This is a genomic window from Microcella indica (genome assembly GCF_013414345.1).
GTDB lineage: Bacteria > Actinomycetota > Actinomycetes > Actinomycetales > Microbacteriaceae > Microcella > Microcella indica.
Window position 1 is genome coordinate 2,429,912 of sequence record NZ_CP058670.1, and the last position, 112,015, is coordinate 2,541,926.

Below are 112,015 nucleotides of genomic sequence, written 5' to 3' on the forward strand. Positions count from 1 at the left end.
TGATCACGAGGATCTCGAAGATGGTGCCGTACATGAGGCGGGCGAGCCAGCCGATGCGGTACGGGGCGAGCTCGACGGGCTGCCCGCGCAGGAACCGTGCAGGGTTGAGTCGGGACGCGTTCATGCGGTGGCCTCGGGTGCTCGCAGTGGGGTCGGGTACCGCCACGCTACCCGGTGGAGGCGGTCGCACCCCTGCAGTCGAGCTGCCGAACGCCCTGCGCGCCTCGTCGAGAAGCCTCGACGCTAGGCGGTGCGGCCCTCGAGCTCGGCCGCGCGCGCCTCGCGGCGCTCCTTGGCTCCTTCGACGAGGTAGTACAGCGCCGGCAGCACGACGAGGGTGAGGATCGTCGAGGAGACGAGACCGCCGATGACGACGATCGCGAGCGGCTGCGAGATGAACCCGCCGCTGCCGGTGAGGCCGAGGCCGAGCGGCACGAGCGCGAAGATCGTCGCCGCCGCCGTCATGAGAATCGGGCGCAGGCGTCGCGACGAGCCCTCGATGACGGCCTCGCCGACCTTCATGCCGCGCTCGCGGAACTGGTTCACGAGGTCGATGAGCACGATCGCGTTCGTCACGACGATGCCGATGAGCATGAGCACGCCGATGAGCGAAGGCACACCGAGCGGGATGTCGGCGATGAGCTGGAGGGCGATCGCGCCGGTCGCGGCGAAGGGGATCGACACGAGCAGCAGCAGCGGCTGGCGCAGGCTCTTGAACGTGGCGACCATGACGACGTAGACGATGAGGATCGCGGCGAGGAGGGCGAGGCCGAGCTGGCTGAAGGCGTCGGCCTGCTGCGCGGTCACGCCGCCGAGCGTGGCGCGGGCACTGTCGGGCAGTGTCGTGCCGTCGACGGCCTCCTGGATCGCGATCGAAGCGGAGCCGATGTCGTCGATCGCGGGCGTGATGCTCACGGTCGCGCTGCGGATGCCGCGGATGGTCGTGATCGTCGCAGGGCCGAACGACTCCTCGACGGAGGCGAGCTCGCTGAGCGGCTGCGGCCCGAGCGCGGTGGGCAGCTCGAAGTCGCGCAGCTCCTCGACCGTGGTCGGGGCGTTCTCGTTGGGGAGGTAGATCGAGAGCGTCTTCTCGTCGATGATGACGGAGCCGACGGAGGCGGGGAACATCGCCTGCGCGACGATGCCGCCCACGGCGACCTCGCTGAGCCCGAGCTCGGCTGCGCGCTCCCGGTCGACCTCGATCGCGAGGTACGGCTGCGTGGCGGCGAGGTTGCTGCTCGCCTCTGCCGTGACGTCGAGCTCGGTGACGGCGTCGAGGATCGCGGTCGCGGCCTCCTGCAGGTCGCTCTCGCTCGCGGCGCTGATGTCGACGTCGATCGTCGAGGAGGCGAAGCCTGCGCCCGCCGCTTGGAGGGCGATCTCGCCGACGCCGTCGAGGTCGGCGATCGCGTCGCGCACCCGCTCCTGGATCGCCGTCTGATCGGCGTCCTCGTCCGTCGTGATCGAGTAGGTGATGTCGCCGCCGCCGCCGAAGAGGGAGAGCACCGAACCGTCGCCCGAGCCGATCGCGACCTGCACGGTCTCGATGCCCTCGACGTCGATGAGTTCGTCCTCGACGACCATCGCGGCCTGGTCGAGCTGCTCAAGGCTCGTGCCGTTCTCGAGCGTCTGGGTGACCGTGAGGGTGTTCTGGCCGGACTCGCCGATGAAGTTGGTCTTGAGGTTCGTCGCGAGCCCCGCCGTGCCGCCGAGGATGAGGAGCGACAGCAGGATCGTCGCGACGGGGCGACGCAGGGTCCAGCGCAGGATCGGTAGGTAGCTCTTCTGCAGGCGCGTCGGGCTCGCCGACTCCTCCTCAAACGACATCGCCGCGGCGTGCGAGCCGACCTGCGGCGGGCGCAGGAACCAGTAGCAGAGCACGGGCACGATCGTGAGCGAGACGAAGAGCGAGGCGCCGAGGGCGATCGCGGTCGTGAGCGCGAACGGCCTAAACAGCTCGCCCGTGATGTCGCCGACGAGCGCGAGCGGCAGGAACACGGCGATCGTCGTCACGGTCGCGGCCGTGACTGCCGTCGCGACCTCCTTGACGCCGAGCAGGATCGCCTGCATCTTCTCCTCGCCGAGGGCGAGGTGCCGCTTGATGTTCTCGACGACGACGATCGAGTCGTCGACGACGCGCCCGATGGAGATTGTGATGGCGCCGAGGGTGAGGATGTTGAGGCTGTAACCGGAGGCCTGCATGCCGATGAAGGTGAGCAGGATCGACGTGGGGATCGAGATCGCGATGACGAGAGTCGAGCGCACCGACAGCAGGAAGAGCAGGATGATGACGACGGCGAAGACGAGGCCGAGCGAGCCCTCGATCGCGAGCGCTTCGATCGAGCTCTCGATGAACGGCGCCTGGTCGAAGACGACCGTGAAGGCGGTGCCTGAGCCGATCGCGGTCGCGAGGGCAGGCAGAGCGTCTTGCACGAGCTGCGAGACCTCGACGGTGTTGCCGTCGGGCGTCTTCGTGACGGCGAGCGTGAGGGAGGGCTCGCCGTTGACGCGCGAGTAGCCCTGGATGGGGTCGCCGACGACGGCGAGGTCGGCGACGTCGTCGATCGTCGTGACGTCGTCGGTCGTCGCGTCGAGGAGCGGCAGCGAGGCGAGCTCGTCGAGCGATTCGACGCGGTCGCCGGTAAGCACGGCGAGGGTCTGGCCGTCCTCGGTAATCGTGCCGGCGGGCAGCAGCACGCCGTACTCGTCGAGAGCGTCGACGATGTCGCTGCGGAGGAGCCCGGCGGCGGCGAGTGCCGCGTCGTCGGCGGTGATGGTGACGCGGTCGCCGATGGCGCCGGTCACGGAGACTTCGCGCACCCCCTCGAGCTGGGTGAGGTCGGGCACGGCCTGCGTCTCGAGCGCTTCCGCGAGCTCGCCGGGCTCGAGATCGCTCGTGACGGCGATCTGGATGACGGGCAGGTCGTCGATGGATCCGGTGAGCACGCGCGGGTCGACGTCGGCGGGCAGCTGCATCCGGTTGACGGCGAGCTGAACCCGCTGCTCGGCGCGCGTGATGTCGGTGCCGAACTCGAAACTCGCGCTGACGAGCGAGAACCCGGTGCTCGAGGAGGCGTTGGAGCTCTCGAGCCCGGGCACGCCTTGGATGGCGGTCTCGATGGGCGTCGAGACGTCTTCCTCGACGACTTCGGGCGCCGCCCCGGGGTACTGCGTGATGACGATGACCTGCGGGAAGCTCACCGAGGGGATGAGCTCTTGCTTGAGGCTCGTGAGCGCGATGCCGCCGAACACACCGACGACGATCGTGACGAGGGCGATGAGCGCGCGGTTGCGCAGGCTGAACACCGAGAGCAGGTGCACGTGGGTCTCCGATGCAGTGTGTGCCGTCATGCGGCGTGGGGGCAGGGGTGGCGCACGTGCGGGGACGCGCGGGCAAGGGTGAGCATCCCAGACATTACTGGGCATTCCCCATGCGGCAGGTATGCACCAGCCGTATCAGAGCGCGGGATGCTCGGCCCGCGCTACACGACGGTATCGAGCAGATCGTCGACGGGTCGGGAAGGCTCGTGCGCGGCGATGTCGTGCCACGCCCGCTCGAGCCCGTCGATGGCGGCGCGCGTATCGGGTTCGGGGTAGCAGAACGGCAGGCGCAGGTATCGCTCGAAGGCGCCGTCGAGGCCGAAGCGCGGGCCCGCCCCGATGAGCACGCCGTGCGTGCGTGCGGCGAGGGCGAGCTGCGAGGCGAGCGGGGTGCCAATGTTGACCCACAGGGTGAGGCCGCCGGCCACCTCGGGCACGCGCCAGGTCGGGAACCGCTCGCGCAGCAGGCCGGTGAGCAGTGCGTGGCCGGCGCGCAGCTGCTCGCGGCGGGAGTCGAGCACCCGGTCGTACTGCTGCAGGAGCCGCAGGAGCATGAGCTGCTCAAGGGTGGGGTTGCCGAGGTCGTTCGACGTGCGGGCGAGGGCGAGACGCGTGATGGTGGAGCGCTCGGCGCGGATCCAGCCGAGGCGGATGCCGCCCCACACGCTCTTGCCGACGGAGCCGATCGTGATGACGGTGCCGTGCACGCCGAGCGGCGGGGGCGCATCGGTGTCGAAGCCGAGGTCGCTCATGGTCTCGTCGGCGACGATCGTCGTGCCATGGCGCTCGGCGAGGGCGACGACCCGCGCGCGCTGGGCCGCGGGCATCGTGCGCGTCGTGGGGTTGTGGAAGTCGGGCATGAGGTACGCGAGCGCGGGGGCTGTGCGGGGGAAGACCTGCTCGAGGGCCTCGTCGTACCAGCCGCTCTCTGTCGTGACGGGCACGGTCACGAGTCGGGCGCCGACCTGCTGGAAGGCTTCGAGTGCGTGCGGGTAGCTGGGCGATTCGACGAGCACGCGGTCGCCGCGCGCGACGAGCGTGCGGGCGACGAGTGAGATCGCGTGCTGGGCGCCGAGGGTGACCATGACCTCGTCGACGGTCGTGGGCAGGCCGCGCCGCGTGTAGCGGTCGGCGATCTCCTGCCGCAGCTCGGTGAGGCCGTAGAGGTCGAAGCCGGCGAGACCGAGGTGCTGCGGCAGCATCGCGGCGGCGTCGCGGGCGGCGTCGGCGACGAGGGGGATCGCCGTGAGGGTCGCCTTGGAGAATTCGAGGAGGCCCGCGGTCGTCGCGGTCGGTTCGGGGATGCCCGGCCCGTCGGGCAGGCGGGCGACGCTGCCTGACCCGCGCACGCTCTGGAGGAACCCGAGCTCGCGCAGGCGGGCGTACGCGCCGGCGACGGTCGTGCGGCTGAGGTCTTCGTGCTGGGCGAGCTGCCGCTCGGCGGGCAGTCGTGCGCCGAGGGTGATGCGCCCGTCGAGGATGAGCAGGCGGATGCGGTCGGCGAGCGCCGCGTACAGCGGGTCTCCGTTGCTGGGCCGCCAGTCGCCCAGTTGGGCTGCCAATCGGCGGGGGGTGAGGGAGGGCACGGGTCCACAGTACCCGGATTGGCATCTTGCGCAACGGTCCACTCACGCGGTGGACTGTGGTCATGTCGTCGCTCCAGCACCCTGCTCCTCGTCTCCTCGTGCGCCGCTGGACGCAGCTCTTCATCGGGCTCTTCCTCTATGGAATCGCCCTGGCTCTCATGATCGAGGCGGCCGTCGGGCTCGACCCGTGGACGGTCTTCGCCCAGGGCGCCGACCTGCAGACGGGGTGGGGAATTGGACTGGTCACGGTGCTGATTGGCGCCCTCGTGCTGCTGCTGTGGATTCCGCTGCGGCAGAAGCCCGGTATCGGCACGGTGCTCAACGTGCTGCTCGTGGGGCCGGCCCTCGAGGTGGGGCTGTGGGCGTTCGAGGTTCCCGAGGAGCTGTGGGCGCGCATCCTCATCTTCGGCGGCGGCCTCGCCCTGCTGGCCGTGGCGACCGGTCTCTACGTGGGCGCGGGGTTCGGCCCGGGGCCGCGCGACGGCCTCATGACGGGCGCGCACGCGCGCTTCGGGTTTCCGATCTGGGCGGTGCGCGGCACGATCGAGCTCACGGTGCTAACGATCGGCTGGCTGCTCGGCGGCAACGTCGGGCTCGGCACGGTCGCGTTCGCGCTGCTCATCGGGCCCATGGTGCACGTGACGCTGCCGCGGTTGCGCGTGCCGTTGCCGTCAGATGCTGCGCACTCCGGTGCCGCTGCTGCCGGTGCCGCTAGTGCCGCACCTGCTGCGCCAGCACCCGCGACGGCTTCTGCAGACCGCGGGTCGGCGGCTACGCCCGTCGCCGGCCCGCTCCAGCCTGGTGCGCCTCGCCCGAACCCTGACGACCCCACGAACCCGACGGCGCCGATCGTGGTGGTGGGCTCGTGATCGCGCTCACCACGGCCCTCGCCGGCCTCGCGGTGTGGGCGATCGTCGCGACGGTCGAGGTGATCGCGAGGGACGGGCATGGGCCCCTACCCGTCCGCTCGCACCACGGCTACTACGCGAGTTCGTTCCGCGCGTAGACGCGCATCGCCTCGCGCACGTACGCGGCACCGTCGGCGCCGCCGTAGTGCTGCGCGAAGCGCGGGTCGGCCACGTACATGTCGCCGAGCCCGAGGTACGCCTCGGCGCTCGGCGCCGTGCCGCCCCAGCCCGCGCGCACCCACGCGTAGTGCCGCGCGGTGAGCGCTTGCACGCTCGGGGCGTCGGCGGGCTCTCCCGCTTCGGCCGCGCCCGCGTAGCCGCGCTGAATCTCGGTTGCTTCAGCCTGGAATCGCGCCTGGCCGTCGGCCCCCAGCTCGCGCCACCAGCGGTCGCTGCGCGCGGAGGCGTCGGCGCCCCAGCGCTCGACCACCTCGTCCTTGTAGACGGTGTGGTCGAATCCGTCCAACATCTCTTCTGCCATCAGTTGTTCACCTCCTTCCGTCTTCCGAATGGTCGTGGTCACGCTCGCGATCTGCCGCTCGACCCGCGCCCGCTCGTTCTCGAGCCAGCGCAGGTGGGTGACGAGCGCGCGGGCGTCGTCGGCCTGACCGGCGATCACCTCGGCGATCGCGGGCAGGCCGAGCCCGAGCTCGCGCAGCATGAGGATGCGCTGCAGGCGCGTGAGCGCCGCCTCGTCGTAGTACCGGTACCCGTTGGTGCCGATGCTCGTCGGGGGCAGCAGTCCGACGTCGTCGTAGTGCCGCAGGGTGCGGCTCGTGACGCCCGCGAGTCGGGCGATCTCCTGGATCGACCACTGCATCGCGCTCTCCTTCGACTCTCACAACACCCGGCGGTCGGGTGCGAGCCCCACGCTAGAGGTTGACGCTGCGTCAAGGTCAAGACATTCGCGACGCGAGCTCCCGGTGACGTGCGCGACTCGGCTGCTCGCGTGGCCGAAAGTGACAAACCACGTGGAATGTTTCGCGTGGTTTGTCACTTTCGGCGTGATTAGGCGCGGCGTGGCGCCCTGGGTCGGACCAGTCCGGGGCTCCCTCTTGCGCAGGTCGCGCTCGCGATATATCGTGAGTTCCGAACACGCGATATATCGCGTTATGGATGCCCCGCCGGGGCTCGAACGAGGAGCACGTCTATGGCCCAGGAGACCTGGATCGTCACCGACCCGACCGTCATCGATCTGGAGATCGTGCGGCGGCTGAAGGTGGGCTTGATCGGCGGGCAGATCGACATCGTCGGCGACGACGAGCCGGGCGCCCGCGTGGAGGTGCACTCGGTGTCGGGTCGCGACCTCAAGGTGGCGCTCGAGGGCGACACACTCGTGATCGACCACCCGCAGCTGAAGTGGGAGACCTTCTTCGAGAACTTCCGCCTGTTCGGGGTGAAGGCGCGGGCAGAGGTGAGCATCCTGGTGCCGCGTACGGCGACGCTCTCGTTCAACGCCGTGTCGGCGGAGGGCCTCATCAGCGGGCTGCACTCCGAGGTGACCGTCAACACGGTGAACGGCGACGTGGTGCTCGACGGGGTCGTCGGCGACGTGTCGGTGCACGCGGTGAACGGCGAGGTGTCGGTGCGCGGGCTGCACGGCGATCTGACGGTGCAGACGGTGAGCGGCGACGTGACGGCGTCTGGTGAGATTCGCCGGTTCATGTGCGACGGCGTCTCGGCGCACGTGGTGGCCGACCTGCACGGCGGGCCCGATCGGGTGCGCAACAGCACGGTGTCGGGCGACCTGACGGTGCGGCTCGACGCGGGCCGCCCGGCCCAGTACTCGATCAGCACCCTGAGCGGTCGGCTGCAGCTGGACGACGCGCAGATCAGCGGGGTGAAGGGCCAGTACACGGGTCGCTACGGCGAGTTGGCGGGGTCGTTCACGGAGGTGCGCGCCCACTCGGTGTCGGGTGACGTGTCGGTCGTGCACACGGTGCGCGCAGCATCCGGTGATGCCGCTGCGGATGGCGAGCCTGCCGCTTCGGAGGCCGCCTCATGAGCCCCGCGGTCTTCGGCCACGGTCACTTGCGCCTGTACCTGCTGTTCGTGCTCGACGAGCGGCCGATGCACGGCTACGAGATCATCCAGGCGCTGAGCGACCGCTTCGGGGGCACGTACGTGCCGTCGGCGGGCACGATCTATCCGCGCCTGGCGAAGCTCGAGACGGAGGGGCTCGTCACGAAGGAGTCGGACGGCCGCAAGACGGTCTACGCGCTCACCGATGCGGGGCGGGCCGAGCTCAACGACCGGCGCGACGAGCTGGAGGGCATCGAGAACGGCATCGGCGATTCGGTGCGGCGCCTGGCCGACGAGGTGCGCGCGTCGGTGTCGGAGGCGATGACGACGCTGCGGGCCGAGCTTGCTGCGGGTCGCGAGGCGGGTGCCGCATCGTCGGCGACGGCGTCGAGCGCCGCGCGTGACGCCGCACGGGAGGCTCACGAGGCGGTGCGGGATGCGACGACGTCGCTGCATTCGACGCTGCACGAGTCGCGGTCGGATGCTCGGGCTCAGGTGCAGCGCGCCGAGGTGCTGCTCGCCGAGTTTCGTCAGGACGTGCGCACGGAGCTGCGCTCGGCGGCGGCGCGCGGAGACGAGCTCGAGGGCGCAGTCGACGAGCTCGAGTCGCGGTTGTCGCGCCTGCGCGCCGACGTGCTGAGGCTCGTGCGTTAGGCGCGGTTACTCAGCCCAGCGCAGCGGCACGTAGAGGTCTTGCACGCGGTCGGCCGACGCCGTGTGGTCGTTGCGCGTGTACAGCCCGCACTCGACCTCGCGGCAGTCGACGTTCTCGTCAGCGGCGGGCGGCAGCTCGATGTAGGCGGTGAAGGTGCCGGCCTCGCCGTCGTCGAAGGAGCGCGCGCCGAAGAGCCGCCAGGCGAAGGCTTCGTTGATCCAGTTGGAGGCGGCGTACTGCACGACGCCTTCCTCGAACTCTTCGACCTCCTGCGAGCCGACGCCTCCGAGGCACGGGCCGGGCTTGCCGTCGAGCTGCTCGGGTATCGCGCACACGGCCACGTAGAGGCCACGCGACCCGTCGAACCCGTCGCCCGTGACCACGAGGCGGTCGCCCGCGCTGACGGAGTCGAGCTGGGGCGCATCCCCGTCGGGTGTGGCGACGGTGAGGGTGCGCGTGCGCTCGTCGTCCCCGGTGGCGGTGACGCTCGTCGGATACCCGTCGACGCGCGCCTGCCCGGAGGAGCCCTGCGGCGTCGCGAGCAGGATGGGCACGACGACGAGGGCGACGAGCACGAGCACGATCGCGAGCAAGCCGCCGACGATCCACGGCCAGAGCCGCCGACGCCGCGGCCGATCGGCTGAGGGCGCGGCGTCAGTCACCCGGCCAGTGTAATGAGCGCACCTCGGCGTCGGCAGGGCCGTTGGTCCCGCGCATCGGGCCCGGCGGGGCTAGGCTCGCGCAGGTGACGGCACCGGTACGCAGCAGGGCGGGCGCGTCCCCACGCGACCTGCTCGCCGTGTTCGTCGGCGGCCTCATCGGCACGACCCTGCGCGTGCTCCTCGACGTGGCGATCGTGCACGACCTGGAGGAGTTCGCCCTCAGCACCCTGCTCGTCAACGTCGTCGGAGCCTTCGTGCTCGGCCTGCTCGTCGCGGCCCTCTGGCCTCGCGTGCCGGGCTGGGTGCGCGTGGGGCTGGGGCCGGGCATCCTGGGGTCGTTCACGACGTTCTCGGCGCTCGCCGTCTCGATCGTCGCCCTCGCACAAAACGGCGATGTCGTGGGCGCGATCCTGTCGATCGTGCTCAGCATCGGGTTCGGGATGCTCGCCGCCTGGCTCGGCCTCGTCCTCGGTTCCCGGTTCCCGGCTCGCGTCCGGTGGTTCGCCCTCCATGGTGGAGGTTGAGGAGTGACCCCCCTCGTGCTGCTTGCCGTCGCCGTGGGCGGAGCCCTCGGCGCCGTCCTCCGTCAGCTCACCTCGGTGAGCCTCGCGGGCCGCGGTCGCATCCCGTGGGGAGTGCTCGTGGTCAACGTCGTCGGGTCATTCGTGGCCGGGCTCGCGCTCGCCGCCCCGCTCGACCCCACCGTGCAGCTGATCATCGTGAGCGGCGTGTGCGGGGGCCTCACGACCTTCAGCACGTTCGCCGTCGAGACGATCCAGCTCGTGTCGGAGGGCAAGCACCGCGCTGCAACCGCGAGCGTCGCCCTCAACCTCGCCCTCGCCGTTCCTGCCACGCTCCTCGGGCTCACCGCCGCGTTGCTACTCGTCTGAGCTCTCACTCGCCTCGCGCTCGGCAGCGTCAGCAGCGCGCCGCTCCGCCAGCTTCTGCCGCGTCGGCGGTATCACCACGGTGAAGAAGATCACCCCGATGACGAGCAGGATCACCCCGAGCACGATGGGCGTCACGATGAGCACGATCGTGATCAGGTCCATGCCTACCGTCCCATCTTGCTGAGCGTCGCGACGACCTGCCGCGCGATGTTGCGCCCGGCCCGGTTCGCGCCGATGGTCGAGGCAGCGGGCCCGTAGCCGGCGAAGAAGACGCGCGGATCGCGCTCCGAGTGGTGGCTCGCGACGGTCACGCCGCCCTCCTTCTCGCGCAGCTTGAGGGGGGCGAGGTGCCGCAGCTCGGGGCGGAAGCCCGTCGCCCACACGATCGCCTGCGCCGGCTGGAAGACGTCGAACTCGTCCCAGCGAACACCGTCCGGCTCGATGCGGTCGAACATCGGCCGATACTCGAGCACGCCCCGATCGACCGCCGCCTGGATGCGCCGCGTGCGGGGCACGCCCGTGCCGCTCACGATGCTCGGCAGCGCCCGACCGGCGCGCGCCGCGTCGTCCTGCGCAGCGACGGCCTTCTCGGCGGCCTCGAGGTTGAGCACGGCCTCGTCGAGGAACTGGGGCGGCCGCCGCGTCGCCCACGTGATGCTGCGCGCGTGTGGCTCGAGCTCGAGAATGAAGCCGATAGCGCTCGTACCGGCCCCGACGACGACGACATCCTGATCCGTGAAATCGGTCGCATCCGTGTACTCGGCCGTGTGCACGTGACGGCCCTCGAATTCGCGGATGCCCGGATAATGCGGCACGAACGGCGAGCCCCACGTTCCGGTCGCATTGACGATCGTCGACCCGGCGAGCTCCAACGGCCCGTTCTCCGTGTCGAAGCGCACGAGCAGCGGCCCGCCGAGATCCTCCACGCGCGTGACCGACGCGGGCCGCACGACCTGCAGGCCGTAGTGCTCCTCGTACTGCGCGTAGTAGTCGGCGACGACGTCGCGCGCGGGCGCGTGGTGGTCGGCCGTCTCGAAGCTCAGGCCGAGCTCGTCCATGCCCGGCAGGTCGTTGACGCGGTGCGCCGAACCGAGCCGCAGCGCCTCCCAACGGTGCTGCCACGCGCCGCCCGTGCGCGGCCCGCGATCGAGCACCACGAACTCCTCGCCCGGCTCGAGGCCGAGGCGGCGCAGATAGAAGGCGACCGAGAGACCTGCTTGGCCCGCACCGATGACCACGCAGGAGGTGGTCAGATCGGGCGCGCTCACCCGGAATAGGCTACCGGGCGCACTCGACCGCGAGCACCGCAGGGAGGCTGGTCGAGCAGGGCTCGCGTGATAAACTTCGCCACAGTTTTTCTACCATCCCGACTCGGCGCTCTCGGTCCTTCACCGGGCCATCCGTCGACACACTTGTGAGGGGGTCACGCATGGGGCGCGGCCGACAGAAGGCAAAGCACACCAAGGTGGCACGCGAGCTGAAGTACTCCAGCCCGAACACCAACCTCAGCGCGCTCGAGCGTGAGCTCGGCGTGCCCTCGAGCGAACCCGACTACGAAGACAAGTGGGCGCACCTCGTTGAGGACGACGACGAGACGGAAGACGACGCGCAGACTGCGTGACGCTGGCGGGTGCACCCATCCCTCCATCCCAACGATCCATCAGCGGCAACACTCCCCAGCGGAGCCACTGACTGATCCCTGCACCGTGATCTCGGCCATTGTTCTACAATGAAGAACATGGCAGAAGTCGGAATTCGAGCGCTCAAGCAGAACGCGTCCGCGGTGGTGGCCGACGCGGCTGCCGGCGAGACGGTCACGATCACTGATCGTGGTCGCCCGGTGGCGCAGCTGACCTCGATCGCGGCATCGCCACTGCAGCGCATGCTGGCCAACGGCACGGCGCGCCGTGCGCGTCGTGACCTCGCCTCGCTTCCCGCGCCAACCGAGGCCCCGCCTCTGACTCCCGTCCTGGCCGAGATCCGCGACGACGAGCGCTACTGATCCGTGGCGCTGTACTTCGACACATCCGCACTCGTGAAGCTCGTCGTCGCAGAACCTGAGACGACCGCCTTGCGAGACGCCGCGCGCGTATCGACGGTCGAACCCGTCAGCAGCGACCTCACGCGAACCGAGCTCCTTCGCACGGTTCGTCGCGGTGCTCCAGACCGCCTGGTGTCGGCACGTGAAGTGCTCGAGGCGCTCACACTCGTACCGGTGACGACCGAAGTGTGTGAAGCGGCCGGGAGGCTCGAACCTCGAACACTGCGTGCTCTCGATGCTCTGCACCTGGCTTCAGCGCTGGGCCTCGGGGACGATCTGGAGGCCGTCGTCACGTACGACCACCGCCTCGCCGACGCGTGCCGCGCGAACGGTGTCGCGGTGCTCGCGCCGCACTGATCGAGCGGATGCTCCGCTCAGGCCCGGTAGGAACCGACGAGCCGCGCGGCTCCCCCCGTGACGCCCTTGGCGCCCTGCTCGAACCCGTCGAATTCGCGCGCCGCAGTCGACACGCTGCCCGCCACCCATGCGGGCACTGAGCGCGACTCGAGAGCCGCGACGACGTCGGCCGCACGGTCCTGCGCGACGACGGCGAGCATCCCGATACCGAGGTTCCACGTTCCCTCGGTCGACTCGAGGCTGTCGCCGGCGAGGTCGGCGAGCACGCGGAAGACGCTCGGCGGGCTCCAGCTCGTGCGGTCGAGCTCGACCCAGCTGCCGAAGGGCAGCACGCGCGCCAGGTTCGCGGCGAGGCCGCCGCCGGTCACGTGGCTGAGCGCGTGAACGGCTCCCGGATGCTCGGCGAGCAGCTCGAGCAACGGCGCCGTGTAGAGCGCGGTGGGAGTCAGGAGCGTCTCGCCCACGACGCCCCCGAACTCGGCCAGCTCATCGTGGTACCCGATGCCGCGCTCGGCCAAGATGTGCCGCACGAGCGAGAAGCCGTTGCTGTGCAGCCCGCTCGACGCCATCCCGACGACCACGTCGCCGTCGCGCACGCGGTCGGGGCCGAGCAGCTCATCGGCCTCGACGACGCCGACCGCGGCGCCCGCGACGTCGTAGTCGTCCGGCCCCAAGAGCCCGGGGTGCTCAGCGGTCTCACCGCCGACGAGGGCGGTGCCCGTCGCGGAGCAGGCCTCGGCGATGCCGCGCACGATGTCGGCGATGCGCTCGGGGTGCAGCTTGCCGCACGCGATGTAGTCGGTCATGACGAGGGGCTTCGCGCCGACCACGACGATGTCGTCGACGACCATCGCCACGAGGTCCTGCCCGATCGTGTCGTGAATGTCGAGGGCCTGCGCGATCGCGACCTTCGTGCCGACGCCGTCGGTGCTCGAGGCGAGGAGCGGGCGGCGGTAGCCGAGCAGGGCGCTCGCGTCGAAGAGCCCGGCGAAACCGCCCACGCCGCCGACGATCTCGGGGCCGTGCGTGGCCGTGACGGAGGCCTTCATGAGCTCGACGGCGCGATCCCCCGCGGCCGTGTCGACGCCTGCCGCGGCGTAGGAGTTCGTCATTCGTTCATCCCATCCGCGGTCTGCCAGACTGGTCGCAAGCAGTCACCACTCTACGGTCTGGAGCAGGCACCGCATGTGCGGCATCGTGGGGATCGTCTCGTCGAGCCCCGTCAATCAGCAGGTCTACGACGCACTCGCCCTCCTGCAGCATCGGGGCCAGGATTCGACCGGCATCGCGACCGCCGAAGGGCGCGTGCTGCACTTCGTCAAGGCGAAGGGTCAGGTGCGCGAGGCCTACCGCACGCGCGACATGCGCTCGCTCCTCGGCACGATGGGGCTCGGCCACGTGCGGTACGCGACGCGCGGCTCCGCCTCCAAGGAGGAGGAGGCGCAGCCGTTCTACGTGAACGCGCCGTACGGCATCATCCTCGTCCACAACGGCAACCTCACGAACACGCGCGAGCTCACGCGCGAGCTGTTCGAGGTCGACCGCCGGCACCTCAACACCAATAGCGACACCGAGCTGCTCGTCAACGTGCTCGCCCACGAGCTGCAGCAGCAGGTGAGCGGGGAGGATCTCGACCCCGACCAGGTGTTCGCCGCGATCAGCCGCCTGCACGAGCGCGTCGAAGGCTCATACGCCGCCATCGCCCTCATCGCCGGCCACGGTCTACTCGCCTTCCGCGACCCGTTCGGCATTCGCCCCCTCGTGCTCGGGCGCCGCACGACGGGCCTCACCGGCGACGAATGGATCGTCGCGAGCGAGTCGCTCGTGCTCGAAGCCGGCGACTACGAGATCGTGCGCGACCTCGCCCCCGGCGAGGCCGTGTTCATCGCCTCCAACGGCGAGATGGTCTCCCGCCAGTGCGCCGCGAACCCGCGCCTCGCGCCGTGCTCGTTCGAGTACGTGTACCTCGCGCGGCCCGACTCGGTCATGAACGGCATCTCCGTCTACGAGGCGCGCCTGCGGCTCGGCAACCGGCTCGCGACCTCGATCGAGCGCTACGCCCCCACGGGCAATATCGACGTCGTCATGCCGATCCCCGACTCCTCGAGGCCCGCCGCGATGCAGGTCGCCCAGAAGCTCGGCATCGAGTACCGCGAAGGCTTCTACAAGAACCGCTACGTGGGCCGCACGTTCATCATGCCGGGGCAGTCGGAGCGCAAGAAGAGCGTCAAGCAGAAGCTCAACGCCATGTCGAGCGAGTTCGCCGGCAAGAACATCCTCATCGTCGACGACTCGATCGTGCGCGGCACCACCTCGCGCGAGATCGTCGAGATGGCGCGCGCCGCCGGCGCCAATGAAGTCACCTTCACCTCGGCGGCCCCGCCCGTGCGCTACCCGCACGTCTACGGCATCAACATGCCCACCTCGCGCGAGCTCGTGGCCCACGGCCGCAAGATTCCCGAGATCGCCCAGGAGATGGGGGCAGACCACCTCATCTACCAGGAGGTGGAGGACATGCAGGCGGCGATTCTCGAGGGCAGCGGCATCACCGAGCTCGAGATGAGCTGCTTCACCGGCGACTACATCACCGGCACCGTGAGCCCCGAGTACCTCGCGTGGGTCGAGGCCAACCAGAACAGCTAGTTCTCGTCGCCGGGCGACTCAGGCTCAGCAGTCTCCGGCTCGGCAGTGTCAGGCTCAGCAGTCTCCGGCTCAGCGGGCACCTCTTCGCGCTCCATCTCGATCGTGCGAGCGCGACGGCGGGAGCGCCGATCGGCGAGCACCGCGAGCACGGCACCGACCAGCACGCCGGCCGAGACGCCGTAGAGCGAGAAGTAGGCGAGCGAGGCCGCGAAGCCCACCCCGGGGTCGGCCTCGAACAGGCTCGTGACGATGAGCGTCGCCAGGAACCCGAGGAAGCCGCCGACGACGAGGAAGGCGCTGATGCGCGGCGCGCGGCGCACCGTGACGCGGTCGCGATCAGATGCGGGCTCGGATGCGGGGGTCGGCTGGTCGCTCACGCCCCCATTCTCGCGCACGGCGACTGGGCTCCGGCTCAGGGCAGCTCGAGCGGGAACAGCGCCGACAGGTCGGAGCGACTGCCTGACGCGCGCACGCGACCGGCCTGCGAGGCCTGCGACCACGAGAGGCCGCCGGTCGCGATGTCGAGGAAGGTCTGCGCGTCGAGCTCCACGACGTTGGGCGGCGTGCCGCGCGTGTGCCGCACGCCCTCGACGACCTGCACGGCGCCGAACGGGGGAACCCGCACCTCCACCGAGCGGCCCGGCGCCGTCTCGGCGAGCAGCTGCAGCGTGTAGCGCACGGCGAGTGCGAGCGTCTCGCGCGGGGGCGGAGCATCCGTATCGCCCCCCGCGGCCGGAGAGCTCGCCTCGGTGACCGCCCGCACGGCAGCGCGTCCCTCGGCGTCGTCGATGCGGGGCCTGGCCATGCCCCGAGAGTACGCCGAGCAGCGGCGCGCAGCGTCAGTAGGCTGGGCGGGTGAGAATCCTCGTCCTCGGCTCGGGCGCGCGCGAGCACGCCATCATCACCGCACTGCTCAGCGAAGACAGCGCGACACCGCACGACATCACGGCCGCGCCCGGCAACGCCGGCATCGCCGCCGTCGTGCCGACCGTCGCGCTCGACGCCACCAAGGGCGCCGTCGTCGCCGACTACTGCGTCGACAACGACATCGAGCTGCTCATCATCGGGCCCGAGGCCCCGCTCGTCGCGGGAGTCGCCGACGCCGTGCGCCAGCGCGGCATCGCCGTATTCGGGCCCGGCGCCGCCGCCGCGCAGCTCGAAGGCTCGAAGGCGTTCGCCAAGCGCATCATGGACACCGCGGGCGTACCCACCGGTCGTGCCGTGCGCGCCGGCACCCTCGCCGAGGTGGAGGCCGCGCTCGACGAGCTCGGCGCCCCGCACGTCGTCAAGGCCGACGGGCTCGCCGCCGGCAAAGGCGTCATCGTCACCGACGACCGCGCCGCCGCTCTCGCCCACGCCGAGAACTACCTGCAGCAGGGCGGGGTGCTCGTCGAAGAGTTCCTCGCCGGCCAGGAGGTCTCCCTCTTCTTCGTGAGCGACGGCCACACGGTGCTGCCGCTGAGCCCCGCGCAGGACTACAAGCGCGCGCTCGACGGCGACGCCGGCCCCAACACGGGCGGCATGGGCGCCTACTCTCCCCTGCCGTGGGCTCCCGAGGGCTTCGTCGACGAGGTGATCCGCACGGTCGCCGAGCCCACCGTCCGCCAGCTCGACGCCGAGGGCACCCCCTTCATCGGCCTGCTCTACTGCGGCCTCATCGTCACCGAGCAGGGCATCCGCGTCATCGAATTCAATGCGCGCTTCGGGGACCCCGAGACGCAGGTCGTGCTGCCGCGCCTCGCCACCCCCCTGAGCGAGCTTCTGTACGCCGCCGCCACCGGACAATTGAGCGGGATGCCCCGGCCCGAGTTCCGCGACGACGCCTGCGTGACCGTCGTGCTCGCGAGCGAGGGCTACCCCGAGTCCCCCCAGACCGGCCGCCCCCTCACCGGGATCGACGCGGCCGAGGCCGTCGAGGGCGTGCACCTGTGCCACGCCGCCACCGCCCGCACCGACGACGGCTACGTCGCCACCGGCGGTCGCGTGCTGAGCGTCGTCGCCACCGGCGCCGACTTCGCGCAGGCCCGCGCGCGCGCCTACGAGGCGATCGGGCTGCTGGAGCTCGAAGGCGGCCAGTACCGCACCGACATCGCGGCGCGCGTGGCCTGATGCCCGTGGATGCCCTCCCTCAGCTCGGCTGGCAGCACGCCTACTCGGGCAAGGTGCGCGACCTCTACGAGCACGCCGAACACCCGGCGCTCATGCTCGTCATCGCGAGTGATCGGGTCAGTGCGTTCGACCACGTGCTCGAGCCGGGCATCCCGGGCAAGGGCGCGCTGCTGACCGAGCTGAGCCGCTGGTGGTTCGACCAGCTCGACATGCCCAACCACCTCGCGGTGGGCGACCACCTGCCCGAGGTTCCCGCCGAGGTCGCCGACCGCGCGATGCTCGTGCGGCGGCTCGACATGCACCCCGTCGAGTGCGTCGTGCGCGGCTACCTCAGTGGATCCGGCTGGGTCGAGTACCAGGCCACGCAGAGCGTGTGCGGCATCCCCCTGCCGGCAGGTCTGCGCGACGGCGACCAGCTGCCCGAGCCGATCTACACGCCCGCGTGGAAAGCGCCGATGGGTGAGCACGACGAGAACATCACCTTCGAGCGCTCGGTCGAGCTCGTGGGTGCGCCGGTCGCCGCAGCGCTGCGGGATGCGTCGCTCGCGATCTTCGCGCGCGCGAGCGCTCTCGCCGCCGAGCGCGGGGTGATCCTCGCCGACACCAAGTTCGAGTTCGGCACCGACCCTGGCACGGGCGAGCTGACCCTCGCCGACGAGGTGCTGACCTCGGACAGCTCGCGGTACTGGGATGCCGAGCTGTATGCGGCGGGCGGGCCCTCGCGGCTCGACAGTTTCGACAAGCAGATCGTGCGCAACTGGCTCGCGTCCCACTGGGATCGCACCGGCACCCCGCCCGCGCTGCCCCCCGAGATCGTGTCGCGCACGGCGGCCCGCTACCGCGAGCTCCTCGCCCGCCTCACCCCGTAGTCCCGCGCCCCCTGTGCCAGATCTGGCGCGAAAGGGCGCGCGCGGGGAGAGCTGCTGCCCGTTCGTGCCAGATCTGGCACAGGGGGCGCGGCACCGCGGCGCGGCGCCCGAGGAATGGGGCGGGATGCTCGCGCGTTGACGCACGCATGACCGACTCCGCACGGCTCGCCGCCGACACCGCCATGGGCGCCGTCACCCTCGACGTCGCCGACCTCGATTCCATGACGGCGTACTACCGGGATGCGGTGGGGTTGAGCGTGCTGACCTCCGACGGGCCGGTCGTCGTGCTCGGGCGCGTGGGCGACGCGAGCGCAGCATCCGTGCCCGTCGTCGTTCTTCGGCACAGCCCGACCCTGAAGCATGCGGGGCCGCGCGAGGCCGGGCTCTTCCACACGGCGATCCTGTTCGAGACGCAAGCCGCGCTCGCCGCGGCGGTGTACACGGTCGCGACGGCGCATCCGCAGCGGTTCACCGGATCGAGCGACCACCTCGTGAGCCAGGCCTTCTACTTCGACGACCCCGAAGGCAACGGCGTCGAGCTCTACTGGGATCGCGACCGCACTCAGTGGTCGTGGGTGCACGGGCAGGTCGAGATGAGCACGCTGTTCCTCGACCCGAACGCGTTTCTGCGCGAGCACCTCACCGAGGAGGCGCTCGCCGCGCACGGCACCGCGCCGAGCGTCGTCGGCCACGTGCACTTGAGCGTCGGCGACACGGCGACCGCACGCGACTTCTACGTCGACCGGCTCGGCTTCGACCTGACGACCTCGTTCGGCGGGCAGGCGATCTTCGTGAGCGCGGGCGGCTACCACCACCACATGGCGATGAACGTGTGGCGCAGCGCCGGTGCCGGCCGCCGGATGCCCGCGCTCGGGCTCGGCCAGGTCGACATCTCCCTGCCGAACGCGGATGAGCTCGGCGCCACCGCCGAGCGTCTGCAGCACCACGGAGTGGCCGTGCGCGACGACGGCCGCACCCTCGAGCTCGACGACCCATGGGGCACGCGCATCCGCCTCGCCTCTGCGTAACCCGCACCCCCTGTGCCAGATCTGGCGCGAAAGGGCGTTCACCCTCGGGCTCGAGCGCCCATATGCGCCAGATCTGGCACAGAGGCGGGTGGGTGGGTGCGCCTAGACTCGCCACTCGTGAATGACTTCCGGCATCCGCGGCGGCTGCGGCTGAGCCGCGCGATCGCCGCCGCGCAAGCGCCCGTGCTGCTCGGGCAGGGCCGCAGGTTGCGCCGCGAGACGCCGCGGCTGCCCGACGCTCCCCTGCCCTGGGAGGGCAGGGTCGACGGCCCCGGCGGGGAGGGTGGCGGTAGCGAGCGAGTGCTGCGCCTGCTGGTCATCGGCGACTCGACCGCGGCCGGCGTGGGCGTCGACCACGCCGAGCTGGGGCTCGGCGGTCGCCTGGCGGAAGCGCTCTCCGCCCGCACCGGGCGACCCGTGCAGTGGTGGGCCGCGGGCCGCAACGGGGCGACCGCGCGCGACCTCGTGCGGCAGTACCTCGCCGCGGCCCTCGAGCGGCCCTACGACCTCGTCTTCCTCACGGTCGGGGCCAACGACGCCCTCGCCCTGCGCTCGGCCCGCGCCTTCCGCCGCGACATTCGACGCATTCTCGAGAGAACGTTCGCCGAGCATCCCCAGTCGGCACTGCTCATGTCGTCCCTGCCGGCCTTCTTCCGGTTCCGACTGCTCCCCGAGCCGCTGCGGCGCAGCCTGTACCGGCACTCGCAAGCCCTCGAGCGCGAGGCACGCGCGCTCGTCGACGCCCACCCCCGCGCCCACATGTCGCCGCCACCCCCGCCGTACACGGACGGCTTCTTCGCGAGCGACGACTTTCACCCGAGCGCGATCGGCTACCAGGACTGGGCCACCTTCGCGGTCGACGACGCCGACAGCATCGGGTTTCTGCGACTGCTCGACGACCACTGACCCGGCTCGTCGCCGTGACGCGCCCGTAGACTCGCGACCGTGCCCCCGACCTCCCGCCCGCAGACGTCCGGCCCGCAGTCTTCCCGACCGCTGCGCGGCCGCCGTCTGAGCCGGGCCATCGCTCTCGCGCTCGCCCCCGTGCTCGTGCCGCAGACGGTGAAGGTGCGCCGCACGGTGCCGAAGCTGCCAGAGGCGCCGCGCCCGTGGGAGGGCGGTGGCGGCACCGATCCGCTGCAGCTGCTCGTGCTGGGCGACTCGATGGCGGTCGGCGTGGGCGTCGACGATGCTTCCGAGGGTCTCGCCGGGCACCTCGCGGCGGGGCTCACGGAGCGGACCGAGCATCCAGTGCGATGGCGCGCCCGGGGGCGCAATGGGGCGACCGCGCGCGACGTCATCGACGACCACCTGGCCGAGGCTCTGAGCGAGCCTGCCGACCTCATCGTGCTGAGCATCGGCGCGAACGACGCCATGCAGGTGCGAAGCGACCGGGCGTTTCGGCGCGACGTGAAGCGCATCCTGCACGACATCTTCGCCGCGCACCCTGGTGCGATCGTGCTCATCGGGGCGCTGCCCGCCTTCCATCGCTTCGAGATTCTGCCGGAGCCGCTGCGCAGCACGCTCTCGCTGCACGCCCGCGCGCTCGACGTGGCCGCTCGTCGCGCTCTCGAGAGATTCCCGCGAGCGCATATGTCACCCGAGCTGCCGCCGTACAGCGAGGGGTTCTTCGCCACCGACGACTTCCACCCGAGCGCGCAGGGGTACCGGGAGTGGGCCGAGTTCGCCCTCGACGACGCGTGGTCGCACGGCATCGCCCGCGTCCTGCCCTCATGACCCGCGCGCGCGGCGGCACCGCCGACGACCGCGCGCGGCCCGAACGTCTCGCCGGTATCCCGGCTCTCGCGGCCGTCGTTGCGCGGCTACGCGACCATCACCCGCCCGCCTCAGGTCGCCTGCTCGTCGGCCTGGCCGGCACTCCCGGCGCGGGCAAGTCGACGGTTGCCGCCACGATCGCCGCCGCGCTGCCGGGCACCGCGGTGCTGCCGATGGACGGCTTCCACCTTCCGCAGTCCCGCTTGCGAGACCTCGGCCGCCGCGACCGCATGGGCGCACCCGACACGTTCGACGTGGCCGGCTTCACGACCCTGCTGGCGACCCTGCGCGAGGTCGACAACTCAGGACGAACCGTGCTCGCCCCCGGATTCGACCGCGAGATCGAGGAGCCGGTGGCTGACGCCGTGGCCCTGCGTCCTGAGTTGTCGACCGTCATCGTGGAGGGCAACTACCTGCTGCTCGATGACGGCGGCTGGGAGGCGATCGCACCGCTGCTACATGCCACCGTCGGCATCGTCGTCGACGACGCCATTCGCCGCGAGCGGCTCATCGCGCGCCACATCGCCTTCGGCAAGGCTCCGGATGCTGCACGCGCCTGGGCTCTCGGCCCCGATGAGCGCAACGCGGCCGCGATCGCGGCGACGCTCGAGCGAGCGGACTACCTGCTCAGCCCCTGACGGACCACAGCGCCGCCCGCCCTACGAGTCGGCTGTGCCGATGCCGTCGCCGGCGGCGAGCGCCGACGCCGCGTCGTCCTCGTCGGCGTGCTCCGTGCCGTCGGCGAGCGCTCGTCGCGACTCGGCGCGCTCGATGCTCTGGTTGCGGGAGGTGACGCGGCTGCGGGGCAGGATCTCGGGTCGCTGGTCGTGCACCCACTGCACGAGCTTCTCGCGCACGAGGCAGCGCAGATCCCACAGGGTGCCGGCGTCGGCTGCGCTCACGAGGGCACGAATCTGCACGAAGCCGCCGGTCGCGTCGGTGACGATGACGCCTGAGGAACGGCCGTCCCACATGTCGGTCTCCGCGAGGATGCGGTCGAGCTCCTGGCGCACCGCGGCGGGGCTCACCGTCCAGTCGACGTCGAGGTAGACGGTGCCGAGCAGCTCTGAGCTCTCGCGCGTCCAGTTCTGGAAGGGCGTCGTCGTGAAGTACGTGGAGGGCAGCACGAGTCGGCGCTGGTCCCACGTGTTGACGACGACGTAGGTGAGGGTGATCTCCTCGACACGGCCGTACTCCCCGTCGGCGATGACGACGTCGTCGATGCGCAGCGCGTCGCTGAAGGCGAGCTGCATGCCGGCGAAGAGGTTGGCGAGGCTCGACTGCGCGGCGAGGCCGGCGACGACGCTCACGAGCCCGGCGGAGGCGAGCAGGCTCGCACCGGCGGCCTGCGCACCCGGGAAGGTGAGGAGGATGGCGGCGACGGCGAGGATGACGATGAGGGCGGCGGCGAGGCGCCGCAGGATGGTGATCTGCGTCTGCATGCGACGGGCTACCCGGTTGTCGGGGCCGGTGACTCCGGTGGCTTCGTAGCGCAGGAGGATGCGGTCGAAGAAGAGTCGCACGACGGCGGAGATGAACCAGGCGCCGGCGGCGATCGTCAGGATGACGAAGACCCGCGTGTAGACATCGAGCCAGTAGTCGGCGGGCAGCGCGATGGCGAGCGCGATCCACACGGCGAGGGTGAGGAGCAGGATGCGGAACCGCCGCCGCGACGGCCCGAACGTCGCGTAGACCCCGGCCCACCGTCGGGCGATGAGCCGCACGATGAGGGAGATGAGGCCGACGACGAGGATGACGGCGACGAGCGCGACGAGCAGCGCGATTCCCACGTCGGCGAGCACCGGCCAGTCGATGTCGAGGTTCCAGTCGGGCATGGCGACTCCTTCTTCTCTAGCGCGAGCGGCTCGGGGCGGGCGGGGTGGTCGTGCCTTCCAGGGTAACCACGCCGGTAGACTCGCTCTCAACCCCACCCGCCTCATGCAGGGAGCCTTCTGTGCCCACGATCGTCGTCGAGGTCATGCCCAAGCCCGAGCTTCTCGACCCGGCTGGCAAGGCCGTCGCGGGTGCCCTGCACCGTCTCGGCCACGACCACGTGACGGATGTGCGCATCGGCAAGCGCTTCGAGCTCACGGTCGACACGGTCGACGACGAGCTGCTGAAGGGCATCGAGAAGGTCGCCGCCGACATGCTGTCGAACTCGGTCATCGAGACCGTGCTGTCGGTGGAGATCCTCGACGAGAGCCCTGCAGGAGAGACGCACTGATGCGCGTCGGGGTCATCACCTTCCCCGGCTCCCTCGACGACCGCGATGCGATGCGCGCGATCCGCCTGGCGGGCGCCGAGCCTGTCGCGCTGTGGCACGGCACGCACGACCTCATGGGTGTGGACGCGATCGTGCTGCCGGGCGGCTTCAGCTACGGCGACTACTTGCGGTGCGGCGCGATCGCGGCGAACTCTCCGATCATGGCGGAGGTGATCGATGCGGCGAACAGCGGGATGCCCGTGCTCGGCATCTGCAACGGCTTCCAGATCCTCGTGGAGACCCACCTGCTGCCGGGCGGGCTCGTGCGCAACGATCATGGCGACTTCATCCGCCGCGACCAGCGGCTGCGCGTCGAGAGCACCGACTCGGCGTGGACGAGCGGTTTCGAGCAGGGCGAGGAGATCACGATCCCGCTCAAGAACGGCGAGGGCGGCTTCATCGCCGACGAGGAGACGCTCGACCGCCTCGAGGGCGAGGGCCTCGTCGCCTTCCGCTACCTCGACGTGAACCCGAACGGCTCGCTGCGCGACATCGCGGGCCTGCGCAACGAGCGCGGCAACGTCGTCGGCCTCATGCCGCACCCCGAGCACGCGGTCGAGCCGGGCTTCGGCCCCGACACTCCCGCCGCGATGCGCTCGGGCATCGACGGGCTGACCTTCTTCACGAGCGTCCTGCACCAGAGCGTGCTGAGCTAGCTGCAGCGCGCCGCGCTCACCAGCCGAGTCGACGGGCGATCGCGTCAGCCGCCGCCGTCGGAAAATCCTCCCATCCCGGCTCGAGCACGCGGCGAGTCAGATCGAAGAGGCTCTTCGCCGCTCGTTCGGCCGGCTGCGCGATCGCTGCTTCGATGTCTGCGGCAACCTCGGGAAAGTCTGCCTCGAAGCGCCGCGTGGAATCGATGCCCGCCGCTTTGGCGAGTCCTCTGTCGACGGCGCGCGCCCGCAGTGCCTGCACCAGGTGCTTTACCGCCCACTGCCGGATGAACTGCCCGCCGTTGATCGTCTCGCCGCGTCGAAGCCGACCGGTGCCGATGAGCAGCTTCACGAGCACGAGCTGTGCGTCGTCGAGCACGTCGGTGACGGGCACGCGTGCCGCCCGCGACTGCGATTCCGCGATCACTCGCGCCACGGAACCGTCTGCATCGTCGACCGTGACGGTCGCCTCTTCGGCGAGCGCACCGGCCAGTTCGGTCGGCTCGGCGACGGCGAACTCGAGCACGTGTCCGTCTGCGTACACCGCGACGAATCCCAGGTCGCCTTCTCGTGCCGTCAGCACGAGGCGCTCCTGATCCGGTAGCCACGCGAGGTCCTGGCGCGCGATGGCCGCCGCTCCGGAGCCGGCGATCGCGAAGAAGTCGTGATCCGACCACTCGTCCCGCCGCGACGCGGCATCGTTCGAGCTGGAACCGAGCAGGGCGAGGCCGACGAGGGCCGGATGCCCGCGCACCGCCGTCGTGAGCGCAGCGGTCATGCGCTCGAAGTCATCGGCGTGGGACGGCAGAGAAGAAGTCATTGGTCACCTCGGGAAAAGGGTGCAATCGCACCAGCGGAAGAGTTGCTCGCTGCGACGCGGTTGCACGAGAGCCATGACAGAGCCGTTGAGTTGTGGTTCGAGATGCTTGCACACCCCGCGCACCAGCACAAGGTGGTGGAATGGAACCGTGACCTCCCCCTCTTCAACGATCCCCGGCCTCACCCCGAAGAAGCTGTACCGCATCGTCGCGATCGCCGAGGCGATCACGTGGACCCTCCTCATCACGGGCCTCATCCTCCGCGCCACGAGCGACCTCGCGATCGCGGTGACGATCGGCGGCAGCATCCACGGTTTCGTGTTCCTCGCCTACGGGGCGACCGCGATCCTCACCGCCATCAACCAGCGCTGGAGCGTGCGCCTCGGCCTGCTCGCCGTCGTCACGGCCGTCATCCCCTACGCGACGATCCCCTTCGACGTCTGGGCGCACCGCACGGGCAAGCTCGAGGGCGACTGGCGTCGCGAGGCGACCGACGACCCGCGCGACGCGCGCTGGTTCGACCGGCTGGTGCGCTGGATGCTCAACCACCCGTATCTCTTGGCGGCACTCATCCTGCTCGCGGTCGTCGTGCTCTTCACGGTCCTGCTGATCATCGGCCCGCCCGTGCCCAAGTCCTGAAGTCGAGAGCTCGGATCATCCATCAGGAAGGTGGCTGGTCTGGTCACGTCGATCATTGCCAGCTGACGTGGGGCGCCCCTTCTCGGCCTCGAGTCGACGCACGCCTTGGACCCCGGATCTCACGAACCGGGGTCCAAGGTCCTCAAGTCACGCCGTGCGGGTTCACCCTCTAGTGACGGAGTACTCCCTGAAGTCGGTCGTAGCCAACATCCCCCTTATGCCGGTCGAACCAGATGCGGGGCACCCACCGTCGACGATGCCCACCGTCGCCTGGTCCCACGAGGACGTACGTTGGGCAGTCGCGCTGATCGAGCATCCAGTCGCGCGCAAGGTCACGTGGTACCAGGTGTCGAGCGCAACGCCGCCGGGCACGCTGGAGTTCGCGAGTGGAGTCCACGTGCCGGTGTTCGCGCGACCAAGCGAGAGTTGTCCGGTACTACCGTCGATTCCCGCAAAGTAGCCAAGGTAGGCATCCGGTCCCGTCCCTGGGGAGTTCACGCGCGCCATGACCCCACCGTTCCCACTCGGAGCGCTCAGACTCGTGATCCTTACGTCCGAAGACACGGTGTATGCATTGCCCGACACCGGCGACACGTACTTCGGTCCATTGGACCCACTAGCCGTCTGCTGCTGGGTACCGCTCAGTGCGACAGTCGACCAGGTGCCGCCGTGTGACGTCCAACCGCTCGAGGCTCCCGATGCCCAGCTGTCGCTGTAGGTCGTCGCCGTGGAGGCCGCGGCGGGAGTCACCTGGAAGTTGCGGAACGAGGCCGAGGTTAGGTGGCTGCGCACCCCGGCCTGCCCAGCAGCTAGGCATCCGGGGTCGGTCGCTGTCGCGGTCGTCGTCGCGGTTGCGTTCTCGCGCTTCAACACGGCCGTGATCGTGCATCCAACCACGCTCGCCTGCAGGGTGTACCACGCACCGGTACTGACGCCGCCCGAGACGGCTGTCGAGGCCAACCCGGTCCACCCGTAGGTCTGCTTGCCGATGAACAGTGTGTTGTTCGACTCGACGCCGATGTAGTAGCCGTCATGGCTGTCCGCTCCGACATCGGGCTCTGTCGTACGCAGCAGCACACCCGCTTGCCCGGCGCTGTCGAGTCGTAGATCGGTCGTGACCGTGACATCGCTCCAGCCGGTCGAGCCCACTAAGGACTTGGGCCCCGCGGAGCCTCCCGCTTGGGAGTACACGCCGCCGCCGACCGACCAGTTTCCGCCGTATGTCGACCACCCGGAGTCGTTCCCGGAGTCGAAAGGAGCGTACAGCGGAAGCGTGCCGATCGGACCGATGCCGAACCGCACGTCGCAGCGCGTGTTCGATCCTGAGACGAAACGTGGCGTGACCATCATGACGGCCGAACCGGACGCCGTCGGCAGCAGGCTCGGACTGTAATTCGCGCAGTGCTTCCCCGGTCCGTTGTTGTAGTCGCCGGTCGGATCTATTGTCACGGGTGCCGAAACCGCATCCCACGACCCGGCACCGTTCGCCGTGTTGACAAAGACAACGCGGCCGGACTCGGGTTGCACGACTGTCGTGGGACCATCGGAGCCCGTCACCACCCGCTGGCCAGCCATGATGAGCGTGCCATCCGGACCGCCCGCCGGGGTCCAGGCGAGTCCCGGCGTATGCAGGAGCTGGCGACCGTCGCCCGTCTGCACGAGAGTCCCGAGGCTCGAGGGGGTGCCCCATGAGGCGCCGTCCGCCGAGATCTTGAGGTAGACGCGGCAAGTCTGGTCAGCGTTGCCCACTGAGTCGCGGCACAGTTCATAGGCAAGCGCGTAGTCGCCGTTGCCCAGCTTGCGCACGACAGGCATACCGGGACGCGAGCTACTGTCGCCAATTGCGACAGTGTCGACCTGGCCGCCCCAGGTCGCACCGCCGTCTGACGACGTGGCCATGACGAGCTTCTGGTAGTAGCCCGAGGACCGCAACCGCTCGTCGGAGAAGTGGCACGCGAGCTTCCCGTCTGCGTTGAGGATGATCTCGGGCTCCCAGAGACCCGTCGCGACGGCGCTCGGTGAGCCGGATTTGGTCGCGCAATTCCCGCGCTGGGTCCAGGTCACGCCGTAGTCGGTGCTCACGAAGGTTTGCACTTCCTGAAAGCCCCAGTTGGCGTTGTCCCACGCGTTGCCGGCGGCGATGATCGTGCCTGCCGCGAGACCGCCGGTCGCGACGGGGAGCTCGTACATCGAGCCGAAATAGATGCCCCAACCGGGTGTGGGTGAGTAGAGCGTGCTGACTTGGTTCCAGGTCTGACCGCCGTCTGTGCTGCGCTTGATGACGGAATGCGTACGCACGCCCGTGTCGTTGATGCTGTACATCGCGAGCAGGTCTCCGTGCCTACTCGGGTCGGCGCTCTCCTCGAGCCGAATGATGCGCGGATAGTCGTTGTTCATGGTCGAGGTCGTCGGGGCCGAAACAATACCGCCCGGTGACGCGGATGCCGGGGAGACGCCGATTGCGCCTTGAAGAACAAGAAGGATCGCTACGAGCAAGCCCGCTATGGTGAGCGGTCTGAGACGCGAGTGCGTGATGGAACTGATCATTGGTCCTCACTCCTTAACTACTTGATGGTGGTTGCCCTTCTGCCGAGAGCTCGAGTAGCTCGACATGCAGTCGGGCGTTCGACGTGCGAAATCCGACGTGGCCTGCCGGGTACGGCAGTACGTCGTGCACGTCGAAGAGTGTCCGGCCGTCGAGTTCGACCGAGATGGCTCCTCCGCGGGCGCGGAGGCGTACGGAGTGGGACCCCGCGGGATCGATCGAGATCGGGTGAGTGGCGAGCACGTGCTCGTCATACGCGTGCCGGGCGAACACGACGCGGTCACGATGGAGTTGAACAGAGTAGCCGAGCAGGAAGTCGATGCCGAGGTGCGTGTCGTTGCCCTCGCCGCCCTCGGCGAGCTGGGATGCGCGCAGAAGCAAGTCTGCGTGGGAGTTGCCGTCGTGGAAGGAGACCGAGAGCGTCGCCGCGAGGTCGAAGTCCTCCCAGAACCCTTCGTCAAGGAGACGCTTGCCCACGCCCTCGAGCACTTCGCCGGAGACGATGAGCGAGCCGTCTGCGGGCACAGGCGCGACGGTGATGAGCGTGAGCAGAGGCGCCCCCCGCACGCCGCGCAGGCGCAATCGAGCGCCCTCTTCGAGCTCGACTGTCGCCGCGGCAAGGCCGCCACACGGACGCACGGCCTGCTCCGGTCCGCCAGCCGCGAGCGCGAGCTCGTCGCCGTCCGAAAACTCGCCCGCGAGGTAGACACGGTGCGTGCCCCGACTTTGGACGTGTAGCTCGTAGTCGAGCGTGGCGCCAGGCGCGAAGCGGACGGTCTCGTAGTCGCTCTCGCCCGCGGGAACTATCTGGGCCCCCTCGCCAAAGGTGGCCCAGAAGCGGCCAGGAACGGGCTTGGGCGCCGCGCGATCGGCGCGGGTTGCGACGGTACGTGTCAGCGCCGCGTGACCGATGCGCAATGATCCGGACTCCGCGAAGACTCCGACGTGCCTCGCCTCGCCGCGCGGGAGCGAAGCGACGAACCGCCCGTCCACGAGCACGCGCAGACCGTCGTCCGCCTCGACCGACCAGCGGTGCAGCGCGCCGGACGCGCGATCGCTGGGCAGCGAGATGCGGCGTTCACCGATCACAATGCCGTGATCGTGCCCAGAGTCGCCCTTGAGGTTCAGCTCGGCAGTGAATACTTCACCGGTGCTCGCATCCCACCTCGCGCACGCGTTCTCGCCGGAGAGCACCCCCGCACCGTCGCGCGCGACGAGCTCGCCTACCGCGACCGTCCAGGCGGCCGCACCGCCGGCACTCCAATCGCAACTCACGTCGGGCGCGGCCGGGGCAGGCGCCGAGGTGGTCGGGCCCAGGACTTGAAGTGCTCTCCCGTTCCACACTTGTCGATCGATGTCGAGATCGCGCGACGCATCGGGCTTGATGTCGTGGTAGATGAGATAGGTCGACACCAGGTCGGGACCCGTCACACTGCTGCTGTGACCGAGGCCGACCGTCGGTCCGTCCGTGCTGATCAGAATCGGGTTGAGCGGATCAGGCACGTACCCCCGGAGCGGGTCGGCACTCCACGCGGCATCGATTCGGTAGCCGAGACTGAGATAGTGATTGCCCGTCAGCGTCATGTGGTACACGCCGTTTCGTTTCGCAACGAACGGACCCTCCGTCCACCCGTTCATGTGGATGCCCGTGAACACGGCCTCGCCGAACTCGGTCGGCGACGGCATCACGCACCCCCAGATGCCCTCGTCACCCGCCCAGTAGAAGTACCACGTGCCGTCGTCGTCGATGAGCACATTTCCATCGATCGCGTGCGCTACATTCCCGGAGATCGGAACGAATGGCCCCGTCGGCGAGTCGGATCTCAAGACGACATGACCATGACCGGACGGCGACGTGTACATGTAGAACCAGCCGTCGGCGTAGACGACTTCGGGTGCGAAGGGGACAAGGCCAGGAAACACGTCATTCGCGATCGTCGGCCCCTCGAGCTGCCAGTCGAGCAGATCGCTCGAGCTCCAGCACCGGACGTCGGGGTTGGTGCAGTACAGGTAGTAGCGACCATCGTGCCGCAGCACGAAGGGGTCGGCGAAGTCACCCGCGCGCTTGATGGGGTTGTGGTAGAGGTGCATCACTACCCCTTGATCCCGCTGAACGCGAAGGAGTCGACGAAGTACTTCTGCGCCGCGATGAAGAGGATCACGACCGGCAGCACAGCGATGATCGACGCCGCCATGATGAGCGGATAGTCGGTTTGCTCTGCGTGGTAGGCGTTGAGCGAGGCGATGACAAGCTGAACCGTCGACTTGTCGGGCGAGCTCGTGAAGATGAGGGGGCCAAGGTAGTCGTTCCAGGTGGTCATGAACACGATGATCACGTTCGCGGCGATGGCCGGCTTGCACAGCGGCAAGAAGATGCTCCAGTAGATGCGGAGGTATCCCGCGCCATCGAGCTTGGCCGCCTCGAGCAGCTCGGTCGCGATACCGAACATGTACTGGCGCAAGAAGAAGATCATCGTCGCGTTGGTGAGCAGGAGGCCGGAGACGATGAGCGGGAGCAGCGTGTCCGTCCACCCGATCTGAGCGAAGACGAGGAACTGCGGGAGGATCATGACCACGAGCGGGATCATGATCGTCGACAGCAGTACGACGAAGATCGTGCGCTTGTGCGGGAAGTCGAGCTTCGCGAAGGCGAACGCCGCCATGGTCGACGAGAAGACGCCCAGGACCACGACGACGACGGTCACGATGACGCTGTTCAGCAGGCCAGTCGCGAGGGGCGCGGCGTCCCAGACCTCCGCGTAGTTCGCCCAGTCCACCGGGTCGGGGATCCACTCGGGTGCGCCGAAGACGAGGTTCGACTGCTTGAGGGAGGTCGAGAGCATCCACAGGAATGGCAGCACCATGGTCACGGCGCCGGCGAACATGAGCACGAAGGCGACCGAGGTCCCGGTGCGGCGCACCCCTGCGTTGGTTCTTGCCATCGTTACTCTCCCTCGTAGACCCAGCGGCGGGACAGCCGGAACTGGATGAGCGTCGCGCCGAGGATGACGAGCGCGAAGAAGAAGGCGGTCGCGAAGGCGAGCCCCAGATCGTTGGAGACGAAGGCCTTCTGCCAGATGTAGTACGTGATCGTCGCAGCACTGTAGTTGCGTCCGCCGTCGGAGGTGAAGAGCTGCACCTCGACGAAGGTCTGCAGGGAGCCGATGATCCCGATGATGGTCAGGAAGAAGATCGCGGGCGACAACATGGGAAGAGTGATCCGGAAGAACATTCGGACCGAGGACGCCCCGTCTAGGCGCGCAGCCTCGTAGTAGACCTCGGGGATGTTCTTGAGAGCGGCGAGAATGTAGATCGAAGCGATCCCGATCATCTTCCACACGATCATGATGACGATCGTCGCCTTGATCCAGGCCGGATCTCCGAGCCAGTCGGGGCCCTGGATGCCGAACCAGGCCATGAGCGTCTGATTGACGAGCCCGTACTGGTAGTTGAACAGCCATCTCCACATGACGACGAGCGCGACGATCGACGATATGTATGGCAGGAAGAACAGGACCCGGAAGACCGTGCTTCCGGGGGTGCCGCGATGACTGCCGAGGGCGAACAGAATCCCGAAGAAGAGGTAGAACGGAATCGGAATCAGCATGTAGACCGTGTTGCCGGCCGCTACCCAGAACTTCTTGTCGGTCAGGAATTCGACGAAGTTGTCGATGCCGATGAAGTCGTAGGTGCCCTTGATGACGTTCCAATTGGTGAAAGCGACAACGATCGCGATGCCGATCGGCACGACGCAGAACAGGACGATCTGCAGGCTGATCGGCGCGACGAAGAGGAGGCCCCAGAGGCGCTCTTGTCGCCGCATGTCCTGCGAGCGCCGCTTCGTCTTCATCTGCGAGATCCCTTCTCGGGGCGGGGTGCGTGACTCTAGTGAGCCACGCACCCCGGGTGTCGACCTGGAACTACTCTGCTTGCTCGGCGATGCCCTGATCGAGCAGTTCCTGCATTTCGCCCGCGACAGATTCGGCATACTCAGCAGCGGTCATCTCGCCGGTCCACACGCTCGCCAGGTTGGAGTTGAACAACCCGAACCACTCGCTGTTGTAGGTGTACGTCTGGGTGGCGCGACGACCATAATCCTGGATGATTCGGATGAACTCCTGCTTGTTCTCCGGGAGCTTGTCGGAGGGGAGGTACTCCTCGTTCGTCATGTCGATGAGGTTCGGAATCGCCTGCCCCTGCTCCATGTTGGTCCGCTGCGCGTCCTCGTTGAAGGCCAGGAACGCCGCCAGGTTCGACGCGGCTTCCTTGTCATCGCTCTTCTCCGAGACCGCATAGCCGATGCCCCCGTACCAGACCGCGCGCTCCCCGGTCGCCGGGCTCACGGGCCACGGCATGAGGTCCCATGCGAAGTCGGCGTCGGCCCAGAACCCTCCCTGGTTCCAGGGCCCGACACCCATCATGGCGACATTCCCTTCCATGAACCGCTGGAAGCTTGGGAGGGAGCTCTCCTCCTCGCTCGTCGGCACCACGCCTTCGACCAGGCTGAGATCGGCCACCCACTGCAGTGCCTCGACGAACGCGGGGTCGGTGACGGTCACTTCGGTGTAGTCCGAATTGAGCCAGTCGGCACCGTTCGACCACACTGCCGACTCGAGAGAGTACGGAGCGGAGCCGTAGACCTTGTCGTCGCCGGAGCCGCTGGTCAGCGCTGTCGCCGCTGCCACGAACTCCTCCCACGTCCACGGATTCTCGGGATCCGGAGCCGTGATGCCGGCCGCGTCGAAGAGATCCTTGTTGTAGGCAAGCGCGAAGGGGCCGATGTCCTTGGGCAGCCCGTAGCTGGCGCCCACACCGGGCGTCGTGCCGTCATAGCGATACATGTCGAGCGCGTTGTCCCAGACGTTGTCGGGATCGAACAGCTCGCTCTCGTCGATGTACTCGCTGAGGTCGGCGATGATGCCTCCGTCGACGAAGGGCATGACATTCTCGGGGGCGAGGTAGAACACGTCGGGCGCGTTGTTGCTTGCGATCATGGTCTGAAGTCTCGTCTGGAAGTCGCCCGCGGGCACGGTGATGTAGTCGACCGTCACGTCGGGATACTGGTCCTCGAATTGCGCGATCATGTCGTTGAAGACGGCGATCTCGGTGTCGGACCCCCACCCCATGAAGGTGATGGTGTTGTCACCCCCCTCGGACGGAGCGGAGCTGCATCCGCTCAGCAGAATCGCGACCGCCGTGAAGACGGCCACTGAAGCGTTGCGTTTCTTCATGTCTCTCTCCTGATGCCAGGAGCAGCCCCGGCCTCGTCGCAGTGAACGTGGGTTAGCCGATCATCGTCGATCAGTGGGGGTAGCTCAGTTGAATGTGGACGCTAATCTATAGCGCTGTAAATGTCAACGCGCTCGTGGGTCGTGGCTTCGGCCGGGTTACGATGCATCCATGAGTTCGGGCAGATCGGCCGGTCGCGTCCGATTGAAGGACGTCGCGGATCTCGCGGGCGTCTCGATGAAGACCGTCTCCAACGTCATCCACGACTATGAGCACGTCTCCGCGGTGATGCGTGATCGGGTGCAGGCCGCGATCGACGAACTCGGCTACCGCCCCAACCTGACGGCGCGGCGACTGGCCACGGGCAAGACCGGGATGATCGCTCTCGCGATCCCGGAGATGGATCAGTTCTACTTCGCCGAGATGGCGCGGCACATCGGCGAAGAAGCCGGTAGGCACGGCTACCGGATCCTGGTCGAGCAGACACTGAGTGACATCGAGGCCGAGCGTGCGGTCATCCGCGACCGAGAGGAGGGGCTCGTGGACGGAGTCATCTTCCACCCCGCTCGCATCGACACTCTCGAAATCGCCCGTCTTCGCCCCGGGACCCCGCTCGTGCTGCTCGGCGAAGCAGCGAGACCCATCAATACCGACCACGTGATGATCGACAACACCCGGGCCGCCCGCGATGGCGTGGAGACGCTCATGCGCGGGGGCCGCCGCAGAGTCGCCTTCCTCGCCGATGTGCGAGGAGACATCACGGAATCGACCCATTTGCGTCTTCTCGGGTATCAAGAGGCCCTCATCGCCGCGGGTGTCGAGCTCGACCCGCGTCTCGTGCTGACCAGCGAGGGATTCTCCCTCGACGACGGGGTGCGGGCGATCTCTGCCGCGATCGACGCCGGCATCACGTTCGATGCTGTGCTCTGTCGCGACGACCTGTTCGCGATGGCCGCGCTGAGAGGGCTGTCGCTGGGGGGCCTCCGCGTGCCCGAGGACGTGTCGGTGCTCGGCTGGGACGACACCGCGATCGCACGGTACAGTACGCCGGCGCTGTCCTCGGTAGCACCGGATAAGCGCGGACTCGCCGCGATGGCCTTCGAACTTCTCGAGGAGCGCATGGCTGGCTATGCCGGGGTGGGCCGCCACCGCATCGTGCCTCATTCGATCGTCGAACGCTCCACCAGCTGAGGCACCGCTTTACAGCGCTGCAAGATTCACATATCGTGCTTCCATGCATGAAACTCCCTCTAGTCGAGCAAGCGGCCAGGATGGTTCGTACCCGAGGCCGCAACTGGTCCGAGGCGGCTGGTCGCCGCTCGACGGCCCCTGGGGCTTCGCGATCGACGACAACGACGAGGGGCGCGAGCACGGGTGGATGACTCTGACCGAGCCATTCACTCGCTCGATAGTGGTTCCGTTTCCGCCCGAGTCCCCCGCCTCGGGCATCGGCGACCTCGGCTTCCATCGTGTTCTCTGGTATCGCCGCACCGTGAAGGCGGTCGACATCGACTCCACCGACCATCGACCTGGTCGACGACTGCTCCTGCACTTCGGCGCGGTCGACTATCGCGCCGACATCTGGATCTCGGGTATGCACGTGGCCTCGCACGAGGGCGGGCACACCCCGTTCACCGTCGAGGTGCCCGATGGCCAAGCCGGATTCGACATCGTCGTACGTGTCGAGGACGACCCTCAGGATCTCGCGCAGCCCCGCGGCAAGCAGGACTGGGAGGAGAAGCGGCACGTCGTCTGGTACGACCGCACGAGCGGGATCTGGCAACCGGTGTGGCTCGAGTCAGTGCCCCGCCAGCACATCGCGCACCTCTCCTGGCGCGCGAACGTGGCGGGTGCGTCCGCGACACTCAGCATCGAGCTCGCGGAGCGGCCGAAGTCCGAGACTCGGCTACAGCTCAACCTCTCGGTCGGCGATACGGCCCTGGCCGACCACTCCGTGCGTCTCACCGAACCACGAACCGACGTCGTCGTGCCGATCAGCGTTCTCCGCAATGGCCAATCGCTCAGTGACTATCTGTGGTCGCCCGAGAGTCCGACACTCGTCGATGCGGTGCTGGAACTCTCGGTCGTCGGCGATGATCCGGACGCTGTCGGCTCGTATTTCGGTATTCGCGATGTCGGCACCGAGGGTGGATCGTTCCTCTTGAACGACCGCCCCTACGACGTGCGCGCCGTGCTGGCGCAGGGCTACTGGGCGGAGTCTCATCTCGCCGCGCCCGGGCCCGAGGCACTGCGTGCTGAGGTCGAGCTGATCAAGAGCCTCGGCTTCACCACCGTGCGGATGCACCAGAAGATCGAGGATCCCCGGTTCCTCTACTGGGCCGACCGGCTCGGTCTTCTCGTGTGGGAAGAGATGCCGAGCACGTACGAGTTCTCGACCACATCGTCCGCGCGCATTGTCGCCGAATGGACCGAGGTTGTTCGCCGCGACAGCTCCCACCCCAGCGTCGTGGTCTGGGTGCCGTTCAATGAGAGTTGGGGAGTGCAGCACGTCGCAACAGAAGTGCCGCAGCAGGACCTCGTGAGGGCGCTCTACCATCTGACGAAAGCGCTCGATCCGACACGACTCGTCGTCTCCAATGATGGGTGGGAGCACACGCGCTCAGATCTGCTCACTATCCACGACTACGAGAATGAGGCCGCACGACTGCTCGCCTCCTACCAGGACCGCGACGCTGTGCAGCGCAGCATCGACGGAATCGCCTCCAATGGCCGCCGCCTGCTGATCGGAACGCACGACGAACGTGCCCACACTGCTGCGGCGCCCGTGGTCCTCAGCGAGTTCGGCGGCGTGAGCATCGACCCGCCCGGCCGCGACGGGTGGGGATACCGCCTTGTCGAATCTCACTATCACCTCGAGGAGCACTTGGTGGGACTCTTCGCTGCTGCGCACGAGAGCCACGGGCTCGCAGGCTGGTGCTATACCCAGTTGACCGATACGGCGCAGGAGACGAATGGTCTTGCAGACGCGCAGCGGATTCCGAAGCTGCCTGCCGAGCGCATTAGGGCGATCGTGGAAGGAGTCGGATTCAGCCCGCCATCCGACGAGCCGACGTACAGCGAGAGCAATCGCACTCACGACGCTGCGGCAAGCATGCCCGCCCGCGACGGTTGACGGCGCAGTACCCGACCGCGTCCGCTGCAGCCCGCCGCACCTACTGGTTGAGAGCGGCCCCGAGGAGCATCGCGCCGACGAAGACGAGCACGGCGATCATCACGTACATCCAGATGGCTCTGGCACTCATGGTACTCCTGAGTTCGGGGGGCTGGGGCTGGGTGTGCGGGGCTCCGACAGGAGCAGAACCAGCCTAGGCCCGCCGATAGGCTGGAGTGCGTGACGACCCCCACGCAGAGCCCTGCACCCGACAGCGTTTCAGCAGACACCGTCGACAACGCCGCCGCGACCCCGGAGAAGGTGCAGCCGTTCGAGGCTCTCGGCCTCAAGCCGGACGAGTACCAGGCGATCCGCGACCTGCTCGGTCGCCGCCCCACGAGCGGCGAGCTCGCCATGTACTCGGTCATGTGGAGCGAGCACTGCTCGTACAAGTCGAGCAAGGTGCACTTGCGCCAGTTCGGCGAGAAGGTCTCCGACGAGATGAAGACCCACCTCATGGTCGGCATGGGCGAGAACGCGGGAGTCGTCGACATCGGCGAGGGCTGGGCGGTCACGTTCAAGATCGAGAGTCACAACCACCCGAGCTACATCGAGCCGTACCAGGGTGCGGCGACGGGCGTCGGCGGCATCGTGCGCGACATCATCTCGATGGGCGCCCGCCCGGTCGCGGTCATGGATGCTCTGCGCTTCGGCGCCATCGACCACGCTGACACGGCTCGCGTCGTGCCCGGTGTCGTGAGCGGCATCAGCCACTACGGCAACAGCCTCGGGCTGCCCAACATCGGAGGCGAGACGTACTTCGATGCCGTGTACCAGGCGAACCCGCTCGTCAATGCGCTCGCCGTCGGGGCGCTCCGGCACGAGGACCTGCACCTCGCGAATGCGCGCGGCGTCGGCAACAAGGTCGTGCTCTTCGGCGCGCGCACGGGCGGCGACGGCATCGGCGGCGCGAGCATCCTCGCGAGCGACAGCTTCAGCGAGGGCGGGCCCACGAAGCGGCCCGCCGTTCAGGTGGGCGACCCGTTCGCCGAGAAGGTGCTCATCGAGTGCTGCCTCGAGCTGTATCGCGGCGAGCTCGTGGAGGGCATCCAGGATCTGGGCGCCGCCGGCATCTCGTGCGCGACGAGCGAGCTCGCGGCGAACGGCGACGGCGGCATGGTGGTCGACCTCGACGCCGTGCTGCTGCGCGACCCCACGCTCACGGCCGAGGAGATCCTCATGTCGGAGAGCCAGGAGCGCATGATGGCGATCGTGCACCCCGACAAGCTCGAGGCGTTCCTCGCCGTGACGGCGAAGTGGGATGTCGAGACGAGCGTCCTCGGCGAGGTCACCGACACGGGTCGGCTCGTCATCCACTGGAAGGGCCAGAAGATCGTCGACGTCGACCCGAAGACGGTCGCGATCGACAGCCCCGTGTACGAGCGCCCCCTCGCCCGCCCCGAGTGGCAGGACGCCCTGCAGGCCGACAGCGCCTCGGCCCTGCCCCGGCCGGCCGACGACACCGAGCTGCGCGCCCAGGCGCTGCGCGTCCTCGGCGCCCCGAACCTGGCCGACACGAGCTGGATCACCGACCAGTACGACTACTACGTCATGGGCAACACGGCCCTCGCGACTCCCGACGACGCGGGCATGATCCGCATCGACGAGGAGACCGGGCTGGGTGTCGCGCTCGCGACCGACGCGAACGGCCGCTACTGCCAGCTCGACCCCTACGCTGGCGCGCAGCTCGCCCTCGCCGAGGCGTACCGCAACGTGGCGGCGACCGGCGCCGTGCCGCGCGCGGTGAGCGACTGCCTCAACTTCGGCAGTCCCGAGAACCCGGCCGTCATGTGGCAGTTCCAGCAGGCCGTGACGGGTCTCGCCGACGCGTGCCTCGAGCTGGGCATCCCGGTCACGGGGGGCAACGTCTCCTTCTACAACCAGACCGGCGACGTGCCCATCCACCCGACCCCCGTCGTCGCCGTCATGGGCGTCATCGACCACGTCGACCGCCGCCTGCCCTCGGGCTGGCAGGACGAGGGCGAGAACCTCTACCTGCTCGGCGTCACGCGCGACGAGCTCGACGGCTCGGCGTGGGCGGGCACGATCCACGATCACCTGGGCGGGCTGCCGCCGCGCGTCGACCTCGCCGCCGAGCGCAACCTCGGCGGACTGCTCGCCGCGGCCGCGGAGGAGGCTCTCGTGACGAGCGCCCACGACCTCTCCGACGGCGGACTGCTCGCAACCCTCGCCGAGAGCGTGCTGCGCTTCGGTGTCGGCGCGCGCGTCTGGATCACCGAGCTCATGGAGCGCGATGACGTGGATGCTCTCGCCGCACTCCTCGCGGAGTCCACCGCCCGCGTGCTCGTGTCGGTGGCCCGCGAGGACGACGTGAAGTTCCGCGGCCTGTGCGCGGGCCGCGACGTGCCGGTGCTGCGCGTCGGCGTGACCGACGGCGAGGTCGACGGCCTCGAGATCCAGGACCGCTTCACGCTGAGCCACGCCGACCTCGCGGCAGCGCGCCGCGGCACGCTGCCCGAGCACTTCGGCCCCCTCGTCGGCGGCTGACCGTGCAGGGGCTCGGCGCGGCGGAGGTGCGCGAGCGCCTCGAACGCGGCCAGAGCAACGCCATGCCGAGCAGCACGGGGCGCTCGTTCTGGCGCATCATGCAGGCGAACCTGTTCACGCTGTTCAACCTCATCGTCGGCGGCGCGTTCGCGCTGCTGCTCGTGCTCGGCTACTGGCAGGACGCCGTCTTCGGGCTCTTCGTCATCGCCAACGTCGTCATCGGGGTGGCGCAGGAGTTCCGCGCCAAGATCACCCTCAGCAGGCTCGCGGTGCTCAACGCGCCGCGCGCTCGAGTGCTGCGCAGCGGAAGCGACCCCGAGAGCGCCGTGCACGAGGTGCCGGTCGCGGAGGTCGTGCTCAACGACATCCTCGTGCTCGCTGCGGGCGACCAGGTCACGGCTGACGCCGAGGTGCTCGAGGCGCACGGGCTCGACGTCGACGAGTCGCTGCTCACGGGCGAGGCCGACCCCGTCGTCTCCGGCCCCGGGCGCGAGCTCATGTCGGGCTCGACGGTCGTCGCCGGCAGCGGGCTCGCGCGCGTGATCCGCGTCGGCGGCGACTCCTACGCCGCCCGCATCACGGCCGAGGCGAAGCAGTTCTCGCTCGTGCGCAGCGAGCTGCGCGGCGGCATCGCGCGCATCATCCGCTGGATCACCGTGCTGCTGCTGCCGGTCGGCGCGATCGTCGTCAACGGCCAGATGCAGGCGGCGGGCGGCTGGGCGGTCGCGATCGAATCGGGCGCGTGGCGCGAGGCCGCGGTCGCGGCGACGGCGAGCCTCATCGCAATGATCCCGCAGGGGCTAGTTTTCATGACGAGCGTCGCGCTCGCCGTCGGGGCGGTCAAGCTCGCCCAGCACGAGGTGCTCGTGCAGGAGCTCGCCGCCGTTGAGGGCCTCGCGCGCGTCGACATGCTGTGCCTCGACAAGACGGGCACCCTCACCGAGGGCCGTATGGTGCTCGACGGGGTGGAGCCGCTCAGAGCGGCCGACCTCGCGCAGGAAGCGCGGGCCGTGCTCGCCTGGATGGGCGCCGACCGCGACGCCAACGCGACCACCCGTGCGCTCGTCGAGCGCTTCACCGCGCCGCCGACCGAGCAGCCGGTGCGCGCGATCGAGTTCTCGAGCCGCCGCAAGTGGAGCGCGGTCTCCTTCGCCGACGGCCCGGCCCGCGGCACGTGGGTGCTCGGGGCCCCCGACATCGTCCTCGCCGACGTTCCTGATGCGGCGGATGCTCTCGCACGGTTCGACGAGCGCGCGACGGCCGGCGAGCGCACCGTCGTGCTCGCCCGCACCGACGCGATTCTCGACCCTCCCGTCGAGGCGCCCGAGGGCGAGCGGCCGCCCGAGCCCGACCTGCCCGCCGACCTCGCGGCAGTCGCCCTCGTGTCGTTCCGCGAGAAGGTGCGCGACGACGCCCACGAGACGCTCGGCTACTTTCGCGAGCAGGAGGTCGAGCTGTGCGTCATCTCGGGTGACGACCCGCGCACCGTGGCGGCGGTCGCGCGGGAGGCGGGCATCCATCATGAGGGCCCCGGGTACGACGCGAGACAGTTGCCGGAGGAGGACGCAGCGCTCGACGCCATCATGGCCGAGCACCGCGTCTTCGGCCGCGTGACGCCCGAGCAGAAGAAGGCCATGGTGCTCTCGCTGCAGCGACTCGGGCACACGGTCGCGATGACGGGCGACGGCGTCAATGACGCGCTCGCGCTCAAGCACGCCGACCTGGGCATCGCGATGGGGTCGGGAGCCGCCGCGACGCGCGCGGTCGCCCGCCTCGTGCTACTCGACGGCCAGTTCAGCCGCTTGCCGCGCGTCGTGGCGGAGGGTCGGCAGGTCATCGCGAACGTCGAGCGGCTCGCGAAGCTCTTCCTCTCCAAGACGACCTACGCGATCCTCTTCGCCGTCGTGTTCGGGGCGCTCCTGTGGCCCTTCCCGTTCCTGCCGCGGCAGCTGTCGATCGTCGACGGGCTCACGATCGGCCTGCCCGCGCTCGTGCTCGCGCTGCTGCCGAACATCCAGCGCTACCGCCCGGGGTTCCTGCGCCGGGCCGCGCGGTTCTGCATCCCCTCCGGCCTCGTCGTGGGCGGCACGCTCATCTCCGTCGTCGCCTACGCCTACCTCGACGGCTACGCCCCGCCCGTCGTGCAGACGGCGGCCGTCATCACCCTCACCCTCACGGCGCTGTGGGTGCTCGTGATCCTCTCGCGACCCTTCACGTGGATCACGAGCCTCGTCGTCGTCGCGGCCTACGCGGGGCTCGGTGTGGTGTTCGCGATCCCGGCCGCCGTCGACTTCCTGCAGCTCGGTGCCGCCCCGCTCGAGCTCATTCTGGTTGCCGTGGGAGCGAGCGCGATCGGCTCCCTCCTGCTCGAGGTCATGCACCGGGTCGTCGCGCGCAGCGACCCGCGCTAGAGGGGCATCACCGCACGGCCCGCGCTAGACGACCCCGGCGCGGGCACGTCGCCGCACGGGCAGGCGCAGCCGTCGCTGCGCGAGGAGCACTCCGAGCAGCACGAGCAGAGCGCCGACCGGCTCGTTCCACACGAGCACCTCGCCGAGGACGAGCACGCCGAGCGCGACGCCCACGACCGGGGAGATGTACGTGACGGTCGCCGACCGGGTCGCACCCCACACGCGCACGACGTTCTGGTTCCACGCGTAGGCGAAGCCCGTGCCGAGCGCCCCGAGCAGCACGATCGCGATGACCACCGAGGGCGTGAGCGTCATCGGGTCGAGGCCGATCGCGGGGGTGAGGATGAGCATCCAGACCGCCGCGAGGGCGATCATGACGAACGACAGCATGATGGCGGTGAGACCGCTGTCGCGCAGGAAGCGGCGCATGTAGCTGAGGCTCACGCCGTAGCAGGCAGTGGCGCCGAGCACGGCGAGGTAGGGCACGATGCCGCCCGTGCCCGCACCGAGCCCCTGCCACGGGCCGACGATGACGACGACGCCGAGGGTGCCGACGGCAATGCCCATGATCTGCTCGCGAGCGAGCGTCTCCACCTTGAACAGCAGCCCGGCCAGGAGGGCCGTCCAAATCGGCGTCGTCGCGTTGAGGATGCTCGTGACGCCGGAGGCGAGGTACTGCTGCGCCCATGCGAAGAGCAGGTACGGCAGCGCGGCGAAGGTGACCGAGAGCACCGCGAGGTGCCCCCAGACGCGCCGGTCGCGCGGAAGCCGGTCGCGAGTGACGAGGGCGATCAGGCCGAGGGTGAGCGCGCCGAAGACGGTGCGGCCCGTCGCCACCTGCGCCGGCGAGAGGCCCTCGAGGGCGAGCGCCATGAAGAGGAAGCTCGCACCCCACACGAGGCCCGCGAGACCGAACTGGATGGCGATCCAGGTATCGGAGCTGGACGGCACGGTCGGCGCTGCCTCCGTCGACTCCGGGAGGGCTACCGGGACGGTCGCGGGTGCCGGCTCATCGCCGTCGAACGGGGCTGCACCGGAGCGCTCAGGCGTCGCCGCCGCGGGGTTCTCGTGACTCACGGAGTGAGACTACTGCCCGGCGAGGTCGCGGACGGCTCCCGCCGATCGCGCCGTCCGATACCCGCGCACGGGCGCGAGCCGTCAGTCGTTGCCGGATGCAGCGATACTGCCGGTGGAGGCGATCTGCTCGTGGTGGTGGATCACTTCGGCGACGATGAAGGAGAGGAACTTCTCGGCGAAGGCGGGGTCGAGCTCCGCCTCCTCGGCGAGCGCCCGCAGGCGTTCGATCTGCACGCGCTCCCGATCGGGATCGCTCGGCGGCATGCCTGTCGCCGCCTTGAGCCGACCGACGGTCTGCGTGCACTTGAAGCGCTCGGCGAGGAGGTGCACGAGCGCCGCGTCGATGTTGTCGATGCTCTTGCGCAGCGAGGCGAGCTCATCGGTGGCAACGGCGTCCATGCTCCACAGCGTACTGTCTCGCAGGCCCGCGCACGGGTCGGCGCCCCTCGACGCGTGAGACGCGGGGCGCCTCGCCACGCGTGGCGGGTCGGCCTACCTCCCCGCGCCCGCGCCCTCTTCGAGCATCGCGGTGCGCAGGGTGGAGCGCGCCTCCAGCAGTTCGGGGTCCTCCACCCAGCGGTGGTCGACTCCCGCCCAGAGATCCCCGTGCAGGCCCTCGAGCATGCGGTCGGCGAGGAGGAGGTCCTCATCGGCGAGCAGCTCGGGCGCCGCGATGATCGCGCGCTCGATCTGCCCGACGAGGGAGAGGATGATGCGCGGCTGGTCGGGGGAGCCCGACAGGGTCACGCGAATCGCGGCGCTCACGGGACCGCACGCGGCCGGCAGCGTGAGCTGCTCGGCCGTCGGGTCGAGAACCGTCGACGAGGCGGCGCTGGGGCGCTGCGTCGTGGCGGTCGGGGCCTGGTGTGTCGTCAGAGTCATGCCCATGACGCTAGAAGCCTGGACGTACCGCGAATAGGGGGTTGACGACATACCCTGTCGAGCGATAAGGGGGGTCATTGCGCCCCGCTCTCTCGGTGGGCCGAAGTGGCGCTGGCGGAGCGTAGCTCACCGTAGAGGCTCGCGCCAGGGGGTCGGGGGCGGATTGACGCTACCCCGACGGTTCGGTTGGGTTGCCTGAGGGGATCACAGGTCTGGGGGGACACGATGGCAATGAGCACGCTCACGGGCACGATGCGACATCGACCGCGGGCGACCGTCTCGGTCGTCATTCCGGTGCGGGATGACCGGCAGCACCTGCAGCGTTGCCTCGACGCGCTCTCCGCGCAGACGCATCCGCCGTTCGAATTCATCGTCGTCGACAACGCGAGCTCCGACGACAGCGCCGCGGTCGCCGCCCGATACGGCGCGGTCGTGCTGCACGAGAGCGAGGTGGGCATCCCGGCCGCGAGCGCGACAGGGTATGACGCCGCGCGCGGCGAGTTCATCGCCCGCGTCGACGCCGACAGCGTGCCGGGCGCGACGTGGATCGCGTCGGTCTGCGAGCTGCTCGAGCGCCACCCCGAGCTCGCCGCCGTGACGGGCGGCGGCACGCTCATGGACGACGACGGGCGGCCGCACCTGCGCTCCTCGCGCCTCTACATGCGGTCGTACTTCGCGCTCGTGGGTCTCGCACTCGGCCACCCCCCGCTGTGGGGCTCGGCCCTCGCGATGCGGCGCACGGTGTGGAACGAGGTGCGCGGCGAGGTGTGCCGCCACGACGCGCGCATGAACGACGACATCGACCTGAGCGTCCACATCGGCCCGCAGCGCAGGATCGCGGTCGATCGACGTCTGACTCTCGCCGCCTCCGCGAGCCCGCTCTCCCTCGACGGCGCGCTCCTCGTGCGCCTCTGGCGCGGCCTGTACACGATCGTGCGTCACTGGCCGCGAGAGTTCCCCACCCTGCGCTGGCTTCGTCGGCAGCAGTCCCCGCGGGCCGGCCTCACCGCCAGTCCGACCCCGCAGCCACTCGCGCCCGCGGGGGGCGCGCTCTAGGAGACCGCTGAACAATTCGGGGGTTTAAGGCGCGCCTGCGGACTGGTCCGGGCTGCGGGTTAAGACTTGGTTCATGCAGGGTAGTGACGATGGTCAGCGTCAACTGTTGGATGTTCAGTCCTGGGCGGGTCATTTGCTCCCGCGGGGGTCGGTGTTCGCGTTCCTGGCCGCTCACCGGAGGCAACTGTTCCCGGATGACGCGTTCGCGGATCTGTTCCCGTCCGGGCGGGGTCGTCCCTCGATCCCGGCGGATGTGATCGCGTCGGTGTTGGTGTTGCAGACGATTCATAACCTCTCCGATCGGGAGACTGCGGAGGCGGTCACGTTTGATCTGCGCTGGAAAGCGGCCTGTGGGTTCGCGGTGGCCCAGACAGCGTTCCACCCGTCGGTGTTGACGTATTGGCGGCGCCGTCTGGCTGGCAGTGAGCGGCCGCATCGCATCTTCGATGCCGTGGCCGAGGTCATCGCTCAGTCGGGGGCGTTGACCGGTCGACGGCGACGGGCGATCGATTCCACGATCCTCGACGATGCGGTTGCCCGGCAGGACACGGTGACCCAGCTGATCGCGCAGATCCGCCGAGTCGGGCGGGAGGTCCCCGCAACGGCGGAGCTCATCGCGGGCCTGCCCGGGCATGACTACTCCACGCCTGGGAAGCCGGACATTGCCTGGGATGACCCGGCCGCCCGCGATCTGCTCGTCTCAGCGTTGGTGAACGACGCGTTGACGCTGCTGGCGGAGCTCGACGGTGTCGAACTGAGCGAGAAGCAGCAGGAAACGGTGGCGTTGCTGGCACTGGTCGCAGGGCAGGACGTTGAGCCGGCGGAGGATTCCGATGGCACCGATGGGCGGTGGCGGATCGCCCGGAAGGTCGCCCCGGAGCGGATGATCTCAACCGTTGATCCGGACACCCGGCATGCGCACAAGTCGCGGGAGAAGAAGCAGGACGGCTTCAAAGCCCACGTTGTGATCGAGCCGGACACCGGTCTGGTCACCGCTGCCGCCCTCACGAAGGCGTCCGGGGCGGCGAACAGCGACGCGGCCCGCGGGGCGGAGCTGCTCACCGCCGATACCAGCATCGGCGAGGAACCGGTCGACGTGCTGGCCGATTCGGCCTACGGCAGCGGTGAGCTGCTCGACCAGATCGGAACCGCCGGTCACACCGCGATTATCAAGCCGATGCCGCTGGCCCGGGCGGTTCCTGACGGGTTCACCATCGATGACTTCACCGTCGATGACACCGCGGGAACGATGACCTGCCCGGCCGGAGTCACCCGACCGATCGCCGCCAAGGGAACAGTGACCTTCGGCAGCGTCTGCTCCTCCTGTCCGTTGAAGCTTCGATGCACCACGGCGGCGCGAGGACGGAAGATGACCGTGACTGCGCATGACCGGATCAAACGCGAACACCGGGCCCGAGCCGCGGATCCTGGCTTCCAAGCCGATTACCGGCAACACCGGCCAATGGTCGAACGCTCAATCGCGTGGCTCACCCGCGACGCCAGACGCGTGCCGTTCCGTGGCGTCGCGAAGAACAACGCCTGGTGGGTCACCCGCGCCGCCGGAATCAACCTCAAACGACTTCTCAACCTCGGCCTCACCTTCCACAACGGGAACTGGGCGCTCGGATAGAGCCAGCCAGTGCGCCCAATCACGGTCGCAGCTCGGCGGAACCCCCGCCAACAGTGCCGCAACGCCGCCTTCCGGGCAGACAACTATTGGCACGGCAGACCAAGAACCGAGCCACCGACGCCCGCCCAGAGAACCGACACGGCCCAGCCGACCACGGTCAAGACCCCTTGTTCAGCAGTCTCCTAGGGGCTCGCGCTCAGGAGCGTCCGCGCGCGACCCGTCGCTCGAGCACGGCGCGAACCTCGGGCCAGTCGTCGACGGTCACCGAGAACTGGGCGGTGTCGCGCCACGAGCCGTCTGACCGGGGCTGCTCGCGCCGCACGACGCCCTCGAAGTGCGCGCCGATGCTCGCCATCGCCGCTCGGGAGCGCTCGTTGAGCATGTCTGCTTGCAGCTTGACGCGACCGTAGCCGTGCGCGAACACGTGACCGAGCAGCAGGAGCTTGCAGGCGGCGTTGACGCCCGCGCCCCAGTGCTCGGGCGCGTACGCCGTCCAGCCCAGGTGGGCGTACTGCAGGATCGGCGAGAAGTCGGTGAGGCTCGAGGTTCCGACGACCTCGCCCCGGGCATCCCGCACCACGTACGGATGCCCGCGACCGATCGGCAGGTACTCCGGCAGCCAGCGCGCGAAGTCCTCGCCCTCTCGGAAGCCCGCCGGGCCACCGCCCCAGCCGCCCGCGAAGACCTCGCGGTGCGCGAGCGCCGCCGTCAGCCCCGGCAGGTGATCGTCGCGGTACGGCTCGAGCGTGACGCCGTGCCCGGAGAGCACCTCGAACGGCGGCGGGGTCGTCGGGTACGCCATGCTCGCCGTCAGTCGAGCAGGTCGTGGCGCTGGATGATCGCGTCGCGACCAGGCCCCACGCCGATCGCCGAGATGCGCGCGCCGCTCATCGCCTCGATCGCGAGCACGTAGTCCTGCGCATTCGTCGGCAGGTCGTCGAAAGTGCGCGCACCGGTGATGTCCTCGGTCCACCCTGGTAGCTCCTCGTAGACGGGCTTCGCGTGGTGGAAGTCGCTCTGCGAGACGGGAATCTCGTCGAACCGCACGCCGTCGACCTCGTAGGCGACGCACACGGGGATGCGCTCGAGGCCCGTGAGCACGTCGAGCTTCGTCATGACGAAGTCGGTGACGCCGTTGATGCGTGCCGTGTATCGAGCGATGGGCGCGTCGTACCAGCCGCAGCGGCGCGGGCGCCCCGTCGTCGTGCCGAACTCGAAGCCGGTCTTGCGCAGGAATTCACCGGACTCGTCGAACAGCTCGGTCGGGAAGGGCCCGGCGCCGACGCGCGTCGTGTACGCCTTGACGATGCCGATGACCCGGTCGATGCGGTTGGGGCCGATGCCCGAGCCGGTGGCCGCGCCGCCGCTCGTCGAGCTCGACGAGGTGACGAAAGGGTAGGTGCCGTGGTCGACGTCGAGCATCGTCGCCTGGCCGCCCTCGAAGAGCACGGTCTCGCCGCGCTCGAGCGCCTCGTGCAGAACGAGGGCGGTGTCGGCGACCATCGGGCGCAGGCGCTCGGCGTACGCCAGCAGGTCGTCGACGACCTCGTCGACGAGGATCGCCCTGCGGTTGTAGACCTTGACGAGCAGGTGGTTCTTCTGGTCGAGGGCGCCCTCGACCTTCTGGCGCAGGATCTTCTCGTCGAAGAGATCCTGCACGCGGATGCCGACGCGGTTGATCTTGTCGGCGTAGGCGGGGCCGATGCCGCGCCCGGTCGTGCCGATCTGGCGCTTGCCGAGGAAGCGCTCGGTGACCTTGTCGATCGTGCGGTGGTACTGCGTGATGACGTGGGCGTTGCCGCTCACGAGGAGCTTCGACACGTCGACGCCGCGCGCGCTGAGCGCCGTGAGCTCGTCGAACAGCACCTCGATGTCGACGACCACACCGTTCGCGATGACGGGGATGACGCCCTCGGTGAGGATGCCGCTCGGCAGCAGGTGCAGGGCGTACTTCTCGTCACCGACGACGACCGTGTGGCCAGCGTTGTTGCCGCCGTTGAACTTGACGACGTAGTCGATGCGGCCGGCGAGGAGGTCGGTCGCCTTGCCTTTTCCCTCGTCGCCCCACTGGGCTCCGATGATGACGACGGCAGGCATGGCGGTCCCTTTCGGATCGAGTCGGGATGACCCCTGAGTCTATCGGCCTCGCCCGCACCGGGGGTCGGGCGGGCACCCACGCGGGCGCGGGTGGTGCTTCAGACCGCGGCCCACTGCCCGCGCGCGGGGGCGGGGTGGGCTCGCGCGAGGCTGCCGGGGGCGAGTCCCAGCCGCTGCTCGGCCGCGCCGAGCACGATGGTGTCGGCCTCGTCGACCCCGATGATGTCCATGGCGTGGTGCTGCACGGCGACACCGTCGGCCACCGCGGTGAGCATGCGCGCGTCGGCTGCGGGGTCGACGCTCGTCGCGATGCCCGCGTCGACGACGCGCTCGATGAGGTCGATGAGGATGTGCTCGCAGTCGCGGTGGTGCCGGTCGAGGGCGGCGGCGAGGGCGGGCGTGCGGGGCGCTTCGCTCCACGCGTCGATCCACACGCGGTAGTGGTGCTCGGGCGTGGCGGAGAGCCAGCCCGCGAGGGCGGCGAGCGGCTCGAGCCCGTCGAGTTGGGCGCGGTCGCTCGCGAGCTCGCGCGTGACCGCGTCGTCGAAGGCCGCGGCGACGAGGTCATCGCGGCTCGCGAAGTAGTGGCGGATGAGCCCGTGCACGACGCCGACCTCGGCCGCGACATCCCGCAGCGTCACCCCGGCGAAGCCCTTGGTAGCGACGAGGCGCAGCGTGGCGCGCACGATCTCGTCGCGCCGCTCGTCGGATGTCTTGCGTTCTGCCACGCCTCGAGCATAGGCGCGACCGGGGGCCCGTTGTCCAGGTGGACAGCACGTGCTAGCTTTATTGTCCAGTTGGATAACAAGGTCGCATCGCGACCATGACCGGAAAGAGAACGGGATGCTCAGCCGCACCCGCACCGCCCCCCACGCCCGGGCGCCGCGCCCCTCGGCGCGGCTCGTGCCGAGCGTCGTCGTGAGCATGGTGCTGCTCTCCGGCGGGTCCTTCGTCATCTTCCCGCTCATTCCCGCCCTGCAGAGCACCCTCGGCGTGAGCACCGCCGAGATCGGCTACCTCGCCGCCGCCGGCTTCGGCGCCGCCCTCATCGCCGAGCTTCTCGTCGCTCCCGCCGCCGACCGCGGCCACGCCCGCCTCATGGCGGTCGCGGGCGTGCTGCTCATCGCCGCCTCCCTCGCCTTGAGCGCCGCGGCCGGCGCGGGCTGGCAGCTCATCGCCGCGCGCGGGCTCGGCGGTTTCGGCTTCGGCATCTTCGTGATCGCCGCGAGCGCCCTGCTCGTGCGCAGCGATCCCGCGCGCAGCGGCGAGCTGCTCGGTCGCCTCGGAGCGGCCGAGCTCGCCGGCATCGCGGTCGGGCCGCTCGCTTCGGGTGCGGCAGTCGCGATCGCCTCCCCCTCCGTCATTCTCGCGGTCGCCGCCGCGTGCGTGCTCGCGGCCCTCGTGCCCGTTCTCATCGGGTTCCGCGAGCACCGCGCGACACCCTCGCTCGGGGACGACCCGCACCCCCGCACGGGCGGCATCACCGCGGGCGTGGCGGGCATCGCCGCCGGGGTCGTCGGGTTCGACCGCGCTCCCGAGCCCGCGGCCCAGCCCGCTGCCGAACCCACCGCGGCGCCTCCCGCGACGTCCACCCCGCGCTCGAGCTTCGACCTGCTGCGCCGCCCCAGCATCATCGGCATCGTGCTGCTCTACGCCGCCGTCATGGTGCCGACCGGCGCGTACGACGGCATCTGGCCGCGGTACATGGCCGACATCGGGGCTGGCCCCCTGCTGACGGCAACGAGCTACGTCCTCTTCGCCATTCCCTACGTTCTCCTCGCCGCCTGGGCGGGGCGCCTCGCCGACCGCCGCGGAGGTGTCGCGGCCTACTGGCGCGGGCTCCTCCTGCTGCTGCCGATCGTGGGCATCTACGGCATCATCGGCAACCCGTGGGTCGCCACGGGGCTCGGGTTCGTGGAGTCGACGGGGCAGGCGCTCGCCGTCATCGGCGCGGGTGCCGCGATGGCCCACGCCGTCGACCCCGCACGAGCCGGGTCGGCACAGGGCCTGTTGCGCGGCATCGGTCTGGCCGCCGCGACGATCGCCGCCATGGTCTCCGGCCACGCCTACGAGGCGGGCGGCCCGCTGCTGCTCTTCGGCGGAACGGGGGTCGCCGTCGCGGTGATCGCCGCGGTCGGGATGCTGCTCGTGCGCCGACGCTGACCTCCACAACTCAGGAGATCCTGCGCGCCTCCGACTCGCGACGCGCCGGTACGGCCCTCACCCTGGGGACTGTGGACGCCGAGGCCGAGCCGCATCTCCTGAATTGTGGAGATGGGCGGGGTGCTGGGCGCGGTGCGGCCCGCGCGGCCCGGCACCCGGCCGACTCACGGTGTTGGCGCCGACACTGTAAGCGTGGGCCGACAGAGAGACCTCGAGAGTGGCGACTCGGCCGCGCGAGCGCCGAAGAACTGCGCCGCGTGCGGCCGGCGCATCGAGTGGCGCGCACGGTGGGCGCGCGACTGGGAGAACGTGCGCTGGTGCAGCGACGCGTGCCGACGGCGGGGCGTGACCGCGGTGGATCGCGAGCTCGAGGCGAGCATCCGGAGCCTGCTGGCGAGCCGCGCGGCCGGCGCGACGATCTGCCCGAGCGAGGCGGCGCGCGCCGTCGCCGCCTCCCGCCCGGATGCGCCCACCGCCGAGCCGGGAACCGAGCCCTGGCGCGCGCTCATGGAGCCGGCACGCCGTGCCGCGCGACGCCTCGTCGCCGCGGGCGAGGTCGAGATCACGCAGGGCGGCCGGGTCGTCGACCCGTCGACGGCGAAGGGACCGATCAGGGTGCGTCCCGTGCGCTGAGGCGCTGGCGGTGCCGGGCCGCTACACGACAGGCGTCTGCTGGTGCGCCGCCGTGCGCCAGCGACCCTCCTGGTACACGTATGTCGTGCTCATGCGTCGGTCCACGACATCGTCGCCCCGCACCGCGCGCGCCCGGTAGACGAGGATCGCCGCGCGGTCGCCGAGGCGCACGACGCGCTGCTCGCTCAGCTCGTAGGAGTCCCACGGGGAGCCTTCGAGCGCCGCGAGCACGGCACCGCGCTCGATGACGCCCGTATCGACGAGCATGACCGCGTCCTCGGTCATCGCGTGGTGGTAGTGGGTGCCGCCTTCGCCGCGGCACAGCGCCTCCCACCCGTCGTGCTCCTGGCGGATGAGCTGGGCGGGCAGATCGTCGGTGATCGCAGTCATGGGCTCAGTCCACCGGTTGCGGCGGGCGCCGTCAAGAACCGTTCGTCTCGGGATGCTCCGCTCCCGCCGCGTGCACCCGCACCCACTCGTGCATGACGACGGCGGCCGCGGCGCTCGCGTTGATCGAGCGCGTCGACCCGTACTGCCGGATCTCGATGACCTGATCGGCCGCGGCGAGCGCCGCCTCGCTGAGCCCCGGCCCCTCCTGCCCGAACAGCAGGATGCACGCGCGCGGCAGGGGCGCAGCATCCACGGGAACGGAGCCGGGCACATTGTCGACCGCGACGATCGGCAGGTCGTGCGCACGCGCGAAGGCGATGAGCTCGGCGATGTCGGAGTGGTGGCGCACGTGCTGGTAGCGGTCGGTGACCATCGCGCCGCGCTTGTTCCAGCGACGGCGGCCGACGATGTGCACCTCGCTCGCGAGGAACGCGTTGGCGCTGCGCACGATCGAGCCGATGTTCATGTCGTGCTGCCAGTTCTCGATGGCCACGTGGAAGGGGTGACGACGTTCGTCGAGGTGGGCGACGATCGCAGCCATGCTCCAGTAGCGGTACTCGTCGAGCACGTTGCGGGTGTCGCCGTGCTCGAGCAGCTCGGGGTCGAGTCGGGGGTCGTCGGGCCACGGTCGAGGGTGCGGACCGAGGCCGTGGGTAGTCCACTCTGGCGTGGGCTCGGGGGTGCGCTCGAGCCCCCGCGACTCTCCTCCGTCAGTCATTTCTCGAGCGTAGCCCCGGCGTGACGTAGCCTCGAAGCAGCCGGCGCACGTCGGCGGATGCCGAGCGCCGACGATCGCGAAGGGACGACCGCGTGGCCACGACCGAAGCGAGCTCGCCCGCCGCCCCGCCTCCCGTGCCCAGCACAGGGCGCGACACCGCGGTCGACTTCGTGAAGGCCGCGTGCCTCATCGTCGTCGTCGGGCTGCACGCGATGATGGCGGGCTTCACGGTGGGGCCTGAGGGCCTCACGATCACGAACGCTCTGGACGGGCATCCCAACTTCGCGTGGTCGACGTGGGCCGTGCAGGTCATGCCGCTGTTCTTCCTGCTGGGCGGGTTCTCGAGCCTCACGCAGTGGCGGCGGCTGCGGGCCGCGGGCGTCTCGGCCTCCGACTACGTGCGCATGCGCATCACGCGGCTCGTGCGACCGGCGGTGCTGTTGTTCGCGCTCGTCGGGCTCACGCTCGCCATCCTCGCTCTCACCGGGCTGCCCGCCGACATTCTGCGCGAGGTCGGCTTCCGCATCGGGCAGCCGCTGTGGTTCTTGGCGGTGTACATCGGATGCGCGGGGCTGGTTCCCGGGATGACCGCCCTGCACGAGCGGGCCCCGCGCCTGACCCTCGGCGCGCTGCTGCTCGCGGCGGTCACGGTCGACTCCGTCGTGGCCGCGACGGGCCTCGAGCTGCTCGGAGCCCTCAACCTGTTCTTCGTGTGGGTGCTCATCCAGCAGCTCGGGTTCGCGTATGCCGACGGCATCATCGGCGTCCTACCGCGCTGGGCGCTGTTCCTGCTGGCCGTGGCTGCGTTCGCGCTGCTCCTGTTCCTCACGACCGTGTTCGGGTATTCGACCGACATGTACGAGAACCTCAACCCGCCAACCGTGTGCATCCTCGTGCTCGGGGTGGGCCAGCTGATGCTGTTCGCGACGGCGCACCCGTGGCTGCGGGCACTCGCCGACAAGCCGCGCGTCGCCCGCGTCGGCCTGTGGGTGAACGCGAACTCGATGACGATCTACCTGTGGCACGTGCCCGTGATCGTGCTCGTCGTGGTCGTCATGCTCATCTCGAACCTGCCGTTCCCCGAACCGCTGAGCCTGCAGTGGTGGCAGACGCGGCAGCTCTTCCTCGTCGCGATCGCGGTCGCGCTCGTGCCCATCGTCATGCTCGTGCGGCAGTTCGACCGCAGTCGGCACGACGACCGCGAGGTGACGATGTCACCCCTGCTCGCGGCGACGAAGGTGCTGCTCGGAGTCGCGGGGGTCACGGTGATCCTGCTCGTCGGGTTCTCGCCGGCGGCGGGTGCGGCACTCGGCGTGCTGCTGCTCGCGCTTGCCGTGCAGTTGCGCGGGCGGCGGCGCAGGGTGCCGGAGCCGGTGGGTGAGGCGGGCGGTGCGCCGGAGCCTGCGGCCGCACACCCGCCCGCACCCGCACCCGCAATCGCACCCCGTGACGATCCCGCCGCTCCTTCACAGAAGCCCTGATCAGAAGGCTTTTCCACCGGGCACACGCCTCCACGTCTCCCCCTCTCGAATGTCGGTGGTCCCTGCTCGACTAGACCCATGACCACCTCCGAGCTCCCCCGGACGGCGACAGCCGCCGTCGACGGCGGCGTCTCGGCGATCCTCGACGCGATCATCGCGCTCGAGCGGCTGACCGCCTCCCTCGCGGCGTCGCGCGCGGTCGCGATCGACGAGCTGCGGCGCCTCATCCTGACGGCTGCCGAGCGGGATGCGCAGGGTGGGCGCTCGGGCGGCTGGGATACCGCGGTGACCGCCCGCCGCGTGGCCGCGACCGAACTCGCCGCGGCCCTGCGCGTCTCCGAGTCAGCCGCGCAGTCCCTCCTGGACGAGAGCGCGGCCCTCACCACGACTCTCCCGGGCACGCACGCGGCCCTGCGGGAGGGTGCACTGAGCTACGCCCACACCGTGGCGATCGTCGATGAAGCCCGCAACCTGCCGCCGTCGTCGCACGACGAGTTCGAGAAGACCCTCCTGCCGGAGTCCACGACGCGCACGGCTGCCGGCCTCCGCCAACGCGCCCGCATCGTGCGCGAGCGCCTGCACCCCGACTCGATCGATGAGCGGTGTCGCGACGCTCGCGAACGCCGCGATGTTCGCCTCGAGCCTGCCCGCGACGGCATGGCCTGGCTCACCGCCTATCTGCCGGCCGAGAACGCGATCGCGGCCTATCGGCGTGTGAGCGAGATTGCCTCGAGCCTCGGCGGCTCCGGTGACGCAGAGCAGCGCGACGACCGCACTCTCGCCCAGCGCCGCGCCGACGTCATGACCGACCTCCTGCACGACGGCATCGTGTCCGGCTCGGGTGCGGGTCGCGGCGTGCGGGCGCAGGTGCTCGTGACCGTGCCCGCCCTCACCCTCCTCGACCGCGGCGCCGCACCCGTCTCCCCTGTGCCGCCAGCGACGCTCGAGGGCTACGGACCCATCTCGGCCGACGTCGCCCGGCGCCTCGCCGCTCACGCCCCCAGCTTCACCCGCCTCCTCACCCACCCCGAGACCGGCGCGGTGCTCTCCGTCGGGCGCGACCGCTACGCGGTGCCCCGCGACCTGCGGCTGTGGTTGCGCATTCGCGACGAGACCTGCCGGTTCCCGGGCTGCGGTCGCAGTGCGGCGAGCGCCGACGTCGACCACACGGTCGACTGGCAGCACTCCGGGGCCACGCGACATGACAACCTCGCCCACCTGTGCGAGGCCCACCACCGACTCAAGCATCAGACCGCCTGGCTCGTGCACCAGGCAGGCGGCGGCGTGCTCGAGTGGACGGCACCCAGCGGGCGGCAGTACCGCACCGACCCAGCGACCCGCCTCGCCTGTTAACCTCAGCCCATGAGCGCGCCGCGAAAGACACCCGCGCGCTCGATCCCGCCGTCGGCCCCTCCGCAGATCTGGACTCCCGACGGCGCCGACCTGCTCCTCCACGGCGACAACCTCGCCGCCATGGCGCACCTGCCTGACGCGAGCATGCAGCTCGTCTACCTCGACCCGCCCTTCAACACAGGTCGCACGCAGCAGCGCCGTAGCACCACGAGCACGCGCGACCCCGACGGCGCCTACCTCGGGTTCCAGGGCACGAGCTACCGCCGCACCGTCGAGACGCTCGGCCGCTACGACGACACGTTCCTCGACTACTGGGGCTTCCTCGCCCCGCGCCTCGAGCAGGTCCACCGCGTGCTGCGCGACGACGGCACCCTCTACCTGCACCTCGACTGGCGCGAAGCGCACTACGCGAAGGTCGCCCTCGACGCCCTCTTCGGCCGCGCATGCTTCCTCAACGAGCTCATCTGGGCCTACGACTACGGAGCCAAGTCCCGCCGACGCTGGCCGACGAAGCACGACACGATCCTCGTCTACGTCAAGAACCCCGACGCCTACTACTTCGACTCCGACGCCGTCGACCGCGAGCCGTACATGGCGCCGGGCCTCGTCACTCCCGAGAAGGCGGCGCGCGGCAAGCTGCCCACCGACGTGTGGTGGCACACGATCGTCACCACCAACGGCCGCGAGAAGACCGGCTACCCGACCCAGAAACCCCTCGGCGTCCTGCGGCGCATCGTCGCCGCCTCGAGCCGCGAGGGCGACTGGGTGCTCGACCCCTTTGCCGGCAGCGGCACGACAGCCGCCGCCGCCCACGAGCTCGGCCGCCGCAGCGTGAGCATCGACGCGAACCCCGAGGCCGTGCAGGTCATGAGCGACCGGCTCGGGATGCCCGTCACGGAGCTGAACGGCGAGCACAGCATCCCTCACCCGCCTCGCTAGGCTGAGCGGCATGAGCGACCGCCGCGAGATCGAGTGCTGGCTGACCGACATGGACGGCGTGCTCGTGCACGAGAACGCCGCCCTCCCCGGCGCCGCCGCGCTCATCCAGCAGTGGCGCGACACCGGCACGCCCTTCCTCGTGCTCACCAACAACTCCATCTACACGCCGCGGGATCTCGCCGCCCGCCTGCGCGCGAGCGGCCTCGACGTGCCCGAGGAGTCGATCTGGACCTCCGCGATGGCCACCGCAGACTTCTGCGCCAGTCAGATGCCGAACGGCACCGCCTACGTCATCGGCGAAGCCGGCATCACGACCGCCCTGCACGAGGCGGGCTTCATCATGACCGAGACGAACCCCGACTACGTCGTCGTCGGGGAGACCCGCAACTACTCCTTCGACGCGATCACGAAGGCGATCCGCCTCATCGGCAACGGCTCGCGCTTCATCGCCACCAACCCCGACGCGACCGGGCCGAGCGCCGACGGCCCCATGCCCGCCACGGGTGCGATCAGCGCCCTCATCACGAAGGCCACCGGCAAGGAGCCGTACGTCGTCGGCAAGCCCAACCCGATGATGTTCCGCTCCGCCATGAACCGCATCGGCGCGCACAGCGAGAACACGGCGATGATCGGCGACCGCATGGACACCGACATCGTCGCCGGCATCGAAGCGGGGCTCCACACCGTGCTCGTCCTCACGGGCATCAGCGACGAGACCGAGATCGCCAAGTACCCGTTCCGCCCGAGCGAGATTCTCACGGGAGTGCACGAGCTCGTCACCGCCGAGCCGCTCGAGACCGAGCTCTACGAGCCCGATCTGTCCGTCGAGCCATGAGCGACTACTGATCGACGGGCGGCACCGCGAGGCTGCCCGTGAGAGGCTCACCCGACGTGCGGCTCACGAAGCACGAGTACTCCCGATGCCCCTCGTCCCACTGCTCCTCGGTGACGGGGTACGAGCTCTGCACGGCGAGGTCGTCGTAGGCACCTGCCGCCGAGGGGTCGAGCACGGCCGGGTCGGTGCACGCCAGGTAGAGCGGCGCGCTCAGCGCCTCCCGGCCGGGGTACGGCGCGTCGTCCTCCGCTCCGAGGTCGTAGGTCACCCGCGCGATTAGCTGCCCGCCGTGCGGCTCGGCGCAGTCGACGACCGTGTACTCGTCCTGCCACGCATCCACGTAGGGGTCGAGGCACTCGCCGCCGAGCAGGTCGTCCCACCGGTACTCATCGGGCTCGACGGGCCCCACCGGCTCGACCGTCTCGGTCGGCGTGGGGGTGGGGGTGGGCGTCGGCGTCACGACCGGCGCCGGTGCGAGCAGGTCGGGCAGGCGCGTGCCGAGCAGGAAGAGGCCGGCGAGGGCGAGCACGGCCACGATCGCGCCCGCGATCCAGAGAAGGATGCGCGGACGCTTCCCTAGCGGGCCCGGCGAGCCGCCCGCGGGCGCCCCCGTCTCGTGCGCGCGCTCGTCGCTCACGCGAGCCCGAGGTCGGCCAGCCCGATCGCCGCGCGGTACTCGTAGCCGGCCTCCTCGATCACGCGCCGAGCATCCGTCGCCCTGTCGACGACGACCGCGACGGCGACGACCGTCGCCCCGGCGGCCTCGAGGGCGCGCGCCGCAGTGAGGGGCGACCCGCCCGTCGTCGAGGTGTCTTCGAGCACGACGACGCGCTTGCCGTCGACGTCGGGCCCCTCGACCTGCCGGCCGCGACCGTGATCCTTGGGAGCCTTGCGCACGACGACGGCGTCGTACGTGAGTCCGCGGGCGACCCCCTGGTGCAGCACAGCGGCGGCGATGGGGTCGGCGCCCATGGTGAGCCCGCCGACCGCGGCGACGTCGGGGATGTCGGCGATGAGGTCGCACATGACCTGGCCGATGAGCGGGGCCGCACGGTGGTCGAGGCTGAGTCGGCGCAGGTCGATGTAGTAGCTCGCCGTCGCTCCGCTCGAGAGCGTGAACTCGCCGTGGAAGACGGCCTCGTCGCGGATGAACTGGATGAGCTTCTCGCGCGCGTCGGTCACGCACGCCACTCTACTGCGGGGCGATCGGCCGCTCCGTGCCTAGGCTGGTGCCATGCGCATCGCCACCTGGAACGTCAACTCGATCCGCACCCGTCACGCTCGCGTCGTCGACTTCCTCGTGCAGTCCGACGTCGACGTGCTCGCAATGCAGGAGATCAAGTGCAAGCCCGAGCAGTTCCCCATGGCACCGTTCGAGGAGGCCGGCTACGAGGTCATCGCGCACGGACTGAACCAGTGGAACGGCGTCGCGATCGCGAGCCGCCTTCCGCTCACCGACGTCGCGACCGAGCTGACCGACCAGCCCGGTTTCGCGAAGGCGCACGAGGGACCGGATGCTCCCCTCGAAGCCCGCGCGCTCGGCGCCACGATCGACGGCGTGCGGGTGTGGAGCCTCTACGTTCCCAACGGCCGCGCCCTCGACGACCCGCACCTCGACTACAAACTGCGCTTCCTGCGTGCAGCGGCCGAGGAGGCGCGCACGTGGCTGAGCGAGAATCCGGATGCTCCGCTCGCGCTCACCGGCGACTTCAACGTGGCTCCCACCGACGCCGACATGGGCGACCCGAGCTTCGTGCCCGGTGTCTCCACCCACATCTCCCCCGCCGAGCGCGAGGCCTTCGCGGGGCTCGAGGCCGCGGGGCTCTCCGACGTCGTGCGCCCGCTCGTTCCGGAGGGCTTCACCTTCTGGGACTACAAGCAGCTGCGGTTCCCCCGCAACGAGGGCATGCGCATCGACTTCATCCTCGGCTCGCGCGGCTTCGCCGACCTCGTGGCGGGTGCGAGCATCGAGCGGGAGCAGCGCAAGGGTGACAGCCCGAGTGACCACGTGCCCGTCGTGGTCGAGCTCGCGCTCGAGCAGGAGGACGACGACCGCCCGATGATCTTCTAGCGAGGGGTCGGGCCGAGGCCTCGGGCTGATTCCGTGAGCAGGGTCGCTACGGTGCCAGGAGCGCCGCGATGACGACGAGGATCGGCACGGCGAGCGCCGTCGAGATGAGACCGGAGTCTCGCGCGAGCGGCATGGCCGTCTGGTAGCGGGCCGCGTAGGTGTAGACGTTCTGCGCCGTCGGCAGGGCCGCGAGCACGACGACGGTGAAGAGCGCGACGCCCTCGAGCCCGAACACGAGTGCGCCGAGGCCCCACGCGACGAGCGGCATGACGATGCTCTTGAGGATGACGGCGAGCAGAACATCCCGTCGCCCGCTCCCCGGCTCCAGGATGCGGCGACCGTGCAAAGACAACCCGAAGACGACGAGGACGGCCGGCACCGCGGCGGCGCCGAGCAGACGGAACGGCTCGACGACCGGGTCGGGGAGGTCGACGCCGAGCAGGGCGACGACGAGCCCGAGCACCGAGGCGATGATGAGCGGGTTGCGCACCGGCTGCGTGAGCACCCGGCCGATCGAGAGCCGGCCGCTCGTCGTGACATCGAGGATCGTGAGGGCGATGGGCGCGAACACGACCAGCTGCAGGAGGATCACCGGGGCGACGAGGGTGGGGTCGCCGATCACGTACGCGGCGACGGGCAGGCCGATGTTGTTCGCGTTGACGTAGCCGGAGGCCAGAGCGCCGATCGTGAGCGCTGGAGGCCCTCGACGCCAGAGGAGGCGCGCGAGCAGCACGAACGCGAGCATGCACGAGAGCGCCGCGATCGCGGAGACGGGCAGCAGCGCCGAGAACAGTTCTGCGAGGTCGGCCTCGGCCATGACGCTGAACAGGAGCGCGGGGAGGAACACGAAGAAGGCGGCCCGCCCGAGCACGACGGCGGCGGTCGGGCCGAGCACTCCGACGCGCCCGACGAAGTAGCCGACGGCGATCACCGACCCGATGATCGCGAAGCCGATGAGCACGCCCGCCGTCTCCCCAGTCTGGTCTAGGTAGTGCCTACCTATGGCATATCGCCCGCGACCTCGGCACACTGGAGGCACAGCACGACGCCCCCGGCGCTCCCGGGCGGCGACGTACCCCGATCGCCTCGCCTCGTGCGGGCAGCCCCGAATCAGGAGAAGTCATGCGACGCACTGCACCCGCCGTGGGCGCCCTCGCCCTCGCCGTCACCCTGGGCCTGACCGGATGCTTCGGCAACCCGCTCGAGCAGCTCACCGAGAATCTCGTTGAGGGCGGTGTCGAGAACCTCATCGAGGACCAGACCGGCGTCAACATCGACGTCGACGGAGGCGGCGGGGCGAGCCTGCCCGACAGCTGGCCCTCCGACGTGCCCACCCCTGATGGCTCCGTGCTGTTCTCGGCGGGAGTCGACGGCAACTTCACGGCGAGCTTCGAGATCTCCGGGCCCGAGGTGGTCGACCAGCTGCGCGGCGACCTCGAAGACTCCGGCTACGCGCTCACGCAGGAGGCCGACTACGGCGGGCTGCTCAACTACCTGTACGAGAACGACACGTACACCGTCACCGCGGTCTACATCGCGGGGGAGGGCGAGAACGCCGACACGCTGCAGTACAGCATCGTCCTCAAGGAGCAGCAGTAGGGGTTCCCCCAGCGGCGCAGGCTGCGCGAGTTATAGGAACTCGCGCAGCTCGCGCTCGAGCTCGGTACGACCGCGCACGCCGAGCTTGCGATAGATGTTCGACAGGTGGTTGTCGACCGTGCGCACCGAAACCCCGAGTCGCTCGGCGATCTCACGGCTGCGCTCGCGGCGAGCCGCCGCGGTCGCGACCGTCCACTCCCGTTCGGTGAGGCCGGCATCGTCGCGCGCGTGCCTGGGGCGGGAGGGCGACACCACGGTGCGGGAGAGCTCGCTCGCGGTCACGCGGGCACGGCGCACGAGCATCCGGTCGTCCGGTTCCCACCCGGGCGCCGCTGACACGAGGCCGAACGCGAGCGCTCCGAGGCCGGCCGTCGTGAGCGCGGGGGCGAGCTCCACGGCCGCGGCCGCGTCGTGGTGCTCTCGGGCCTCTGCCGCCCTCCTCACAAGCTCGAGGAACGGGGCGCCCGAGGAGGCTGCGGCGCTCGACACGAGGTCGAGCACCTCGCCGCCGGAGGAGAGCCGCAGCGCCACGGTGGCCGTCAGAGCGGCGAGGAGGAGGTGGCCAGCCTCGACGCCGACGCGCACCGCCGAGGTGAGCGCGGCGCTCGCCGACTCAGGGTCTCCCTCGGCCGCGGCGAGCCAGGCCTGCGCCTCCGCCGCCTGCAGGCGAACCTTGACGTCGTCGTGGTGGGCCGGCTCGAGCGCGTCGAGGAACGCGCGGGCACTGGCCTGATCACCGCGCTGAGCGTGCACGGTCGACGCGAGGGCGAGCGCCGGGCCGAGGAGGCCCGTGAAGTCGCGCCACCGCAGCTGATCGACGGCGAGCACCGCGAGGGGAGCGGCATCGTGCAGTCGCCCGCCGTGGAGGTGGATGAGCGCGAGAGCGTACGACCACACTCCCGATGACTCCGCGAAGGGCTCGAGCCTGCGCGCCTCCGCGAATGCGCGCGCATCATCGATGCGGCCCCGCGCCACATCGACGAGGAACGCACTGAGGTCGAGCAGGCTCTCGCCGTACGGCACCACCTCGGCGAAGCGCGCGGCGAGCGGCCGACCCGAGGCGATGGCGGCGCTCGCGTCGTCGATGCGGCCGGCCATCGTCGCGATCATGGCTGTGCCGAGAGCGGCCGTGAGCTCGGCGGCATGCCCGGCTGCATGCTCGGCGGCATCCCCTGGGCCGGCGCCCGGGGCAGGGTCGGCGCCGCGGGCACGGTCGAGCGTTGCCGGCGGTATGACGTGCGAAGCGAGAACCTCGCGATCACCGGCCATGAGGCGCCACTTGGCGAGATCGGGCTCGAGCAGGGCGCGCCCGGTCGCATCCAGGTCGTCGAGGATGCTCACGATGCGGTCCGCCGCAGCCCGGGGCTCGTGCCGCCGCAGCGCCGTGTGCTGCCCCCACCGCAGGTGCACGATGGCCAGAGTCTCCGCGGCCGCGCCTGCCCGCGCACTCGCCTCCGCCCGTGCGAAGGCCTCGTCAGCCTCCTCCACCCGTCCGAGAGCGGAGAGCGCGGCGGCGCGCGTCACGTGGGCCGTGGCGAGCGCGGGCGCATCCTCCTCGGTCGCGGTGGCGAGCACGCGGTCGGCTGCCGCGATCGCGCGCTCGTGATCGCCCACGGCATGCGCGTAGCGGGCCGCCCACAGCGTGTCGTCTCGCGCGACTGTCGCGCCAGCGTCGAGCAGAAGGCACACGGCCGTGAAGCGCACCGGCGGTGACGGGAGGGCGAGCAGACGGCGCGCCGCGGACTCCCGCAGACGGTTCCGCGCGGCGGGCTCGAGGTCGGCGAGAAGGGCCTCCGCGAAGATCGGGTGCGCCAGTCGAAGGTGCGCGCGGTCGCCCTCACCGCTCGCACCCTCACCGCCCGCACCCTCCCCGCTCGCCACGACGAAGCCCCCGGCGACGAGATCGTCCACCGTGTCGAGGTCCTCGGCACGCGTGGCGGTCGCCGGCCACGGCTGGGCGACGGCGAGCAGCTCGGCGAAGCGTCGCTGATCATCGCGAAGAGTGTCGAGGCGGCTCGCGACGGTGCCGATGATGTGCGGCGGCACGCGGCTGGGGTCGAGCTCGACGCCGTAGGGACCCGAGCGCACGCGGCCCGTGCGCTCGGCCGAGAGCACGAGCTCGCGCAGGAAGAGCGGGTTGCCACGGGTGACGTCGAACAGCGTGCGGAGCGTCTCGGGTCGCGGCTCGGCGCCGAGGCGGCGGCGCAGCAGCTCACGCGTCTGGTCAAGCCCGAGACCGGGCACCTCGGTCACCGTCACGAGGTCCTCGTGCAGAAGGCGCGCGAGCGCTCCCGTCATGGGGTGCTCGTCTCGGGCGGTGAGCAGAGCGGGCACGGCGAAGACGCGCACGAGCTGGTACAGCGCTGCAGCCGAGGTGGCGTCGAGCAGCGGCGCGTCGTCGACGACGAGCAGATAGGTGTCGGCGTGCGCTCCGACGAGCGCGATGAGCTGCTGCAGCCGGTCGGCGACGTCGTCGTGCGGCGCGAAGCGCTCAGCGCCGAGCAGGGGAGACAGGGCACCCAGCGGAACGTCGCGCAGCTCGTCGAGAGCGACGACGGGCACGATCGTGCGGCCCTTCGCGGCGAGTGCTGACGCGGCCGTCGCGGCCACGGTCGTCTTGCCCACCCCGCTGGGCCCGCGCAACATTTGTGCGCGTGCAGGGCGGGCCGCGAGCGCATCCACGAGCCGGTCGACGTGATCGGGGCGCGCGACGATCGGCCAAGACCCCATTCGTGTCAGCCTCTCGCTCAGATCACCGCGATTGCCCTGCCCGGCGCACCCCCAGGAAGACCGGTGACCGACTGTCGACGCTAGCAGTCGTGGGCGCGCTGGTCGCGGGCCTTTCCTGCGGATCCGGCACGAATCGCCATTCCGCGCGCGCGACGACGGCAGCATCCTGCGTCGACGCAACTTTCCCGCGTCGATCGCAACCACCGCTCGCGGCTCCGTCCCTAGGCTCGTCAGCAGCAGGGAGCCCGCACGGCGCGGGCACCGAACACGGCGATCGACGAAGGAGGGACCCATGACGCACGCAGAAGCGACGCACGCAGACGCAGCGCACGCAGAAGCACCGACGAGCGCGCGCACCATCATCGGAGAGCCCGAGGTCGTCGAGGACGGCGGTGCCCAGACGGATGCTGCGCTCACCGCCGCCGCGATCGTCGCCGACCCGGCATGGTCGCGCCTGAAGCAGGCCGCCGAGGCCATCCGCCCGCTGCAGGTGCACGACGGGAGCATCGTCGAGACGCGCTACCACGCTGAAGCGGCTCGGCAGGTCGCCGTGATCGTCGACGCGCTCGAGCACTTCGCCCCGGGCATCCCGTATGACGAGGCGTACTTGAGGGCCTGCGCACGGGACTTCCGCGCGTGGGTCGCGGGAGGGTTCGGGGTACCCGACTTCTACGACTCGCTCGATGCGTTCCGGCCGGCGGCCGAGCGACGCGACGGTGTGGCGCACCTCGTGGTGTTCCCCATGTACACCCAGAACGGCTCGCCAGACCGGCTCGTCGAGGCGGTCGTGTGCGAGGTCATCTGGCCCGAGTTCGTCGCGCAGCTCGAGGCCGGCGAGTACGGCAACGCCCTGTACCTCGGGTTGCGGTTCGCCGACTTCACCTCCGGCTACGACACGAACTCGGCCGTGCTGTTCCCCGAGTCGGTCGCGGTGACCCCGCGCGTGCCCGCAGGGAGCGGGCCGGGAGCGGCACCCGCACTGCCCCCGTTCACGTGGGGGGCGATCTTCGCCGACCGCGAGGCCGCCCGCTACCGCCGAGTCGTGAGGGCGGCGGCCGAGACCACTCGGCTCGAACTGCCCGCCGACGCCGCACGGCTGCTCGACGACCAGCAGCTCACCGAGCGCACCTTCGTGATGTGGGACATGATTCACGACCGCACCCACATGCGCGGCGACCTGCCCTTCGACCCGTTCATGATCAAGCAGCGCATGCCGTTCTTCCTGTACTCCTTGGAGGAGCTGCGGTGCGACCTCACGGCCTTCCGCGAGGCCGTGGCCCTGTGGCGGGCCAAGGACACGGATGACGTCACGCGCGAGCATGCGCGCCTCGTGCAGTACGCCGTCATCTTCGACCGCATCTTCCGCTTCGCCCTCACCGGCACGCGCGTGCGCAACTACGACGGTCTCGGCGGGCAGCTACTGTTCGCCTGGATGCACCAGCGCGGGGTGCTGCACTGGACGGATACGCGACTGACGATCGAGTGGGAGGCGGTGCCCGACGTCGTCGTCGCGCTCTCCGACGCGATCAACGAGCTGTACTGGCGCTCGATCGACCGGCCGAAGGCGGCGCACTGGCTCGCCGCGTACGCCTTCCTCACGACGACGCTCACGCCGCATCCTGCGTCGACGTGGGCGCGCGGCCTGCCCGACGACGTGCTCGCCGGTCCGCTCAAGGGGTACACCGACCTCGTGCTCGACGACGAGTTTCCCCTCTCGATGTTCTACGAGGCGCTGCAGAAGAAGATCGCGCCGGTGATCGAGTCGACCTCGGGCATCACGGGCACCGGTAGCGCGTGACGGGCCAGCAGAGCATCCAGGACCGCACGATCGTCGTCGCGGGCGCGGGCGGCGCTGCCGGCCGCGCGGTGTGCTTGGCGCTTACGGAGGCGGGAGCGCACGTCGTCGCGGTTGGGTCTCGAGGCGAATCGCTGACCGAGGTGGATGCGGCCGAGACCGCGGTCGTCGACCTCGCCGAGCCGGGTGCGGTGAGCGAGTGGGCGGCCGAGCTGCGGACGCGCAGGCCGAGCATCGACGGCCTGCTCCACCTCGTCGGCGGGTGGCGAGCGGGATCGTCCGAAGAAGACTGGGACTGGCTCGAGCGCCGCGTGCTCACGACCCTGCGGGTGCTGAGCCGCGAGCTGCGGGACGACCTGAGCGCGTCCAGCGCGGGGCGGCTCGCGATCGTGAGCTCGACCGCCGTCGCGCAGCCACGATGGGGCATGGCCAACTACGTCACGCTCAAGGCGGCCGCGGAAGCGTGGACTCAAGCGCTCGCGACCGGCTGGCGAGTGAAGGGCACGCCGACCGCGGCCGTGACCTTCGTGGCGGGCGCACTCGACGAGGGCGACACGACCGCGCAGCTCGCCGCGGCGTGCGCGGGGCTGTGGGAGCTCGGGCACGAGCAGCTCAACGGCGCGGTCGTGCACCTGGCTCCGTCGTGAGACGGATGCGCGGTCCGGTGCACGCGGGTTAGCGTTCTGGGGTGACTGCCGAGACCCGCCCGCCCTCCACCGTCGACGCCGACGGCAACTGGGTGCGCCCGACGCCCGGCGTCGCCGGCATGCGCACCGACGGGCTGCTGGCGCTCGGCATTGCTGTGGGCGCCTCGCTCGCGATCCTGCTCTACGTCTCGGCCGAGTTCTTCGACGAGCCTCCCGTGCTGTGGCAAGCGGCACTCGTCGTGCTCGGCATCTCGGGCCCGCTCGTGTGGCGCAGGGTCGCGCCCATCACCGTCACCGCCGTCATCTCGATCGTCTACATCTGCGCCCTCTACAACAAGGTGCCCGAAGTGCTGTTCAGCAACATCGCGCTGTTCATGGCGATGTACTCGATCGGCGCGTGGTCATCTTCACGCCGGCACGCGCTCGTGGCGCGCATCGTCGTCGTGGTCGCCATGTTCGGCTGGCTGTTCTGGGAGATCACCCGGGCCGCCTTCGATACCTCGCTCGCGCCGGAGGACTCGGGCATCGGCCTCATCGCGCCCGGCGTCGCCATCGGGCTCATCAGCATCGTCACCAACATCCTCTACTTCGCAGGAGCGTGGGCCTTCGGTGATCGGGCATGGAGTGCCGCGCGCGAGAGGGCCGAGCTCAAGGCTCGCACGCACGAGCTCGAGGCGGAGCGCGAGCTCACCGCGGCGCAGGCCGTGACCCTCGACCGCGTGCGCATCGCCCGCGAACTGCACGACGTCGTCGCCCACCACGTCTCCGTCATGGGAATCCAGGCGGGTGCGGCACGCCGGGCACTCGGTGCCGACGCCCCCGCCCCGGCGATCAGCGCACTCGGCTCGGTGGAGACCTCGGCGCGCGACGCCGTCGACGAGCTGCACCGCCTCGTGACGACCCTGCGCGGTATCGGCGGCGAAGGCGACGCGACGGACGGACCGAGCACGCGCGGCACGGCCCAGCTCGAGGCACTCCTCGACGACGTGCGCGCCGCGGGCCGAACAGCAGACTTCACGATCGTCGGCGATCGGCAGCCGCTCTCCCCCGTCATCGACACGACGCTCTACCGCGTCGCACAGGAGGCGGTCACCAACAGCCTCAAGCACGCGGGGGCGACCGCGACGATGGATGTTCGGCTCAGGTTCAGCCCCGAGCGGGTCGAGCTCGAAGTGGCCGACACGGGCCACGGCGCCCGTAGCTCGCAGACCACGACGAGCGCGTCCGGCGGCCTCGGGCAGATCGGCATGCGCGAGCGACTTGCCGCGATCGGAGGAGCGCTCGAGGCGGGGCCGCGCAAGCGCGGCGGGTATCTCGTGCGCGCGACCGTGCCGCTCCTCGTGACCGAGCAGGTCGGCTCATGAGCGAGCCCGTGATCCGCGTGCTCCTGGTCGACGACCAAGATCTGGTGCGCGCGGGCTTCCGCGTCATCCTCGAGAGCGAGCCGGGCATCGAGGTCGTCGGGGAGGCCGCCGACGGTGCTCGCGCGCTCGAGGCCGCGCGCGAGCTGCGCCCCGACGTCATCTGCATGGACGTGCAGATGCCGGGGGTCGACGGGCTCGAGGCGACCAGGCGAATCCGGTCCGAGGGGCTCGAGCCGAGCATCCTCGTTCTCACGACCTTCGACCGCGACGACTACCTGTTCGCCGCCCTCGAGGCGGGCGCGAGCGGGTTCCTGCTCAAGAACGCGAGCCCCGAGAAGCTGCTCGAAGCCGTGCGCGTCGTCGCGGGAGGTGAGGCGCTCCTCGCCTCCGACGTCACACGCCGCGTCATCGAGCGCGTCACCGCGAGCCGGGAGCGGCCCGCCCCCGACGCGCGTCTCGACGAGCTCACCGAGCGGGAAGCCGAAGTGCTGCGGTTGCTCGCGCGGGGGTTGAGCAACGGCGAGATCGCCCGCGAGCTGTACCTCGGCGAGGCGACCGTCAAGACCCACGTCTCCAAGATCCTCCTCAAGCTCGGGCTGCGCGACCGCGTGCACGCCGTCGTCTTCGCCTACGAGAACGGCGTCGCCGTGCCGGGCGAGAGCGGGCCAGGCGGGTCATCCAACTGACGGACCCCGCGCCCGCCTCACGGCGGATGCGGCGCACCCCCTCGCACGCCTAGCGTCGAGATACCGGGATCGCCGAGCACCCCGGGAAGGGAGCACCATGCTGCAGATCGAGAACGTCACCAAGTCGTTCGGCGACCGCACCGCGCTCGACGACGTGAGCTTCGGGGTCGGCGCCGGGCGCCTCACCGGCTTCGTCGGCGGCAACGGGGCGGGCAAGACCACGGCGATGCGCATCATCCTCGGTGTGCTCGCGAGCGACAGCGGCCGCATCACGCTGCACGGTGAGCCGCTCACCGCCGACGACCGCCGGCGCTTCGGCTACATGCCCGAAGAGCGCGGGCTGTACCCCAAGATGCGCGTGCACGAGCAGCTCGTCTACCTCGCGCGTCTGCGCGGAGTGCGGGCGCGAGACGCTGCCGTGCGGGCCGACGAGCTCATCGACCGCCTCGAGTTGACCGAGCGCCGCGACGAGCCCATCGAGAAGCTCTCCCTCGGCAACCAGCAGCGCGCCCAGATCGCCGCGGCCCTCGTCCACGACCCCGACGTGCTCGTGCTCGACGAGCCCTTCTCGGGCCTCGACCCGATGGCCGTCGAGACGGTTCTCGGCGTGCTCGGCGAGTTCGCCGCCCGGGGAGCCCCCGTACTGTTCTCCAGTCACCAGCTCGACCTCGTCGAGCGCCTGTGCGACGACCTCGTCATCATCGCCGGCGGGGCCATCCGCGCCGCGGGGCCACGGGACGAGCTCCGCGCCGCCAACACCGGCTCCCAGTGGGAGCTCCTGAGCGGGGAGGACGCCGGCTGGGTGCGCGACATCCCCGGCGCGACCGTGCTCGAGTTCGACGGCGGCTACGTGCTCTTCGAGGCCGACGCCGACGCCGCCCAGGTCGTGCTGCAGCGCGCCGCCGCCCTCGGCGCCGTGCACAGCTTCACCCCCCGCCGACCCACCCTGACCGAGATCTTCCGAGAGGTCGTGAAGTGATGAGCACCACCCCCGCCACCAGCACCGCCGCCACCCGCGGCCCCGCCACCTCGCCTGCCCCGCGCTTCCGCGAGTCCGTCACCCTCGTCGCCGGCCGCGAAGTCACCCAGAAGCTGCGCTCCAAAGCCTTCGTCATCTCGACGATCATCCTCATGCTCGTCGTGCTCGCCTCCATCGTCATCGGCGGGCTCGTCTCCCGCAACCAGGGAGACACCCCCGTCGCGGCCGTCGGCGTCGTCGCCGAGCAGCTCGAGGGCCTTCCCGGCATCGAGGTCACCGAGGTGCCCACGCGCGCAGAAGCCGAGACCCTCGTGCGCGACGGGGAGGTCGACGGCGCCGCCGTGCCGCTCGACGACCCCGCCGAAGGCGGCCCCGCGATCGAGGTCATCGGGCTCGAAGGGGCGCCGGGCATCCTCATTCAGGCCCTCTCGATCGCCCCCGAGGTGACCCTCCTCGACGAGCCGGAGGTCGACGGCTTCATCGTCTACTTCGTGGCCCTCGGCTTCGGCATCGTCTTCTTCATCTCCGCCGTCACCTTCGGCGGCACGATCGCGCAGAGCGTCGTGGAGGAGAAGCAGACGCGCGTCGTCGAGATCCTGCTGTCGTCGATCTCCTCGCGCGCCTTGCTCGCCGGCAAGGTGGTCGGCAACTCGATCCTCGCCTTCGGCCAGATCATCGCGATCGCCGTGCTGGCCGGCATCGGGCTCATGGTGATCGGGCAAGACATCCTCATCAGCGACCTCGGGGTCTCGGTGGCCTGGTTCCTCGGCTTCTTCGCCATCGGCTTCGTGCTGCTCGCCGCCATGTACGCGGCGTCGGCGGCACTCGTCTCCCGCATGGAGGACGTCGGCTCGGTGCTGACCCCGGTCACCTACCTCGTGATGATCCCGTACTTCCTCGTCATCTTCTTCAACGACAACGAGCTCGTGCTGGGCATCATGTCGTACGTGCCGTTCTCCGCCCCGGTCGGGATGCCCATGCGCATCTTCCTCGAGACCGCCCAGTGGTGGGAGCCCCTGGTCTCCCTCGCGATCCTCGTCGCCACGACCGTCGTCGTGGTCGCGCTCGGGGCCCGGATCTACGGCAACTCGCTCCTGCGCACCGGGTCGCGCGTCAAGCTCGGTGAGGCCCTGCGCGGCTGACCGGCGGCGCTCACGACGGTCGCCGCGAAACCGCGGCGGGTGCGGGAGAATGGGCTCGTGACGAGACTCCACGACTCCACCCGCCGCGGTTTCGCGAGCGACAACTACGCCGGTGTGCACCCCGAGGTGCTGACGGCTCTGGCCGAGGCCAACGAGGGCCACCAGGTCGCCTACGGCGAAGACCAGTACACCGAGCGCCTCGGTGAGGTGATGCGGCAGGAGTTCGGCGAGCATGCCGAGGTGTACCCCGTCTTCAACGGCACGGGCGCCAACGTGCTCGCGCTCACCGCGCTCATGCCGCGCTGGGGCGCCGTGATCTGCAGCGCGACCGCGCACATCCACACCGACGAGGGCGGCGCCCCCGAGCGGGTGAGCGGGCTGAAGCTGCTGCCCGTGCCGACTCCAGACGGCAAGCTCACCCCGGAGCTCATCGCGACTGAGGCCTTCGGCTGGGGCGACGAGCACCGCGCCCAGCCGCTCGTCGTGAGCATCACGCAGACGACTGAGCTCGGCACGCTCTACACGGCCGACGAGATTCGCGCGATCGCCGACTACGCGCACGCGCACGGCATGGCCCTGCACCTCGACGGCGCCCGCATCTGGAATGCCGCCGCCGCGCTCGGCACGTCGTTGCGCGCGTTCACCGCCGACGTGGGAGTGGACATCCTCTCTCTCGGCGGCACCAAGAACGGGCTCCTCGGCGCCGAGGCGATCGTCGTGATCGACCCCTCCCGCGCCCCGGGCCTCACCTACCTGCGCAAGATGTCGATGCAGCTCGCGAGCAAGATGCGCTTCGTGAGCGCGCAGCTGCTCACGCTCTTCGAGGGCGGCCTCGGCGTGCGCTCCGCGGGCCACGCCAATGCCATGGCAGCGCGCCTGCGCACCGGGCTCGAGACGATGATCGCGCGGGGAGAGGTTCTCGAGGGATCGCTGTCGTTCAGCCAGCCGACCCAGGCCAACGCCGTCTTCGCGGTGCTCGAGAACGATGCGGCCGACCGCATTCGCGAGAAGGTGCGCTTCTACGACTGGGACCGCGCGCGCGGCGAAGTGCGCTGGATGTGCGCCTTCGACACGAGCGCCGACGACATCGACGCCTTCCTGCGCATCGTGCACCACGAGCTCGGCAGGTAGGGCGCAGCCGGGCGTACGCTGAGCCTCATGCGCTTCGGACTCTTCATTCCCCAAGGCTGGCGGCACGACCTGGTCGACATCGACCCCGACGAGCAGTGGGCGGTGATGAAGCGCCTCGCGCAGCACGCCGACGCGGGCCCGTGGGAGTCGATCTGGGTCTACGACCACTTCCACACCGTCCCCGTGCCGAGCGAGGAGGCGACGCACGAGGCGTGGACCCTCATGTCGGCGTTCGGCGCCGTCACCGAGCGCGTGCGCCTCGGGCAGATGTGCACGTGCATGGGCTACCGCAACCCCGCGTACCTCGCCAAGGTCGCCGCGACGGTCGACCACGTCTCGCACGGGCGCGTCGAGATGGGCATCGGCGGCGGCTGGTACGAGCACGAGTGGAACGCCTACGGGTACGGGTTCCCGGAGATCGGAGACCGCCTGCGGATGCTCGACGAGGGCGTGCAGATCATGCGGCAGGCCTGGTCGGAGGGGACCGCGACGCTGAACGGCCGCTACTACAAGGTCGAGGGCGCGATCGTTCGGCCCCTGCCGGTGCAGAAGCAGGGCATCCCGTTCTGGATCGCCGGAGGCGGTGAGAAGGTCACGTTGCGCATCGCCGCGCAGTACGGGCAGTACACGAACTTCGCCGGCACCCCCGAGGAGTTCACCCACAAGAGCGAGGTGCTGCGCGGGCACTGCGAGCGGCTCGGCACGAGCTTCGACGCCATCACGCGGTCGTCGAACTACAACACCGTCGTCGGGCGCGACGAGGCCGAGGTCGCCGAGCGCATCGCCACCATCGAGGCGCGGCTCACGCGGTACCTCGGGGCCGAGCGTGCGGAGAAGGCCGTCGCCGATCTGCGCAACGGTCGCGGGCTTGCGGGAACCCCTGAGCAGATCATCGAGCAGTTGCAGGGCATGCAGCAGCTCGGCATGACCTACGCGATCACCTACTTCGCCGAGGCGGCCTACGACACGAGCGGCATCGAGCTGTTCGAGCGCGAGGTCGTGCCCGCGCTCGTCTAGGCCCTGCCGCCCGAGCCCCTGCCGCCCAAGCCCCTCCCGCCCCGAGCCCTCACCGCCTGCGCCGTCGACACTGTGCCGCTACGCGGCAACTGTGCTGTCGCGAACGAGCACACTGGCGATTCTGAAGCACAGTCGTCGGGGCGACGGGCGACGGGGCGCGTCCGCATTGACAGACATCGATATAGCTGAGTACATTGATGTTCATCGATGTTTACAGGAGGTGACGACATGACCATGTTCACTGAGGACGGCTGCTGCGGCGGCGTCTGCTGCTGACACGACACCGGTTGCGCACCGCGCACATCGGCCCTGCCGGCCAGCGCGGTGCGCGACCCCTCTCACTCACGTCAGCACGACCCTCCAGAAAGGAACCGAGCGTGAGCGATGCGCTCTTCTCCAGCCTCACCGCAGGCCTGCTCGCCGGGTACGCGATCGCGATCCCGGTCGGGGCGATCGCGGCGCTCCTCATCACGCATGGCGCGCGCCACGGCGCACGCGTCGCCGCGGGCGGCGCACTCGGTGCCGCGACGGTTGACGGCCTCTACGCGACGATCGCCGTCGTGGCAGGAGCAGCCATCGCGCCGGTCATCGTGCTCATCGAAGAACCTCTCCGCTGGCTCTCCGTCATCGTGCTCGTCGCGCTCGGCATCATGATCGCGCTGCCCGGGCTGCGCGCAGCGCCGAGGCACGTGCCGCCGATCAGCGCGGATGCTCCCACCGACGCAGCCCCGGCCGACGCACCCCTGGCCGACGCAGCCTTGAGCGACACGACCCCGGCGCCCGCCCCGTCCGGCAGCACGGCGACGGCCTCGCGCACGACCACCGCGCGCCGGCTCTTCCTCACCGTCGGCGCCCTCACGCTCGTGAACCCCGTGACGGTCGTCTACTTCGCCGCGCTCATCGGCAGCTCGACGCTCGCCCTCGACGCCTCGCCGCTCGAGCGCATCGTCTTCGTCGCGGCGGCGTTCGCCGCCTCGCTCAGCTGGCAGCTGCTGCTCACGACCGCGGGCGCCCTCGCCGGCCGGGCCCTCGTCGGGCCGATCGGCGCGCGCATCACGGCCCTCGTGGGGGGCGGCATCATCATCCTCCTCGCCGTGCGCGCGGCGTGGGACGGCTGAGCGGACCTGCGACCTCAGACCTCCATGCGCGAGACGACGAGGCCGTCCGTGCCCTCGGGGGCGACGTCGACGCGCACCACGTCGCCGTCGGCGATCGTGCTCGAGAGGATCGCGCGGGCGAGGGCGTCGTCGATCTCGTGCTGCATGAGCCTGCGCAGCGGCCGCGCCCCGTACACGGGGTCGTAGCCGCGCTCGGCGAGCCACGTGCGAGCATCCGGCGTCACCGCCAGCTGCAGGCGACGGTCGACGAGGCGGCGCTCGAGGCGATCGATCTGCAGCGACACGATCTGGCCGAGATCGTCCGTCGTGAGCGGTGCGAACACCACGATGTCATCGAGCCGGTTGACGAACTCCGGCTTGAAGGCCTGCCGCACCATGTCGTTCACGCCGGCGACCTTCGCCTCCCACTCGAGCGACGGGTCGATGAGCAGCTGCGAGCCCAGGTTCGAGGTGAGGATGAGGATCGTGTTGCGGAAGTCGACGGTGCGACCCTGGCCATCGGTGAGCCGGCCGTCGTCGAGCACCTGCAGCAGCAGGTCGAAGACCTCGGGGTGCGCCTTCTCGACCTCGTCGAGCAGGATCACCGAGTAGGGGCGGCGACGCACGGCCTCGGTCAGTTGGCCGCCCTGCTCGTAGCCCACGTAACCGGGAGGGGCGCCGATGAGGCGCGAGACGGCGAACTTCTCCCCGTACTCGCTCATGTCGATGCGCACGAGCGCCTTCTCGTCGTCGAACAGGTAGTCGGCGAGCGCCTTCGCGAGCTCGGTCTTGCCGACGCCCGTGGGGCCGAGGAAGAGGAACGAGCCGGTCGGGCGGTCGGGGTCGCTGATGCCCGCGCGCGTGCGGCGCACCGCCTCCGACACGGCCACGACGGCATCTTTCTGACCGATGATGCGCTTGCCGAGCTCCGCCTCCAGGGTCAGCAGCTTCTCCGTCTCGCCCTGCGTGAGCTTGTCGACGGGGATGCCCGTCCAGGCCGCCACGACCGCGGCAATGTCTTCGTCCGTCACCTGGTCGTTAACCATGCGCGGGCCGCTCTCGGCCGACTCGGCCTCCGCGAGCTGCGTCTCGATGCCCGGGATCACCTCGTAGTTGAGGCGCGAGGCCTCCTGGTACTGCCCCTCGCGCATGGCGCGGTCGAGCTCGATGCGCGCGTCGTTGAGGCGCGTGCGCAGGTCGCCGACGGCGGTCAGGCCCGACTTCTCGGCCGCCCAACGCTTCTGCAGGGCATCCCGCTCGGCTGTCTTCTCGGCCAGCTCGCCGCGCAGCTTCTCGAGCCGGGCCTTCGACGCGTCGTCCTTCTCTTTCTTGAGGGCGAGCTCCTCGATCTCGAGGCGCGTCACGGCGCGCTTGAGCTCGTCGAGCTCGACGGGGCTCGACTCGATCTCCATCTTGAGCCGGCTCGCCGCCTCGTCGACGAGGTCGATCGCCTTGTCGGGCAGCTGGCGCGCGGTGATGTACCTGTTGCTGAGCGAGGCAGCCGCGACGAGCGCGCTGTCGGCGATCGAGACCTTGTGGTGTGCCTCGTAGCGCTCCTTGAGGCCGCGCAGGATCGCGACCGTGTCCTCGACGCTCGGCTCGCCGACGTAGACCTGCTGGAAGCGGCGCTCGAGCGCGGCGTCCTTCTCGATGAACTCGCGGTACTCGTTGAGCGTCGTCGCACCGATGAGACGCAGCTCGCCTCGGGCGAGCATGGGCTTGAGCATGTTCGCTGCCGCGACCGAGCCCTCACCGCCACCGGCGCCCATGAGGGAGTGCAGCTCGTCGATGAACGTGATGACCTGGCCGTCGGAGTCGTCGATCTCCTTCAGAACGGCCTTGAGACGCTCCTCGAACTCGCCTCGGTACTTGGCGCCGGCGACGAGGGCGGCGAGGTCGAGACCCACGAGCTGCTTGTCCTTGAGCGAGTCGGGCACGTCGCCCGCGACGATGCGCTGGGCGAGCCCCTCGACGACGGCGGTCTTGCCGACGCCGGGCTCGCCGATGAGAACTGGGTTGTTCTTGGTGCGGCGGCTGAGCACCTGGCTCACGCGGCGAATCTCGGCGTCGCGGCCGATGACGGGGTCGAGCTTGCCGGAGCGGGCGATCTCGGTGAGGTTGACGCCGTACTGCTCGAGGGCAGACTTCTGGGCCTCCTGACTGGAGGGGGCACCTTGCATGTTGGCCATCGTGTTCTCCTGCGGGGCAGAGGGTGCGCGGCAATGTTGAGTCGCGGTGACTCAAGTTTACGCCGCGGTGCTCGACTCCGCTAGCGGATGCCCGTTCCGAGGCTCTGCTCACGGCGAACACGCAGGCCGCTCACAAGCGGGAAATACTCCGCCGGGGCAATCGCTTGAAGCCCACCATGACGACTCTCGGCATCATCGGTTCCGGCAACATCGGCTCGCAGCTCGCCCGCGCATTCGCGAGGCTCGGGCACGACATCGTGATCGCGAACTCGCGCGGCCCCGCCTCGCTCGAGGAGTTCGCCGCCGAGGTCACGGCGGGCGGTGGCGGCACCGTGACCCCCGGCACCGTCGAGGAGGCCTCCCGTGCGGGCGAACTCGTCGTGCTCACGGTTCCGCTCGGCGTCGTGCCGAGCATCCCGAGCGAATCGCTCGCGGGGCGCATCGTGATCGACACCAACAACTACTACCCGGGCCGAGACGGCAGCATCGCCGAGCTCGACGAGGAGCGCCTCACGACCGCAGAGTGGGTGGCGCAGCACCTGCCCGAGTCGACGGTCGTGAAGGCCTTCAACCACATCCCCGCCGCCGACATCTCGGCCCACGCCGAGCCCTCCGGCAGCTCCACGCGTCGTGCCCTCATGGTGTACGGCGACGATGACGCGGCGGTGCGGCGCGTGACCGAGCTCGTCGAGGCGATCGGATTCGACGCGATCGTCGGCGGGCCGCTCAGCGACAGCTGGCGCATTCAGCGGGATACCCCCGGCTACGGGCCGCGCTTCGCCGCGGCCGAGCTGCGGGAACAGCTCGCGGCCGTGCGCAGCTACGGCGAGCGGTAGCTCACCCGGCGCTCGTCAGCGCCGCCGCGAGACGGTCACCGTGAACTTCGGCCCGCGGGAAGCCTGCCGCGTCGGGCCCACCGCGCGCTCGAGGGCGGGCGCATAGTCCAGGTGGCTGTTCCACACGCTCCACAGCTGCCCGCCAGGGCGCAGCACGCGCCCCGCCTCGGCAAAGAGCCTCAGCGCGACGCCGGTGTGCACGGCCGCCCCGACGTGGAACGGCGGGTTGAGCACGATGAGGTCGGCGCTGTCGGTCGGCTGCGTCGACAGGCCGTCGTCCTGCACCGTGTCGACCTCGACGCCGTTGGCATCGGCCGTGAGACGTGCGCTCTCGACGGCGACGGCAGAGACATCGGTCGCGATGACCCTTGCTGTGGGAGCGCGGCGCGCGAGCGCGACGGCGAGCGCGCCGGACCCGCACGCCAGGTCGATCGCGGTCTCGTAGGCGGGCCACTGCTCGGCGACCTCCAGGAGGGCGCGCGTTCCGATATCGAGGGATGCCCCGCCGAACACACCCGCCCGCGCGACGATGCGCAGGCCGTGCTCGGGCGCCTCGCCGACAGCGGGTTCGAGCGGCGCGACGTCGCGCGGCCCTCGCGCGGTCAGCAGCCGCGCCTTCCCCCGCGCGAGCGAGACGTCGACCCGCTCCCAGCTGCGGCGCAGCACGTCGTTCTGGGTCGGCGTCATGTGCTTGACCATATTGCCCGCGAGCAGGACGGCATCGGGGTGGGCGGAGCGAGCGACCTCGCGCGCGATCGCGTCGAGTCGGTCGAGCGAGCGCGGCAGGCGCAGAAGGATGAGCCGGGCATCCCTCGAGACGACGTCGGCGAGCGCATGGTGGCTGATCGCTGTGACGCCGGCGTCGCCCGCGTTGGCGTCGAGAGCCCGACGCGCCACGAGCGAGTCCTGGTGCACGCGCACGTGCTGCGCACCGAGGGCGAGAGCGCCGAGGGTCAGCGCCCCGTGGGTGTCCTCGATGACGGCGACCTCGGCGGGCCGGTCCCGCAGCCAGGGCTCGGCCGTGTCGAGCAGGTAGCGGTCGGCGGCGTCCCAGGCCCGCAGCTCGGGCGTCTCGACGTCGGGGCGGCGGCGCAGGAGTTCGAGCACGCGGTCGAGCGGAGCATCGGTCACTCGCGCAACCCTAGGCCCTCGCGCCGGACTGCGTGGCCGCGACTAGCCCCGGCGGAAGGGTCGCCAGACGACGACCTGGTTCGACTTCTGCGCGCGCGTTCCCGCTTTGAGCGAGATGACCTCGCCCTCCGAGCCGGCGGCGAAGACGCGGCGACCAGGCTTGGAGAGCATCTCGTCGGCGAGCGCCGTCTCGAGCTCGCGCACGCGGCGACGCAGCTCGGTGACCTCGTTCTCGAGCTCGAGGATGCGGCGGATGCCCTCGAGGTTGAGACCCTCACCGCTGAGCCGGGCGATCTCGCGCAACTGCACGACGTTGCGCATCGAGTAGCGGCGGCTCTGCCCCGCCGTGCGCGTCGGCGACACGAGCCCGAGGCGGTCGTATTGCCGCAGGGTCTGGGGGTGCATCCCGGCCAGTTCCGCCGCGATCGCGATGGCGAACATGGGGGTGTCCTCGTCCACCTGGTCTCCTCCCACGTCGCTCCCGCCTCAGCTCATTGTGTCGCGCGCTACCCGCGTGCGCGAGCGATGAGGTCGTCGCGCGGGTTCTCAGCCGGCAGGGACTCCGCGAACTCGCGCAGCTTCTTCGTGCTCTCGGCGCTCACGTGCGCGGGCACCGCGACCTGCACGGTCGCGAGCAGGTCGCCCGTGCCCTTCGGCGTCGTCACGCCGCGGCCCTTGACGCGCAGCACGCGGCCGCTCGGTGTTCCCGGAGCGACCTTGAGCTTGACCGGGTCGCCCCCGAGGGTCGGCACCTCGATCGTCGCGCCGAGGGTCGCCTCGACGAAGGTCACGGGCACGTCGACGCGCAGGTTGAGACCGTCCCGCTCGAAGACGGGATGCTTGCGCACCGAGACCGTGAGCACGAGGTCACCGGCGGGACCGCCGTCGATGCTGCGCTCGCCCTTGCCCTTGAGGCGGATCTTCTGACCGTCCGAGACCCCCGCGGGAATCTTGACCGTGAGCGGCTTGCCGCCCTGGCGCTCGAGGGTGACCGTGTCCCCCTGGATCGCGGTGAGGAACTCCAGGGACACCGAGGCGGTCTGGTCGCGACCCTTGGTCGGGCCGCCGTAGCCGCGGAAACCGCCCGTCGTCTGGCCGAACCGGCCGTCGCCGAACATGCCGCCGAAGATGTCCTCGAAACCGCCGGCGCCGCCTTGCTGGGCGCGGCGACCACCGGCGCCGCCGCCGAACATGCCGCCGAAGACGTCCTCGAATCCGCCCTGCCCGCCGCCGCCGGCGGTGAAACGGGCTCCCGAGCCCATCGCGCGCAACTGGTCGTACTCGGCGCGCTGGGCCGGGTCGGCGAGGACGGCGTGCGCCTCGCTGATCTCCTTGAAGCGTGCCTCCGCAGTCGCGTCGTCGGGGTTCGAGTCAGGGTGGTACTTGCGAGCGAGGGCACGGTAGGCCTTCTTGAGGTCTGCCGCCGAGACGTCCTTCGGCACGCCGAGAACGGCGTAGAAGTCCTTCTCGAACCAGTCGTTGCTGGCCATGTCGCCCTCCTAGTTCTCGGGAACCGAGACGGCCACCTTCGCCGGGCGCACGAGCTTCTCCCCGAGGGCGTAGCCGACCTCGATCACATCGGCGACGGTGTTCGACGTCGCCTCCGCGCTCGGCAGCTGCACGAGGGCCTCGTGCAGGGCCGGGTCGAAAGGCTCGCCGATCTCGCCCACGCGTCGCAGGCCGTACCGCTCGAAGCTGCTGCGCATCTTCTGCGCCACGAGTTCGAGCGGGCTGCCCTCGAGGTCGCCGTGCGAGGCCGCACGATCCAGGTCGTCGATCGCCGGCAGAAGGGAGCGGATCACCTCGGCGACGACCGCTTCGCGGTTCGCCGCGCGATCGCGCTCGACGCGCGTGCGGAAGTTCGCGAGCTCGGCCTCCGCGCGCGCAGCGCGGTCCCGGTACTCCTCGATCTCCTTCGCCCCAGCCTCCGAGAGGATGTGGTCGATGTCGGCATCGAGCGAGTTGCCCGACTCCGAGACCTCCACGTCGGCATCCTCGACGGCGAAGAGCTCGTCGAGCTCCTCGGCATCCGTCGTCGCGCCGTCCTCGGCGAGAGGGGCGTCGTCGTCGCGAGCAGCCTGATCACTGTGCTCGTCACCGTGTTCGTCGGCCGCGGCCGGGGTGGGGGTGCCCTCCTCGGGCACCTCCGCCCCGTCCTCGTTCTTGCGCTTCTTGGCCGCCATCGGCTTACTTCTTGTCCTTGTCGGCGTCCGAGTCAGACTTCTCGTCCTCGTCGTCGACGATCTCGGCGTCGACGACGTCCTCATCGTCGTCCTCGGCCGGCGCCTCGGGCTGCTCGCCCGCGGCGGCTTCCGCCTGCGAGGCCGCGTAGATGGCCTCGCCGAGCTTCGTCTGCGACTGGTTGAGGGTGTCGAACGCCGACTTCACGGCGTCGTCGTCGTCACCGGCGAGCGCCGTCTTGAGAGCATCCACATCGGCCTGCACCTCGCTCTTGACGTCGTCGGGGAGGTTCTCCTCGTTCTCCTTGATGAGCTTCTCGATCGAGTAGGCGAGCTGCTCGGAGTTGTTGCGCAACTCGGCCTTCTCGCGACGCTCCTTGTCCTCGGCGGCGTGCTCCTCGGCCTCGCGGATCATGCGCTCGATGTCGTCCTTCTCGAGCGAGGATCCGCCCGTGATGGTCATCGACTGCTCCTTGCCAGTGCCCTTGTCCTTCGCGCTCACGTGCACGATGCCGTTGGCATCGATGTCGAAGGTCACCTCGACCTGAGGGATGCCCCGAGGCGCGGGCGCGATGCCGGTGAGCTCGAACGTGCCGAGGTTCTTGTTGTCCCGCGTGAACTCGCGCTCGCCCTGGAAGACCTGGATCGCCACGGAGGGCTGGTTGTCGTCCGCCGTCGTGAAGGTCTCACTGCGCTTGGTCGGGATGGCCGTGTTGCGCTCGATGAGCTTGGTCATGATGCCGCCCTTGGTCTCGATGCCGAGGCTGAGGGGCGTGACGTCGATGAGCAGGACGTCCTTGCGCTCGCCCTTGAGGACGCCCGCCTGGAGGGCCGCGCCCACGGCGACGACCTCGTCGGGGTTGACGCCCTTGTTGGGCTCCTTGCCGCCTGTCATCTTCTTGACGAGCTCGTTGACCGCGGGCATGCGGGTCGAGCCGCCGACGAGCACCACATGGGCGATGTCGTCGACCTTGACCCCGGCCTCCTTGATGACATCTTCGAAGGGCTTCTTGGTGCGGTCGAGCAGGTCGCTCGTGAGCTCTTCGAACTTGGCGCGGCTCAGCGACTCGTCGAGGTTGGCTGGGCCGTTCTCGGTGAGCGAGAGGTACGGCAGCTGGATGTTGGTGCTCGTGGAGCTCGAGAGCTCCTTCTTCGCCTGCTCGGCGGCCTCCTTGAGGCGCTGCTTGGCGATCTTGTCCTTCGTGACGTCGACGCCCGTCGAGTCCTTGAAGCGCTTGACGAGGTAGTCGACCACGCGCTCATCCCAGTCGTCGCCGCCGAGCCGGTTGTCACCGGAGGTCGCCTTGACCTGGATGGTGCTGAAGTCGTCGTCCTTGCCCACCTCGAGCAGGCTCACGTCGAAGGTTCCGCCACCGAGGTCGAAGACCAGGATGAGCTCGTCCTCCTTGCCCTTGTCGAGCCCGTAGGCGAGGGCCGCCGCGGTCGGCTCGTTGATGATGCGCAGCACGTTCAGCCCCGCGATCTCGCCGGCCTCCTTCGTGGCCTGGCGCTCAGCGTCGTTGAAGTAGGCGGGCACGGTGATGACGGCGTCGGTGACGCTCTCGCCCAGGTACTGTTCGGCGTCGCGCTTGAGCTTGGCGAGAATGCGCGCGCTGATCTCCTGCGGCGTGTACTTCTTGTCGTCGATCGCCTGGGTCCAGTCGGTGCCCATGTGGCGCTTGACGCTCGCGATGGTGCGGTCGACGTTGGTGACGGCCTGGCGCTTGGCGGTCTCGCCGACGAGCACCTCGCCGTCCTTGGTGAAGGCCACGACGGAGGGCGTGGTGCGGAAGCCCTCTGCGTTGGCGATGACGGTGGGTTCTCCACCTTCGAGGACGGAGACGACGGAGTTCGTGGTTCCGAGGTCGATGCCGACGGCACGTGCCATGGTGGTGCTCCTTCTGGTGTTGGGGTGACGCTCTGAAGTCGGGGGCGCGAAAGGTTGAGTCGCGCGATATCAAGTTTGAGAGACCGGATGCTCGGTGTCAAGTCGAGGGGTGAAAACTTGAGCTGCCCTGGCTCAACTCTCAGGGTTCTGGCGCTTGGTCTTGCGAATGTGCGCGCGATCGCTACCGGCTGTTCACCGGCTCGCAGTAGCGTGAGCGCATGACTGAGAAGCCCGGCGACAACGACGTCGACACGCCCTCCTCTTCCATCGAGCCGCCGACGGTCGCCCGCACGGGTGCCGTCGCCGCCGCGGGTGGCCCGTTCAGCGAGAAGCCCGTTCCCCGCCGGCAGGTGTGGTCATGGGCACTGTGGGATTGGGCGACGCAGCCCTTCAACACGGTCATCCTCACCTTCGTCTTCGCCGCCCTCTACTTGACATCCGATGCCTTCATCGATCCGGCGGTGGTCGCGCTCGGTACGGAAGACCCGGAGTACCGGCGCGCGATCGACGGGCTCTCCGCGAACTACGGCGTCGCGACTCTCATCGCGGGCCTTCTCATCGCCCTCGTCGCCCCCGTGCTCGGCCAGCGCGCCGACGCCGCGGGCAATCGCAAGCTCTGGCTCGGCATCGGCACGGGTCTCCTCATCGTCTGTACCGCTGGCCTGTTCTTCGTCGAGGCCATGCCGGAGTTCTTCTGGCTCGGCGCGATGCTCATCGCCGCCGGCTCGGTCTTCGGCGAGATCGCGGGCGTCAACTACAACGCCATGCTCAAGCAGGTCTCGACCCGCGCGACGATCGGCCGCGTGAGCGGACTCGGCTGGGGCTTCGGCTACCTCGGCGGGATCGTGGCGATGATCATCGTCGTCGTCGCGCAGACCTTCGACTTCTTCGGCCTGCCGCTCGACAACGGCATGCCCTTCCGCATCATCGCCCTCGGCTGCGCGGTGTGGACGCTCATCTTCGCCATCCCGATCTTCCTCAACGTTCCCGAGTCGGAGCCCGCCGCCGACCGCCCGCGCGTCAACTTCTTCCGCTCCTACGTGGTGCTGTGGCACGACATCGTCGATCTGTTCCGCACGGCCCGTCAGACCTTCTGGTTCCTGCTCGCCGCCGCCGTCTACCGCGACGGGCTTGCGGGTGTCTTCACGTTCGGCGCGATCCTCGCCTCCGTCGCCTTCGGCTTCAGCGCCAACGAGGTCATCATCTTCGGCATCGCCGCGAACCTCATCGCGGGAGTCTCCACGATCTTCGCCGGTCGCCTCGACGACAAGTTCGGCGCACGCCGCGTCATCCTCTTCGCTCTCGCCGGGCTCAGTGTCTCGGGCGTTCTGGTCTTCCTGCTCGAGCCCGCGGGCGTCGTCGTGTTCTGGATCTTCGGCCTTGCCCTCACCGCCTTTGTCGGTCCCGTGCAGGCCGCGAGTCGTTCGCTCCTTGCGCGCGTCACCCCCGCCGGACGCGAGGGTGAGATCTTCGGCCTCTATGCCACGACGGGTCGCGCCGTCAGCTTCCTCGCCCCTGCCGCATGGGCCGGGTTCATTTCGACGGCGTCGGCTCTCGGTTCCCCCAACGCAACCCTGTGGGGCGTGCTCGGCATCGTCGTGATCCTCGCCATCGGCTTCGTGCTCATGCTCTTCGTGAAGCCCGGCGAGCACGCTTCCCTCGCCTCCCGCAGCTAGAGGGCTACGTGCGCGCGAGCGCCTCGATGTCCTCCTCGAACTGCGTGGAGACGACCGACGAGACCGTCGCGCGGGTCTTCGCGATCGCCTCGAGGTAGTCCTCGGTGGAGGGTCCGAGCTTGTGCTCCCCGCCCTCGCCAAACACCGACTGCTCGAGCGCGGCCTGGGCGGCCGACCGCGCCGCGAACTCGATGTCGGCCGGCGAGTAGCCGTCGGTGCTCGCGACGATCTGCGCGACGTCGAGGCTGCCCTGCACCGATTCGGGGATGTACCGCGACCAGATCGCCTCCCGAGCCGCGGCGTCCGGCAGCCCGATCGGGATCACGTAGTCGAATCGACCGTGGCGGAGGAACGCCGCGTCGAGTGCGCGGATGAAGTTCGTCGCGCATATCAGCAGCCGCCCCGGGGAGTCGCGGAAGGCCGGGATGATCTTGAGCAGCTCGTTGGTGACGCCCTGCATGGCCGACGGCGGCTCCCCGCCGCGCTGCGCCGCGATCTCCTCGACCTCGTCGATGAAGACGATGACGTGGTCGAGCTCCGCGATGTTGAGGAACGTCTCCCGCAGCCCCCCGGCGAGACCCTGGGGGCTGTGCGCGAGACGCGAGGGGAAGACCTCGACGAAGGGCCACTGCAGGCGCGACGCCACCGCCTTCGCGAAGGTCGTCTTGCCGGTGCCGGGAGGGCCGAAGAGCACGATCGACCGTGGCGGCTCCACACCGAACTGCTCCGCGAGAGCCGGGTCGGCGAGCGGGAGGACGAGTCGTCGCTCGAGCAGCTCCTTCTCCGCGTGCATGCCCGCGATCGATCCCCACAGATCGCGAGGCAGGATGCGCCCACCGAGGTCGCGCAGCACCGACAGCTCACGCTGCTTGACGGGAATCTCGCGCTCGAAGTAGCTCAAGTGAGCTCGATCCTCGAACCCGGCCTTCGTGAGCGCCCCGAACTGCTGCTGCTGATCCGGCACGAGGATCGACAGCCGCGTGAGACCCTGCGGCGCCATGCGCTGCTCGAGGGCTGCCAGCAGAGAGCCGGCGATGCCCGATCCGCGCGCCGAGGACGTCACGGCGAGGAAGACGATCCACCCCTGATCGTGGGCGGCCCGCGCGACGGCGACGCCGAGCACCTCCTCGCCGCGCACGGCGATGACGGCATGATCCTTCTCGCACGAGGCGAGCACCTCGGCGAGCGCGTACACGGGCTCGACGCCCTCCTCGCGCACTTCGTCCCAGAGGCGCAGGATCGCATCCATGTCGGCGGGCTGGTAGTCGCGAAGGCGCACGGCGGTCATGTCTCATGGTCGCAGGAGCTTCCCGGGAATTCGACCCCGATCACCTGGCAGAGTGAACCCATGACCCCTGGCTCCCCCACGACCGCGCAGAAGGCCGAAGCGCTCAGCGCCCTCCACGTGCCCGGCGACCCGCTCATCGTGACGAACGTGTGGGACTCCATGACGGCCCGCATCGTCGCCCGCACACCGGGGGTGCGCGCGCTCGCGACCGCGAGCCACTCGGTCGCCTTCGCGCTCGGGGTTCCCGACGGCGAGGGCATGACCGTCGAGCAGGCCCTCGACGCTGCGCGGCGCATCACCGGCTCGACCGAGCTGCCCGTGAGCGTCGACTTCGAGCGCGGGTACGCGAGCGATGCCGCGGGCGTGCGGGACAACGTCGCGCGGCTCATCGACGCGGGTGCCGCCGGTCTCAACATCGAGGACTCGCTCGACGGCGCGACGAGCGACCGCCGCCCCCTCGAGGAAGCCGCCGCACGCGTCGCCGCGGCGCGAGCGGCCGCCGACACCGCGGGCGTGCCCCTCGCGATCAACGCGCGCACCGACACCCTCGCAGGCTCTCCCGACAACTGGGACGAAGCGATCGACCGCGCTAACGCCTACGTAGACGCGGGGGCGACGAGCATCTTCATGCTCGGCCTCAGCACCGAGCAGAAGGTCGCCGACGCCGTCGCCGCGGTGCGCGCGCCGATCGCCGTCTTCGCCCACCCGGGCTACCTGTCGCTGCAGCGGCTCGCCGAGCTCGGCGTCGGCCGCGTCTCGTTCGGTCCGCAATCCCTCGGCCTCACGCTGCACCACCTCGCGGCGGCCGCGGCGCAGCTCACCGCGCGCGGCGAGTACCCGTCCGAGCTCGCCTACCGCTACGAGTTGTGAGGGCTCTCCGGTGAGTGACGACGATCTCGACGCCGTCGGGCCCGGCTGGCAGCCCGACCCCGAGCGCGCAGGCTACGAGCGCTGGTTCGACGGCACCGCCTTCACCGGGCGCGCCCACCGCGAGCCCGACCTCTTCTCGGCGTTCAGTCCCGCCGTCGCGCGCTCGCTGCGGCCGGGCCCCAATCGGGATGCCCGGCTCGCGCGCCTCGGCATCGCCCTCACGATTCTCGGCTTCGTCACGCAGCTGCTCGCCTCCTCCGGCCTCGTGAGCGTGCGGGGCGTCGACGACACGGCCCTCGTGCTGCTCGCGCTCGCGTTCGCGGCCGCCGTCGCCGCGCTCACCGCCGTGCTCGCGCTGCGCGCGCTGCACCGCGCGCCCCGCCTCGGCGGCAAGGGCATCGCGACGCTCGCGCTCGGCGTGAGCATCATCCTGGGGCTCGCCCCCGTGCTGCTGCTCGTCGCGATCGGCTTGGCGGGGGGCGCGGGGCTGCCTTCCTAGCGCGACGAACCGCCCGGCTCAGCGGACACGCACGACCGCGGCCGACCAGGCCGGCAACGAGAGTTCGGCGCCGTCGGAGCGGTCGAGGTGCTCGAAGCGAGCATCCGGCGTCGTCGCGAGAAGAATGTGCGCTGACCGCTCGCCGCGTCCATCGGCCGCCTCCATCGGGAAGGTCGCCGGCTCGCCGAAGGCGACGCACACGCTCACGAGTCCCGCAGCGGGATCGTCGAGACCGGCCCCGCGGTCCATGCGGAAACGGCTCGGCGCGGTGTCGGGCGCCGGGCCGCTCGACTCGGCGCCCGTGTGGGCGAAGCGCGGGTCGGTCAGCTCGGGCGTCGCGCGGCGCAGCGCGAGGAGGGCGCGGTGCAGGTGGAGCAGCCGAGCGTGGCGGTCGTCATCGAGCTCCTCCCAGTGCAGTCGCGCACTCGCGAACGTCGCCGGGTCCTGCGGGTCGGGCACGACCGACTCGTCCCAGCCCATCTTCACGAACTCGGCGAGGCGCCCCTCGGCGGTCGCCCGGCCCAGCTCGGGCTCGAGGTGCGAGGTGAAGAACGGCCACGGCGTCGACGCGCCCCATTCCTCACCCATGAAGAGCATGGGCGTGTAGGGGGTGGTGAGGTTCAGCACCGCCGTGACCGCGAGCTGGTCCTCGGTGAGCGACTGCGAGAGCCGGTCACCCGCGGCACGATTGCCGATCTGGTCGTGGTTCTGCGCGTAGGAGATCAGTCGCCAGGTGGGCACCTCGGCCGGTACGGGATGCCCGTGCTCCCGCTCGCGGAAGCTCGAGTAGCTCCCATCGTGGAAGAAGCCGTGCGCGCTCGTCTTCGCCAGGGCGCCCTCGCTCGCGAAGTCGGCGTAGTAGCCGTTCGCCTCGCCCGTGACCGCCGTGTGGATCGCGTGGTGGTGGTCGTCACTCCACTGCGCATGCAGGCCGTAGCCGCCGGCCTCGCGAGGAAGGATCAGCCTGGGGTCGTTGAGGTCGCTCTCGGCGATGAGGGTAAGCGGGCGGCCGAGGTGCGCGGAGCGCGCATCCGTCTCCTCCGCCATCGCCTGCAGGATGTGGTTCTCCGGATCGTCGACGAGCGCGTGCACGGCGTCGAGCCGCAGGCCGTCGACATGGAAGTCGTCGAACCACATCGCGAGGTTGTCGAGCACGTAGCGGCGCACCTCGGGGTGACCGACGTTGACCGAGTCGCCCCACGTGTTCGCACTCGCCTCGAGCAGGTACGGGCCGAAGCGCGGCAGGTAGTTGCCGCTCGGGCCGAGGTGGTTGTAGACGACGTCCTGCACGACGGCGAGTCCGCGGGCGTGGCACGCGTCGACGAAGCGCCGGTAGCCCTCGGGCCCGCCGTACAGCTCGTGCACCGCGTACCAGGCGACGCCGTCGTAGCCCCAGTTGTGCGTGCCGTTGAACCCGTTGACCGGCAGCAGCTCGATCGTGTCGATGCCGAGGTCGACGAGGTGGTCGAGTCGCGCGATCGCCCCGTCGAAGGTTCCTTCGGGGGAATACGTGCCGATGTGCAGCTCGTAGAGCACGCTGCCGGCGAGCTGTCGGCCCGTCCACCCGGCGTCCGTCCAGTCGAACGCGGTCGGGTCGTCGAAGGCGCTGAGCCCGTGCACGCCATCGGGCAGGCGGCGGGAGCGCGGGTCGGGCAAGGGGTGCTCATCGCTGGAGTTCTCATCAGGGTCCAGCAGGAATCCGTAGCGGTCGCCCAGCTCGAGAGCACCGGGCGCGACCCACCACTCGCCGTCGGGGTGCATCTCGACCCGCGCGGTCTCGGAGCCCCGTACGCGGTGCAGGGCGACCTGCGCGGCGAGGGGGGCCCAGACCCGGGCATCCGTCGTCATGACGTGCCGTCCTCGGCGAGCGCCTCCTCGACGAGGAGCGCCACGGGGTAGCGCTCGAGCACGCGCGCGAGCAGCAGCTCGCCACCGTCATATGCCGCACCGGTGATGAGATCGCGGTACGGGCGGTGGGGCAGAACGATCGCAGTCTCGCCCCAGCCGCCGAGCGAGGCGAGGCTCACGGGCAGCCGCGTACCGATCGTCACCGCTCCCCCGCGGTCGAACGCGATCGCGTGGCGCTCCGCGGAACCCACGACGGGCAGGGGTGCGTAGCGCGTGAAGAGCTCCGGGCGGTCACGACGGGCGCGCAGCGCCGTTGCCGTCACGAGCAGTTTCGCCGCCCCCGACTCGTCGATGGGCGGTAGCTCGCCCGCGTCGATGCTCTCGAGCAGCTCGCGCCGCACCGCGTAGTCGACGGGGCGACGATTGTCGGGGTCCACGAGGCTCGTCTCCCACAGCTCGCTGCCCTGGTACACGTCCGGTACGCCCGGCGCCGTGAGCTGCACGAGCTTCGCGGTGAGCGAGTTCGACCAGCCGGCCGGCGCGATAGTCGAGACGAAGGCCTCGATGAGGGTCGAGACGTCGCGGTCGTCGAAGGCCGTGTCGACGGCGGCGTGCAGGCGCGCCTCGAACTGCTCATCCGGGTCGGCCCAGCCCGTCGACGTGCCCGCCTCGCGGGAGGCCTTCTCGGCGTAGGCGTGCGCTCGCTCGCGGCTCAGCGGCCAGGCGCCGATGAGCGACTCCCACAGGATGTTCTCGAAGACCCCGTCGCCCACGGAGACGCGCTCGCGCAGCTCGCCGAGCAGCGACTCCCAGCGTTGCGGGTCCTCCGCGATGACGTGGATGCGCGCGCGGGTGTCCTCCCCGCGCTTCGTGTCGTGCGTCGAGAGCGTCGTGAGCGAGGCCGGGAAGGCCGCCTGGCGCACGGCCTGCCGGCGGTGGAACTCGTCGAGCGTGATCGAGAACTCGCCGGGGTCGGCTCCTACCTCGGTGAGCGAGGCGAGGCGCGAGTACCGGTAGAAAGCGGTGTCCTCCACGCCCTTGGCCATGACCATGCCGCTCGTCTGCTGGAAGCGGATCGCCGCCGGCTGACCGGGGTCGGAGAGGACGAGCTCGAGGGCGCGCAGCGCCGGCTCAAGCTCGGGTCGAGCATCCCGTGCCGCCTCGAAAGCCTCCTGCAGGTGCTCGTGACCGGCCGGCAGGTACGAGCGGTAGACGGGGAAGGCCGCGAGCAGCTCGGCGAGCGCATCGGCGGCGTTCTCGATCGACTCCGGCAGCTCGCGCTCAAGGCGCAGCACCTCACTGCGCAGGATCGTGTCCGCGATGCGGCGCTTCGTGCGCCGGATGAGCGCGTGCCAATCGAGGCGCCGCGGGGCAGCCGCGGTGTCCTCGGCGCGCAGCCCGGCGTCGAGGTCGCTCAGCGGGAGGCGCCCCGCGGGGTCGACGAGCACGCGGTCGATCGTCGCGAGCGCGTCGTACCCGGTCGTGCCGACGGTCTGCCAGAACGCGGGAAGCGGCTCCTCACCCTCGAGGATCTTCTCTACCCACACGGGCGCACCCTGGGCGACTTCGGCGAGGCGGTCGAGGTAGCGCCCCGGGTCGGCGAGGCCGTCCGGGTGATCGACGCGGATGCCCTGCACGAGCCCCTCGCGCACCCAGCGCACGATCTCGGCGTGGGACTCGTCGAACACCCAGGGCTCCTCGACGCGGATCGCGGCGAGAGTGTTGACGGCGAAGAAGCGGCGATAGTTGAGCTCAGCGTCGGCGCGCTGCCAGTGCATGAGCTCGTAGTGCTGGTGCGCGAGCACCTCGGCGATCGTCTCCGTCGCCGTGAGATCGGTGCCGGGGCGGGGCAGGCTGCCCTCGGCGAGCGGGTACTCCGTCTCGTAGACGCGCACGGCGGGCCCGCCGACGGCGTGCGGCAGGAGCGTGACCTGCCCGGCCTCGATCGCGGTCGGCAGGTCGTCGCCGAGCACGGGGAGGCGCACGCGGCCGCCACCGAACTCCCAATCCACGTCGAAGGCCTCGGCGTACCGGGAGTCGCGCCCATCGCGCAGCAGCTGCCACCACCACGAGTTCTGACGAGGGTCGGCGACACCGACGTGGTTCGGCACGATGTCGACGAGCAGCCCTAAGTCGTGGTCGCGCGCCGATCCGATCGCGTGCGTGAGACCGACGAGGCCGCCGCGCTCCTCGTCGACGTGGCCGTGGTCGACGACGTCGTAGCCGTGCGTGGACCCGCGCGTCGCCTGCAGGAGCGGCGAGAGGTAGAGCCAGTCGGCGCCGAGACGGCTCACGTAGTCGGCGAGCCCCGCGACGTCGTCGAGCGGGAACTCGGCCGACACCTGCAGGCGGTACGTGGAGCGGGGCAGCTCGCTCACGGCGTCACCACGGGGGAGGCGACGGGGTCGAGCTGCGCGGGCAGCGAGAGCGAGGCGGCGACGGAGTCGTCGAGGGTCGGCTCGGTGACGACCCACTCGCGCAGCACGACCATGCTGATCGCCTCGAGAGTCATCGTGCCGCCCGCGTCGAGCACGGGCTCACCCTCGATGCCGCTCGTGTCGACGAGGCGCTCCCAGCGCTGGCCGTACTCGCTCGAGGGCAGCGTGACCGAGACCGGCTCGGTGTGGGCCGAGAAGTAGACGAGGAACGAGCGGTCGACGATGGGCTCGCCCCGAGCATCCCGCCCCTGGATGCCGTGGCCGTTGAGGTAGACACCGATCGAGCGACCGAAGCCCGACTCCCAGTCCTCCGGCTCCATGGCCGAGCCGTCCGGCTGGAACCACGCGACGTCGGGCACGGGGTCGCCTTCGTCGCGCCGCACCGGCCGGCCGTCGAAGAAGCGGGTGCGACGGAACGTGGGATGCTCGCGCCGCAGCCGCACGAGGGAGCCGACGAATTCGAGCAGGGCGCCGTCGGCGTGCTCCCAGTCGATCCACGAGAGCTCGCTGTCGTGCGCGTACACGTTGTTGTTGCCCTGCTGCGTGCGGCCGAGCTCGTCGCCGTGGGCGATCATCGGCACGCCCTGGCTGAGCAGGAGGGTCGCGAGGAAGTTGCGCACCTGGCGCGCACGGAGCGCCTGGATGACCGGATTGTCGGTCGGTCCCTCCTCGCCGAGGTTGTAGGAGCGGTTGTGGCTCTCTCCGTCCTGGTTGTTCTCGCCGTTCGCCTCGTTGTGCTTCTCGTTGTAGGAGACGAGGTCGCGCAGCGTGAAGCCGTCGTGCGCGGTCACGAAGTTGATGCTCGCGACGGGGCGACGGCCGGAGGACTCGTAGAGATCGGCCGAGCCCGTGAGACGGCTCGCGAACTCGCCGAGCGTCTCGCCCTCGCCGCGCCAGAAGTCGCGCACGGTGTCGCGGTACTTGCCGTTCCACTCCGTCCACTGCGGGGGGAAGTTGCCGACCTGGTAGCCGCCCGGGCCGATATCCCAGGGCTCGGCGATGAGCTTCACCTGCGACACGACCGGGTCTTGGTGCACGAGGTCGAAGAAGGTCGAGAGGCGGTCGACGTCGTAGAACTCGCGCGCGAGCGCGGCGGCGAGGTCGAAGCGGAACCCGTCGACGTGCATCTCGGTGACCCAGTAGCGCAACGAGTCCATGATGAGCTGCAGCGAGTGCGGGTGGCGCACGTTGAGACTGTTGCCGGTGCCCGTGTAGTCGCGGTAGTACTGCGGCTCCTCCTCCATGAGGCGGTAGTACGCCGCGTTGTCGATGCCCTTGAACGAGAGCAGGGGGCCCATGTGGTTGCCCTCGGCCGTGTGGTTGTAGACGACGTCGAGGATGACCTCGATGCCCGCGGCGTGCAGCTCGCGCACCATGCTCTTGAACTCCTGCACCTGCTGGCCGCGGTCGCCACTCGAGGAGTAGGCGTTGTGCGGCGCGAGGAAGCCGATGGTGTTGTAGCCCCAGTAGTTGCGCAGGCCCTGGTCGACCAGGTGCTTGTCGTGCACGAACTGGTGTGTGGGCATGAGCTCGAGCGCGGTGACCCCGAGCTTGCGCAGGTGCTCGATGATCGCGGGGTGCGCGATGGCCGCGTAGGTCCCGCGGATCTCCTCGGGAATGTCGGGGTGCGTCATCGTGAGGCCCTTCACGTGGGCCTCGTAGATGACGCTCGAGCTGTAGGCGGTGCGCGGCGCGCGGTCGCCCTGCCAGTCGAAGTAGGGGTTGATGACGACGCCGAGCATGGCGTGCGGCGCCGAGTCGAGGTCGTTCTTCGTGGAGGGCTTGCCGAACCGGTAGGGAAAGAGCGATTCATCCCAGTCGATCTCGCCGCTCACGGCCTTCGCGTAGGGGTCGAGCAGCAGCTTCTTCGGGTTGGCCCGCTGCCCGGTCGAGGGGTCGTGCGTGCCGTGGACGCGGTAGCCGTACAGCTGACCCGGCTGCACCTGCGGCAGGTAGGCGTGCCAGACGTGGGCATCGACCTCGATGAGGTCGATCTGCGTCTCGACCCGGTCGTCGTCGAAGAGGCACAGCACGACACGGTCGGCCGCCTCGCTGAACAGGGCGAAGTTCGTGCCGTTGCCGTCGAACGTCGCGCCGAGCGGATACGCGGAGCCTGGCCAGGTCTGCATGCGGACACCCCACTTCTGTAGTTCTCCAGAGTAGGCGCTCGCCCGCGGGCCAGCCTCCGAACGGCGTCTATACGGCCGTGAGCGTCCAGCCGATCATCAGCATGGTCACGATCGCGCCCGCGACGAAGTTGAGCAGCAGGAAGCGCTTCCAGCCCCTGTTCGCGTCCTCCGCCGTCTCGTCGGTGACGTTCCACCACTGCGCCGTGCTCACGACGTACGGCAGGGCGGCGAAGGCCGCGAGCGGGCCGGGCCACTCGGTGCCGAGCAGCAGGAGGCCCGAGGCGAGGTAGACGACGACCGCGAGGCGCGTCGTGGCCCGTGCGCCGATGATGGTCGCGATCGAGGAGAGCCCGCCCTCGCGATCGGCGAGCACGTCCTGCACCGCTCCAAAGGCGTGGCTCGCGATGCCCCACAGGAAGAACGAGCCGAGGATGAGCCAGAGGGCGGGCGTGACAACGGCGTCGGCGAGCACGAGGCCGTAAACAGCGGGACTCACGAAGTGGGTGCTCGAGGTGAGCGAATCGAGGAAGGGCTTCTCCTTGAAACGCAGACCCTTCATCGAGTACGCGATGACGGCGAACACGCTGATCGCGAGCACGAGCCACGACAGGGGGTCGCCCACGATCACGAGGTAGACGAGGAACGGCACGTTCGCGACGAGGGCCGCCACGAGCGTCGTGCGATGGATGCTCGGGTCGAGCAGCGCGCCCTCCACACCGCCCTTGCGCGGGTTGCGGAGGTCGCTCTCGTAGTCGAAGACGTCGTTGATGCCGTACATCGCGAGGTTGTAGGGGATGAGGAAGTAGAGCGTGCCCACGATGAGCGTGAGGTCGATCTCGCGCGCGGTGAGCAGGTAGGCGGCCGCGAAGGGGAAGGCCGTGTTGATCCAGCTGAGCGGGCGCGAGCTCAGCGTCAGCTGCGCGAGGGTGCTCATGAGCGCCCACCCCTCTCCTGGGTGCCGTCGTCGGCGGCGCGGGTCGCGCTACCGCGTCGCGGAAGCAGCTCCCAGACCGCGGGCAGCAGCACGAGAGCCGCGACCGTGTAGGCGAAGTCCTCGATCGGAGCGACGCCGATGCGCACTCCGCTGATGAGGGCGTCGTCGTAGGCGACGAGCCCGGTGCCGATGATGACGTTGTCGAACACGGCGGTGAGCGTGAGCATGAGGATCGCGGCGAGGCCCACCGCACGCCACTCGGGCGAGCGTCGTGTCAGGACTGCTGCGACACCGACGATTGCGACCGCGGCGAGGAACACCGCATTGAGAAGCGTGTAGGTCACGAGCCGGCCTCCACCGTGCGCGTGCGGCGCCGCCGCCCGGCGAGCAGATCTTTCGCCGCCGCGTAGGCGTTCATCGTGTTGTAGCTCAGCAGGGTCAAGAAGAAGACCTCCTCGAGCGGCAGCTCGGGGGCCACGAGCATCCCCGTCATGAAGTCCGTCTGCCCGCGGAAGAAGATGCCGAGGGCGATGCCCGCGACGTCCCAGATCAGGAAGAAAACCACGCCGAGCGGCAGCACGATCGCCGCCCGCCGCCAGTCGCGCCAGAAGAAGAGGCGAAACCGTCGGTCGAGGAGCACCATGCCCGTGAGGGCGATGGCGAGTGCGCCGAGGTAGGCGAAGCCGATCACGCCGCCGACGGCTCCTCGGCCCGCGGACCGGTCGACTCGAGGGGCTCGGGCAGCGGACCCGTCGAGGTGTCGCCGCGCAGGCGCTTGACGATGAGCTCGGCGCTGATGAGGCACATCGGCAGTCCGATGCCGGGCATCGTCGAGCCGCCCGCGAAGTACAGGCCGCGCACCTTCTTCGAGACGTTGCCTGCACGGAAGAACGCGCTCTGCTTGAGGATGTGGGCGGGCCCGAGCGCGGTGCCGCGCCACGCACCCAGGTCTTCGTGGAAGTTGCCGGGGCCGTAGGTGCGGCGCACGACGATGCGATCGGCGAGGTCGGGAATGTGCGCCCACGTGGCGATCTGGTCGATGATGCGGTCGGCGTAGGCCTCGAGGGGCGTGTCACCGTCGCCATCGACGTCGCCGCGCCCGAAGGAGAGATCGGCGGGAGCCGGCACCAGCACGAAGACGTTCTCGTGCCCTTCCGGGGCGACCGAGGGGTCGACGCCGCTCGGCTTGCAGATGTAGAGCGAGGCCGGGTCGGGCAGGCTCGGCGTCGGCCCGAAGATGGCCTCGAAGTTCTCGCGCCAGTCCGCCGTGAAGAGCAGGGTGTGGTGCTCGAGCTGGGGCAGCTCGCCCTTCACGCCCAGGTACAGCAGCAGCGCGCTCGGGCCCGCCGTCGCCTTGTCCCAGTACGACTGCGGGTAGGTCTGTAGCTCCTCCGGAAGGAGGGTGGTCTCGGTGTGGTGCAGGTCGGCGGCCGAGACGACGATGTCGGCCTCGATGATCTCCCCCGGTTCCTCTCCACGACCGGCGAGCTCGACGCCGCGCACCTGCTTCGATGTCTCGTCCACGACGATCCGCACGACCGGTGATGAGGTGCGGATGCTCACGCCCTGGTCGCGCGTGACGGCGGCGATGCGGTCGATGAGGCGCGTGAAGCCGCCCATCGGATAGAGCACTCCGTCGGCCAGGTCGAGGTGGCTCATCAGGTGGTACATGCTCGGCGTGAGGAAGGGCGAGGAGCCGAGGAAGACGGCGGGGTACCCCAGGATCTGCCGCAGCCGGAGGTCGCCGAAGCGCCGGGCGACGTAGGCGTCGAGGCTCTGCAGGAGCATGCGCACAAGCTTCGCGCTGCGCTTGAGCACGTCGCGCGTGAGCAGCGGGCCGAAGGAGGCGAAGCTCGTGTACAGGAACGACTTCTTCGCCATCTCGTACGTGTCTCGCGCCGACTCGAGATACGTCTCGAGCGCGCGACCGGCACCGGGCTCGATCGACTCGAACAGCGCGATGTTCTCCTCCCGAGACGCCGCGACGTCCACGGCACCCTCAAAGCCCTGGGTGATGACGCGGTAGCCGGGGTCGAGCTGGATGAGCTCGAGCTGCTCGGCGGAGGACGTGCCGCACAGCCGGAAGAAGTGGTCGAAGACCTCGGGCATGAGGTACCAGCTCGGCCCCGTGTCGAAGCGGAACCCGTCGACCTCCCAGGAGCCCGCGCGGCCGCCGAGAGCGTCGCGCTGCTCCACGAGCGTCACCTCGTGTCCGTCCCGCGCGAGCAGGGCTGCGGTGGAGAGGCCCGCGATGCCTCCGCCGATGACGACCGCGCGGCTCACGCGGTCACCTCCGCGGGCACGGCGGTGCGGCGCGGTTGCGGGATGCGCCCCGCGAGCACCGCGAGAGCAATGCGCGCCTTCACCGGGTCGGGCACGCGCACGCGCGCCTGCACGAGCTGCGAGGCGGGCGTCGTGCGCAGTCGACGGGAGAGCTCGAAGAAGAGGCCCTGCGCGAGCGCGACGGCCTTCCGACTGCCGGCCGGCAGCTCGGGAATCACGGCTGCGGAGACGCTCAGGTCGTGGTCGATGTCGTCGAGCAAGCGGTGCTTCTCCTCTTCCGTGAACGAGTCCACCCTGATGCCGGGAAAGTAGCTGCGCCCGAGGGTCTCGAAGTCTGCGGCGAGATCGCGGAGGAAGTTGACCTTCTGGAACGCTGCGCCGAGGGCGCGCGCACCGCGCACCATGCGATCATTCTGCTCCTCGTCCGTGGGCGCATCCTGAAGGAACGCCCGCAGGCACATGAGGCCGACCACCTCCGCCGAGCCGTACACGTAGGTGTCGAAGCTCGCGTCGTCGTGCTCGGTGTCGGTGAGGTCCACGCGCATCGAGTGGAAGAACGGTCGAGTGAGCTCGGTGCCGAAGCCCACCTCGCGCGCCGTGCGAGCGAAGGCGTGGACGATGAGGTTCGCGCTGTAGCCGTGCTGCATCGCCTGCTCGGTGTCGGCCTCGAGCTCGTCGAGATACCGGCCCGCGGCGGCGATGTCGAGCCCAGCATCCGTCACCCCGCCGTCGACGATCTCGTCGGCGAGGCGCACGAGTGCGTAGACGTTCTCGACGTGCTGGCGCACGCGCGGGGCGAGCAGGCGCGACGCGAGACCGAAGGAGGTCGAGTAGCGGCGGATGACGACGCCGGCAGTCTCCTCGGCGACACGGTCGTACAGAGTGAGGCGGTTCATCGCATCCGTTCCAGAACCGTGGCGGCCACGGGGTGCAGCTCCGCGCGCAGGGCCTCGGGCATGTGCGGCTCGGCGAGCAGGTCGAGGGCGCGCTGCGCGCACCCGCGCACGAGGTCGTCGGCGAAGTTGCGGGCGCCGCACTCCTCGAGCATGGCGCGCGCGGTCTGGGCCTCCGCCTCCGTGAGGTCGTGCTTGCCGATGAGGTGCCGCAGCTCCTCCCACTGGGGCGTCGCGCACGCGAAGGCGATGAGCACGGTGCGCTTGCCCTCGCGCAGATCGCCGATCGTCGTCTTGCCCGTGAACGACTCCTCGCCGAACACGCCCAGCACGTCGTCGACGATCTGGTACGCGATGCCGATCTCGCGACCGAAGTCGCCCAGCGTCGCCACGATCTGCTCGCTCGCCCCGGCCAGGATCCCGCCAGCCTGGAGCGGCGCCTCGAATGAGTACACCGCCGTCTTGAGCCGCTCCATCTGCAGGATGTCGTCCACGACCGGCGTGTGCGGGTCGATCGAGAAGTCCACGTCGATGAGCTCGCCGGCCGCGCTCGCGAACATGGCCTCGTCGAGCACCTCGAGCAGGCGGTCGCGCATCGTATCGGCCACGCCGCTGCGCTCCATGAGCCGGTAGCTGTTGAAGAGGGCGAGATCGCCGGCGATGACCGCGGCCGACACGCCCCGGTGCTCCGCGATCTCGACGCTCGCACCCCGGTCGACGGCGTGGTCGCGGTAGGTACCGGAGATGTTCGGGATGCCCCGCCTCACGAAATCCCGATCGATCACGTCGTCGTGCACGATGAGCGCCGTGTGCAGCAGCTCGAAGGAGGCGCCCACGTGGGCGGCTACTTCGAGGTCGGTGCCGCCGAGCCCGCTGTAGGCGGCCATGACCATGCGGGGGCGGAATCGCTTGCCGCCCTGGGTGTTGCGCTCGAGCAGTCCCCAGAGGTGCTCGTAGTGCTCGCCCAGGGGCTCCGCGCGCTTCTTGGCTAGGCTGAAGAAGCGCTCCAGCACAGCGTCGACCACAGCGCCTCGCTCTTCAGCGATGGTGACCGGGTCGTTCCTCTTCACCCGAGCAGACTACCGCCGCACATGACCGACATTCCTGAAACCGTCGTGCTCGTCGCCGACGACGGCACTCCCGTCGGAACCGCGCCGAAGGCGACCGTCCACAGCACCGAGACGCCCCTGCACCTCGCCTTCTCCTGCCACGTCTTCGACGACCGCGGCCGGGTGCTCGTCACGCGTCGCGCGCTCGCCAAGAAGACCTGGCCGGGCGTATGGACGAATGCCTTCTGCGGCCACCCCGCCCCCGAGGAGCCGATGGAGGACGCACTCGTCCGCCGTGCCGAGCGCGAGCTCGGCCTGACGCTGACCGACGTGCGGGTGAGCCTGCCCGACTTCCGCTACCGGGCCGTCGACGCCTCGGGCGTCGTCGAGAACGAGATCTGCCCCGTGTTCACGGCGCGCGCGGTGGGGGAGCCCTCGCCCGCCGCCGACGAGGTCGCGGAGTGGGCGTGGGTCGAGCCCGAGCAGCTGCGCTCCGCCGTCGCCTCGACGCCCTTCGCGTTCAGCCCGTGGCTGGGCTGGCAGCTCGCGGCGTGGGAAGGCTCCTACTCGGCGCCCTCCTGAGCCTCGGCACGAGCATCCTGACCCGTTTCTGACGGTGTCCGCATCGCGGTCGTGGCGACGTGCACCGAGACCGCCCGTTCTCGCGGAATGCGCAGGATGACCGTCGTGCCCGTGAGGCCGTCCGATTCGATGTCGATCGTGCCGCCGATGCGGGTCTCGACGAGGCCCTTGACGATCGGCAGTCCGAGGCCCGTGCCGGGTACCTCGCGGTGCCGCTCGGTCTGCACGCGGTAGAAGCGCTCCCAGACGTGCGGCAGGTCGGCGGCCGGGATGCCCGGGCCCTCGTCGACGACGCGAATCTCCACGGTCTCGTCCCCCTCGTCGATCACGTCCAGGCGCACGGTGCCGCCGTCGGGGCTGAACTTGACCGCGTTCGAGAGCAGGTTCGCGCACACGCGCGCGATGTCTTGGGTCACGCCCACGATCATGACGGGATGCTCGGGCACCGTGAGAGCGATCTGAACCTGCCGCGCGGGGCTCAGCCCCGAGGCGTCCTCGGCGCAGTGCCGCACGACTTCGAGAACGTCGAGCTGCGCGGCGGCGCGGGGGGCCGCACCGACGGAGCTGAGCTTGCTGAGCTCGAGCACGTCTTGGATGACGTCGGCCAGGCGACGGGCGTTGCGCGCGATGATCGTCGATGCCTGCTGGTCCCGCTCCTGCAGCAGTGATTCCTCGAGCTGCTCGGCGAAGCCGAGGATGCTCGTCACGGGCGTGCGCAGCTCGTGGCTCACCGAGGCGATGAAGTCGTCCTTCTGCTCGTTGAGGCGTCGAAGGTCGTCGGCGACGGCGAGAGCCAGCTGCTCGCGCGCGTCGCGCGCGGTCACGTCGGTGAAGACGAGGGTCACGACCGGCTGGCCTCCGGCCTCCGCGTAGAAGGCGATGTCGACATCGAATCGGCGGTCGCCGCGCGTGATCTCAACGCGCCCGGGATCCCGCCCTCGGATGCGGTCGTCGAGCTCGCTCACGCCGAAGACGACGCGGTCGCGCTGCATCCAGATGCCCGCCGTGCCCCACGAGCTCGGCATCTCGCTGCGCCCGATCGCCTCCAGGGCCGTGGCGTTGACGCCGACGACGCGCAGACGCTCTCCGTCGAGCACCTCGGCGACGAGGATGCCGGTCTCGGAGCTGATGATGCCTCCGCGCAGGAGCGCCTCGCGGGCGCCGAGCTGGGTGACGACGTTGGCCCACTCGTTGCGCGCGGCCGAGACGTAGAGGACGGCGACCGCGTAGACGATGAGGAAGGCCTGGATCAGCTCGACCGTCGTGCGCGTGCCGTCTCCGGCGAATACGGCGAACGGGCCGCCGCCCACCGCTGTGAGGATCGTGACGGCCATGGCAGTGAGGATGAGCTGGACGGCGACAACGATGGTGGGAGCGCGGAATGCCGCCCAGAGCAGCGCGATGAACGGCAGGAAGGCCAGAGGCAGAATGTTTCCCGGCCAGAACGTCCAGGCGAGGATGCCGACGAGCGTGAGGGCCTGCAGCAATGCCTCCCACGGGTTCACCCGCTGCAATCGGCGTGGGCTCACGAGCGCCACCGGAGTGATGACGAGGAGAGCCGAGGCGTGCGAGAAGAAGAGGCCGAGGGCGGTCGGGATGAAATCCCGACCGAGAAGCGCCCATGCGGTCAGGCCCGCCAGCAGGCCGATCGACACGGCGCCGACGACGGAGGCGAGGAGAAGCCGGTTCATGTCTCGCAAGCGCTCGAGACGTGCAACCGGTTCGCCTCGCGTGAGGACCCACGCGACGAGCCACGCTTCGACGGCGTTCGCGAGGCCGAAGAGGACGGCGACGAGAAGCTCGCGGCCACCGATGACGTTTCCGGCAGCGGTGACGGCCGCGATCGCGAGGGCGGCGGCGACGCGGTTGCCGCGCGAGGCGAGTACCGCTACCACGCTGATCCCGGCCGCGGGCCACCACGCTGCGATCGCGGCACCGACGGGGCTGAGGAGCACCGAGGTGACACTCACTGCTCCCGCCAGGAGGACAAGTGCCGCGATGCCGACGCGGCGCACGATGGCATCAGCGAAGAACAAGCGCCCGACGAGACCTCCCTGTCCCACTGGCGCACCTCCCGCGTATCGCCGCACTCGCGCGGTCGTTACATGAGAGGATACGGAAGAACGGGGAGGGGAGGGCCGCGTATGTCGACAATACTGATCGTGGAGGACGAGCCCGACGTGCTCCTCCTGCTCGAGAACCGTGTGCGGGGTGCCGGTCACGAGGTGCTCAGCGCGATCGACGGCGAGCAGGGTCTCGAGCTCGCCGCGACTCAGAAGCCCGACCTCATCATCCTCGACTGGATGATGCCCAAGCGTGACGGCATCGAGGTGTGCGAAGAGCTGCGACGGCACGACCCCGACCACCGACTCAAGGTGCTCATGCTCACCGCGCGGTCGCAGCGCAGCGACGTCGACCGGGCGTTCGAGGCGGGCGCGGACGACTACATCGTGAAGCCGTTCAGCTCGCGCGAGCTCATCGAGCGCATCGGCGCACTGCTCTCGCCCGCGACCGACTGAGCGGGTGCTGCGCCGCGCTGCCCCCGGGCGTCGCTAGTGCTGCGCGTCGAGTTCGGTGCGGTGGAAGTTCTGGAACGAGCGCGAGGCGGTCGGGCCGCGCTGCCCCTGATACCGGTTGAGATAGCCGCCCGTGCCGTACGGGTTCTCGGCGGGGGAGCTGAGGCGGAAGAAGCACAGCTGCCCGATCTTCATGCCCGGCCAGAGCTTGATGGGCAGCGTGGCGACGTTGCTGAGCTCTAGCGTCACGTGGCCGCTGAAGCCGGGGTCGATGAAGCCCGCCGTGGAGTGGGTGAGCAAGCCCAGTCGACCGAGCGAGCTCTTGCCCTCCAGTCGCGCGGCGACGTCGTCGGGCAGCGTCACGAGCTCGTAGGTCGAGCCGAGCACGAACTCACCAGGGTGCAGAATGAACGGCTCACCCGGCTTCGCCTCCACTAAGCGCGTCAGTTCGGGCTGCTCTTCCGCGGGGTCGATGAACGGGTACTTGTGGTTGTCGAACAGCCGGAAGAGACCGTCGATGCGCACGTCGACGCTCGACGGCTGCACCATCGACAGGTCTAGCGGATCGAGCCCGATGCGCCCGGAGTCGAGTTCGGCGCGGATATCTCGGTCGCTCAGTAGCATGGCGTCAGCCTATCGAGCGGGATGCCCGGCGCGGGTTGCGCGGAGCATCCTCGCCCCCACCCGTCCCGAAAGGTTCCCGCCCGTGACGACCGTCGCTCTCATCATCCTCCTCGTGCTCCTCGGCGCGCTCGCCGTGTTCCAGCTCGCGCTCGCCGCCGGCGCGCCCCTCGGGCGCTACGCCTGGGGCGGCCAGCACGATGGCGCGCTGCCCGCGCGCCTGCGGATCGGGAGCGCCGTGTCGATCGTCATCTACGCGCTCATCGCCGTCGTCGCCCTCGAGCGGGCGGGCGTCATCGACCTCATCCCGGGCGAGGTCGTCGAGACCGTCGCCATGTGGGTCATCGCCGTGTACTTCGCGCTCGGCATCGTCATGAACGGCATCTCGCGCAGCAAGCCGGAGCGGTACACGATGACGCCGGTCGTGATCGTGCTCACGGCTGCGAGCGTCATCCTCGCGCTCTCGTAGCCGACGCGCATGCGTCTCGGCACGATTCGCTAGACTGCTCGCGCGACCTGGTGCCCGAGACGGGCACCAGCGCTGGCGTCGCGGCGAAGGCCAGAAATGGCCTTCGCTTCAAGCTCCAGCGCGGGGATGTAGTTCAATGGTAGAACTTCAGCTTCCCAAGCTGATGTCGGTTCCGCCCATCGTCTCTGTCACTCCCGAATTGGTGCGGTCTGACCAGGCCTTTTCTTGTTCTTCGTGCCTCTTGCCGGAGAAGGTCCATTCGTGCGTGCCTCAGTGTGCCTCGCCGTCGGTTCGATGACGAGTACAAGTAGGTGTGTTGATTCGTCGAGCTTCTCCGTATCAAGCAGTACGCGCAACAACTCGCGCGATGATGACGGAGGTCGCTATGAGCAACAAGAAGTTCGGAAACATCCGCCCGCTCAAGAGTGGGCGGTTTCAGGCGCGCTACCGACTTCCAAACGGGGAGCAAGTAAGCGCCGGGGTGTTCGACTCGAGACCTCTTGCCCAAGAGCGCCTTGCCGAAATCGAGGTCGACCTTCGGCGCGGGGACCACTGGGACGCGCGAAAGGGAAAAACCAAGTTTCGAGACTTCATGGCGGAGTTCATGCGTCACCGAGGGCGGACCGTGTCGTCAGGAGAGCTTGCCAACAATCGCTCCTACCTGAAGGTTCATCTGCTGCCGGCATTTGGCAATCTTCGAATGGAGGATGTGGACGAAGAACTCGTCGACAAGTGGTTCGCCACTCAAGCGGCGACCGAGACGCGGCGCAATGTCTACGCGTTCCTCCGCCGCGCGATGAGGCACGCAGTTAAGTGGAAGTACATTCGGGTCACCCCGTGCAACGTGTTCGAGCCGAACAAGGGGGTGAGCGTACCTCGGCCCACGTGGTCGTACTCAGACTTCAATCACGTGCTCCAGTTCGTCCCCGACTCGATTCGCCTCAATAGGGCTGCGCTCCCATCGCCGGTCTACTACCGAGAGGCATTGCAGAGTGGAGTCCCACATAGTGGTGTAACGCACGGTGGTCGCGCACGTCGTTGCTGACGTGGACGCGGTCACCGTGTGATCCTTCGAGAAGTCTCTTACCTCCACTCGAAAGGCATCAACACGATGACCGCTCCACACATTGTCGACCCTGCGACCGTTCTGGGTGAAGCCCTCTCGGAGGCGTCGCCGGATTTGATGAGGCATTTGCTGCAGACCATGATCAACGCCCTGCTGTCCGCTGATGCCGACGCTGTGGTCGGCGCCGAGTGGGGCAAGCCCAGCCCTGATCGGGTGACGCACCGCAACGGCTACCGGCACCGTGACCTGGACACTCGCATCGGCACGATCGATGTCGCGATCCCGAAACTACGATCGGGCACCTACTTTCCGGAGTGGCTGCTGGAGCGCAGGAAACGCTCCGAGGCGGCTCTGATCACCGTGATTGCCGACTGCTACCTCGCCGGGGTGAGCACCCGGCGGATGGACAAGCTGGTGAAGACTCTCGGCATCAACGCTCTATCGAAGTCGCAGGTCTCGCGGATGGCTGCCGAGCTCGACGAGCAGGTTGCCGACTTCCGGCACCGGTCTTTGGTCGAGGCGGGCCCGTTCACGTTCGTGGCTGCCGACGCTCTCACGATGAAGGTTCGCGAGGGCGGCCGGGTGGTGAACACGGTCGTGCTGATCGCCACCGGGGTCAACGGCGACGGCCGCCGGGAAGTCCTCGGCCTGCAGACGGCCACGAGCGAGACCGGGTCGGCGTGGAATGCGTTCTTCGCCGACCTCGTCGCCCGCGGGCTCACCGGCGTGCAGCTCGTCACCAGTGACGCGCACGCCGGCCTGAAAGACGCGATCGCAGCGAACCTGCCCGGCGCCACCTGGCAACGCTGCCGCACCCACTACGCGGCGAACCTGATGAGCGTGACCCCGAAGAGCATGTGGCCGGCGGTGAAGGCGATGCTGCACTCCGTCTATGACCAGCCCACCGCCTCCGACGTCCACGCCCAGTTCGATCGGACCCTGGATTACGTCGCCGAGAAGCTCCCCGCGGTCGCCGAGCACCTCGATACCGCTCGGGCCGACATTCTCGCCTTCACCGAGTTCCCCAAAGATGTCTGGTCGCAGATCTGGTCGAACAATCCCAACGAGCGCCTCAACCGCGAGATCCGCCGCCGCACCGACTCCGTGGGCATCTTCCCCAACCGCGACAGCGTCATCCGCCTGGTCGGCGGCGTTCTGGCCGAGCAGACCGACGAGTGGGCAGAGGGGCGCCGCTACTTGGGCCTGGAGGTCCTGGCACGCTCCCGCATGCGGGTGCTGCCCAACAACGGAGACGAGGTGGTCGCCGACACCTTCATCGCTCTCAGCGCCTAAAGCGAAGGATCAGCCGTTACACCACTTCCAGGGACTTGACCCATTGCAGATCATGTTCGCCGCCCACCTGCGCTTGGGTGAACTCGTCGGTCTGAACGCGGGCGACTATGACAGGAAGGCGGCTCGGCTCACTGTGGAGCGCCAGTTGACCGCGCGCGGCGAGATCACCGATACCAAGACCGGGAGCCGCAAGACAATTCAGCCGCTCTCCGTTGGTGTGTCTGCGCTCGAACGCCTCCCCAAGGGCATCGGATCAGCTCCATTGATCCCCGGCGCAAGGGTTCAACGGCTGCCACGCTGCTCGCTCCAACGGACGTGGAGCCGAGCTGTCTACGAGGCCGGCCTCGAGAACTTCCATATTCACGACATCAGGCACATTGGCCTCACACTCGTTGCCGCTTCGGGCGCGCCAATGAAAGACGTGATGGCTCGGGGAGGCCACGCGTCCCTGCAAGCGGCAGCAAGATATCAACACACGGACGCAGACCGGGATCGCAAGGTCGCGGAAGATGTGGATCGGCTCTTGGGATAGTGCTCGGCGGCGAGACAGTTAACCTCGCTAAGCCCTGGCGAACGTCAACCGTCGCCAGATCCTGACGACGTTGAGGACCCGAAACTCCGGGCGCTCCCGTACATCGTGGACCTGTTCGAAGCCGTTGGCGGAGACGTGAACGTCCGGTCCCGCAAGATCAGCGCGTCGTGACCAATGATTCCACGCCTCTTCGCGGGACTTCCAAGAGCGCTCTGTGCGCAGCTCATCGGCGAGAGTGACGGTCTGGCCTGCGAGCGTGACGTAGCCCTCTTGATACCGCACGAACCAGTCGGCCATGGACACCTCCACCGCGATGGTGGCTCACTCGGCGAGCGCCTCGACTCGAAGTGAGCGACTCTGTGGTCAGTGTCGATCGGGCTGTCGATTCGGGAGGAGTGATCACCGACCCGTATGGGGTAGCCGAGTTGTCCTTCCTGACCCATACCTTGGCGGTACGAGCAAACTTCGAAAGAGGAACTACATGGCTGCGAGCATCCACGACATCCTTCGTGAGTTTCGATCCGTCTCCTTTGACGAGCGGGACAAGGGCGATCGTTTCGAGCGGCTCATGCACGCGTACCTCACGGTCGAGCCGCAGTACGCGCAGCTCTACAGCGATGTGTGGATGTGGACGGATTATCCGCAGCGCGGCAACCGACGCGACACCGGAATCGATCTCGTCGCCCGCGCTCGTGACACGGGAGAGCTGACGGCAATCCAGTGCAAGTTCTTCGACCCCTCAACGACGGTCACGAAGCCAATGCTCGACTCGTTCCTCGCGGCCTCTAGCAAGAACCTCGACGGAAAGCCCGAGTTCGCCGCCCGACTCGTCATCTCGACCAGCGACTCTTGGGGAAGCAACGCAGAGGACGCTGTTGAGAATCAGAATCCTCCCGTACAACGGTTGCGCGTGCAGGATCTCGACGAATCCTCCATCGACTGGGAACAGTTCTCCATCAACACCCCTGGAGAGCTAACGAAGAAGGAAGCCAAGCAGCTCTTCCCCCATCAGGAGTTGGCGATCTCGAATGTCGTCAACGGCTTCGAGTCTGCCGACCGGGGCAAGCTCATCATGGCTTGCGGAACCGGGAAGACTTTCACGAGCCTCAAGCTCGTTGAGCAAGTCGTGCCCCGCGGCGGCACAGTGCTGTTTCTCGTTCCCTCGATTTCTCTGCTCTCGCAGACGCTCAAGGAGTGGATTATCGAGTCCGCCGTGCCGATGCGCTCCTTCGCGGTCTGCTCGGATGTAAGTGTCGGAAAGCGCAAGACCGACGAAGACATCCCGGTCACCGACCTGGCGTACCCCGCGACGACGAACACCACGAAGCTGGTGCAGAAATTCTCGGAGATCCCCGCCGACTTCGACGGCATCACCGTCGTGTTTTCCACCTACCAATCCATCGATGTGGTCGCGCAAGCGCAGGGCACAGGCCTCCCCGATTTCGACCTCATCGTTTGCGACGAAGCGCACCGCACAACGGGGGTAACGCTCGCAGGCGAGGAGGAGTCGGCGTTCGTTCGAGTTCACAACCAGAACTACATCAAGGGCAAGAGGCGGCTCTACATGACCGCCACGCCGCGCATCTACGCGGATGCCAGTCGGTCTAAGGCTGAAGAAGAAGGGGCAGTACTCACCGACATGGACTGTGACTTCGTCTGCTGAATGGCGGGGTTCTTCGGTCGCTTCGTGGCGGGGTCAGGTGACACCGATGACCAGGGTGCTCTGTGCGGCTTCGATGACGTCGTTGGTGATGGTGTCGAGTTCGTTGATCTTCAGGACCCGCTGGATCTGGGGGAAGAGGCGTTCGAGGAGCCGGAAGTTGCCGCGGGTGATCCGTGCGATGGCTGCGATGGCTTGGGCGTCGGTGAAGTCGTCGGGGTCGAGGGTCTTGCCGAGGGATCGCCAGTGTCGCTCGAGGACGAACAGCAGTTCGTCTTGTCCCAGGGGCCGGTACTGCTGGGCGAAGCCGACTCGGCTGTAGAACTGGGGGTAGTGGCTGAACTGCTTCTCCAGGCCGGGCATGCCGATCAGGATCAGGGCGATGTCGTCGCGGTCGTAGCGATCGCGCAGCAGTTCCAGAGCGGCGGGACGCAGTCGTTCGGCCTCGTCGACGATGATCAGCTCCACGTAGTTCCTGCCGTGTCGCCATCCCCAGGCCTCGGGAGTGGCCGTGCCGGGAGGTACGAGGTGCTGCTCGATGCACATGTTGGTGCGGGTGATGGCTTGGGTCAGCTCGTCCTTCAGGGTCCGCGGGGTGGTCAGCACGCTGGGGGTGTAGAGCACGGTGCGGCTCCGGTTCAAGGCGGCGTAGATCTTGGCGTCGTTGTCGGAGCGCGGCCCCCAGTAGGTCAGCAGGTCATGAGCCTTCTCGTAGTGTGCGTAGCGGCGCGCGGAGAGTGTCTTTCCTACGCCGGCTGATCCGAAGCACAAACCGATGGTGTGCCCGCGGCGCACGGCGTCGGCGAACTCGGTGAAGCGGCGGTGCTCCTTGGTGACGATGAAGCGCTGGCTCACCTGAGGTCCTCCTTGTAGATCTTCAACGCCGACCTCGGCGCCGGAGCCGGTGCTTCGGTGATCCGTGGCGTCTCGGTAGGTGCGGCCACGAGGGCGATGCGTTCGTTGATGCCGGCTCGCAGCGCCCGGCGGCGGGCGTTGCGCGCGGCCTGGATCTCCTTGAGGCTGACCTTCTGGTCGTGGTGCTCTTGGTTGACGGCCTTGCAGACGAATTCGTCGTGATCGAAGACGCGGATCTCGGTGATGTCGCGGGGGTCGTAGCGGATCACGACCGAGCGTCCGACGTAGCCGGCCAGAGTTGGCGAGACGTAGCGCAGGCCCTGGAAGCGGATGCCATCGCGGCGCACGACGCGGGTCTTGGCGACGGTCAACAGCAGTCTGTCGAGGTCTTCCAGGCTCTCGGGCATTCGGGGCAGCCAGCCATCGGCGATCCACGCGCTGCGCGGGGAGGTTCCGAGCTCGCTGTGCGTGCGGTCGTTGTAGGTGGCCACGAACGCCTCCAGGGCGCTATCGAGGGCGGCCAGGGACAGTTTCGGTGTCGGCCAGGGGTGCCCTTCGGTGATGTGTCCGGGCAGGGTGGCGAGTAGCTCGGTGTTGATGGTGCCGAAGAACCGCTCGATCTTGCCCCGTCCCTGGGGTCGGGCGACGGTGGAGTGGATCAGTCGGATGTGGAGGTCGACGGCGGTGTGGGCGAGCTGGTCACTGGTGAAGTCGCTGCCGTGGTCGACGTAGAGCACGTCGGGCAGGCCGCACATCGGCCAGGCCGGGTCGGTCTTGTGCCAGATCGCTTGGCGCAGCGCCAGGGCGGTGTTCATCGCCGACGGTGCGCCCAGGAAGACTGTGTAGCCGCAGACCGCCCGGGAGCAGTCGTCGAGGATCGTTGTCAGCCATGGCCGTGCGGGCTTGCCGTCGGTGCCCACCACCAGGATGTCGAGCATGGTGTGATCGGATTGCCACATCGCGTTGGGCAGCTTTGCTTGCCGGCGTAGCACCAGCTCGTGCTTGTCGCGGTAGGACGCTGCGCCCTCCAGGGCGAGGGTGACCATGCCGGGATCCAGGGTCCGCACGATGTCCCACACCACCGAGTAGGAGGGGACCGGCCACCTCCGGGCGGCGCAGATGCCCGTGACTTTGCGATGGATCGTGGCGATGGCCGGCCGCGGCTTGCTCAGTGCCAGGCCCTCGATCAGGTCGACGAGGTCGGGCGGAAGGCGGCGGGAGCCGGCGTCCGCCCGTGAGGCTGTCTCCAGTCCGGCGTAGCCGTCGGCGCGGTAGCGGGCGTGCCAGCGCTCCAGGGTCCGCAGCCCTACATCGGTCTCGCGAGCTAAGCGCGCGAGGGGCACCTGGTCCTCGACGTGGAGCCTGAGGATTCGCCACCGCGCTCGAGCGTCCACGACGCACCTACTGCAAGGCGTTCTCGCGCCCGCGCTCGGCGCGCTGAAGGGCGCGGTAGACCGTGGAGCGGCCCACGCTGAACAGCTCGGCCAGCTCGCCCACGGTGTGCTCGTCGGCAGCATGTAGCTGGACGAGGTGAGCTTCTTGCCGGGGGGTGAGTTTCGGTGACTTCCCGCGCAGCCGGCCCTTGGCCTTGGCGACCTTCATCCCCTCGCGCGTGCGGGCACGGATGAGGTCGGCTTCGAACTCGGCGACCATCGCCAGCACGTTGAACAACAGTTTCCCCATCGGGTCGGTCGGGTCGTACACCGATCCGGCGATGCTCAGCTTCACTTCCCGCGCCGCGAGGTCGTCGGCGATCTGGTGGGCATCACGGACTGAACGCGCCAGCCGATCGAGCTTGGTGACCACGAACGTATCGCCGTCCCGACAGGCAGCCAGCGCCTGCCGCAGGCCCTCACGGTCGGCGTTGCGGCCCGTGAGCCCGTGATCGACGTAGATGCGCTTGGGATCGACGCCGAACGCCGCGAGTCCGTCACGCTGCGCGGTCAGGTCCTGCTCGTCGGTGGAGACTCGGGCATAGCCGACCTTCAAGGGGGACATGCTCCCCAGTGTGTCATATAGCCTCCCTTCACCGGACAGTTCACCGGACGGGTCTTACGGGACAGCCCGCCAGGCGTGCCGTCGTTCCTCTCGATAAGTAGCGGTGGTGTCCGGTGAGGGTTCCCCTTACGGGCATGCAATCTGGGCTGACGCCTGTGACCGAGTGTTCAGTGCGCGCTGTATAGTTCAGTCCATGCTGACTATTGCTTCGCGTCTCGACGTGATGAACCGCCTGGGTCGTGCACTGGCCGACCCCACTCGATCCCGGATCATCTTGACCCTGCTCGACCATCCCGCTTACCCGGCGGAACTGGCCCGAGATCTGGACCTGACACGCCCGAACGTGTCCAACCACCTGGCATGCCTGCGCGATTGCGGGATCGTCGTCTCCGAGCCCGAGGGTCGTCGGACACGATATGAGATCGCCGATTCGCACCTGGCGCAGGCGCTGACGGCACTGGTCGATGCCACCCTGGCAGTGGACGAAGACGCCCCGTGCATCGATCCCGCCTGCTCGCTTCCCGGATGCGACGCAGCTGGGGAGGGCGCATGATCCTCACCTCGGTCTTGCAGGCGATGGGCCTGTTCGCAGCGACCAACATCGACGACATCATCGTGCTCTCCCTCTTCTTCGCGCGAGGGGCAGGCCAGCGCGGCACTACCGCCCGCATTCTGGCTGGCCAGTACCTCGGATTCGCCGGCATCCTCGGTGCCGCGGTCCTGGTGACCATCGGTGCCGGAGCATTCCTGCCCTCGGCAGCCATCCCGTACTTCGGTCTCATCCCTCTGGGCCTCGGCCTCTGGGCCGCATGGCAGGCCTGGCGCGGAGACGATGACGACGATGACGACGAGGCCAAGGTTGCCGGCAAGAAGGTCGGCGTGTGGACAGTCGCAGGCGTCACCCTTGCCAACGGCGGCGACAACATCGGCGTCTACACCCCTGTCTTCCTCAGCGTGGAACCTCTCGCAGTAGTCACCTACTGCATCGTCTTCCTCGCGCTCGTCGCGGTCCTGGTGGCCCTGGCAAAGTTCGTCGCCACCCGCCCCCCGATCGCCAAAGTGCTCGAACGCTGGGAGCACATCCTCTTCCCCATCGTTCTCATCGGCCTCGGCATCGTGATCCTCGTCAGCGGCGGAGCCTTCGGACTCTGACGTAGCGGCAGCGATCCAAACGGCCCCGACCGGGCGCACCCCTCTCGGTTCAGACCGCGACACCTACCTGCAGCCAGTCCTGCGTGATCGCGGCAACAAGACCGCCACGGAGCGCTGCAAAAACCCCGCCACCAAGCGAACGAAGCCACACCGAGCCCTCTACAGTTCGCTGCGCTTCACAATCTTGCGGTTTGGGAGTGGCGCACGGCCAACGAACAGGAACTCAATCGAACCCTGCAAAGCCTGAGTGCCCTAGGGAGATACGGCCCCCTTGCGCCGTCCTCCGAGGCCCTCGTCAATGAAATCCATGCAATCGCAGGCACGGCTCGCGCCACCTGATTGCCGACCTCCTGAACGTCGCGATGCGCCGCACGAGTCCGCCTGCCGTGATGTCGGCCGGCTGAGACTGTTCAGGGTTCGAGTCGAAGGCGTGATGCTCCGCGGAGCGTTCCGCGAGGGGCGTGAGAAACGAACCAGCGACAAGGCACCCCGGCATTTCGCGGGAACGGATTGCTAGTCTCCGCCCTGGAACTCAAGGCTCGGTCGTGTCGTCTGCTCGACCCGGAGCCTCAATAGAGAACTGTTTTGGGGAACGACAATCTTGGTGCGGGCGCGATGAGGATTGAGAGTGAAAGATCCAGCTTGGATACGCTGTGAACTAACTGACCCCAGCTCGAAAGGTCGCCTGGCACAGTCTGCGCCCGGCCAAGGTGGGCATTCGTTCGCGTCGACCAAACATGAATAGCGGGGGAAGCCCAAGCACCTTCTGCTCAACGCAATTCAGAACGATCGATGACCCCGCTTGTAGTCGTCGTAGGCCTCTCTGCGCTCGACTGAGTCTGCTGTCAACATGTCTGCACGTATCTTTTCGAAGTCGAGCCGCTCCTCGTGACCCTGGTTCGGGCCTGCCGAGTCGGCGCGATCACTGTTTCGGGTGAAGCCGATCACGTTGATCCACCTTCCCTTTCTTTCGTGAGCATATCTTTGACCAACGTCACTTCGAGATGTTCTCGACGGCGAGTTGATCGGCTTGGAACGCTACCGCCAGAAACCAGGCGTACACCTCGAGAATGTGGCGGTCTGACTCATGGATCACATCTCGGTGCGTGACGTTGACCGAGAACATCCCGATCACGCGGTCGTCGCCTTCACTCTTCCGATCGCGGAAAACCGGAACGCTCAGGAAGGTTCGATAGTTGCGCGAGCTGCCGTCCTTGATCCCCAGCGCACCTGCGACTTCTGGGTCCGCTACGTCACCACAGTAGGCGTAGCCGCCGGTCGAGATCTTGTCCACCGCGATTCGACCCTCCCCCGGACTCCTGTTGGAGAAGTTCGCGCGCATTCGGGAACGATCTGTATTTGTAAAGAGCTTGCGTTCGAGCAGCTTGCTTTGCCTGTTCACTGTCAAGCCGTAGAACGAAGCCTCGACCTGAAAGTCGTGAGGGCGTTCCCGACCATCGGGCATCGGTCTGGACTTGAAGTAGCTCTGACAATCGTGGAGCAGGTGGTTTTGGTACTGGTTCGTGACAGTGCCGTCAAAAGACTCTCGAAGCTTCCCAACCAAGTTCGCTGCGCGAGATGCAAGCCCTCGGTAGGCGGCAAAGGCCTCAACGTTCCTAAGAAGTGCCGCCTCGCGGTCCCTGAGGCTGCTGATGCCCCTGGCTATGGGGGGCGGCAGCACTACTAGGCAGACCAACAAGACGATCACGAAGACGCTGTAGTCCTTGATGAACGAGGCGAGCGGCCAATTTTCGGGGACTAGATCGAGCTCGAGTGCCGCCAGGCCCGCCGTACCGATAACAACAGGGGCCACATCTAGTGAGACGAAAAAGCGAAGGTCACCGACTCCTTCAAACTTGAGCTTCGCTTTGGCCATCCCTCGATCGTATCTATGAATCATCCGGAACATGAGTCGCACGCACCAAACGGGGTGGCTTGTAGACAACACGGCCAGCGAGATGCCCCCGCCAACCGGTGGCGCTACGTGTCGCGATGGAGTCTGGCTTGCCGAGTTCCTAATCCTCTGCGGGGGCTGTCGGACCTTCTAGTTGAAATGGGTCTGGTGCTGCGCGTGGCCGGTGGGTTTTTCACAAGCCGAGAAATGTGTTCCGCGCTTTGCACACTTCTGTACTGCCCGCGCTGTCTATAGATCTCGATCTGTGTTGGCATCCGAAGTCAAGAATCTCGAATCATCGGCAGACGCGCTAAAGGCTCCAGAAGCTACGTGATGCGGAGATCTTCTGCTTCCCGGCTACCGCTTCGTGGAACCCCAGGAGTGCATTGAGGTCATCGGCATCGCCGGTTGCCGCAACGTTGTGAAGCAGGTCCCCTGGAGTCCTCCCCTTACCGCCCCGCGACTGCCGTATTGCCGTCTGCTCACACAGGTAGAACGCCACCTTCGACCTGTCCGTCGCTGACCCCGCGTAACGGCCTCTCTGCGCCTCGTAAGCCGCCTTGTGGCCGCAACGCCCTGCCGCATAGAGCCAACGCTGGATGAGCGCTGCCTTGCGCTCCTCAAGAGGT

The 112,015-nt window shown here is 69.3% G+C and carries 107 protein-coding genes, 1 tRNA gene and 1 pseudogene (1 of these 109 only partly in view); 56 read left to right on the forward strand and 53 right to left on the reverse strand.

The window, feature by feature from the left end:
- The 3 genes from HUJ41_RS11840 to yczR form a co-directional block, all read right to left on the reverse strand.
- Positions 1 to 124: the 5' portion of an ion transporter gene (locus HUJ41_RS11840; RefSeq protein ID WP_179872708.1), read on the reverse strand. Its footprint begins 797 nt before the window's first position; 124 of the gene's 921 nt are visible here — the first part of the coding sequence; it begins with the start codon at positions 122 to 124; its stop codon lies beyond the left edge, outside the window.
- A 119-nt stretch (positions 125 to 243) separates the two neighbouring features.
- Positions 244 to 3,351 (reverse strand): efflux RND transporter permease subunit, encoded by a 3,108-nt coding sequence (locus tag HUJ41_RS11845; RefSeq protein ID WP_224744486.1) that lies wholly within the window; start codon positions 3,349 to 3,351, stop codon positions 244 to 246.
- Between the two features lie 131 nt (positions 3,352 to 3,482).
- On the reverse strand, positions 3,483 to 4,907 hold the full coding sequence (gene yczR, locus HUJ41_RS11850; RefSeq protein ID WP_179872709.1) for a MocR-like transcription factor YczR: 1,425 nt from the start codon (positions 4,905 to 4,907) through the stop codon (positions 3,483 to 3,485).
- A gap of 62 nt (positions 4,908 to 4,969) precedes the next feature.
- Here yczR and yczE point away from each other — a divergent pair, with 62 nt between their 5' ends.
- On the forward strand, positions 4,970 to 5,776 hold the full coding sequence (gene yczE / locus HUJ41_RS11855) for a membrane protein YczE (RefSeq protein WP_218925615.1): 807 nt from the start codon (positions 4,970 to 4,972) through the stop codon (positions 5,774 to 5,776).
- Positions 5,773 to 5,913 carry a hypothetical protein gene (locus tag HUJ41_RS11860; protein WP_179872710.1) on the forward strand — a complete coding sequence of 47 codons (141 nt, stop codon included), beginning with the start codon at positions 5,773 to 5,775 and terminating at the stop codon, positions 5,911 to 5,913. The genes yczE and HUJ41_RS11860 overlap by 4 nt, the downstream gene beginning before the upstream one ends.
- Here HUJ41_RS11860 and HUJ41_RS11865 read toward each other — a convergent pair.
- On the reverse strand, positions 5,889 to 6,635 hold the full coding sequence (locus HUJ41_RS11865; RefSeq protein ID WP_179872711.1) for a MerR family transcriptional regulator: 747 nt from the start codon (positions 6,633 to 6,635) through the stop codon (positions 5,889 to 5,891). The genes HUJ41_RS11860 and HUJ41_RS11865 overlap by 25 nt on opposite strands.
- A 330-nt stretch (positions 6,636 to 6,965) precedes the next feature.
- Here HUJ41_RS11865 and HUJ41_RS11870 point away from each other — a divergent pair, with 330 nt between their 5' ends.
- Entirely contained in the window at positions 6,966 to 7,820 is an 855-nt protein-coding gene (locus tag HUJ41_RS11870) for a DUF4097 family beta strand repeat-containing protein (RefSeq protein WP_179872712.1), read from the forward strand.
- Positions 7,817 to 8,491: a PadR family transcriptional regulator gene (locus HUJ41_RS11875; protein WP_179872713.1), complete on the forward strand. Its 675-nt coding sequence runs from the start codon at positions 7,817 to 7,819 to the stop codon at positions 8,489 to 8,491. Before HUJ41_RS11870 ends, HUJ41_RS11875 begins: the two co-directional genes overlap by 4 nt.
- 6 nt (positions 8,492 to 8,497) lie before the next feature.
- On the opposite strand, the gene HUJ41_RS11880 is transcribed toward HUJ41_RS11875, so the two are convergent.
- Complete coding sequence (locus HUJ41_RS11880; protein ID WP_179872714.1) at positions 8,498 to 9,154, reverse strand: hypothetical protein; 657 nt, start codon at positions 9,152 to 9,154, stop codon at positions 8,498 to 8,500.
- 83 nt (positions 9,155 to 9,237) lie between these two features.
- Here HUJ41_RS11880 and HUJ41_RS11885 point away from each other — a divergent pair, with 83 nt between their 5' ends.
- On the forward strand, positions 9,238 to 9,678 hold the full coding sequence (locus HUJ41_RS11885; protein ID WP_179872715.1) for a fluoride efflux transporter FluC: 441 nt from the start codon (positions 9,238 to 9,240) through the stop codon (positions 9,676 to 9,678).
- A gap of 3 nt (positions 9,679 to 9,681) precedes the next feature.
- Positions 9,682 to 10,044, forward strand: coding sequence for a fluoride efflux transporter CrcB (gene crcB / locus HUJ41_RS11890; RefSeq protein WP_218925616.1), 363 nt, complete (start codon positions 9,682 to 9,684; stop codon positions 10,042 to 10,044).
- Here the strand turns inward: crcB and HUJ41_RS11895 are convergent.
- Both HUJ41_RS11895 and HUJ41_RS11900 read right to left on the reverse strand, forming a co-directional pair.
- The gene (locus HUJ41_RS11895) at positions 10,033 to 10,206 is read right to left on the reverse strand and encodes a hypothetical protein (RefSeq protein WP_179872716.1); all 174 of its coding nucleotides are present in this window, start codon (positions 10,204 to 10,206) and stop codon (positions 10,033 to 10,035) included. The genes crcB and HUJ41_RS11895 overlap by 12 nt on opposite strands.
- A 2-nt stretch (positions 10,207 to 10,208) precedes the next feature.
- A complete protein-coding gene (locus HUJ41_RS11900; protein WP_179872717.1) occupies positions 10,209 to 11,312 on the reverse strand; it encodes an NAD(P)-binding domain-containing protein in 1,104 nt (367 codons plus the stop codon).
- Positions 11,313 to 11,473: 161 nt separating this feature from the next.
- Here HUJ41_RS11900 and HUJ41_RS11905 point away from each other — a divergent pair, with 161 nt between their 5' ends.
- Both HUJ41_RS11905 and HUJ41_RS11910 read left to right on the forward strand, forming a co-directional pair.
- Complete coding sequence (locus HUJ41_RS11905; RefSeq protein WP_152583838.1) at positions 11,474 to 11,665, forward strand: DUF3073 domain-containing protein; 192 nt, start codon at positions 11,474 to 11,476, stop codon at positions 11,663 to 11,665.
- 117 nt (positions 11,666 to 11,782) lie between these two features.
- Complete coding sequence (locus tag HUJ41_RS11910; protein ID WP_179872718.1) at positions 11,783 to 12,046, forward strand: type II toxin-antitoxin system Phd/YefM family antitoxin; 264 nt, start codon at positions 11,783 to 11,785, stop codon at positions 12,044 to 12,046.
- Here HUJ41_RS11910 and HUJ41_RS12880 read toward each other — a convergent pair.
- Positions 12,040 to 12,168, reverse strand: a complete 129-nt coding sequence (locus tag HUJ41_RS12880) for a hypothetical protein (RefSeq protein WP_255508267.1) — start codon at positions 12,166 to 12,168, stop codon at positions 12,040 to 12,042. The two genes, HUJ41_RS11910 and HUJ41_RS12880, sit on opposite strands and share 7 nt — an antisense overlap.
- Here HUJ41_RS12880 and HUJ41_RS11915 point away from each other — a divergent pair.
- On the forward strand, positions 12,116 to 12,442 hold the full coding sequence (locus tag HUJ41_RS11915) for a type II toxin-antitoxin system VapC family toxin (RefSeq protein ID WP_224744630.1): 327 nt from the start codon (positions 12,116 to 12,118) through the stop codon (positions 12,440 to 12,442). The two genes, HUJ41_RS12880 and HUJ41_RS11915, sit on opposite strands and share 53 nt — an antisense overlap.
- Positions 12,443 to 12,459: 17 nt before the next feature.
- Here HUJ41_RS11915 and purM read toward each other — a convergent pair whose 3' ends face one another.
- On the reverse strand, positions 12,460 to 13,554 hold the full coding sequence (gene purM, locus HUJ41_RS11920) for a phosphoribosylformylglycinamidine cyclo-ligase (protein ID WP_179872720.1): 1,095 nt from the start codon (positions 13,552 to 13,554) through the stop codon (positions 12,460 to 12,462).
- Positions 13,555 to 13,627: 73 nt separating this feature from the next.
- Here purM and purF point away from each other — a divergent pair, with 73 nt between their 5' ends.
- Positions 13,628 to 15,085 carry an amidophosphoribosyltransferase gene (purF, locus tag HUJ41_RS11925; RefSeq protein ID WP_179872721.1) on the forward strand — a complete coding sequence of 486 codons (1,458 nt, stop codon included), beginning with the start codon at positions 13,628 to 13,630 and terminating at the stop codon, positions 15,083 to 15,085.
- Here purF and HUJ41_RS11930 read toward each other — a convergent pair.
- Positions 15,082 to 15,462 carry a hypothetical protein gene (locus tag HUJ41_RS11930; protein ID WP_179872722.1) on the reverse strand — a complete coding sequence of 127 codons (381 nt, stop codon included), beginning with the start codon at positions 15,460 to 15,462 and terminating at the stop codon, positions 15,082 to 15,084. The genes purF and HUJ41_RS11930 overlap by 4 nt on opposite strands.
- A 35-nt stretch (positions 15,463 to 15,497) precedes the next feature.
- Positions 15,498 to 15,890, reverse strand: a complete 393-nt coding sequence (locus tag HUJ41_RS11935; RefSeq protein ID WP_179872723.1) for a sterol carrier family protein — start codon at positions 15,888 to 15,890, stop codon at positions 15,498 to 15,500.
- A gap of 50 nt (positions 15,891 to 15,940) precedes the next feature.
- Here HUJ41_RS11935 and purD point away from each other — a divergent pair, with 50 nt between their 5' ends.
- From purD to HUJ41_RS11965, 6 genes are all read left to right on the forward strand, one after another.
- Positions 15,941 to 17,194, forward strand: coding sequence for a phosphoribosylamine--glycine ligase (gene purD / locus HUJ41_RS11940; protein ID WP_179872724.1), 1,254 nt, complete (start codon positions 15,941 to 15,943; stop codon positions 17,192 to 17,194).
- Positions 17,194 to 18,063: a phosphoribosylaminoimidazolesuccinocarboxamide synthase gene (locus tag HUJ41_RS11945; protein ID WP_179872725.1), complete on the forward strand. Its 870-nt coding sequence runs from the start codon at positions 17,194 to 17,196 to the stop codon at positions 18,061 to 18,063. Before purD ends, HUJ41_RS11945 begins: the two co-directional genes overlap by 1 nt.
- Positions 18,064 to 18,209: 146 nt before the next feature.
- Entirely contained in the window at positions 18,210 to 19,091 is an 882-nt protein-coding gene (locus HUJ41_RS11950) for a VOC family protein (protein ID WP_179872726.1), read from the forward strand.
- Between the two features lie 117 nt (positions 19,092 to 19,208).
- Positions 19,209 to 19,997 (forward strand): SGNH/GDSL hydrolase family protein, encoded by a 789-nt coding sequence (locus HUJ41_RS11955; RefSeq protein ID WP_179872727.1) that lies wholly within the window; start codon positions 19,209 to 19,211, stop codon positions 19,995 to 19,997.
- A gap of 39 nt (positions 19,998 to 20,036) precedes the next feature.
- Positions 20,037 to 20,828: an SGNH/GDSL hydrolase family protein gene (locus tag HUJ41_RS11960; protein WP_179872728.1), complete on the forward strand. Its 792-nt coding sequence runs from the start codon at positions 20,037 to 20,039 to the stop codon at positions 20,826 to 20,828.
- Positions 20,825 to 21,505 (forward strand): nucleoside/nucleotide kinase family protein, encoded by a 681-nt coding sequence (locus HUJ41_RS11965; protein WP_179872729.1) that lies wholly within the window; start codon positions 20,825 to 20,827, stop codon positions 21,503 to 21,505. Before HUJ41_RS11960 ends, HUJ41_RS11965 begins: the two co-directional genes overlap by 4 nt.
- 21 nt (positions 21,506 to 21,526) lie before the next feature.
- Here the strand turns inward: HUJ41_RS11965 and HUJ41_RS11970 are convergent, their stop codons facing one another.
- Complete coding sequence (locus tag HUJ41_RS11970) at positions 21,527 to 22,702, reverse strand: mechanosensitive ion channel family protein (protein ID WP_179872730.1); 1,176 nt, start codon at positions 22,700 to 22,702, stop codon at positions 21,527 to 21,529.
- Positions 22,703 to 22,821: 119 nt separating this feature from the next.
- Here HUJ41_RS11970 and purS point away from each other — a divergent pair, with 119 nt between their 5' ends.
- Both purS and purQ read left to right on the forward strand, forming a co-directional pair.
- A complete protein-coding gene (gene purS / locus HUJ41_RS11975) occupies positions 22,822 to 23,091 on the forward strand; it encodes a phosphoribosylformylglycinamidine synthase subunit PurS (protein WP_179872731.1) in 270 nt (89 codons plus the stop codon).
- Positions 23,091 to 23,786 carry a phosphoribosylformylglycinamidine synthase subunit PurQ gene (gene purQ, locus HUJ41_RS11980; RefSeq protein ID WP_179872732.1) on the forward strand — a complete coding sequence of 232 codons (696 nt, stop codon included), beginning with the start codon at positions 23,091 to 23,093 and terminating at the stop codon, positions 23,784 to 23,786. The genes purS and purQ overlap by 1 nt, the downstream gene beginning before the upstream one ends.
- Positions 23,787 to 23,802: 16 nt before the next feature.
- Here purQ and HUJ41_RS11985 read toward each other — a convergent pair whose 3' ends face one another.
- Complete coding sequence (locus tag HUJ41_RS11985) at positions 23,803 to 24,561, reverse strand: hypothetical protein (RefSeq protein ID WP_179872733.1); 759 nt, start codon at positions 24,559 to 24,561, stop codon at positions 23,803 to 23,805.
- A 190-nt stretch (positions 24,562 to 24,751) separates the two neighbouring features.
- Here HUJ41_RS11985 and HUJ41_RS11990 point away from each other — a divergent pair, with 190 nt between their 5' ends.
- Entirely contained in the window at positions 24,752 to 25,240 is a 489-nt protein-coding gene (locus HUJ41_RS11990; RefSeq protein ID WP_246299245.1) for a DUF3817 domain-containing protein, read from the forward strand.
- Positions 25,241 to 25,402: 162 nt separating this feature from the next.
- Here HUJ41_RS11990 and HUJ41_RS11995 read toward each other — a convergent pair whose 3' ends face one another.
- From HUJ41_RS11995 to HUJ41_RS12015, 5 genes are all read right to left on the reverse strand, one after another.
- Positions 25,403 to 27,637: a 3-keto-alpha-glucoside-1,2-lyase-like domain-containing protein gene (locus tag HUJ41_RS11995; protein WP_179872735.1), complete on the reverse strand. Its 2,235-nt coding sequence runs from the start codon at positions 27,635 to 27,637 to the stop codon at positions 25,403 to 25,405.
- A 163-nt stretch (positions 27,638 to 27,800) separates the two neighbouring features.
- Complete coding sequence (locus tag HUJ41_RS12000) at positions 27,801 to 29,876, reverse strand: glycoside hydrolase family 43 protein (protein WP_179872736.1); 2,076 nt, start codon at positions 29,874 to 29,876, stop codon at positions 27,801 to 27,803.
- A 2-nt stretch (positions 29,877 to 29,878) separates the two neighbouring features.
- Positions 29,879 to 30,727 (reverse strand): carbohydrate ABC transporter permease, encoded by an 849-nt coding sequence (locus HUJ41_RS12005; protein ID WP_179872737.1) that lies wholly within the window; start codon positions 30,725 to 30,727, stop codon positions 29,879 to 29,881.
- A 2-nt stretch (positions 30,728 to 30,729) separates the two neighbouring features.
- A complete protein-coding gene (locus tag HUJ41_RS12010) occupies positions 30,730 to 31,635 on the reverse strand; it encodes a carbohydrate ABC transporter permease (protein WP_179872738.1) in 906 nt (301 codons plus the stop codon).
- 70 nt (positions 31,636 to 31,705) lie between these two features.
- Entirely contained in the window at positions 31,706 to 33,016 is a 1,311-nt protein-coding gene (locus tag HUJ41_RS12015; RefSeq protein WP_179872739.1) for an ABC transporter substrate-binding protein, read from the reverse strand.
- A 169-nt stretch (positions 33,017 to 33,185) separates the two neighbouring features.
- Between HUJ41_RS12015 and HUJ41_RS12020 the strand changes: the two genes are divergently transcribed.
- The 4 genes from HUJ41_RS12020 (at position 33,186) to HUJ41_RS12035 (ending at position 41,105) form a co-directional block, all read left to right on the forward strand.
- A complete protein-coding gene (locus HUJ41_RS12020; protein ID WP_179872740.1) occupies positions 33,186 to 34,205 on the forward strand; it encodes a LacI family DNA-binding transcriptional regulator in 1,020 nt (339 codons plus the stop codon).
- A 220-nt stretch (positions 34,206 to 34,425) separates the two neighbouring features.
- The gene (locus tag HUJ41_RS12025) at positions 34,426 to 36,147 is read left to right on the forward strand and encodes a glycoside hydrolase family 2 TIM barrel-domain containing protein (RefSeq protein WP_246299246.1); all 1,722 of its coding nucleotides are present in this window, start codon (positions 34,426 to 34,428) and stop codon (positions 36,145 to 36,147) included.
- A gap of 219 nt (positions 36,148 to 36,366) precedes the next feature.
- Positions 36,367 to 38,694, forward strand: coding sequence for a phosphoribosylformylglycinamidine synthase subunit PurL (gene purL / locus HUJ41_RS12030; protein ID WP_179872742.1), 2,328 nt, complete (start codon positions 36,367 to 36,369; stop codon positions 38,692 to 38,694).
- Positions 38,695 to 38,696: 2 nt separating this feature from the next.
- The gene (locus tag HUJ41_RS12035) at positions 38,697 to 41,105 is read left to right on the forward strand and encodes an HAD-IC family P-type ATPase (protein ID WP_246299247.1); all 2,409 of its coding nucleotides are present in this window, start codon (positions 38,697 to 38,699) and stop codon (positions 41,103 to 41,105) included.
- Positions 41,106 to 41,129: 24 nt separating this feature from the next.
- On the opposite strand, the gene HUJ41_RS12040 is transcribed toward HUJ41_RS12035, so the two are convergent.
- The 3 genes from HUJ41_RS12040 to HUJ41_RS12050 all read right to left on the reverse strand — a co-directional run bounded on the left by HUJ41_RS12040 (position 41,130) and on the right by HUJ41_RS12050 (position 43,064).
- A complete protein-coding gene (locus tag HUJ41_RS12040) occupies positions 41,130 to 42,182 on the reverse strand; it encodes a DMT family transporter (RefSeq protein WP_246299248.1) in 1,053 nt (350 codons plus the stop codon).
- Between the two features lie 81 nt (positions 42,183 to 42,263).
- Positions 42,264 to 42,581, reverse strand: coding sequence for a chorismate mutase (locus tag HUJ41_RS12045; RefSeq protein WP_179872743.1), 318 nt, complete (start codon positions 42,579 to 42,581; stop codon positions 42,264 to 42,266).
- Between the two features lie 93 nt (positions 42,582 to 42,674).
- Positions 42,675 to 43,064: a hypothetical protein gene (locus HUJ41_RS12050; RefSeq protein ID WP_179872744.1), complete on the reverse strand. Its 390-nt coding sequence runs from the start codon at positions 43,062 to 43,064 to the stop codon at positions 42,675 to 42,677.
- A 225-nt stretch (positions 43,065 to 43,289) separates the two neighbouring features.
- On the opposite strand from HUJ41_RS12050, the gene HUJ41_RS12055 reads away from it, so the two are divergent.
- Both HUJ41_RS12055 and HUJ41_RS12060 read left to right on the forward strand, forming a co-directional pair.
- Entirely contained in the window at positions 43,290 to 44,120 is an 831-nt protein-coding gene (locus tag HUJ41_RS12055) for a glycosyltransferase family A protein (RefSeq protein WP_179872745.1), read from the forward strand.
- 73 nt (positions 44,121 to 44,193) lie between these two features.
- Positions 44,194 to 45,750 carry an IS1182 family transposase gene (locus HUJ41_RS12060; RefSeq protein ID WP_179871905.1) on the forward strand — a complete coding sequence of 519 codons (1,557 nt, stop codon included), beginning with the start codon at positions 44,194 to 44,196 and terminating at the stop codon, positions 45,748 to 45,750.
- A gap of 196 nt (positions 45,751 to 45,946) precedes the next feature.
- Here the strand turns inward: HUJ41_RS12060 and HUJ41_RS12065 are convergent, their stop codons facing one another.
- From HUJ41_RS12065 to HUJ41_RS12075, 3 genes are all read right to left on the reverse strand, one after another.
- On the reverse strand, positions 45,947 to 46,552 hold the full coding sequence (locus tag HUJ41_RS12065) for a GNAT family N-acetyltransferase (RefSeq protein WP_179872746.1): 606 nt from the start codon (positions 46,550 to 46,552) through the stop codon (positions 45,947 to 45,949).
- An 8-nt stretch (positions 46,553 to 46,560) separates the two neighbouring features.
- Positions 46,561 to 47,847 (reverse strand): adenylosuccinate synthase, encoded by a 1,287-nt coding sequence (locus tag HUJ41_RS12070; protein ID WP_179872747.1) that lies wholly within the window; start codon positions 47,845 to 47,847, stop codon positions 46,561 to 46,563.
- 98 nt (positions 47,848 to 47,945) lie between these two features.
- Positions 47,946 to 48,575 (reverse strand): TetR/AcrR family transcriptional regulator, encoded by a 630-nt coding sequence (locus HUJ41_RS12075; protein ID WP_179872748.1) that lies wholly within the window; start codon positions 48,573 to 48,575, stop codon positions 47,946 to 47,948.
- Between the two features lie 115 nt (positions 48,576 to 48,690).
- On the opposite strand from HUJ41_RS12075, the gene HUJ41_RS12080 reads away from it, so the two are divergent.
- Positions 48,691 to 50,010, forward strand: a complete 1,320-nt coding sequence (locus tag HUJ41_RS12080) for an MFS transporter (RefSeq protein WP_179872749.1) — start codon at positions 48,691 to 48,693, stop codon at positions 50,008 to 50,010.
- 192 nt (positions 50,011 to 50,202) lie between these two features.
- Complete coding sequence (locus HUJ41_RS12085) at positions 50,203 to 50,643, forward strand: DUF2256 and DUF3253 domain-containing protein (protein WP_224744491.1); 441 nt, start codon at positions 50,203 to 50,205, stop codon at positions 50,641 to 50,643.
- Between the two features lie 21 nt (positions 50,644 to 50,664).
- Here HUJ41_RS12085 and HUJ41_RS12090 read toward each other — a convergent pair whose 3' ends face one another.
- Both HUJ41_RS12090 and HUJ41_RS12095 read right to left on the reverse strand, forming a co-directional pair.
- Positions 50,665 to 51,033 carry a nuclear transport factor 2 family protein gene (locus HUJ41_RS12090; RefSeq protein WP_179872751.1) on the reverse strand — a complete coding sequence of 123 codons (369 nt, stop codon included), beginning with the start codon at positions 51,031 to 51,033 and terminating at the stop codon, positions 50,665 to 50,667.
- A gap of 31 nt (positions 51,034 to 51,064) precedes the next feature.
- On the reverse strand, positions 51,065 to 51,751 hold the full coding sequence (locus HUJ41_RS12095; RefSeq protein ID WP_179872752.1) for a TrmH family RNA methyltransferase: 687 nt from the start codon (positions 51,749 to 51,751) through the stop codon (positions 51,065 to 51,067).
- A 92-nt stretch (positions 51,752 to 51,843) separates the two neighbouring features.
- Between HUJ41_RS12095 and HUJ41_RS12100 the strand changes: the two genes are divergently transcribed.
- The 4 genes from HUJ41_RS12100 (at position 51,844) to HUJ41_RS12115 (ending at position 56,359) form a co-directional block, all read left to right on the forward strand.
- Positions 51,844 to 53,232, forward strand: coding sequence for an acyltransferase family protein (locus HUJ41_RS12100; protein ID WP_179872753.1), 1,389 nt, complete (start codon positions 51,844 to 51,846; stop codon positions 53,230 to 53,232).
- A 78-nt stretch (positions 53,233 to 53,310) separates the two neighbouring features.
- Entirely contained in the window at positions 53,311 to 54,585 is a 1,275-nt protein-coding gene (locus tag HUJ41_RS12105; RefSeq protein WP_179872754.1) for an HNH endonuclease signature motif containing protein, read from the forward strand.
- A gap of 9 nt (positions 54,586 to 54,594) precedes the next feature.
- The gene (locus tag HUJ41_RS12110) at positions 54,595 to 55,524 is read left to right on the forward strand and encodes a DNA-methyltransferase (protein WP_179872755.1); all 930 of its coding nucleotides are present in this window, start codon (positions 54,595 to 54,597) and stop codon (positions 55,522 to 55,524) included.
- Positions 55,525 to 55,534: 10 nt separating this feature from the next.
- Positions 55,535 to 56,359, forward strand: coding sequence for an HAD-IIA family hydrolase (locus tag HUJ41_RS12115; protein ID WP_179872756.1), 825 nt, complete (start codon positions 55,535 to 55,537; stop codon positions 56,357 to 56,359).
- A gap of 4 nt (positions 56,360 to 56,363) precedes the next feature.
- Here the strand turns inward: HUJ41_RS12115 and HUJ41_RS12120 are convergent, their stop codons facing one another.
- Both HUJ41_RS12120 and pyrE read right to left on the reverse strand, forming a co-directional pair.
- On the reverse strand, positions 56,364 to 56,996 hold the full coding sequence (locus tag HUJ41_RS12120; RefSeq protein WP_179872757.1) for a septum formation family protein: 633 nt from the start codon (positions 56,994 to 56,996) through the stop codon (positions 56,364 to 56,366).
- Entirely contained in the window at positions 56,993 to 57,541 is a 549-nt protein-coding gene (gene pyrE / locus HUJ41_RS12125) for an orotate phosphoribosyltransferase (protein ID WP_179872758.1), read from the reverse strand. The genes HUJ41_RS12120 and pyrE overlap by 4 nt, the downstream gene beginning before the upstream one ends.
- 52 nt (positions 57,542 to 57,593) lie before the next feature.
- Between pyrE and HUJ41_RS12130 the strand changes: the two genes are divergently transcribed.
- Positions 57,594 to 58,430 (forward strand): exodeoxyribonuclease III, encoded by an 837-nt coding sequence (locus tag HUJ41_RS12130; RefSeq protein ID WP_179872759.1) that lies wholly within the window; start codon positions 57,594 to 57,596, stop codon positions 58,428 to 58,430.
- A 46-nt stretch (positions 58,431 to 58,476) separates the two neighbouring features.
- Here the strand turns inward: HUJ41_RS12130 and HUJ41_RS12135 are convergent, their stop codons facing one another.
- The gene (locus HUJ41_RS12135) at positions 58,477 to 59,391 is read right to left on the reverse strand and encodes an AEC family transporter (RefSeq protein ID WP_246299250.1); all 915 of its coding nucleotides are present in this window, start codon (positions 59,389 to 59,391) and stop codon (positions 58,477 to 58,479) included.
- A gap of 161 nt (positions 59,392 to 59,552) precedes the next feature.
- Here HUJ41_RS12135 and HUJ41_RS12140 point away from each other — a divergent pair, with 161 nt between their 5' ends.
- On the forward strand, positions 59,553 to 60,029 hold the full coding sequence (locus HUJ41_RS12140; RefSeq protein ID WP_179872760.1) for a hypothetical protein: 477 nt from the start codon (positions 59,553 to 59,555) through the stop codon (positions 60,027 to 60,029).
- Positions 60,030 to 60,059: 30 nt separating this feature from the next.
- Here the strand turns inward: HUJ41_RS12140 and HUJ41_RS12145 are convergent, their stop codons facing one another.
- Complete coding sequence (locus HUJ41_RS12145) at positions 60,060 to 62,759, reverse strand: helix-turn-helix domain-containing protein (protein ID WP_179872761.1); 2,700 nt, start codon at positions 62,757 to 62,759, stop codon at positions 60,060 to 60,062.
- 292 nt (positions 62,760 to 63,051) lie between these two features.
- On the opposite strand from HUJ41_RS12145, the gene HUJ41_RS12150 reads away from it, so the two are divergent.
- The 9 genes from HUJ41_RS12150 to HUJ41_RS12190 all read left to right on the forward strand — a co-directional run bounded on the left by HUJ41_RS12150 (position 63,052) and on the right by HUJ41_RS12190 (position 72,638).
- Positions 63,052 to 64,557, forward strand: coding sequence for a DUF6421 family protein (locus tag HUJ41_RS12150; protein WP_179872762.1), 1,506 nt, complete (start codon positions 63,052 to 63,054; stop codon positions 64,555 to 64,557).
- Positions 64,554 to 65,201 carry an SDR family NAD(P)-dependent oxidoreductase gene (locus HUJ41_RS12155; protein WP_179872763.1) on the forward strand — a complete coding sequence of 216 codons (648 nt, stop codon included), beginning with the start codon at positions 64,554 to 64,556 and terminating at the stop codon, positions 65,199 to 65,201. Before HUJ41_RS12150 ends, HUJ41_RS12155 begins: the two co-directional genes overlap by 4 nt.
- A 41-nt stretch (positions 65,202 to 65,242) precedes the next feature.
- The gene (locus tag HUJ41_RS12160; protein WP_179872764.1) at positions 65,243 to 66,565 is read left to right on the forward strand and encodes a sensor histidine kinase; all 1,323 of its coding nucleotides are present in this window, start codon (positions 65,243 to 65,245) and stop codon (positions 66,563 to 66,565) included.
- Complete coding sequence (locus HUJ41_RS12165) at positions 66,562 to 67,251, forward strand: response regulator (RefSeq protein WP_281363099.1); 690 nt, start codon at positions 66,562 to 66,564, stop codon at positions 67,249 to 67,251. The genes HUJ41_RS12160 and HUJ41_RS12165 overlap by 4 nt, the downstream gene beginning before the upstream one ends.
- 97 nt (positions 67,252 to 67,348) lie before the next feature.
- Positions 67,349 to 68,230 (forward strand): ABC transporter ATP-binding protein, encoded by an 882-nt coding sequence (locus tag HUJ41_RS12170; protein WP_179872765.1) that lies wholly within the window; start codon positions 67,349 to 67,351, stop codon positions 68,228 to 68,230.
- A complete protein-coding gene (locus tag HUJ41_RS12175; RefSeq protein WP_179872766.1) occupies positions 68,230 to 69,372 on the forward strand; it encodes an ABC transporter permease in 1,143 nt (380 codons plus the stop codon). Before HUJ41_RS12170 ends, HUJ41_RS12175 begins: the two co-directional genes overlap by 1 nt.
- Before the next feature lie 57 nt (positions 69,373 to 69,429).
- Positions 69,430 to 70,503, forward strand: coding sequence for a threonine aldolase family protein (locus HUJ41_RS12180; RefSeq protein WP_179872767.1), 1,074 nt, complete (start codon positions 69,430 to 69,432; stop codon positions 70,501 to 70,503).
- Between the two features lie 27 nt (positions 70,504 to 70,530).
- Positions 70,531 to 71,520: an LLM class F420-dependent oxidoreductase gene (locus HUJ41_RS12185; RefSeq protein WP_179872768.1), complete on the forward strand. Its 990-nt coding sequence runs from the start codon at positions 70,531 to 70,533 to the stop codon at positions 71,518 to 71,520.
- A gap of 377 nt (positions 71,521 to 71,897) precedes the next feature.
- Positions 71,898 to 72,638 carry a LysE family transporter gene (locus HUJ41_RS12190; protein ID WP_179872769.1) on the forward strand — a complete coding sequence of 247 codons (741 nt, stop codon included), beginning with the start codon at positions 71,898 to 71,900 and terminating at the stop codon, positions 72,636 to 72,638.
- Positions 72,639 to 72,652: 14 nt separating this feature from the next.
- On the opposite strand, the gene HUJ41_RS12195 is transcribed toward HUJ41_RS12190, so the two are convergent.
- Entirely contained in the window at positions 72,653 to 74,806 is a 2,154-nt protein-coding gene (locus HUJ41_RS12195; RefSeq protein ID WP_179872770.1) for an ATP-dependent Clp protease ATP-binding subunit, read from the reverse strand.
- Positions 74,807 to 74,970: 164 nt separating this feature from the next.
- Here HUJ41_RS12195 and HUJ41_RS12200 point away from each other — a divergent pair, with 164 nt between their 5' ends.
- The gene (locus tag HUJ41_RS12200) at positions 74,971 to 75,642 is read left to right on the forward strand and encodes an NADPH-dependent F420 reductase (RefSeq protein ID WP_431356470.1); all 672 of its coding nucleotides are present in this window, start codon (positions 74,971 to 74,973) and stop codon (positions 75,640 to 75,642) included.
- Positions 75,643 to 75,657: 15 nt separating this feature from the next.
- On the opposite strand, the gene HUJ41_RS12205 is transcribed toward HUJ41_RS12200, so the two are convergent.
- From HUJ41_RS12205 to dnaK, 5 genes are all read right to left on the reverse strand, one after another.
- Positions 75,658 to 76,773, reverse strand: coding sequence for a class I SAM-dependent methyltransferase (locus tag HUJ41_RS12205; RefSeq protein WP_179872772.1), 1,116 nt, complete (start codon positions 76,771 to 76,773; stop codon positions 75,658 to 75,660).
- A gap of 42 nt (positions 76,774 to 76,815) precedes the next feature.
- Positions 76,816 to 77,214 carry a heat shock protein transcriptional repressor HspR gene (locus HUJ41_RS12210; RefSeq protein WP_431356487.1) on the reverse strand — a complete coding sequence of 133 codons (399 nt, stop codon included), beginning with the start codon at positions 77,212 to 77,214 and terminating at the stop codon, positions 76,816 to 76,818.
- 65 nt (positions 77,215 to 77,279) lie between these two features.
- Entirely contained in the window at positions 77,280 to 78,263 is a 984-nt protein-coding gene (locus tag HUJ41_RS12215) for a DnaJ C-terminal domain-containing protein (protein ID WP_179872774.1), read from the reverse strand.
- Between the two features lie 9 nt (positions 78,264 to 78,272).
- Complete coding sequence (locus HUJ41_RS12220; protein WP_179872775.1) at positions 78,273 to 78,956, reverse strand: nucleotide exchange factor GrpE; 684 nt, start codon at positions 78,954 to 78,956, stop codon at positions 78,273 to 78,275.
- Positions 78,957 to 78,960: 4 nt separating this feature from the next.
- A complete protein-coding gene (gene dnaK, locus HUJ41_RS12225) occupies positions 78,961 to 80,841 on the reverse strand; it encodes a molecular chaperone DnaK (protein ID WP_179872776.1) in 1,881 nt (626 codons plus the stop codon).
- Positions 80,842 to 81,059: 218 nt separating this feature from the next.
- Between dnaK and HUJ41_RS12230 the strand changes: the two genes are divergently transcribed.
- On the forward strand, positions 81,060 to 82,517 hold the full coding sequence (locus HUJ41_RS12230) for an MFS transporter (RefSeq protein ID WP_179872777.1): 1,458 nt from the start codon (positions 81,060 to 81,062) through the stop codon (positions 82,515 to 82,517).
- Between the two features lie 4 nt (positions 82,518 to 82,521).
- Here HUJ41_RS12230 and HUJ41_RS12235 read toward each other — a convergent pair whose 3' ends face one another.
- On the reverse strand, positions 82,522 to 83,805 hold the full coding sequence (locus HUJ41_RS12235; protein WP_179872778.1) for an ATP-binding protein: 1,284 nt from the start codon (positions 83,803 to 83,805) through the stop codon (positions 82,522 to 82,524).
- 60 nt (positions 83,806 to 83,865) lie between these two features.
- Here HUJ41_RS12235 and HUJ41_RS12240 point away from each other — a divergent pair, with 60 nt between their 5' ends.
- Positions 83,866 to 84,675: an isocitrate lyase/PEP mutase family protein gene (locus HUJ41_RS12240; RefSeq protein ID WP_179872779.1), complete on the forward strand. Its 810-nt coding sequence runs from the start codon at positions 83,866 to 83,868 to the stop codon at positions 84,673 to 84,675.
- Positions 84,676 to 84,685: 10 nt separating this feature from the next.
- A complete protein-coding gene (locus HUJ41_RS12245; RefSeq protein ID WP_179872780.1) occupies positions 84,686 to 85,174 on the forward strand; it encodes a DUF2510 domain-containing protein in 489 nt (162 codons plus the stop codon).
- A gap of 18 nt (positions 85,175 to 85,192) precedes the next feature.
- On the opposite strand, the gene treZ is transcribed toward HUJ41_RS12245, so the two are convergent.
- From treZ to HUJ41_RS12290, 9 genes and pseudogenes are all read right to left on the reverse strand, one after another.
- A complete protein-coding gene (gene treZ, locus HUJ41_RS12250; RefSeq protein WP_179872781.1) occupies positions 85,193 to 87,022 on the reverse strand; it encodes a malto-oligosyltrehalose trehalohydrolase in 1,830 nt (609 codons plus the stop codon).
- Entirely contained in the window at positions 87,019 to 89,400 is a 2,382-nt protein-coding gene (gene treY, locus HUJ41_RS12255) for a malto-oligosyltrehalose synthase (protein ID WP_246299252.1), read from the reverse strand. Before treY ends, treZ begins: the two co-directional genes overlap by 4 nt.
- A complete protein-coding gene (gene glgX, locus HUJ41_RS12260; RefSeq protein ID WP_179872782.1) occupies positions 89,397 to 91,589 on the reverse strand; it encodes a glycogen debranching protein GlgX in 2,193 nt (730 codons plus the stop codon). Before glgX ends, treY begins: the two co-directional genes overlap by 4 nt.
- Before the next feature lie 67 nt (positions 91,590 to 91,656).
- Positions 91,657 to 92,523, reverse strand: a complete 867-nt coding sequence (locus tag HUJ41_RS12265; RefSeq protein ID WP_179872783.1) for a prenyltransferase — start codon at positions 92,521 to 92,523, stop codon at positions 91,657 to 91,659.
- Positions 92,520 to 92,867, reverse strand: a complete 348-nt coding sequence (locus tag HUJ41_RS12270) for a lycopene cyclase domain-containing protein (RefSeq protein WP_179872784.1) — start codon at positions 92,865 to 92,867, stop codon at positions 92,520 to 92,522. Before HUJ41_RS12270 ends, HUJ41_RS12265 begins: the two co-directional genes overlap by 4 nt.
- Complete coding sequence (locus HUJ41_RS12275; protein ID WP_179874021.1) at positions 92,864 to 93,211, reverse strand: lycopene cyclase domain-containing protein; 348 nt, start codon at positions 93,209 to 93,211, stop codon at positions 92,864 to 92,866. The genes HUJ41_RS12270 and HUJ41_RS12275 overlap by 4 nt, the downstream gene beginning before the upstream one ends.
- Positions 93,211 to 94,857 (reverse strand): annotated as a pseudogene (gene crtI / locus HUJ41_RS12280) (phytoene desaturase family protein); the annotation flags it as partial. The gene HUJ41_RS12275 and the pseudogene crtI, both read right to left, overlap by 1 nt.
- Positions 94,803 to 95,702, reverse strand: coding sequence for a phytoene/squalene synthase family protein (locus tag HUJ41_RS12285; protein ID WP_179872786.1), 900 nt, complete (start codon positions 95,700 to 95,702; stop codon positions 94,803 to 94,805). The pseudogene crtI and the gene HUJ41_RS12285, both read right to left, overlap by 55 nt.
- Positions 95,699 to 96,769: a polyprenyl synthetase family protein gene (locus HUJ41_RS12290; RefSeq protein ID WP_246299253.1), complete on the reverse strand. Its 1,071-nt coding sequence runs from the start codon at positions 96,767 to 96,769 to the stop codon at positions 95,699 to 95,701. Before HUJ41_RS12290 ends, HUJ41_RS12285 begins: the two co-directional genes overlap by 4 nt.
- Before the next feature lie 21 nt (positions 96,770 to 96,790).
- Between HUJ41_RS12290 and idi the strand changes: the two genes are divergently transcribed.
- Entirely contained in the window at positions 96,791 to 97,330 is a 540-nt protein-coding gene (idi, locus tag HUJ41_RS12295; RefSeq protein ID WP_152584089.1) for an isopentenyl-diphosphate Delta-isomerase, read from the forward strand.
- On the opposite strand, the gene HUJ41_RS12300 is transcribed toward idi, so the two are convergent.
- Complete coding sequence (locus tag HUJ41_RS12300) at positions 97,312 to 99,366, reverse strand: ATP-binding protein (RefSeq protein ID WP_179872787.1); 2,055 nt, start codon at positions 99,364 to 99,366, stop codon at positions 97,312 to 97,314. The genes idi and HUJ41_RS12300 overlap by 19 nt on opposite strands.
- Positions 99,367 to 99,474: 108 nt before the next feature.
- Between HUJ41_RS12300 and HUJ41_RS12305 the strand changes: the two genes are divergently transcribed.
- Positions 99,475 to 99,849 carry a response regulator transcription factor gene (locus HUJ41_RS12305; protein WP_152584087.1) on the forward strand — a complete coding sequence of 125 codons (375 nt, stop codon included), beginning with the start codon at positions 99,475 to 99,477 and terminating at the stop codon, positions 99,847 to 99,849.
- A 33-nt stretch (positions 99,850 to 99,882) separates the two neighbouring features.
- On the opposite strand, the gene dcd is transcribed toward HUJ41_RS12305, so the two are convergent.
- A complete protein-coding gene (gene dcd / locus HUJ41_RS12310) occupies positions 99,883 to 100,470 on the reverse strand; it encodes a dCTP deaminase (protein ID WP_152584086.1) in 588 nt (195 codons plus the stop codon).
- Positions 100,471 to 100,552: 82 nt separating this feature from the next.
- Here dcd and HUJ41_RS12315 point away from each other — a divergent pair, with 82 nt between their 5' ends.
- From HUJ41_RS12315 to HUJ41_RS12335, 5 genes are all read left to right on the forward strand, one after another.
- On the forward strand, positions 100,553 to 100,936 hold the full coding sequence (locus tag HUJ41_RS12315) for a hypothetical protein (protein WP_152584085.1): 384 nt from the start codon (positions 100,553 to 100,555) through the stop codon (positions 100,934 to 100,936).
- Positions 100,937 to 101,058: 122 nt separating this feature from the next.
- A tRNA-Gly gene (locus HUJ41_RS12320) sits at positions 101,059 to 101,121 on the forward strand.
- 200 nt (positions 101,122 to 101,321) lie between these two features.
- Positions 101,322 to 101,981: a tyrosine-type recombinase/integrase gene (locus HUJ41_RS12325; RefSeq protein WP_179872788.1), complete on the forward strand. Its 660-nt coding sequence runs from the start codon at positions 101,322 to 101,324 to the stop codon at positions 101,979 to 101,981.
- Between the two features lie 66 nt (positions 101,982 to 102,047).
- Complete coding sequence (locus HUJ41_RS12330) at positions 102,048 to 103,295, forward strand: IS256 family transposase (protein ID WP_179872331.1); 1,248 nt, start codon at positions 102,048 to 102,050, stop codon at positions 103,293 to 103,295.
- Positions 103,296 to 103,347: 52 nt separating this feature from the next.
- Positions 103,348 to 103,827, forward strand: coding sequence for a tyrosine-type recombinase/integrase (locus HUJ41_RS12335; protein WP_179872789.1), 480 nt, complete (start codon positions 103,348 to 103,350; stop codon positions 103,825 to 103,827).
- Between the two features lie 27 nt (positions 103,828 to 103,854).
- Here HUJ41_RS12335 and HUJ41_RS12340 read toward each other — a convergent pair whose 3' ends face one another.
- Positions 103,855 to 104,124: a hypothetical protein gene (locus tag HUJ41_RS12340; RefSeq protein WP_179872790.1), complete on the reverse strand. Its 270-nt coding sequence runs from the start codon at positions 104,122 to 104,124 to the stop codon at positions 103,855 to 103,857.
- Between the two features lie 184 nt (positions 104,125 to 104,308).
- Between HUJ41_RS12340 and HUJ41_RS12345 the strand changes: the two genes are divergently transcribed.
- Positions 104,309 to 105,490, forward strand: coding sequence for a restriction endonuclease (locus HUJ41_RS12345; protein ID WP_179872791.1), 1,182 nt, complete (start codon positions 104,309 to 104,311; stop codon positions 105,488 to 105,490).
- Between the two features lie 33 nt (positions 105,491 to 105,523).
- On the opposite strand, the gene HUJ41_RS12350 is transcribed toward HUJ41_RS12345, so the two are convergent.
- Genes HUJ41_RS12350 through HUJ41_RS12360 form a run of 3 tightly spaced genes read right to left on the reverse strand, consistent with a single transcriptional unit; the run spans position 105,524 to position 108,340 of the window.
- On the reverse strand, positions 105,524 to 106,342 hold the full coding sequence (locus tag HUJ41_RS12350; RefSeq protein ID WP_179872792.1) for an AAA family ATPase: 819 nt from the start codon (positions 106,340 to 106,342) through the stop codon (positions 105,524 to 105,526).
- Entirely contained in the window at positions 106,339 to 107,736 is a 1,398-nt protein-coding gene (locus tag HUJ41_RS12355) for a Mu transposase C-terminal domain-containing protein (RefSeq protein WP_179872793.1), read from the reverse strand. The genes HUJ41_RS12350 and HUJ41_RS12355 overlap by 4 nt, the downstream gene beginning before the upstream one ends.
- A 7-nt stretch (positions 107,737 to 107,743) precedes the next feature.
- A complete protein-coding gene (locus HUJ41_RS12360; protein WP_010534181.1) occupies positions 107,744 to 108,340 on the reverse strand; it encodes a recombinase family protein in 597 nt (198 codons plus the stop codon).
- Between the two features lie 193 nt (positions 108,341 to 108,533).
- On the opposite strand from HUJ41_RS12360, the gene cmtR reads away from it, so the two are divergent.
- The gene (gene cmtR, locus HUJ41_RS12365) at positions 108,534 to 108,893 is read left to right on the forward strand and encodes a Cd(II)/Pb(II)-sensing metalloregulatory transcriptional regulator CmtR (protein ID WP_006590980.1); all 360 of its coding nucleotides are present in this window, start codon (positions 108,534 to 108,536) and stop codon (positions 108,891 to 108,893) included.
- Positions 108,890 to 109,492, forward strand: a complete 603-nt coding sequence (locus HUJ41_RS12370) for a cadmium resistance transporter (RefSeq protein ID WP_179872794.1) — start codon at positions 108,890 to 108,892, stop codon at positions 109,490 to 109,492. Before cmtR ends, HUJ41_RS12370 begins: the two co-directional genes overlap by 4 nt.
- Before the next feature lie 994 nt (positions 109,493 to 110,486).
- Here HUJ41_RS12370 and HUJ41_RS12375 read toward each other — a convergent pair.
- Positions 110,487 to 111,368, reverse strand: coding sequence for a hypothetical protein (locus HUJ41_RS12375; protein WP_179872795.1), 882 nt, complete (start codon positions 111,366 to 111,368; stop codon positions 110,487 to 110,489).
- Positions 111,369 to 112,015: the final 647 nt, after the last annotated feature.

Excerpts from the sequence above, each read along its gene's own strand:
- HUJ41_RS11845 (WP_224744486.1), bottom strand. The coding sequence starts at position 3,351 with ATGACGGCACACACTGCATCGGAGACCCACGTGCACCTGCTCTCGGTG.
- yczE (WP_218925615.1), top strand. The coding sequence starts at position 4,970 with ATGTCGTCGCTCCAGCACCCTGCTCCTCGTCTCCTCGTGCGCCGCTGG.
- HUJ41_RS11865 (WP_179872711.1), bottom strand. The coding sequence starts at position 6,635 with ATGCAGTGGTCGATCCAGGAGATCGCCCGACTCGCGGGCGTCACGAGC.
- HUJ41_RS11870 (WP_179872712.1), top strand. The coding sequence starts at position 6,966 with ATGGCCCAGGAGACCTGGATCGTCACCGACCCGACCGTCATCGATCTG.
- HUJ41_RS11875 (WP_179872713.1), top strand. The coding sequence starts at position 7,817 with ATGAGCCCCGCGGTCTTCGGCCACGGTCACTTGCGCCTGTACCTGCTG.
- HUJ41_RS11895 (WP_179872716.1), bottom strand. The coding sequence starts at position 10,206 with ATGGACCTGATCACGATCGTGCTCATCGTGACGCCCATCGTGCTCGGG.
- HUJ41_RS11905 (WP_152583838.1), top strand. The coding sequence starts at position 11,474 with ATGGGGCGCGGCCGACAGAAGGCAAAGCACACCAAGGTGGCACGCGAG.
- HUJ41_RS11910 (WP_179872718.1), top strand. The coding sequence starts at position 11,783 with ATGGCAGAAGTCGGAATTCGAGCGCTCAAGCAGAACGCGTCCGCGGTG.
- purM (WP_179872720.1), bottom strand. The coding sequence starts at position 13,554 with ATGACGAACTCCTACGCCGCGGCAGGCGTCGACACGGCCGCGGGGGAT.
- purF (WP_179872721.1), top strand. The coding sequence starts at position 13,628 with ATGTGCGGCATCGTGGGGATCGTCTCGTCGAGCCCCGTCAATCAGCAG.
- HUJ41_RS11935 (WP_179872723.1), bottom strand. The coding sequence starts at position 15,890 with ATGGCCAGGCCCCGCATCGACGACGCCGAGGGACGCGCTGCCGTGCGG.
- HUJ41_RS11945 (WP_179872725.1), top strand. The coding sequence starts at position 17,194 with ATGCCCGTGGATGCCCTCCCTCAGCTCGGCTGGCAGCACGCCTACTCG.
- HUJ41_RS11950 (WP_179872726.1), top strand. The coding sequence starts at position 18,210 with ATGACCGACTCCGCACGGCTCGCCGCCGACACCGCCATGGGCGCCGTC.
- HUJ41_RS11965 (WP_179872729.1), top strand. The coding sequence starts at position 20,825 with ATGACCCGCGCGCGCGGCGGCACCGCCGACGACCGCGCGCGGCCCGAA.
- HUJ41_RS11970 (WP_179872730.1), bottom strand. The coding sequence starts at position 22,702 with ATGCCCGACTGGAACCTCGACATCGACTGGCCGGTGCTCGCCGACGTG.
- purQ (WP_179872732.1), top strand. The coding sequence starts at position 23,091 with ATGCGCGTCGGGGTCATCACCTTCCCCGGCTCCCTCGACGACCGCGAT.
- HUJ41_RS11985 (WP_179872733.1), bottom strand. The coding sequence starts at position 24,561 with ATGACCGCTGCGCTCACGACGGCGGTGCGCGGGCATCCGGCCCTCGTC.
- HUJ41_RS11995 (WP_179872735.1), bottom strand. The coding sequence starts at position 27,637 with ATGAACAACGACTATCCGCGCATCATTCGGCTCGAGGAGAGCGCCGAC.
- HUJ41_RS12000 (WP_179872736.1), bottom strand. The coding sequence starts at position 29,876 with ATGCACCTCTACCACAACCCCATCAAGCGCGCGGGTGACTTCGCCGAC.
- HUJ41_RS12005 (WP_179872737.1), bottom strand. The coding sequence starts at position 30,727 with ATGGCAAGAACCAACGCAGGGGTGCGCCGCACCGGGACCTCGGTCGCC.
- HUJ41_RS12010 (WP_179872738.1), bottom strand. The coding sequence starts at position 31,635 with ATGAAGACGAAGCGGCGCTCGCAGGACATGCGGCGACAAGAGCGCCTC.
- HUJ41_RS12015 (WP_179872739.1), bottom strand. The coding sequence starts at position 33,016 with ATGAAGAAACGCAACGCTTCAGTGGCCGTCTTCACGGCGGTCGCGATT.
- HUJ41_RS12020 (WP_179872740.1), top strand. The coding sequence starts at position 33,186 with ATGAGTTCGGGCAGATCGGCCGGTCGCGTCCGATTGAAGGACGTCGCG.
- HUJ41_RS12045 (WP_179872743.1), bottom strand. The coding sequence starts at position 42,581 with ATGGACGCCGTTGCCACCGATGAGCTCGCCTCGCTGCGCAAGAGCATC.
- HUJ41_RS12050 (WP_179872744.1), bottom strand. The coding sequence starts at position 43,064 with ATGACTCTGACGACACACCAGGCCCCGACCGCCACGACGCAGCGCCCC.
- HUJ41_RS12055 (WP_179872745.1), top strand. The coding sequence starts at position 43,290 with ATGGCAATGAGCACGCTCACGGGCACGATGCGACATCGACCGCGGGCG.
- HUJ41_RS12060 (WP_179871905.1), top strand. The coding sequence starts at position 44,194 with ATGCAGGGTAGTGACGATGGTCAGCGTCAACTGTTGGATGTTCAGTCC.
- HUJ41_RS12065 (WP_179872746.1), bottom strand. The coding sequence starts at position 46,552 with ATGGCGTACCCGACGACCCCGCCGCCGTTCGAGGTGCTCTCCGGGCAC.
- HUJ41_RS12070 (WP_179872747.1), bottom strand. The coding sequence starts at position 47,847 with ATGCCTGCCGTCGTCATCATCGGAGCCCAGTGGGGCGACGAGGGAAAA.
- HUJ41_RS12080 (WP_179872749.1), top strand. The coding sequence starts at position 48,691 with ATGCTCAGCCGCACCCGCACCGCCCCCCACGCCCGGGCGCCGCGCCCC.
- HUJ41_RS12090 (WP_179872751.1), bottom strand. The coding sequence starts at position 51,033 with ATGACTGCGATCACCGACGATCTGCCCGCCCAGCTCATCCGCCAGGAG.
- HUJ41_RS12095 (WP_179872752.1), bottom strand. The coding sequence starts at position 51,751 with ATGACTGACGGAGGAGAGTCGCGGGGGCTCGAGCGCACCCCCGAGCCC.
- HUJ41_RS12105 (WP_179872754.1), top strand. The coding sequence starts at position 53,311 with ATGACCACCTCCGAGCTCCCCCGGACGGCGACAGCCGCCGTCGACGGC.
- HUJ41_RS12110 (WP_179872755.1), top strand. The coding sequence starts at position 54,595 with ATGAGCGCGCCGCGAAAGACACCCGCGCGCTCGATCCCGCCGTCGGCC.
- HUJ41_RS12115 (WP_179872756.1), top strand. The coding sequence starts at position 55,535 with ATGAGCGACCGCCGCGAGATCGAGTGCTGGCTGACCGACATGGACGGC.
- HUJ41_RS12130 (WP_179872759.1), top strand. The coding sequence starts at position 57,594 with ATGCGCATCGCCACCTGGAACGTCAACTCGATCCGCACCCGTCACGCT.
- HUJ41_RS12140 (WP_179872760.1), top strand. The coding sequence starts at position 59,553 with ATGCGACGCACTGCACCCGCCGTGGGCGCCCTCGCCCTCGCCGTCACC.
- HUJ41_RS12145 (WP_179872761.1), bottom strand. The coding sequence starts at position 62,759 with ATGGGGTCTTGGCCGATCGTCGCGCGCCCCGATCACGTCGACCGGCTC.
- HUJ41_RS12150 (WP_179872762.1), top strand. The coding sequence starts at position 63,052 with ATGACGCACGCAGAAGCGACGCACGCAGACGCAGCGCACGCAGAAGCA.
- HUJ41_RS12165 (WP_281363099.1), top strand. The coding sequence starts at position 66,562 with ATGAGCGAGCCCGTGATCCGCGTGCTCCTGGTCGACGACCAAGATCTG.
- HUJ41_RS12170 (WP_179872765.1), top strand. The coding sequence starts at position 67,349 with ATGCTGCAGATCGAGAACGTCACCAAGTCGTTCGGCGACCGCACCGCG.
- HUJ41_RS12175 (WP_179872766.1), top strand. The coding sequence starts at position 68,230 with ATGAGCACCACCCCCGCCACCAGCACCGCCGCCACCCGCGGCCCCGCC.
- HUJ41_RS12185 (WP_179872768.1), top strand. The coding sequence starts at position 70,531 with ATGCGCTTCGGACTCTTCATTCCCCAAGGCTGGCGGCACGACCTGGTC.
- HUJ41_RS12195 (WP_179872770.1), bottom strand. The coding sequence starts at position 74,806 with ATGGCCAACATGCAAGGTGCCCCCTCCAGTCAGGAGGCCCAGAAGTCT.
- HUJ41_RS12210 (WP_431356487.1), bottom strand. The coding sequence starts at position 77,214 with ATGTTCGCCATCGCGATCGCGGCGGAACTGGCCGGGATGCACCCCCAG.
- HUJ41_RS12215 (WP_179872774.1), bottom strand. The coding sequence starts at position 78,263 with ATGGCCAGCAACGACTGGTTCGAGAAGGACTTCTACGCCGTTCTCGGC.
- HUJ41_RS12220 (WP_179872775.1), bottom strand. The coding sequence starts at position 78,956 with ATGGCGGCCAAGAAGCGCAAGAACGAGGACGGGGCGGAGGTGCCCGAG.
- dnaK (WP_179872776.1), bottom strand. The coding sequence starts at position 80,841 with ATGGCACGTGCCGTCGGCATCGACCTCGGAACCACGAACTCCGTCGTC.
- HUJ41_RS12230 (WP_179872777.1), top strand. The coding sequence starts at position 81,060 with ATGACTGAGAAGCCCGGCGACAACGACGTCGACACGCCCTCCTCTTCC.
- HUJ41_RS12235 (WP_179872778.1), bottom strand. The coding sequence starts at position 83,805 with ATGACCGCCGTGCGCCTTCGCGACTACCAGCCCGCCGACATGGATGCG.
- HUJ41_RS12240 (WP_179872779.1), top strand. The coding sequence starts at position 83,866 with ATGACCCCTGGCTCCCCCACGACCGCGCAGAAGGCCGAAGCGCTCAGC.
- treZ (WP_179872781.1), bottom strand. The coding sequence starts at position 87,022 with ATGACGACGGATGCCCGGGTCTGGGCCCCCCTCGCCGCGCAGGTCGCC.
- glgX (WP_179872782.1), bottom strand. The coding sequence starts at position 91,589 with ATGCAGACCTGGCCAGGCTCCGCGTATCCGCTCGGCGCGACGTTCGAC.
- HUJ41_RS12265 (WP_179872783.1), bottom strand. The coding sequence starts at position 92,523 with ATGAGCACCCTCGCGCAGCTGACGCTGAGCTCGCGCCCGCTCAGCTGG.
- HUJ41_RS12285 (WP_179872786.1), bottom strand. The coding sequence starts at position 95,702 with ATGAACCGCCTCACTCTGTACGACCGTGTCGCCGAGGAGACTGCCGGC.
- idi (WP_152584089.1), top strand. The coding sequence starts at position 96,791 with ATGACCGACATTCCTGAAACCGTCGTGCTCGTCGCCGACGACGGCACT.
- HUJ41_RS12305 (WP_152584087.1), top strand. The coding sequence starts at position 99,475 with ATGTCGACAATACTGATCGTGGAGGACGAGCCCGACGTGCTCCTCCTG.
- dcd (WP_152584086.1), bottom strand. The coding sequence starts at position 100,470 with ATGCTACTGAGCGACCGAGATATCCGCGCCGAACTCGACTCCGGGCGC.
- HUJ41_RS12325 (WP_179872788.1), top strand. The coding sequence starts at position 101,322 with ATGAGCAACAAGAAGTTCGGAAACATCCGCCCGCTCAAGAGTGGGCGG.
- HUJ41_RS12330 (WP_179872331.1), top strand. The coding sequence starts at position 102,048 with ATGACCGCTCCACACATTGTCGACCCTGCGACCGTTCTGGGTGAAGCC.
- HUJ41_RS12335 (WP_179872789.1), top strand. The coding sequence starts at position 103,348 with ATGTTCGCCGCCCACCTGCGCTTGGGTGAACTCGTCGGTCTGAACGCG.
- HUJ41_RS12340 (WP_179872790.1), bottom strand. The coding sequence starts at position 104,124 with ATGGCCGACTGGTTCGTGCGGTATCAAGAGGGCTACGTCACGCTCGCA.
- HUJ41_RS12345 (WP_179872791.1), top strand. The coding sequence starts at position 104,309 with ATGGCTGCGAGCATCCACGACATCCTTCGTGAGTTTCGATCCGTCTCC.
- HUJ41_RS12360 (WP_010534181.1), bottom strand. The coding sequence starts at position 108,340 with ATGTCCCCCTTGAAGGTCGGCTATGCCCGAGTCTCCACCGACGAGCAG.
- cmtR (WP_006590980.1), top strand. The coding sequence starts at position 108,534 with ATGCTGACTATTGCTTCGCGTCTCGACGTGATGAACCGCCTGGGTCGT.
- HUJ41_RS12370 (WP_179872794.1), top strand. The coding sequence starts at position 108,890 with ATGATCCTCACCTCGGTCTTGCAGGCGATGGGCCTGTTCGCAGCGACC.
- HUJ41_RS12375 (WP_179872795.1), bottom strand. The coding sequence starts at position 111,368 with ATGGCCAAAGCGAAGCTCAAGTTTGAAGGAGTCGGTGACCTTCGCTTT.